We start from the raw sequence: 112431 nt of genomic DNA on the forward strand, positions 1-112431 counted from the left end.
ACGAGGGGAGTGAAACAGTACCTGAAACCGAACGCCTACAATCAGTCGGAGCTTGACTGGACTCTAATGACAATCTGATGCACCTCTGATCCCGGAAATCGGGAGACGAAGATGGCAGACGGAACCTTTGCAATTCTCATGCTGGTCGCAGGGCTGGCGGATATGGGATTGAACTATTGCGGCACGGAGACGGGCTGCGTCGGCCGGACCGAGACAGCGCCCCGCGTTGCGATCTCGGGCGGGCAGGTTCTTGAACGCCGGGCAGAGACGGGTGGCGAGGCTTACCTGCGCTACGATCTGGGACACCGCATCGGGCCGTTCGGCCAGGCTGTGGGGCTCAGCATCGGCGACAAGGGTGAGGCTTGGGTCGGCTTCGGCCAGACCTACCGGCAGAGCTTCGGATCGACCCCGTTCTATGCCGAGCTGCATGCGATGACCGGCCTTTACCGGGCCGGTGACGGTCTTGATCTGGGCGGGCCCATCGTGTTCCGCTCGGGCATCGAGGCCGGCTGGGAAAACCGCCGGGGATGGCGGTTCGGTCTCGGCTTCGACCATCGGTCGAACGCGGGGATTTACGACGAGAACCCCGGTGTCGAGACGGTGCACCTGCGGGTGTCCATTCCGACGCGGTAGCATCGAGATTATTATTAGTGTCCAGTCTTGTGACGGCGTACCTTTTGTATAATGGGTCATCGACTTAGTGTATCTAGCAAGCTTAAGCCGTTAGGTGTAGGCGCAGCGAAAGCGAGTCTTAATAGGGCGACTGAGTTAGATGCATTAGACCCGAAACCGAGTGATCTAGGCATGACCAGGATGAAGGTAAGGTAACACTTACTGGAGGTCCGAACCCACACCTGTTGAAAAAGGTCGGGATGAGTTGTGCCTAGGGGTGAAAGGCCAATCAAACTCGGAGATAGCTGGTTCTCTGCGAAATCTATTTAGGTAGAGCGTCATCCGAATACCCCGGGGGGTAGAGCACTGGATGGGTAATGGGGCCCCACAGGCTTACTGATCCTAACCAAACTCCGAATACCCGGGAGTACTAGATGGCAGACACACTGCGGATGCTAACGTCCGTAGTGGAGAGGGAAACAACCCTGACCTACAGCTAAGGCCCCCAATTCATGGCTAAGTGGGAAAGCAGGTGGGACGACCAAAACAACCAGGAGGTTGGCTTAGAAGCAGCCATCCTTTAAAGATAGCGTAACAGCTCACTGGTCTAAACAAGTTGTCCTGCGGCGAAGATGTAACGGGGCTCAAGCCATGAGCCGAAGCTTAGGATGCCGTAAGGCATGGTAGCAGAGCGTAGTGTGACATAGGACCTCTCCTCTTTAGCGATCCTCGGATCGCCTTGGAGGAACGGGTTCTTTCTGTGAAGCCGGCGCGTGAGCGATCCGGTGGAGAGATCACTAGCGAGAATGATGACATGAGTAGCGACAAAGAGTGTGAGAGACACTCTCGCCGAAAGTCCAAGGGTTCCTGCTTAAAGCTAATCTGAGCAGGGTAAGCCGGCCCCTAAGGCGAGGCAGAAATGCGTAGCCGATGGGAACCACGTTAATATTCGTGGGCCAGGAGGATGTGACGGATCAAGAGGGTAGTTCATTCTTATCGGATTGAATGGGCTGCTTATTGGTCCCTGGAAATAGCCCTCCATCAGACCGTACCCTAAACCGACACAGGTGGACTGGTAGAGAATACCAAGGCGCTTGAGAGAACGATGTTGAAGGAACTCGGCAAAATACCTCCGTAAGTTCGCGAGAAGGAGGCCCGGTTCCTAGGCAACTAGGGGCTGGGGGCACAAACCAGGGGGTGGCGACTGTTTACTAAAAACACAGGGCTCTGCGAAGTCGCAAGACGACGTATAGGGTCTGACGCCTGCCCGGTGCCTGAAGGTTAAAAGGAGAGGTGAGAGCCTTGAATTGAAGCCCAGGTAAACGGCGGCCGTAACTATAACGGTCCTAAGGTAGCGAAATTCCTTGTCGGGTAAGTTCCGACCTGCACGAATGGCGTAACGACTTCCCCGCTGTCTCCAACATCGACTCAGCGAAATTGAATTGCCTGTCAAGATGCAGGCTTCCCGCGGTTAGACGGAAAGACCCCGTGCACCTTTACTACAGCTTCGCACTGGCATCAGGACTGCAATGTGCAGGATAGGTGGTGGGCTTTGAAGCGCGAACGCCAGTTTGCGTGGAGCCTCCCTTGAGATACCACCCTTTGCATTCTTGATGTCTAACCGCGGTCCGTTATCCGGATCCGGGACCCTGCGTGGCGGGTAGTTTGACTGGGGCGGTCGCCTCCTAAAGAGTAACGGAGGCGCGCGATGGTTGGCTCAGACCGGTCGGAAATCGGTCGTTGAGTGCAATGGCAGAAGCCAGCCTGACTGCAAGTCTGACAAGACGAGCAGAGACGAAAGTCGGTCATAGTGATCCGGTGGTCCCGAGTGGAAGGGCCATCGCTCAACGGATAAAAGGTACGCCGGGGATAACAGGCTGATACTGCCCAAGAGTCCATATCGACGGCAGTGTTTGGCACCTCGATGTCGGCTCATCTCATCCTGGGGCTGGAGCAGGTCCCAAGGGTACGGCTGTTCGCCGTTTAAAGAGGTACGTGAGCTGGGTTTAGAACGTCGTGAGACAGTTCGGTCCCTATCTGCCGTGGGTGTAGGATACTTGAGAGGAGTTGCCCCTAGTACGAGAGGACCGGGGTGAACGATCCACTGGTGGACCTGTTGTTGCGCCAGCAGCAGTGCAGGGTAGCTATGATCGGACAGGATAACCGCTGAAGGCATCTAAGCGGGAAGCCCCCCTCAAAACAAGGTATCCCTGAGGACCGTGGTAGACCACCACGTCGATAGGCCGGAGATGTAAGTGCAGTAATGCATTCAGTTGACCGGTACTAATGGTCCGATAGGCTTGATTTGATCCAGTAACAGACAGATTTGTCAAACTGGTCACGATCAAAGCAAACTACACACACATATATCAGTAACTTGACTTGGAATTTGCCTCTGTCTTACGGCCTTGAACGCATAACGCGCTCAAGTAGCCGAATAGGCGGTAGCGCAAAATACCGGGGCTTTCCCGGTTTGGTGATCACAGCACGAGCAAAACACCCGGTCCCATCCCGAACCCGGCCGTTAAGTGCCGTCGCGCCAATGGTACTGCGTCTCAAGACGTGGGAGAGTAGGTCATCGCCAAACCTGATAAGCCCCGATAATACGTATCTCTCAAAACGATGAAACACCCAGGCCTCAAACAGCCGTCAGGCGCGAGGCCGCACCGGCCTCAAGCAACCGCAAGGCAGCAGGCCAACAAAAGTGTCGCGGGGTGGAGCAGCCCGGTAGCTCGTCAGGCTCATAACCTGAAGGTCAGAGGTTCAAATCCTCTCCCCGCAACCAAATCTACACACAAAAATATACCGCCAAAACAGACCAGCCCTCTCAGGACTGTACTTCCTGGTATGGCCGGAGAGGCCCCTGACCTTCCCCCCGACCAACGGACGAGTCCAGCCGCCAACAGCCGCAGGCTCGAACCCCGCTCCGAAACCAAAGCCCGTCCCGCCCGAAAAGCGCATTCCCAGCCCGCCTTGACAGGGGGGCTCGCCTGGCGGTTCATCGCGACGCCATGTCCCGAGCGATCTGTTCGGAGAGGGTGGTCAGCGCCGTTGCCTGTGCCGCGGCGATGGCGGCGGCGGTCTTGACCGGCAGGGCTACAATGATGTCGAACACCCGTGCCTTGTCGGAAAGCGGGGCCGGGACGATCTTGGGCGGCGCGTCGGGGTCGTCGAAATTCTCGATCGGATCCGGCGTCTCGGAGCCCATGAAATACTGCCCCGACATCCGGAAGGTATCGGTTTGGGTGGCGATGAAGGTTTCGATGCGGATATCGATCACGCCCTTGGGCGGTTCGGGCAGGGGCCAGGGCTCGGGCGCCACCCGGGCAGAGGTCATGGTGTTGAGATTGCGCGAGATGATCAGCGTTGTGGCGCGCTCGGGCTCATCCGCCCAGAGTCCGAAATCGCTGGCCAGAACCTCGCCGCCTTCTCCCTGAACCGCGATTTTCTGATCGGCGGCATAGGTCGGCAGAGACACCGTGCGCACCAGCACCGTTCGCACCACCGAGTTCACCCGCAGTTTCGACGGCGCGGGCTCGAGCAGGTATTGCGGTTCGGTGTCGGCACAGGCGGTCAGGGCGGCCAGCGCCAGGGCGGAAAGGAATTTCGCGGCTGTCATGTCATCGACCTATAATCAGGGAATTCGGGTTGCGCTGAATGGTGCGCGCCAGGCTGCGCAGGGCGTCGGCGGCTTCGCTCACGTCGCGCAGGGTGGAGAGCGCGCCGTTGATCAGCCTTGAATTGTCGCCGTAGGATTCGATCACTTTCTCGGTGCGGGTGGCAAGCGTCGTCAGCCGTGCGGTCAGCTTGGGCAGTTCGCCGGCGGCGGCCTCGACTGCATCGGCGGCGTTGGCGGCGGAGGCAAAGACGTTGTTGACGTTCTCGGTCGCGCCGCTTTCGCGCAGGCCGGCAACGATCAGGCGGATCTCTTCCAGCGTCGCCGTGGCCTCGTCGAGCGTATCGGTCAGCTCCGGCGTGATGGTGCGGAATTCTTCCAGCGTCGATGTAACCTCGGGCTGAAGCGCGCGCAGGTCGGCAAGCGTGGCATTGATGCCCGGCGCCACGGCGCGGATGTCGTCAGAAGCGACCAGCGCCGAAGCATTGTCGATCAGCCCCTGCACCGAGGCCAGGACCTCTTCGATCGGCAGGTTGTTGATTCGCTGAAACACGCCTTCGGCGGTGGCGTTCAGATCGCTGACCTCGGCCTCGATGGTGGGCAGTTGCGGAATGCCCATCTCGGTCATCACGATCTCGGCTTCCCCCTCTTCGTCGATCGGCAGCTCGATCAGGTCGACCACCAGATCGCTGGACAGCAGGCTGGCGGTGGCCAGCCGCACGCGCAGCCCCTCTTCGACATAGACGCTCAGAAGGTCCAGCGCTTCCTCGACGCCGTCCTCGTTCGACAGGCCGAGGCGGGACGGGATGATCGCCAGCATTGCGCGCATCCGCACGACCTTGCGGCCGTCACGTTCGCCGGCGACCATTGCCACATTGTCGACTTCGCCCACCGGCACGCCGCGAAAGCGCACCGTCGCGCCTTCGGCCAGCCCGCCCACGGTGCCATCGAACACCGCCAGCGCCCGCAGCCGCTCGGCGGTGGGATCGTTGAGCAGGCTCGAGCGCGCGGCGCTTTCGTCGGCATAAAGCGGGAATTCGGTGCCATCGGCCACCGCGTCGCCACCGGGGACGAAAGTGTCGAAACTGATCCCGCCCTGCACCAGCGAGGCCAGCGAGGAGAAATTCAGCGAGACGCCGGAGGTGTCGAGCGAGACCGAGACCCCGGAGATATTCCAGAACCGCGTGTCGCTGGTGATGATCTCGTCATAGGGGGCGCGGACAAAGCCGGTGATGATCACCTGCTCACCGCCTTCGGCCAGATCGGGCGCCTCGACGGTACCGACCGGGATGCCCTTGTAGAGGATCGGCGCGCCGGCGATGATCGAATTGCTGTCGCGGGCGCTCAGCCGCACGCGGGTGCCGTCTTCGTCGGGATTGTTGATCGGGGCGTTTTCCAGCCCGTCAAATCGGGTGCGGGCGGCGCCAGCGGTGCTGTCCCACTGACCGACGATGTAGACGCCGGACAGGACGGTGTTGAGGCCGGTGATCCCCTGGGCCGAGATCTCGGGGCGCACCACCCAGAACTCCGCGTTCTCGTCGAGATAGGGCGCGAGATTGTGGTCGATCCGCACCGCCGCGATGACTTCGCCCAGATCGTCGGAAAAGCGCACATCCTCGACCAGCCCGACGGTCACGTCGCGATAGCGCAGCTCGGTCTTTTCGGCGGCAATGCCGGAGGCGCTGTCAAAGGCGATCTCGATCAGCACACCACGTTCGGCATAGGTCTGATAGGCGATGCCAAGCGAGACCGCGAGCGCGAGAATCGGCACCAGCCAGACCACCGAAAAGCGCGGGCCACGGGCGCGGCGCACCACCGGGTCGGCTGCTTTTGGCTCGGTCATTGCGGCTCCTCATCGGCATCCCAGATCAGCTTCGGGTCAAAGCTCTGGGCCGCCAGCATTGTAAACGCGACCGACAGCAGAAAGCTCACGGCGGCAATTCCGGGGTTGATGGTAGCGACCGAGCCCAGCTGGACAAGAGCCGAGAGGATCGCCACCACGAAAACGTCGATCATCGACCAGCGGCCGATGAATTCGACCACCTCATATAGCAGGTGGCGCTGATGTACACGGTCCGGCCGCGCCCGGCGCAGGCTGAGCGCGAGATATCCGATGGCGATGAACTTGCCGATCGGAATCACGATGCTGGCGAAGAACACGATAAAAGCCACGCCGTAAGAGCCGTAGTGCAGCAGCTCGATTGCGCCGCCGATGATGGTGCTTTCGGATTTGTCGAGCAGGGTCGAGGTGCGCAGCATCGGATAGGTATTGGCCGGGATGTAGACGACGATCCCGGCAAAGAGCCAGGCCCAGACCGTCTGAAGCGAGCGGCGGCTATGATGGGGCAGGGTGTCGCCGCAGCGGGCGCATTCCTCGGCGCCCCGGCGGTCGACCCGCCCGCAGGTGACGCAGGCCACCAGCCCGGCTTGTCGTGCGGTTGTCATTGATCGGTGGCCTCGAGCGAATTCCAGATCGTGTGGCGGCACATGCTGGTGTCTTGCAGAACGGTAACCACCACAAAGCCTGACATGGCCCAGAAGGCGGGGCCGAGGTTGAGCGTCGCAAGCCCGCCGACCTTGACCAGCGCCACCGCGACGCCGACGATGAAGATCTCGGCCATGGACCAGGGTCGCAGCCGTTCGGCCAGTCGAAAGGCCGCCTTGGCATGGGCGTAAGGCTTCCGGTCGCGCATCAGCGGCAGCAGCGTGTAGATGATCGCCAGCAGCCGGAGGAAGGGGATCAGCACGATCAAGAGCGCCACCACCACCGCCAGCGGCACCATCAGCCCCGAGGAAAACACCTGAATCGCATCCAGAATCGAGGTGCGGTTGTGGATGCCGCCGGCCTGAAGATCGATGAAGGGAAAGAAGATCGCGGCGGTCATCAGCACGGCCGAGGTCATCGCCAGCGCCAGCACCCGGGCAAAGGCGTCCGAGCGCGGTGCGGCGATCACATGGCCGCAGCGGTGACAGAGCGCGATGGAGTTTTCGGGCACCTCCGGCTCGTTGTAGAGCGTGTCGCAGACCGGACAGGCATAAAGCGCGTTGCCCGTCGCTTTCTCGGGCCGCTCTTCGGTCTGCACCATGTCGTTTCGTTCCAACTTCCCGCTGCCCCGCGATCTGGCTGTCCATAACCAGTCGCGAACAGCCGAACAGAGAGTAGTGCGCCACCCGCGTGCTGTCCACTCTGCGCCGCGGCGGGGCGATCACTTTTGGGCGGGGCGGCGGGTGACCTTGCGGAATTTTGGCGCGGTGATCCGAGGGGTGCAAGACCCTTGCCAAGCGGCTCAGGAACCCCAAGTTCGCGACGGCAAGGGCTCAGTCCGGGCGGCCGCGGTTCGTCCAGTACATGACGCAGCAGGCGGCGAGCCCGAGCACGGCAAAGCCGGCGATCAGCGGGGTCACCGTGCCATTGATGCGGGCGCTGATCGCCGCTGCCAGGGGCAGCGACAGAAAGGTGGCGAGCGAGCCGACAAAGGCCGCGCCGAGGCCCGCCATATGGCCCAACGGTTCCAGCGCCAGCGCGTTGAGATTGCCGAAGGTAATGCCGACGCAGAAAAACACCGAAAGCTGCCAGAGGATAAACAGTAGCATCGGGGGCTGACCGCCATAAAGCGGCAGAAGCGCCCAGAAGCCAAAGGAGAGGCCAGTCAGCGCCACCAGCGCCAGCCCGGTGAGCCGGCGCATCCCGAGCCGCATCACCAGCGAGGCATTGACGATCGCCGCCGCCCCGAGCGCGGTGGAGGCGAGGGCGAAATAGGCGGCAAAGAGCTCTCCGACGCCGAAGACACCCTGAAAGATCTGCTGCGCGGCGCCGAGGTAGCCGACGAACATGCCGTACATCAGCCCGGCGGTCAGCGTATAGCCCAGCGCCACCCGGGTCCGCAGGATCTCGCGCAGGCCGGCGGCGATATCGCCCAGCCGAAACGCCCGCTTGTCCTCGGGGGCCAGGGTCTCTCTCTGCCGCAGGGCAAACCAGCCCACGACCGCCAGCGCCAACACCACCAGCCCGGCAAAGGTCGACCGCCAGCCGCCCAGCAGGATCAGGCCCTGGCCCAGCGCCGGGGCGACAACCGGCACGATGATGAAGGCGGCCATGACGATCGACATGATCCGCGCCATCGCCCGGCCTTCGTATTCGTCGCGCACCATGGCGACAGTGACGATGCGCGGCGCGGCGGCGCCGAAGCCCTGAAGCACCCGCCCCGCCAGCATGATCGCCCAGCTCTCGGTGAAGGCCGAGACCAGGCAGCCGAGCACAAAGACGCCGTAGCCGGCATAGATCACCGGCTTGCGCCCGAAACTGTCGGCCAGCGGCCCGACGATGAGCTGGCCACCGGCCATGCCGAGGAAGAAGGCGCTGACGATGTAATGCCCGTCGGTGAGCTTGGGCGCGCCGAGATCGGCGCTGATCGCCTCGAGCGCGGGCAGCATGATGTCGGTGCCGAGCGCGCCGATCGAGATCAGCAGCGCAACCAGCGCGATATATTCGGCAAAGGCCGGTCGGGGCGGTGTCGGTCGGGTCATCGGGGGCTGCGGCCTTTGTCATCTGACGTCCGCCCTCTCCTAGACCCTGCGGCAGGGAAAGGCCAAGGCCTGTTCTCCCGTTCCCCGGGGCCCGCTTGCCGCGCTGTTGCCGGACAGCGGCGGCAGAGGGCGCCGGGGTCAGATCACGGCCATGGCTCCGATGGCGGCAAAGGCGTCCTCGGTGGTTTCCTTGCCGGCGCTCTTGGCACCGACCGCCCCAATCGAGCCCCAGACGGCGCCGCTTACCGCGGTGTTCACCAGCCCCTTGTCGAGCGGGTCGCCGTTGACCGCGTTCCTGGTCACGCTGACCGAGATGCCGATGGCCTCTTTCTTGGCGGTGTTGATCAGCACGCGCTTGCCGAACTCCTTGAACCCCGCCTTGTAGGCCGGCCCCGCCGTGCCGGCGGTGATCGCGGTCGAGACCGCACCCCAGAGCGAGCCGCTGACCACGTCGAACCCCGGCGTGACATTATGCGCCACGTCGTTGAGCGAGGTCGAAACCGCACCGCTCACGGCGCCGCCAACCGCGCCGAACCCCGCCTTGATGCCATATTCGACGACGGTCTGCGTCGCCTTGCTGGCGGCCTGAACCGTCGCCGTGGCCCCGGCGCTGGTCGCCGCCGCGGTGCCCAGCGCGCCAAAGCCGAAGGATATTGCCCCGGCCACCGCGCCGACGCCCATCGAGATGCCGTATTCCTTCCAGTCAAAGCTCTGGACGTTGAGCACCGAATAGATGATCGAACTGGCGCCGGCGCCATAAAAGAACCCCGCGGCCGCGGCCAGCGCCACCGCCGCCGGCGTCGCCAGCCCGCCGGTCACCACCTCGAGAACCCCCGCCACCACATCGATTGCCACGCCGATCAGAATCTCGACCGCGCCGATGATCACCCCGGCAATCGCCGAGAACAGGCTGCCGATCGAGAACCGGCCGTCCGGGTCGACATAAAGCACCGGGTTGTTGGCGGCATAGGTGTAGGGCGAATTGAACTGGCTCATCGGATCGGTATCGAGGAACCGGCCGATCTGGGCGCCGTAAAAGCGCGCCGGCGTGTCATAAAGCCCGAGATCGGCATCGAAGCGATGGCCGGTAAAGCGCAGGTTGGTGGCGTTCAGCGCCGGGCCGGAACTGCGCGAGACGGTGCCATAGGGCAGATAGTCGAAATCGGCCACCACCGCGTTCTTGTCATCGAGCAACCGGCGGACCGAGCCGAGATGGTCGCGCAGGATGTAGTAGACCTTGCCGTTGTGGCGCAGCAGGGCAAGTCCCTGCGGTCCGAAACCATAAAGCATCTCGTCGCGCGGCGCCTGTTCATAAAGCGGCACGTTGTCGGCGCCATAGGCATAGACGGTCTGCTCCACCGCGCCATTGTCGCGCGGCACGGTCTTGAGCACCCGCCGCCCGGTCGCGCCATAGCGATAGGTCACGTCATCGCCGCCCGCGACCCGCGCCGCCACCGGCCGCGAAATGCCGGGATCGTGGTCAAAGGCGATCTCGCGGCCGTTCTCGAACGGGGTGCCGACGGTCTTTGACGTCTTGGCCGCGCCGTTCTTTGTGTAGGTATAGCGCGCCACCTCGACGTCGCCGCCCCCGGTCACGTCGCGCAGGGTCTTGAGCCGCTGGGTCTGGGCGACATAGGTGAACGCGATCTCGCGCGTGCCGAGATTGGCGGCGCGCATATTGCCGTTGGCGTCGTAGCGCACCGGGCCGTCGGTGCCGAGGCTCCATTCCGGCTCGGCGGCGCAATCCGCCGTCTCGATCTCGCCCAGGCCATTGTAGGCATAGGCAAAGTCATGCGCCGGGGCGCCGCCCGCCGCCGGATACCCGGCCTTGGCGATGACCCCGTCGTAGTAACCCGCCCCCTTGTAGCCGCCGGCGGTATAGCTCAGCTCTTCGGTGAACAGCGCCGCCGTGGCGGTGCTGTCATGCAGCCGCGTCGGCCAGAGCGGCGGGTTGTAGGCATACTCGCGGTCACTGGGCGTGCTGCCGTCGCCGGGGCGCTGCTCCGCCTCGGGGCGGCCATCGGCGCGATAAGCATAGCGGATCAGTTCCTCGTTGCCGGTCTCGCCCTGCGAGATCGTGCTGACCCGGCCCAGCGCATCGTACCGATAGCTCAACCGCCAGCGCGTGCCGTCGATGTCGCGCGGATATTGCACCGCCAGCGGCGATCCCTGGGCGTCAAAGGCATAATCGGTCTGCCGGTCGCCGCTGACCCCGGTCACCGCCTGACGGATCTGCACGGTGTTGCCAAACAGATCGTAGCGATAGCTGTCGCGGCTCGCCGATGTGCCTTCGTCGCTCTGGCTGGTCTCGACCTGCGCAAGCCGGCCGATGGCATTGGCCGCCAGATCGGTGCCGTCCCAATGCTGGCGCTTGCGCCAGGTGTCGGGCGTGGCGGGCCAGCCGGGGGCCTCGGTGGCCTTGGCGGTCAGGGTCTTGCGATCGAAACTGCCGGTCAGATAGCCGTTCTCCAGTGGTCGGCCCAGCCGATCATAGGTCCAGTAGAGATAGGTGCCGCCGGCGGCGCCCTCGGGGTCTTCCATGAAGCGAAGATCACCGGCATCGGAATAGACGAACTGGCTGCTGCCGGTGCGGCCGATGGTCTTGGTCAGCGGCCGGCCGGCGAAATCGAAGCTCTGGGCGATCACCCAATCCTCGGGCAGGCTGTCGGCGGGCGGATCGAAGTAGTTGGGCTGGCGCCGTTCGACCGGATTGCCGGCATCGTCGTAGATCACGAAGCTGGTGATCAGCTGCCCCTTGGTCCGCTCGGCCGATTGCACCACCACCTGGCCCAAGGTGGTCGAGATCGTGGTGGTCACATTGCCGTTGGGGTCGGTCACCGTCTCGCGCAGGTAGCCGGCGATCGGAAGGCCATGGCTGCCATCGTTGGCGCCATAGGCGATGCGACTGTCATGCGCGCCGATGGCAAAATCGGCGCCGGGCAGGCCGGAGGCCACGGTGCGCCCCAGGGGCGAGGCCTCGAAGACCTCGCGGGCATAGGGAAAACCGCCGTCGTCGGGATAGGCCTCGGCGACACGGCCGGTCATCTGGCCGCTGGTCCAGTCGAGCCTGGCCATGTCCGGCGTATAGGCCAGCAGCGGGGTCTTGTCCGAGGCCGCGATCCAGGCCGGCTTGGCCTTGACGGCGAGCCGGCCCTGGCTGTCGGCGAGAAACTGGCTCACGGTCATCCGCTCGTGTTCGAGCCCCTGCTGTTGCAGCGGAATGCCGGTGGTGTCGGTGTAGTTCACGGCCGCTGCCGGCGCATGGCCCAACGCGAGGTCGGAGATCTCGACCTGGCTGTCGAAATGCAGGGTCAGCGCGCCGGTGATGGCGTTGTCGAAGACCTCGCTGAAGATCACCTTGCCGTCGATGCGAAAGACGAGGCTGCGCTTGTGAACCAGCAGCTGCCAGACCCCGCCCACCCGATGCACCGCGACCTTTGCCTCCTCCGCGTCGTCCAGCGGGGTGAGCACATAGCGATAGTCGGCGCCGGGCGGATGGATCTCCTGCACGCCGGTTTCGGGATGCCGGGCCACCCGCGCATCGCGGGGCAGGTGCAGGCCGCGCCGGGCAAAGGCGGTGACGATCTGCGGCGGGACGGTGGCGGGGGCGCCGCTGCGCAGGCTGGCCCGGGCCTCTTCGGGCAGCGCAAGCGTCATCACCCGGTCATGGCCGGTCAGGGGTTCGCCGCTGCGCGCCTTGGCGGTGCCGGGGCCGGTCAGGTTCCAGAGCCCGGTGGCGGGGTTCCAGTCGAGCTTGACGCTGGTTCCGACGCTGATCCCCAGCGCCCCGACCGGCGTCGTCACCGGCCGGAGTTGCGCGCCAAGGGCAAAGCCGCGCGCCGGATCGGCGGTGGCGGCGGTCAGCGTCGCCGGGCCCGTGGCGCCGGCATTGGTCAACATACCGCCGCTCGATTGCCAGTCGCCGGCGGCACCCGGGGCCCAGGTTGCCCGCCAGGCGCCGCCGCGGGTAAAGGTCTCCATCCGCCCGCCCGACGCCGGGCGCAGCACCGCCTGGCTGTTCGGGTCGGCGGGGTCAAAGCTGCCCTCATGGCCGTCGCGCGACTGGTAATGCGTGGCAATCTCCGACAGTTCGTCGCGCGCATTGGTGCGCAGGACCACCCGGCCGAAGGGATCGTAGCGGCTGCGTGAGGTCACGCCATTGGCCTCAAGCTTGGCGTCGGGCAGCCAGAGCCGGGTGTCGAAACCGGTGGCCGACCAGGTGCAATCGCCCGGCGCGATACAGAGATTGTCGACCAGAACCGGGGCCTCGGTATTGGCATTGGTCAGGCTGACGGTGATGTCGGATTTATCCGCCGTCAGGTCGAAACCGGCGGCAAGATAGAGCCAGTCGCCGCAAGGATCGGGGAAGGGGCTGCGCGCCGTCAGCGTGCCGTTGACGACAACGGTCAGCTCGGCCGCGCCGGCGCTGGTGTCGAAGCCCTCGGGCCGCTTGACCCAGGCCGAGACGATCATCCGCCCCTTGCCCCGCGCGATCCAGTTGCGGCGCAGCGCCTCGGTGCCGGTGGCCGCGCCGGGGTTGAGCCGGATGGCACGGGTGCCGGTGTGGGCGTCGATCTCGCCCTGGGCCGATGGCGGCACGATCTCGGCGCCGCGGCCCAGGCTCCAGCCATCGGGCGCCTCATAGGGTTCGGCCCCCCAATAGCTGGCCCAGCCCGCGCTGCGGGCGGCGCCGGGGAAGCTGGCCACCAGATAGCGGCTATCGCTGTCATAGACAAAGGACGAGGCGGCGCCGCGCGCGTCGATCTGCTCTTCGATCAGCAGGCTCTTGGCGCTGCGCGACAGGATCTCGGCTTCGCGCACCCAGCCGGCATTGGCGCCGCCGGAATAGTCGAAATCCGGGGTGCTGCCCTCGGCCTTCCATTGCCAGGACCCGCTTTTGGCCAGCCGTGACGGGGCAGCCCCGGCGGACCAGTCCTTCCAGGTCGTGGCCTTGCTTTCGATCACCGTGACCTTGCCGCTGGCATTGTCGGTGACCGCCCGATCCATCCGCGCGATGGCCGAAAGGTAGTGCCGCGCTTCGAAGGCCACCTTGTACTCCGGCACCTCGTGGGCAAAGACCAGCGACTTGGAGAGCCATTTCCGGTTGCCCCGGCTGTCGTGGTAATCCTGCCGCCGCGACCTTTCGAGCCCGCTTTCGCTGTCGAATTCGGCAAAGCTGGTGACGGTCACCGCATCGCGCGTGGTCCGGGTTTCGACCGGCTTGGCATAAGAGCCGAAAAGCTGCCGGCCGCCGGGGCCCTTGGTGAAAACCTGCCAATAATTGAGCTGCTCGGCCACCAGATCGCCCCGGGCATCGAAATCGCGCCGTGCAAGTTCGACCCCGTTGAGCGTCTGGTCATAGTTCAGGATCCAGCCGGTGGGATATTTCAGGCTGTCCTGTGGCGAAACGCCATTGGAATAATAGTATTCCGAGCGCCCGTCGGGCTGGTTGCGCGGCAGATCGTTGCCGGTGGTCTTGACCCCGGTGACAACCGAGACCTCGGGATATTGCGCCAGCCCGGTGCGGGTGTCGTAAGACACGATGGCGGTCGACGAATTTGCATAGATTAAGCTTTCGACAAAACCCTGATCGGGGTCGAAGGGGTTGGCGATGGCGGTCCAGGCCACCGGCGTGTCACGGGCAAAATCCTCGAGCACGCCATTGTCGAGGTTGATCAGGGTGAGCGATCCGGCCTGGTCGAAATCTTCGGCCGAGGGGTAGGTCACGAGAAAGCGCAGGCCGGCCAGGTTGCTGCCCGGCCCGGCGGCATCGGCCGGCACCGACACCTTCTGCGGCCCGCCCGGAAGCACCTGCACCGGACCGATATCGCCATTGCGGGTGGCGACGATATAGCTGCGGGCGCTGGCGTCGTCGCTGTCCTGAAAGGCGATGTAATTTGGCGCGCGGTTGGCGACGCTGGCCTCCGGCTCCAGCCCGGTAAGCTGTTGCGACAGGGCCCGCCAACTGCCGTCGGTCCGGTTGAAATAGACCGTTTCGCCAATGGTGAGATAGCTGCCGAAAACCGTCGCCGCGCTGCCCGATTGCACCACGTTGGGCTGTGGCTGCCAGGCGGCCGAGGCTGGCTGGTTCGGATCAAAGCGCAGGATTTCCGCCGTCGTGCGCTGGGCGCCGTCGACCGTGACAAAGGCGGTCGCATCGGACTCCGAGGCGAAATTCGGGCGCTCGCCCGCCGCCAGCGTCAATGTCTTTTCGACCCAGTTCACATTGGCGCTGGCGCGCTGGTCGCCGCCTTCGTTGCGCAGGTTGATCAGGTTGTTGTTGAGATAGTTCTGCGAGGCCACGGTCTGAAAGACATTGTAGGCCGCGGTGCCATTGTCGACCGCTGCCGTCTCTTGCATTGTTTTCGGGCTGGCGCCGTTGATTGCGGCGAAGCGCTCGTCAAGCTGATGCACCGCCACCGCATAGTTGATCGCGCTGACCGAGGTGCTGGTGACATAGGTGGTGGCAAGATAGCTTGATTGCGCCACTACCGCCAAGAGCCGCTGGCCGTTCTCTTCGGCAATATCGACATTGGCGGTGTGCCAGCTGCCGCCCGGCTGCCAGCTTCGGTCGGCGGCGCGGTAGAAGGTTTCATAGCCGATGCGTCGGGTCTTGGCGTCCCAGGTGGCGGCGACGTAATAGGTGTCAAAGGCGGCGAGGGCGAAATTGCCATTGGCGGTGGCCTGCGATCCCGAGGGCCGGATCGGCGGCGCCGACCAGGCCTGCCGCTGCCAGTCCCAGGAAAAGCCCTGATAGACCCCGGCCGAGAAATCCAGATTGCCCGCGATCACGTAATCGCGGCCGGCGGCATAGACCGATCTGCCGTTCTTGCCCGCGCGCAGGTCGAGATAGCGAACGCCCTGCACATCTAGCGTCCAGGCGCCGAAAACCGCCGGATCGGGCCGGAACAGGCAAAGGACATCACGGTTGCCCTGGGTGTCGCGGCCAGAGACCGCCAGATAGCCCTCCTGCGGGCTGGCCCAGAGGCTTTGCGGATCGATCTGGGCATTGCGCAGCGCGGCCGGGGTGATATCGACACTCTGCCACCTGCCATTCCAGGTCGAGACCAGAAGCCGGAAGCCGCTGGCGCCGGTGAAACTGGTCAGCACGTAATCCGGCCCATGCCAGACGCCGGGCGTCGCCTGGCCCAGCGGGTTCTTCAGCGTCGTGCGCCGTGGCGCATCCAGCACCAGTTCCTTGTAGCCGACGCTGGCCTCGGCGCCGCCGGGATAGGTGATCTTGATCAGCGCGCCGGGGTTCACCGCCGTGGTATCATTGTCATAGGCAAAGCGCATCGAGGGCAGCACCCGGCCCTCCGGGCTCCACTGGAACACCGAGGTCAGCACCCGTTTCCACATCAGGTCGCGCGCCGGATCGGTGGTCGCGGCGAGATTGATGAAATCATAGGTATAGGTCAGCCCGTGGATCTGCCGGCCCTGGGCGTTGAACACCTCGACCCGTTCCAGATACAGCGTTTCGTAGACATCCTGATAGGCGTTTGGCGCGGGTTTGCCAGTGTTGGCGGCCTGATATTCGACGATCTGCTGCGGGCTGGGATTGCCGGCGCCATATTTCTCGCCATAGACGAATTTCACCACCCGGCCGAGGCTGTCGGTGATCTGACTGACATACGAGGCCTGGGTATAGGCCCTGCCGCCGCGGTCGCCCACCGCCACCTCGGTGGCGCGATATTCATAGCTGACGGCATCGCCCGCCACGGTCTCGATCCGGGCCAGATTCCAGGCGCGGGCATAGCGTTCCTGGCCGTCGAGGCGGCTGGAGGAGCCGGTGAAATTGCCCCAGCGCACGCCCCATTGCACCGCGTTGGCCGCGCCCCGGCCGCCATAACTGTGCACGGTGCCGTCTTCCTTGACGATGCGCCAGCTTTCGTCGGCCGGATCATAGGTGATCTGCCAGAACTGGAACTGCCTGAGCTGATAGCTCTGCCGCCCGGCGGTGTCGGTGCCGGTGCAGATCATCGGGTTGGCGCTGCCGCCGGCGATCAGGAAATGCCGGTCAGACGCCGGGCTGCCATTGCCCGAGGTCTCCACCACGATGCGCTCGACCGGCATCTGCCAGCCAAGACCGAGAATGCCGGTGGGCGCATCGAGGTTCCAGGTCTCGACATCGCGGGCGATATTCGAGGAATAGAGCGCCGAGACCTTCAGATCGAGGCCCTTGCGCCCCTCGAGTGTCAGGAAATCGATCGGCAGCGAGAGCGTGCCGCGGAACTGGTTGACGCTGGTCTTGATGTCGCCCACCGCCGCGTCGTTGAACTCGAAAGAGCGGATGGCCGGCACATTGGCCTTGTCGGGGCTGGTTTCGGCAGGGGATTGGCGGGTCATGGGCGGCTCCGTCTCACGATGGGATATGGCTCAGGCGTGGGCCGCGACCGGGCGCAGCGCGCGGCGCAGGCGGGCCTCGTCAAGCGGCTCGGGATCGCCGGCGAGGGTCGCCAGGTGGCGGCCCTCGGCCGGGCGCATGCCGATGGTGTGCTGGCGATAGAAATCCTCGGGCACCTGCCAGACCTCGACCTGATCGGGATTGTCGCCATGGTCGCGGTGCACATAGAACAACGGGCTTTCCGCCGGGATTGCCACGCCGGCGGCCACCACGCGCGGCCGGTCGGAAAAGTTGGGCGGCGAGCCGTGAAAGGTGCGGCTGTCCATCAACAGCACCTCGCCCGCGCGCATGGGCAGCGCCTGCATGAATTCGCCCTCGATCACCGGGATCAACTCGCGGTAGGGCAGGCCGGAAGGCTCGCGCCAGTTGGAATTGAGCAGATGCGACCCGGGGGCGAGGCTCAGGCAGCCGTTTTCCGGGGTGACGTCCTGCAAGGGCGCCCAGATCGACAGGGCGAGATGGCCGGGGCGGTTTTCGTCGACAAAGCTCAGATCCTGGTGCAGCCCGACGCTGGAGCTGTCGCTGTTGGCCGCCTTGGCGGCGACCGAGCCGACGATGATGCGGAATTCTTCGAGCACCGGCAGCACGCGCGCCCGCCAGATCTCGGCCAGCGCCGAATGCACGCCGGCCCGCATCGCCAGATCGCCATGCAGTACCGAAGCCATGAAGCCATCGTCATGCGCCTGGGCCACGCGGTCATAGACCGCGCGCAGGGCGGCAAGGTCGCCTTCGGTCAGGAGCGGCAGCACGACATAGCCGTCGCGGCGCAGCAGGTCTTCGGAATGCGGGTCCCTGAGGGCGCAGCGCGGACGGGTCATGGCGGTCTCCTTGATTGTCGGTCGGGTCATGTCTGAGGGTGCCGGGCCTTGCCGCGGCTTCGGGTCACAAGCGCGCCGCAGACCGCGCCGGGCAGGGCGCGGATCACCGCCTCGGCGCCGATGCGGCTGCGGCCGTCAGGCAGGCAGAGCACGGGCTGGCCCCGCCACTCCGCCGGCAGCTCGGGCAGGTCTTCGGCGGCGCGCAGTTCGAGCTGGCCCAGCGACAGCGCCCGCGCCAGTCGCGCCAGCCGCAGGCAGAGCCGGCAGCTCCGGCTGTAGATCAGCATCGGCGGGCGGGGGGCGCTCATGCCGCCACCCCGGCACTGGCGGCCGCGCCGGCCCGATCCTGCCAGAGCCGCGCCAGCACGCGCAGCGCCGTGGCGGTGGTGAAACTGCCGGCGATGTCGGTGAAATACTGGCCGTCGGGCGCGTCCCAGGGGGCGGTGCAGGCCTGATCGGTCACCCGCAGATCGGCGCCGCCGGGAAAGCCGCCGTCGGGCAACTGCCGCCGAAGAAGCGCGGCCAGCGCCCCCGCCAGATCCTCGGCCTCGGTGCCGTGCAGATGGGCGACGCCCACCGCGCATGCGAGATCGAGCGTCGTTTCGGCGCCGAGGCTGAGCCGCCGGGGCAGCGCTTCGGGCAGGGGCTCGCCAAGCGCATCGAGCACCTCGCGGGTGAGCAGCGTGCCATAAAGCGGGCTGCGCCACCAATAGGCCCGCCAGGTGCCGTCGGGCTGAAGATTGTCGGCAAGACCCCGGCGAAAGCCGTCTGCGCGCGCGGCCCGGGCGGCGGCCGGCAAGGCGGCATAGGCGTAGGGCGTGACGTCCCAATGCGCCTGGGCCCAGGCGTCGCTGCCGTCATAGGTGCTGATCCCCGACGCGCCCTCGGGCCAGCGCGCCGCGAGAAACCCGGTATCGGCCTCGGCGCAGGGCCGGTCGAGCCGGTGCAGCAGGGTCAGGACCATGGCGGTGCTGTCGCTGTCGGGCCCGGTGCTGGCATTGTAGCCCCATCCGGCCGCATAGGGCCGGTCGCGGCACAGCCAGTCGGCGGCACGTTCGGCGGCGGCGCGCGCCGCGGGCAGATGCAGGCGGTCTGCGGCCTCGGCGAGGCTCATGCCGAGATAGCCGGTGATCCACTGATCGCTGGCGCCCACCGGCAGCTCGTAATCCTGCCAATGGCCATCCTCCCGTTGCTGCGCCAGCAGATAGGCCACCGCATCCTCCGCCGCGGCGCGCAGGCTCTCGGGCGCATTGGGGCGGGCGTCGGGGCTGGGCTGAAGATAGAGGTTGAGTCGCGCCGCGCGCTCGGCGGAGACGCCACAGCCCAGAAAGGCAATCCGCGTCTCGCCGCCATCGAGGAGCGGGGCGACATCCACCGGCGGGATCTCGAGCCGGGCGCAGCAGGCGGTGACGATCCGCTGCCAGTCCTCCGGCGTGTGATCGAGGCAATGACCACAGAGATCGGCCTTGCAATCGACCAGCGCGCCGGTGGCGAGATCGAAGCCCATGCTCATCACCAGCCCGTCGAGATCGACCCCCCGCCCGGCCATGGCGATGGCAAGGACATCCAGCATCTCCGGGCTGGCCAGCGGCGCGAGGCCGAGGGCGTGCACATCCTGCGGCGCGGTCAGGCGGAAATAGATCTTGGCGCGGCCTTTGCCGGCGTCGAGCCCTTCGAGCCCAAAAGAGGCGGGCGCGCAATGCGGCCTGAGCCCGGCGATCGCCTGATGCGCCGGTCCGGCGTCGGGCAGCAGGTCCGCCAGCCAGGCGCCGGCGATGTCCCAGTCTGCCCTCGCGGCCTCGACATAAAGTGCCAGCCCCGGCCGTTCGGCGGCAAGGCCGAGCCAGAGCGCACCGTCGCGAAAGGTGTCCTGCGCGGCGCGGTCTTGCGGCAAGACCCGCGCCAGCAGCGCTTCGGCCGAAGGTCGAAGACCCGCGGCGCCGGCCGTCCGCATCGCGGTGCCCATCGCCTGGCGCGCGGCGTCGATCCGCGCGGCGCCCGAAAGATGCGCGCAGGGATCGCCGAGATAGCGCAGGGCCTGGCCACCGGGTCTGGCCGTCAGGCAGAGTTGCAAGGGGGTTCCGTCCGAATTCAGCGCCGAGCGCCCGAAGGCGTCTTCGGCATCAAGCCGCTCCGTGCCGAGCACTGCCGCCAGGCATTCATCCGTGCGGGCGCGCTGCGCGGCAGGGGTCAGCCGCCGCGCCGTCTCGCACAGTCGGAGGGTGCGCCGCCGGACCCTGGCCAGCGGCGCCGCCATTGTGGCTGGCATCAGCTCGGGGGAGGACCGGCGTTGACGGTGATGACGCTGGGCGTGCCACCGCTGTCGCCGTCGGCGCCGTGATCGCCGGCCTTGCCGGTCGCGCCCGGCGTGCCGTTGCCGCCGCCGCGCGAGCCGCCCTTGCCGCCCTGACCGCCGGCACCGCCGACGCCGCCGCTGCCGCCATTGCCGGGGTTGCTCGGCTCGGTGATCGGCACGATGTTGGCGCCGCTGTCGAGCTTGCCGTAAGACAGGGTCACCCGGCTGCCGTTGCCGCCGTCGCCGCCCTTGCCGCCGCTGCCGCCGTTGCCGCCATTGCCACCGTTGCCGCCGTTGTAGCCGTCATGGCTGTAGGCGCCGTCCTTGTCGCCGTTGCCGCCGGTGCCGCCGTTGCCGCCGTTGCCACCGTTGCCGCCATTGCCGCCGTTGCCGCCATTGCCACCGCGTCCGGCGACAAAGATCGTGCCGGAAAGCTCGCCGATATAGATCTTGGCGTCGGTGGCATCGCCGCCTTCGCCGCCTTCGATGCCACCCGACCCGTCGCCGCCATCGGCGCCATTGGTGCCGGAAGAGCCGCTGCTGCATCCGGTCTTCCAGTTGCAATTGGCGTTGCGCCCGTCGACCCCGCCGTTGCCGGTCTGGCCGTTCTGCCCGGCGTTGCCGGTCTGGCCCTGGGCGCCGACGATGCTGACATCAGGTGTCGTCTGGCCGCCGGCCATGGCTTCCGCCATGAGATTCATGTCGTCTTTCATTCGTTCGTCCTCCCGCGGGGCGTTATTCCTTGACCAGTTTGTCGATGGTGACCTGGGCTGAAGTCTCGACGAACACCTGGCCGCCCGATTTGATCGTCACCGTGCCGAAATCCCTGTCGGAATTTGTGATACGGAGCGGGTCACCCGGCTCCACCGTTACATCGCGTTTCGCCATGATGGGTCCTCTTTGCTAATGTGGCTTCCTGAAAACCCCCAAGGGAATCCCCCGGGGAACTTATCAACAGTACACTCGGACACGCACCGGAGGGCGCGCGTTAATTCAGACCGTCGGGCCGTTTTATTTGGCCCGACGGAAAATTTGTTTCAGGATCGGAGCATTCCATTCCGCCAGGTTGGCAGCAATGAAACCCACCCGGCGAAAGCCGAAGGTCAAACCTCCAGCAGAAAGAAACCACTCTCTGCCATATGCACTTAAGGGTTGAATGCACCTATCTACTTCACAACTTTGCTGCGATTCTTTACATCCGTCAACCGCTACGGGTGACGCAGCGTGACGTGCGTCACATCCAATATGAGATGGGCTTTTCGCGTTTTCTTGAGGGTTTCGTGCCGAATTTTTCGGGTTTTTGCGGATCTTTGAGTTCTGTCCTGGGTCGTGGCGCGGTGATGCTGGAAGAAACCTTCAGGTGAGGCGGGCGCGACGAGTATTTTTCGATGTTTCGAGAAATGCGTGACGTTTCAGTTCTCAAAGCGAGACGAAATTGGAGAAGGGTAACTTAATTATTTTAAGGGTTTGAGTGGTATTTCGTTTTGTGTGGGGAAGATTTTTTAGTATCCGAGTTGATCAAATTTCGCTCTTTCAGATTTATGGCGCATCAATCCATTTTCTGTCCTGCCCTGCCGCCGCCTTTTGACGGCAAGCTCCCGGGTACCGGCAGCCGCGCCTCGGCGACCTCTCGCACGGCGGTGTCGAGCAGCAGGGTGAAGGCGGCGTTCTGTTGCAAAAAGCGGCGGAAGATCGGGCCGGAGTTGAATTGCACGTCCGGCAACTCGGTGGTGACGACGTCGAGGCCCTTGCCGCCCGCCCGGGTCAGAAAGCTGCTGGGCAGGAAGGCCAGGTAATCGCCCTGCCGCAACAGCTCGAGCGTGGTCGACATGGAATCGCATTGCGCGGTCACATGCAGCGGCTGGCCGCAGGCCTCGCGCACCACCTCTCGGATGTTGTCGAGATAGGCGACGTCGCTCTGAAACGACAGCCAGCGATAGCGCGCCAGCGCCGCCGCGTCGGCGGTGGGTAGGTCAAAGATCGGATGGCCGGCCCGGGCGATCACCACCAGACGGGCGACAAAGAGCGGCCGGCGTATCAGGTAGGAGGGCAGGGGCTCCATGATCTGGAAACCGCCGAAAAAGGCATCCAGCGTGCCATCCTGCAACCCGGCGGCGCCTTCGGCATAGTTCATCGAGGACAGCGTGACCTGGAGCAGGGGATAGCTTTCGTGCATCCGGGCGATGACCTTGGGCAAGAGCTCCATCATCCAGATCGAGGCGGCGCCAACCCGAAGGTTGCCATGCTCCCCCTTGCGAAAGGCCAGCAGCTCGGCTTCGGCCAATTGCTGTTCGCGTAGCAGGTGGCGGGCCTGTTCGGCCAGCAGCACCCCCAAGGGCGTCAGGGTGAGCCCGCGTCCGCGCCGTTCGAACAGCGCCTCGCCGACACTCTCTTCGAGCAGCTTGAGGCTGCGGGTCAGGGCCGGCTGGGTGACGCCGATGGCTTCGGCCGCGGCATGCAGGGTGCCGCAATCGACCACGCCAAGGAACCGTTGCAGAAGGTGGGTGTTGCTGAGCACATTGATAACAAAATCTGATCGAGGTTAAAAAGATATCAGCTTTTTTACAGTTTGCTGTCAAGCTAGGCTCGCTGCACTGACGGGCCCGCCACGGGGCCCCCGTGACAGGGAGGAGACCTATCATGACCATTTCGCAGGGGCTGAGCCGCCGCAACTTCATTCTCGGATCAACCGCCGGTGCCGCGCTTCTGGCCAGTGGCGCGGGCGCCCAGACCGTGCCCGCCCCGATCAATGACGTCACGAGCGGCGCCACATTTCGCTGGATCGACAGCGGCGACCAGAAGGCGGTGTTCTTCAAGAAGCTGTTCGCCGAGTATGCCGCCGCCCGCGACGTGAATATCGTCTATGACCCGCTGCCCTGGAACGAGATCGCCCGGGTGATCCCGCTGGGCGTGCGCAACGAGACAGCGCCGGATGTCTTTGTTCTGCCCCGCAACACCTCGCTTGCCGATGCGGTGGCGCAGGGCTGGTTGCAGCCCTACGACGATTTCATTCCCGACATCGAAACCTGGAAGGCCAGCTTCCCCACAGGTGCCTTCCTGCCCGGCATCAACGTCTTTGACGGCAAGACCTATGGCCTTCCCTTCACCTCGAACAAGCGCTATTCGACCCATCTGCTCTACAACAAGGGCTACATGGAGGCCGCGGGCTTTGACCCGGCCGAAACGCCGCTGACCCAGAGCGAATTCCGCGAGGCGGCGCGCAAGATCACCGAGGCCGGCAAGGGCCGCTACTTCGGCTTCATCCTCGGCGGCTCGCAGCTCAACCGGTGGCAGGACGCGGTGCGCAACATGGGCCGGATGGCTGGCGCCAGCGCCGGCGGCGACAGCCCGCTCGACGCCGATATCGATCTGCGCACCGGCGACTATGTGTTTGACAGCGATGAATATATCGCCGCCGTCGAGCTGCTGATCGCGATGAACGACGATGGCAGCTTCTTTCCCGGCCTGATGAATCTCAACGCGCCGCAGGCGCGGGCCTATGTGCCGCAGGGCGCGGCCGGCATGATCCTGCAAGGCCCGTGGAACATCCCCGGATGGGAGGCCGGGCACCCGGAGTTCGATTTCGGTGTCGCCTCCGGCCCGGTGCCCGACCAGGGCCCTACCGGCAAGCTGACGATCAGCCAGGCCGGCGCGGTGCCCAATACCATCAGCCTCTGGGCCGGGTCCGACAACGGCGCCATTGCCGGCGAGATCTTCCACTACCTTGGCACACTTGAAGGGCAGGTGGCGTGGGGCACCGTCGTGGGGGCCGGCGATCCGCCGATCATGCCCGAAGCGATCGAACGGGCCGAGTTCTCGCCCCGGTCGCGTTTCATCCTCAACCACTTCAACGAGGCGATCCGCGTCGGCCCCAATCCGATCGTGCGCAATGCCGATCTGGCCAAGGTCATCAGCTCTTTCACCGCCCCCGACATCGGCTTTGCCCGCACCGTACAGGGGCTGGTCTCAGGCGAGATGACCGGTGTCGCCAAGGAGATGAAAGCGCTGAAGGATCGCTACAACGCCGCGCTCGATGCCGCCTTCGACAAGGCCCGTACCGAGGGCGCGCAGGTCGACCGCGCCGATCTGGTGTTCCCGAACTGGGATCCGGACGTCGATTTCGCCGCCGCCGATTACTGAGACCTTTCCGTTCTCTCCCCGGGGGCCGCTGCCGATCTGGCGGCCCCCTCCTTTATGCCTGGACCCAGCCCTGACATGCGCCTGCTTCACACCCTTCACCGACACCGGTTCGCCTATCTGATGCTCCTGCCCGGGATGATCCTGTCGGGGATGTTCGTCTTTTACCCGATCTTCGCCGCCGTCTTTTATGCGATGCAGGATTGGTCGGGGTTCAACGCCGATATCAAATTCGTCGGCTTTCAGAATTTCGTCGATCTGTTTCGCGATCCGATCTTCTGGAATGCCTTCGGCCGGTCGATCTACTTCCTGGCTGGCACCGTGCCGGCGCAGCTGGTGCTCTCGCTGATGCTGGCGATGGTGCTCAACAACCAGCTGCTCAAGCTGTCGAACCTGTTCCGCACCATGGTGTTCCTGCCGGTAGTCACGCCGGTGGCGGTGATCGGCATTGTCTGGACCTTTCTGCTCTCGCCCTTCAACGGGCCGATCAACGGGCTGCTGCTTGACATCGGGCTGATCGCGCGGCCGATCGATTTCCTCGGCTCGTCGGATACCGTCATGCCCTCGGTGATCGGGGTCTATGTCTGGAAATGGCTGGGCATCACGCTGATCTATTGGCTGGCCGCGCTCCAGACCGTGCCCGAGGATGTCTATGACGCCGCGCGGCTCGACAATTGCAAGGGGCTGCGGCTGGTGGTGCTGGTGGTGCTGCCGATCATCATGCCCTTTGCGATGGCGATCACCCTGATCACCATGGTCTCGGCGCTCAATGTCTTTCCGTTGATCATGTCGATGACCAATGGCGGGCCGTTCTTCGGCTCGGAGGTGATGGAGATCTTCATCTACCGCACCGCCTTTGCCAGCGACGACGGCACCATTCCGCGGCTGGGCTATGCCGCTGCCGCCGGGGTGCTCTTTGGCCTGATGATCCTCGGGCTGACCATCTTGCAATCGCTGGCCACCCGGATGGCGCGGCGCCGGGCGGAGGGCGTGGCATGAAACGTCTGATCTTTGGCGATCACCAGCCCACAAGCCGCATCGCGCTGATCTCGCTGGCGATGACCGTGCTCTGCCTGATCTGGATCTATCCCTTTGTCTGGATGCTGGCGACCTCGCTGAAATCCAACACCGAGATCTTCGGCAATCCCGGGCTGATCCCCGAGAGCTGGGCCTGGGAGAACTATGCCCGCGCCTGGACCGAGGCCAACATGGGGCGGTATTTCTTCAACACCCTGTTTGTCACCGTGGGTTCGGTGGTGCTGGTGACCTTCGCCACCTCGCTGATGGGTTATATTCTCGGCCGGTTCGAGTTTCCCGGCCGCACCCTGTTGTTCGTCGCCACCGTCTCGACCGTCTTCGTTCCGCAGGGTTTCACCATCATCCCGGTGTTCGAGCTGCTCTCGGCCATGGGCCTTTCGACCAGCCTGCTCGGGCTGACGCTGGCGACCTCGGGCAACGCCATCGTGATCTTCGTGGTGCTCTTTGCCGGCTATTTCAGCCAGCTGCCGAAAGAGCTGGAAGAGGCCGCCCGGGTCGAAGGCGTCAGCCAGTGGCAGATCTTCTGGTACGTGATGTTGCCGCTGGCCAAACCGATGGGGGTGACCGTGGTGATCATGCAGGTGCTCAACGCCTGGAACGACTTTCTGCTGCCGCTGGTCATCACCCTGGCCAATCCCGCCATCCGCACGCTCTCGGTCGGTATCTATGCCTTCAAGGGCGAACAGACCATCGACTGGACCGGCATGGCGGCGGCGGCGACGATTTCGATCATTCCCGTTGTTCTCCTGTTCATCCTGTTGCAGCGCTATTTCATCAATGGCCTGGCAGGCGCGGTAAAAGGCTGACCCATGACCGAGCGCCCCAATATCCTTCTGATCACCACCGACCAGCAGCATTACAGCGCCCTGGGCTGTGTCACGCCGGGGCTGAAGACACCGAATATCGACCGGCTCTGTGCCGGGGGCACGCGGTTCGACCGGGCCTATTGCCCGGCGCCCACCTGCACCCCCTCGCGCGCCTCTATCCTGACCGGGCTCTACCCTTCGCAGCACGGCGCCTGGACCATTGGCTGCAAGCTCGACGAAGCGACGCCGACCCTGCCGGGGCTGCTGAGCCGCGCGGGCTACACGACCGGGCTGATCGGCAAGGCGCATTTCCAGCCGCTGGCCGGCGACAGCCTGGAGAAACAGCCGATCCTGCGCGATCTGGAGTTCTGGCGCGGCTTCAACGGGCCATATTACGGCTTCGACCATATCGAGCTGGTGCGCAACCACGCGGACGAGGCGCATGTCGGCCAGCATTACGCCGCCTGGATGGAGGACCGGGGCCTGGCCAACTGGCGCGACTATTTTCAGCCGCTGCCGGGCGAAGAGGCGCCGCTTGCCCCGAAGATGGCCGAGGGCGCGCCCTATTGGGCGCGTGAAACCCGAAGCTGGGCGCTGCCCGAGGACAAGCATTACACCCCTTGGATCGGCGAGCGGTCGCGGGCCTTCATCGACGATGCGGCGGACCGCGGCGAACCCTTCTTCCTCTGGACCAGCTTTCCCGACCCGCATCCGCCTTATACCGTGCCCGAACCCTGGGCCTCGATGTACGACCCCGAGGACATGGAGCCCGGCGCCGTCACCCCCGGCGAACACGCGTTGAACGCGCCACATTTCGCCAAGACCCAGCAGGCCGCGCCCGATTTCGCTGATTGGCACCAGCCGCACGAGGCGCATGGCTGCGCCAGCCATCTCTATTCGCGCGCCGCGCTGAAGAAGGACATGGCGGTCTATTACGGCATGATGAGCTTCATGGACCGCGAGATCGGCAAGATCCTCGACCGGCTGGACGCGCTGGGGCTGACAGAGAACACGCTGATCGTCTTTACCACCGACCACGGCCATTTCCTCGGCCAGCACGGTCTGGTGGCCAAGGGGCCGTTCCACTACGAGGACATGCTGCGCATTCCCTTCGCGGTGCGTTGGCCCGGAAAGGTGCGGGCCGGCGCCGTGAACAGTTCGATCCAGACGCTGCTCGACCTGGCGCCGACGATGCTCGACGCGGCCGGCGTTGCGGCCCCGCCGATGCAGGGTCTGTCGCAGCTGGAACACTGGCAGGGCAAGGCGCCGCCGCCGCGCGATCACGCGCTCTGCGAGAACCGGCACAATCCGCTGGCGCCGCATGTCACCAGCTACATCGGCGCGCGGTTCAAGATCTCGGTCTATCGCACCGAAGAACACGGCGAGATCTTCGATCTCGAAACCGATCCCGGCGAGGTCAACAACCTCTGGACCGATCCCGGCAGCACCCGTCTGCGCGCCACGCTGTTGCAGAAGATGGTACAGGCGATCCAGGCGGCCGAACCGCTGAAATCCCCCCGCGTGGCTCAGGCCTGAGACAGGCGCCGGGTGATCCGGCCCCGCCTGGGCGGAAGGGGCCTCAGACCACGCTGCGCGGGGTCTTGGGGACCGGCTTCGGCCCGCCCTGACGGGCCAGTTGCACCGCGAGGATGCCGCCGCCGACAATGGCCACGCCGATCATGTCGAGCGGCCCAAGCTTTTCGCCCAGCAGCAGCGCCGCGACGGCGACGCCAAAGAACGGGTTGAGGAAGTGGAAGGTCGAGGCCTTGACAGCGCCGATCCGGTTGACCAGCGTGAACCACACAAAGGTGGCGGCCAGGCCGGGCACCAGCGTGGTATAGAGAAAGGCCAGCACCAGCGGCCGGGTCACCTGCACCTCGAACGGCCATTCCAGCGCCGCCGAGGCCACCGCCAGAAGCGCCGCGCCCACAAGCATCTGCAAGCCGACGATCATCATCACATTGCCGCCCGACGAGGCGCCGCGCACCGAGAGCGTCGCCACGGTCAGCGCCACGGCGGCGATGATGCAGAGCGAGAGACCGTTGAGATCGACGCCGGCGCCCAGCCGCGCGCCCATGATCAGCGTCACCCCGCCAAAGCCCGCCACCAGCCCGGCCACCGCCAGCCGTGGCAGCCGTTCGCGGAACACCAGCCAGCCGGCCAGCGCCACCATCAGCGGCATGGTCGAGGCGATGATCGAGGCCAGCGAGGCTTCGATGGTCTGCATGGCGATGAAATTCAGCCCGAGGTAGATGGCGTTCTGGCAGACGCCAAAGACCAGCGTGGCGCGCCATTGCGCCCGGGTCAGGCGAAAGCTCTGACCCATGGCCAGCGCGAGGGCGATGCCGATCATGCCCGACAGCAGGAAGCGCAGCGCCAGCGAGCCCATCGGCGGGGCATATTCGACGATGATCCGCGCCGAGGTGAAGGCCGAAGACCACATGGCGGCAAAGGCCAGCCCCATCAAGATCGCGCGAATGTCCATGACCGGTGTCCTGTGTTTGTCGGGAAGTTGCCCGCCGCCGCATGCCCGCGCCCCGGGCCCGATCCGGGGCCTCCTGCGGCGGAGGGGGAGGTCCCGGATCGGGTCCGGGACGCGGTTATTGCACCGCGCGGATGCCGCCGCCGACGGCGATCAGCCGGTCGATCTGCGCCCCGGTCTGTTGCCGCGCCTCGAGGCCGTCGCGCACCCCGGAAGTTCCGAGATCGAAGCCGAGATATGCCATGCCTGCGCCTTTCGCGTTGGTCCCGTCTCGCAGGCATTAGTACCAAGGCGCAGACGCGGGGCAAGGGGGAGATTTCCCAAGTGGTGGCGCGGCTTGACCGGGTGCGTTATGCACAGGCAAATCGCAGCGAAACGGGGCCGGGACAGGTGCGCATCGTCAGCTACAACATTCGCAAGGCCGTGGGCCTTGACTGGCGCCGCGATCCCGAACGGATCGTGGCGGTGCTGGCCGAGATCGATGCCGATGTGATCCTCTTGCAGGAGGCCGACAAGCGGGTGCGCCGGCGCGAGGGCGTGCTGCCGCGCGACATTCTCTGCTGCGAGATGGGCTATGCGCTGGCCGAAGTGGCGATCCGGCCGCACAGCCACGGCTGGCACGGCAACGTGATCCTGGTGCGCCGGAGCTTTCCGATTGCCGAAACCCGGCGCATCGATCTGCCCTCGGCCGAACCGCGGGGCGCGGTCTCGGTCACGCTGGCCGATCCGCGGATCGAGGTGATCGGCGTGCACCTCGGGCTCAACGCGGCGATGCGGCGCCGGCAACTCGCGGTGTTGCAGGCCTATCTGGCGCAGGCCGATCATCCGGTTGTCATCGGCGGCGATTTCAACGAATGGCGCCGCGGCAGCGACCATGTCGAGAACCTGGGCACCGTGATCGAACCCGGTCCCAGCTTTCACAGCCGGGTGCCGGTGGCGCATCTCGACCGGTTCATCCTCAGCGGTGCGCTGCGCCATGAGGGGTCGTTCGTGCACCGCTCGGATCTGGCGGCCCGCGCCTCGGACCACTTGCCGGTGGTGATCGACGTTGCGCCGGAGAAGCCGGAATGATCCTGAACACTCTGCTGGTCCTGCACGGGCTGATCGTCCTGTCCTTTACCATCCGCATCCTGGTGCGCGACGACCTGACGCCGCCGGCGCGGCTGGCCTGGTTCATCGCGCTGATCCTGCTGCCGCTGGCCGGCTCGGCGGCCTATTTTCTCTTTGGCGAGGTCGATCTCGGGCACCGCGCGCGCAAGCGCCACCGCGAAATCTTTGCCCTGATCCGCACCCGTGCCGCCCGCTTCATGGGCATGCCGGACGGCGTGGCGCAGTTGATCGAACGCGACTATCAGCCAGCCTTTGCCTATGCCGCCAGCATCAACGGATTTTACCCGGTGCCGGGCAACCGCGCCGCGCTCATGGCCGACAGCAGCGATTATCTCGACCGGTTGATCGCCGATATCGATGCCGCCACCGACACCGTGCATGTGATGTCCTACATCTGGCTCGAAGATTACACCGGCCGTGCCATTGGCCGGGCGCTGATGCGGGCAGCGCGGCGCGGGGTGACCTGCCGGGCGATTGCCGACGGGCTGGGCGCGCGGCTGATGATCAAGGGGCCGCTCTGGCAGGAGATGAAGGAAGCCGGCGTCGAGTTGGCCATCGCCTTTCCCTTCAGCAACGTGCTGCGCACCCTGGCCACCAGCCGCATCGACCTGCGCAATCACCGCAAGATCTCGGTGATCGACGGGCGTATCACCTATTGCGGCAGCCAGAACACCGCCGACCCCGAATTTCGCATCAAGGCGCGTTTTGCGCCCTGGGTCGACATCATGCTGCGGCTGACCGGGCCGGTGGTCGATCAGAACCAGTTGCTTTTTGCCTCGGACTGGATGCAGGCCACCGGCGAGGTGCTGGACGAGCTGCAACTGGTGGCCGAGCGTCACGACGACGGCTTTGCCGCGCAGGTGATCGGCGACGGCCCGACCGAGCGCCACGGTGCCACGCCGCAGCTGTTTTCCGGTCTGCTCGGCTGTGCCCGCGAACAGATCGTGCTGACGACACCCTATTTCGTGCCCGACACCACAGTGCTTGAGGCGCTGTTGGCTGCCGCGCTGCGCGGGGTGCGGGTGGTGCTGATCTTTCCGCGCCGCAACGACAGCTGGTTTGTCGCCGCTGCCAGCCGCAGCTACTACCACCGGCTGCTCGATGCCGGCTGCGAGATCTTCGAATATTGCGATGGGCTGTTGCACGCCAAGACCCTGACGATCGACGGCTGCGTCAGCCTGATCGGCTCGTCCAACCTCGACCTGCGCAGCTTCGACCTGAATTATGAAAACAACATCCTGTTGCAGGACCGCGCGATCACCCGTCAAATCCATGCCCGCCAGCAGAGCTATCTGCCCCGTTCGCGGCCGGTGACGCTCGACGAGGTGCTGCAATGGCCGTACTTGCGGCGGATCTGGAACAATATGGCCGCCACCATCGGGCCGATCCTCTGACCACCGTCGCGGTTGCAAAACGCTGCCGCATCTGAAATGCACACGCAACGCGTTATCAGCCGGGATCGCAGAGTGATCGCCCAGGACATGACACAGATCGGCCGGACACCGGCGGCCCCGGTCCGGCAGGCAAGCCGGCTGCACCTCGAGGCCGCGCGCTTTGCCCATGGCGAAAAAGTTGTGCTCGACGCCCTGACGCTCGATCTCGCCGTCACCCGGCTGGCCGTGGTCGGCCGCAACGGCTCCGGCAAGTCGACGCTGGCGCGGCTTCTGGCCGGGCTGGTCGCGCCGCAGGAGGGCCGGGTGCGGATCAACGGCACCGATGTGGCGCGCGACCGCAAGGCGGCGCTGGGCGAGGTCGGCATCCTGTTCCAGAACCCCGACCACCAGATCATCTTTCCCACCGTGCTCGAGGAACTGGCCTTCGGACTGGCCCAGCAAGGACGCAAGAAAGCCGCCGCCGAGGCGGCGGCGCGCGCGGTGCTGGCGCGCTTTGGCAAGAGCCACTGGGAAGCGGCTTATATCAACACGCTGAGTCACGGGCAGAAACATCTTGTCTGCCTGATGGCGGTCACCGCGATGGCGCCCCGGCTGCTGATCCTCGACGAGCCCTTTGCCGGGCTCGACATTCCCACCCGGGCCCAGCTCTCGCGGTATCTCAGCCATTATACCGGCAACCTGATCCACATCAGCCACGATCCGGCCGACCTGGCGGGATATGACCAGGCGCTCTGGCTGGAGCGCGGGCAGGTCGCGGCGCTGGGCGCGCGCGACAGGGTGATCGCGGACTATGTGGCGCGGATGACCGAACTGGGAGAGGCCGATGATATCGCTGACCTCGCCGGTTAGAACCCGCGCCCACGACTGGCCCGCCGGGGCCAAGCTGGCCGCGCTTTGCGGCGCGACGCTGGGGCTGTTCTTCATCGAAAACCTGACGGCGCATCTGGTGATCCTGGCCGGGGTGCTGGCGCTTTATGCGGCACCGGGGCGGGTGTTCCTGCGCAACGGGCTGCGCCAGCTCTGGATGCTCTGGCCCTTCGTGCTGGTGGTGGCGCTCTATCACCTGATCGACGGCAGCGCGGGGCAGGGGGCGGTGATCCTTCTGCGGCTGGTCTCGGCGGTGGCGCTGGCCAATCTGGTGACGATGACCACCCGGCTGTCCGACATGATCGCCGTGGTGCACTGGCTCTGCACACCGCTCCGGGCGCTGGGCCTCAGCACGCGGCCGCTCGAGATCGCCATCGCGCTTGTCATTCGCATGACGCCGGTGCTGCTGACCAAGGGCCGCGCGCTGTCCGACGCCTGGCGCGCGCGCTCGCCCCGCCGCGCCAACTGGCGTATTATTCTGCCGTTCACGCTTCTGGCGCTGGACGACGCCGATCACATCTCCGACGCGCTCAGGGCGCGCGGGGGGCTTGTTTCCAAGGAGGACTGAGAAATGGAACGAAACGTCGTCATGATTGCGCTCTTTGCGGCGCTGATCGCGGTGCTGGGGCTGATCCCCAAGATTCAGCTGGGCTTCGGCGTGCCGATCACCGCGCAGACCCTGGGCGTGATGCTGGCGGGAACCGTGCTGGGCGCGCGGCGCGGCGCGCTGTCAGTGCTGCTTTTCCTGCTGCTGGTGGCAATCGGCCTGCCGCTCCTGTCGGGCGGCCGTGGCGGGCTTGGCGTCTTTGCCTCGCCATCGGTGGGCTTCCTGATCGGCTGGCCGGTGGCGGCCTACGTGACCGGCTGGATCGTCGAGCACTGGCGCGGCGCGCCGCTGACGCTGGTCGCCGGCGTGGCCTCGGTGATCGGCGGCATCGTGGCGCTTTATGGCTTCGGCATCGTCGGCATGTCGATCATGTTGGAAAAGTCGCTGCTGGAAGCCACCGCGCTGGTCACCGCCTTCATTCCCGGCGACATGCTGAAAGCGGCGATTGCGGGCATGCTGACCGCAGCGCTGGCCAAGGCGCGGCCGGCCAGCGTGCTGTCGCGCGCGGTCTGAGACCCCGGCGCTCCAATCCACGAAGCGCCCGGCCGGTCCGGGCGTTTCGCATGTCTGCACGGGCTATCTGTGAAAGGCGTAGCCGGCCTTGACCAGAATGTCGCCGACATCCCACTGACCGATCTTGCACGTGCCGTTGAGCCGACCCTTGCCGTCGATATGGGTGATCCGGCACACCGCCGGCTTGCCGCCGATGCTGTTGTCGATGGCCCGCAGGGCACGCCTGGCGTCGCGGTCCGACATCTGGACGTTGTCGATATTGGCCAGCCGCACCCGCTGATCCGCCACCCGCACGCTGTCGAGCGCCTCGGCATAGCCGTCATCGGGATGGACATAGGCCCAGATCTCGCCGCGCAGCGTCTCGGCGGCGGCAACAGGAAGCCCGGCGCAGAGCGTCAGGGCGGTCATCAGGATCGTCTTTCTTGCGTTCAACTTCGTACTCCTTGGTCTTGGGCCGAATCACAGCGGCGCCACCCAGACTAGACCGAATGCGATTTTTCGAATAATGCCGCGTTTCCGCCGCCTTGCCCCGAACGTTTGGCAAAAGCCGGGCCCAGCATGTGCCGCATCCCGCCGCGGCCTTGCCGGCATGGGCCGAAAAGGGTTGCCAACCCGGCGAAGCTGACCTATACGGCGCGCTCATCCATGCACTCCAGCGGACCTAGGGTGACCCTTCTTGGGGGCCCTCCGTTGATGTTGAGAAAGGAAAAAGGCGATGAACGCCAAGGAACTGCGTGACAAGACGCCGGATCAGCTTCGCGAAGATCTGGCCAACCTGAAAAAAGAATCGTTCAACCTGCGCTTCCAGCAGGCCACCGGCTCGATGGAAAACACCGCCCGCATGCGCGCTGTGAAGCGTGACGTGGCGCGTGTGAAAACCGTGCTGAACGAAAAAGCCGCTGCGGCCGCTGAATAAGGAGCCTGAGACATGCCCAAACGTATCCTTTCCGGCACCGTGACCAGCGACGCCAACGAACAGACTGTAACCGTGTCGGTTGAACGCCGCTTCAAGCACCCGGTTCTCAAGAAAACCATCCGTAAGTCCAAGAAGTATCGGGCTCACGATGAAAAGAACGCCTTCAAGGTCGGTGACACTGTCCGCATCATCGAATGCGCGCCGAAATCGAAGACGAAACGCTGGGAGGTTCTGGAGGCGTAAGCCTCTCGAACCTTTTGGTTTGATCGAAACCCTGGGGAACAGGCCAGCATAGCCCCCCAAAGGTCAGGAGAAACCCCATGATCCAGATGCAGACCAATCTGGATGTCGCTGACAACTCCGGCGCGCGCCGGGTGCAGTGCATCAAGGTTCTGGGTGGTTCCAAGCGTAAATACGCCTCCGTCGGCGACATCATTGTCGTCTCGGTGAAGGAAGCCATCCCGCGCGGTCGCGTGAAGAAAGGTGACGTCCGCAAGGCCGTCGTCGTGCGCACCGCCAAGGAAGTTCGCCGTGAAGACGGCACCGCGATCCGCTTCGATCGCAACGCAGCCGTGATCCTCAACAACGCCGGCGAGCCCGTCGGCACCCGTATCTTCGGGCCGGTTGTGCGTGAGCTGCGTGCCAAGAACTTCATGAAAATCATCTCGCTCGCTCCGGAGGTGCTGTAATGGCTGCCAAACTCCGCAAAGGCGACAAGGTCGTCGTGCTTGCCGGCAAGGACAAGGGCAAAGAGGGCACCATCTCCTCGGTTGACCCCAAGTCCGGCAAGGCCATCGTGGACGGTGTCAACATCTCGATCCGCGCCACCCGTCAGACCCAGTCCAGCCAAGGTGGCCGCATCCCGAAAGCGATGCCGATCCAGCTGTCGAACCTGGCGCTGCTTGATGCCAACGGCAAGGCCACCCGCGTCGGCTTCCGCATGGAAGGTGACAAGAAGGTCCGTTTTGCCAAGACCACGGGGGACGTGATCGATGCTTGATGCTGCAACCTATACCCCGCGCCTGCGCACGCTTTATCAGGACACCATCCGTGGCGCTCTGAAAGAAGAATTCGGCTACAAGAACGAGATGCAGATCCCGCGTGTGGACAAGATCGTTCTGAACATCGGCTGTGGCCGTGCCGCCGTGAAAGACAGCAAGAAAGCCAAGTCGGCCCAGGCCGATCTGACGGCGATTGCCGGTCAACACGCGGTCATCACCACCGCCAAGAACTCGATCGCGGGTTTCCGCGTCCGTGAAGGCATGCCGATGGGGGCGAAAGTCACCCTGCGCGGCGCCCGCATGTACGATTTCCTCGATCGTCTGATCAACGTGGCAATGCCCCGTATCCGCGACTTCCGCGGCATTTCGGGCAAGTCGTTCGATGGCCGTGGCAACTATGCCCTGGGCATCAAGGAGCACATCGTGTTCCCCGAGATCGACTTCGACAAGGTGGACGAGCCCTGGGGCCTGGACATCGTGATCGCCACCACCGCGACAAACGACGACGAAGCCAAGGCGCTGTTGAAAGCATTCAACATGCCCTTCAACTCGTAATCGCGGGAAGAGGATTAAGACATGGCTAAAAAAGCAATGATCGAACGCGAGAAGAAGCGCGAGAAGCTGGTGGCGAAATACGCCGCCAAGCGCGCCGAACTCAAGGAAATCGCAACCGACGAGTCGAAGCCGATGGAAGAGCGCTTCAAGGCGCGCCTGAAGCTGGCAAAACTGCCGCGCAACAGCTCGCCCACCCGTCTGCACAACCGCTGCCAGCTGACCGGTCGTCCCCATGCGTACTACCGCAAGCTGAAAATCAGCCGTATCGCGCTGCGGGATCTGGGCTCCAAGGGCCTGCTTCCCGGCATGGTCAAGTCGAGCTGGTAAGGGAGGGTATATAGATGAACGATCCTATCGGCGATATGCTCACCCGTATCCGCAACGCATCGCTGCGTGGCAAGTCGACCGTGTCGACCCCGGCCTCGAAGCTGCGTGCCTGGGTGCTCGATGTTCTCGCGGACGAAGGCTATATCCGCGGCTACGAGAAAACCACCGACGAGCGCGGCCACCCCGCTCTCGAAATCAGCCTGAAATACTACGACGGCACCTCCGTCATCCGCGAACTCAAGCGGGTGTCGACTCCGGGCCGTCGCGTGTATCTGGGTGTGGACGAGATTCCCACGGTCCGTCAGGGTCTTGGCGTTTCCATCGTGTCCACCTCGAAAGGCGTCATGTCGGATGCAAACGCTCGCTCTGCCAACGTTGGCGGCGAAGTGCTTTGCACCGTATTCTAAGGAGGGCTGTGTAATGTCTCGTATCGGCAAACAGCCTGTCGCTCTGCCCGATGGCGTCTCTGCGACGATTTCCGGCCAGACCATCGAAGTCAAAGGCCCGAAAGGCGCTCAGAGCTTCACCGCGACCGACGATGTGACGCTGACCGTCGAAGACGGCGCCGTCTCCGTCGCGCCGCGCGGCAAGTCCAAGCGGGCGCGTCAGCAGTGGGGCATGAGCCGCACTGTGGTGGCCAACATGGTCACCGGCGTCAGCGGCAGCTTCAAGAAAGAGCTTGAAATCCAGGGCGTCGGTTACCGGGCGCAGCTTCAGGGCAAGGTCCTGAAACTGAACCTCGGCCTGTCGCACGACGTGGATTTCGAAGTTCCGGAAGGTATCACGATCACCGTCCCGAAACCGACCGAGATCATTGTCGAAGGCAATGACATCCAGCAGGTCGGCCAAGTGGCGGCGAACATCCGTGACTGGCGCAAGCCCGAGCCCTACAAGGGCAAAGGCATCCGCTACAAGGGTGAGTATATCTTCCAGAAGGAAGGCAAGAAGAAGTAAGGACGCGGACAATGGCAAACAGCAAAAGACAACTGTTCCTCAAGCGCCGTCTGCGCGTCCGGAACAAACTTCGCAAGATGAACCGCGGGCGCGTGCGCCTTTCGGTGCATCGTTCGAACAAGAACATCTCGGTCCAGCTGATCGACGACGTGCAGGGCCGTACCCTGGCCGCGGCGTCCTCGCTCGAAAAGGATCTGGGCATCGTTGGCAAGAACAACGTGGAAGCCGCAACCAAGGTGGGCGCTGCAATCGCAGAACGCGCCAAGGCGGCCGGTGTCGAGGAATGTTACTTCGATCGCGGTGGTTTCCTCTTCCACGGTGGCATCAAGGCTCTGGCCGATGCCGCCCGCGAAGGTGGCCTGAAGTTCTAAGTGCAGGGGCGCGGCGCACGCGCCCCTCGATGATCGGGGGCCCCGGGCAGCACCGGGGCCACTTCGATCGTGCAAGACCCGGCGCAATCGCGCCAGAAACAAAGGAAATGCCACATGGCAGAACGTGAAAACAGAGGCCGGGGCGGCCGTCGTGACCGCGACGAAGCACCGGAATTCGCCGACCGTCTGGTCGCGATCAACCGGGTCTCCAAGACCGTGAAGGGTGGTAAGCGCTTCGGCTTTGCCGCGCTTGTCGTCGTCGGTGACCAGAAAGGTCGTGTCGGCTTTGGCAAGGGCAAGGCGAAAGAGGTCCCCGAGGCCATCCGCAAGGCCACCGAACAGGCCAAGCGCCAGATGATCCGCGTGCCGCTGCGCGAAGGCCGCACGCTGCACCACGACATCGAAGGCCGTCACGGCGCCGGCAAGGTCGTCATGCGCACCGCACCGCAGGGTACCGGTATCATCGCCGGTGGTCCGATGCGGGCCGTCTTCGAGATGCTGGGCGTGCAGGACGTGGTTGCCAAGTCGACCGGTTCGCAGAACCCCTACAACATGATCCGCGCAACGCTGAACGCGCTGACCCTCGAGGCCAGCCCCCGCATGGTGGCTCAGCGTCGCGGCAAGAAAGTGGCCGACATCCTGCCCAAGCGTGAAGACGCGCCGGCGGAATCGACCCAAGTCGCCGAGGAGGCCTGAGACCCATGGCAAAAACCATCGTCGTCAAGCAGATCGGCTCGCCGATCCGCCGCCCGGAAGTTCAGCGCAAGACGCTGATCGGTCTCGGCCTCAACAAGATGCACAAGACCCGCGAGCTGGAAGACACCCCTTCCGTCCGCGGCATGATCAACAAGATCTCGCATCTGGTGGAAATCGTCGAAGAGCGCGGCTAAGCCCGCCTCCCACGACTGGACACGCGCGCCGTCGCCCCGAAAGGGCGGCGGCGTTTCGGTTTGCTGGCCGCCACCTACTGACCGGTATTCGACGTGGAGAAATTTGACTGCGGTTGCTAAAATTGGCGCTCCCGCCGGCCTGTCGCCCGGACAATGACGAGAAACTGCGGCCCGGATCCGAACATGTGGTTTTTCCTCGATCCGTCGAACAAGATTATCGATGTCTCGCCCGATTGGGACAGCCAGGCAGGCACGCTCGGCGGGGCTCTTGTGGCGCGGAGGGGAATCGTCGGCCGCTCGCTGTGGGATTTCGTCAATGGCGCCGAAACCCGGTCGTATCTCAATGCGGTGTTCTTCTGGTGTCGGCAGTCCGGGCGCGGGCTGTCCTTGCCATATCGCTGCGACGCGCCCAACCTGAGGCGCGAGTGCCGGATGGACATCGCCCCGGATTCCGAAGGCGGTCTCGAGGTGCGCCACCATCTGCTGGCCGAAACCCCTGTCGCGGGGCAGAAGCTCTCCGGGACCGACGCGCCGGGGCAGCAATGTTCGCAATGTCTGCGCTGGGAAGGCCCGGACGGCTGGCGTGATCTGATGATCGCGACGCCGCCGCAGGCGACCTTTGTCACCTATGTGATCTGCCCCGACTGCCGGCGCGCCGCCAACCATGCCCTGGGGCGCGACAGCAACGGGGCAGGGGGGCTCGGCGACTGAGCCCGCCCGCTCCGGTCTATGCCCTCCGGCGCGGGCTGTCTGTGGCATGCCCGGACAGTTTCAACCGATGCTGCATTGCAGAAAATGCATATCCGGTCGACCAAACTGTCGATTGTTAGCGCCACCGCAGAAGCCTAAATAAAGCCCACGGAGGAAATGAAACAGCATCTTCTGGGGAACGTCCCCACCCACGAAAGGACTATGAAAATGGCTTATGCTTCGTCCAATACCGTCTCCGGCTTCAGCTTCTCTGCCCTGGTGCACACTGCTGCCGAGGCGTTCAAGACCGCCCGCGCTCGCCGCGCCGTTTACAACCGGACCTACGATGAGCTTTCGGTGCTCTCGGACCGTGACCTGAACGATATCGGCATCGCGCGCTCGCAGATCCGCGACATCGCCCTGCAAGAGGCAGCGCAGGTTCGCTGACCCCCACGGAATTCCGCTGGCGCGCCAGGGGCGCAGCCGCATCACGCGGGCCAATGAATTGGCCCGCGTTTTATTTTGCGCCGGCCGTTATGCCCGAAGGACGTGACCCGTCGCCGGCCCTGCGCCGCGGACTTTTCAAACTGCATGCATTTTGTGCAACGCAGGCATTCCGAATTGGCGTTAGCGGTCGCGCGCGGGCGGGTTTATGCCAAGCGCGAACACTCTACCGCTTTCTGGAGCACCGATATGACCTTTCTCACCACTCTCGCGAAACGCATCGCAACCGCCATCCGGCAGGAGCCCGTGCCCTGCTGGACCGAATACCTGCGCAACACCCGGCCCAATTCCTGAGGCTTCCGGCGTCTGCCGATGACCTGCGATCGCGCCCGGCCCTTGCGCCGGGGCGCGACCATCGGTATACGCCCCCGGTGGCCTCTCGGGCCGCGACTCACATCAATCAAGAAACGCCGTGGTCTGCCAACTCGCTTCGGGGCAGCATCCGGCAAGGAGAAGCGACATGAAACTCAATGAGCTGCGCGACAACGAAGGCGCAAACAAACGCAAGAAACGCGTTGGCCGTGGCCCGGGTTCGGGCATGGGTAAAACCGCAGGCCGCGGTATCAAGGGTCAGAAATCCCGTTCGGGTGTAGCCATCAAAGGCTACGAAGGCGGGCAGATGCCGCTCTATCAACGTCTGCCCAAGCGTGGCTTCAACAAGCCGAACCGCAAGGCATTCGCTGTCGTCAACCTTGGCCTGATCCAAAAATTCATCGAAGCCGGCAAGCTCGACGCTGGCAAGATCGACGAAGAGACCCTGATCGCCTCGGGCGTCGTCCGCCGCAAACTCGACGGTATCCGCGTGCTGGCCAAGGGCGAATTGACCTCGAAAGCCACCATCACCGTGACCGGCGCCTCCAAGGCGGCCGTGGATGCGGTGGAAAAGGCCGGCGGCTCTCTTACGGTCACGGGTGCGCAAGCTTCCGAATAAGCGGGTTGTGAGCGGTGCTCTCGCCGCTTACATAGCTTACAGTTTTCCAAACGCCGCCCGCCGGAAAACGGCTCTGGGCGGCGTTTTCATAGAGCGAGATTAACGAGCCATGGTATCAGCAGTAGAGCAGATGGCGGCCAACACCAGCTGGGCAGCGCTCGGCAAGGCCACCGACCTGCGCAACCGCATCCTCTTCACCCTCGGTCTTCTGATCGTCTACCGTCTGGGCACTTTCATTCCGGTTCCCGGGATCGACGGCGCCGCGTTGCGTGACTTCATGGAGCAGGCCGGGCAGGGCATCGGCGGCATGGTCTCGATGTTCACTGGTGGCGCGCTGGGGCGGATGGGCATCTTTGCCCTTGGTATCATGCCCTATATCTCGGCCTCGATCATCGTGCAGCTGCTGTCTTCGATGGTTCCGGCGCTCGAACAACTCAAGAAAGAGGGCGAGCAGGGTCGCAAGAAAATCAACCAGTGGACCCGCTACGGCACAGTGGTGCTCGCCACCTTCCAGGCGTATGGCCTCTCGGTCGGGCTATATGCCAACGATTTTGTTTCGGCTGACATCGACCAGAGCTTCTTTATCGCCTCCTGCGTCATCACGCTGGTTGGCGGCACGATGTTCCTGATGTGGCTGGGCGAACAGATCACTGCGCGCGGCATCGGCAACGGTATCTCGCTGATCATCTTTGTCGGCATCATTGCCGAGGTTCCGGCCGCCCTGGCTCAGTTCTTTGCCTCGGGCCGCTCCGGCGCGATCAGCCCGGCGGTGATCGTCGGCGTGATGGTCATGGTGGTCGCGGTGATCATGTTCGTGGTCTTCATGGAACGCTCGCTGCGCAAGATCACCATTCAGTATCCCCGCCGCCAGCAGGGCATGAAGATCTCGGAGGCGCAGCAAAGCCATCTGCCGGTCAAGGTCAACCCGGCCGGCGTGATCCCGGCGATCTTTGCCTCCTCGCTGCTGCTGCTGCCGACCACGATCGCTACCTTCAGCGGCAACCAGACCAGCCCGCTGATGTCGACGATCCTGGCCTATTTCGGCCCCGGACAGCCGCTCTACCTGCTGTTCTTTACGCTGATGATCGTGTTCTTCGCGTATTTCTACACCTTCAACGTCTCGTTCAAACCCGATGACGTGGCCGACAACCTGAAAAACCAGAACGGTTTTGTGCCCGGCATCCGGCCCGGCAAGAAAACGGCGGAATACCTCGAATACGTGGTGAACCGGGTGTTGGTTCTCGGCTCGGCCTATCTTGTGGCGGTGATGCTGCTGCCGGAAATCCTGCGCGGCCAGCTGGCCATTCCGTTCTATTTCGGCGGCACCTCGGTTCTGATTGTCGTGTCGGTGACCATGGACACCATCCAGCAGGCCCAGAGCCATCTTCTGGCCCATCAGTACGAAGGCCTGATCCAGAAATCGCAACTGCGCGGTAAGGGCAAGGCCCGCAAGAAACGCAGCCCCGTTCGGAGATAATCCCGCATGAACATCATTCTTCTTGGGCCCCCGGGGGCAGGAAAAGGCACGCAGGCACGCAAGTTGGTAGACGAGCGCCGGATGATCCAACTGTCGACCGGCGACATGCTGCGCGAGGCCAAGGACAGCGGCACCGAGATGGGCAACCGCGTGGCCGAGGTGATGGCGCGCGGCGAGCTGGTCACCGACGAGATCGTGATCGGGCTGATCGAGGAAAAGCTGGAGAAGGATGCCAATTGCGGGTTCATCTTCGATGGCTTCCCCCGGACTTTGGCGCAAGCCGACGCACTGGATGCGCTGCTGGCCAAACACGGCAAATCGCTGCATGCGGTGATCGAGATGCGGGTGAATGACGATGCGCTGGTGGCGCGGATCACCGCACGTTCGACCTGTGGCGTCTGTGGCGAGGTCTACAACGACCAGACCAAGCCCTGGCCCGAAGGCGGCAAATGCGCCAACTGCGGCTCGACCGATCAGAAGCGGCGCGCCGATGACAACGAGGACAGCCTGCGCACCCGGCTGATGGGGTATTACAAGCAGACCTCGCCGCTGATCGGCTATTACTACGCCAAGGGCAAGCTGCGCCCGATCGATGGCATGGGCACGCCTGACGAGGTCCGCCACGAGCTGGAAATCCAGCTCGGTTAGAAGGCCAGGCGGCCGGGCCGACGCCCGGCCTTTCGCCCCGGCGCCCGACGGGAAAGGCCGCTCTTCCGGCGGCATCCTGCGGGTTCTGCCGAAATCCCTTGACAGGGGCTTGACGATGCCCCCTCAGGCTCATAGTTAGCCCTATCTCGCGTCACGCGAGCGATTCCCGCGAGGGAATCCACCACCTCGAAATCAGCTGCGGCCCGGGTGCTCCATGCCTCGGGCTTACGTTGTGAAAAAAGGTTCTGGCACTACGGAACCGCAACAAAAGGAAAGTGACACTTGGCACGTATCGCCGGCGTTAACATCCCGACCCACAAACGGGTCCCGATCGCCCTGACTTACATCACCGGAATTGGCCACACCTCGGCCAAGCAAATCTGCGAAGCCGTGAACATCGACCCCTCGCGTCGTGTGAACGAGCTGTCCGACGCGGAAGTCCTGGCCGTGCGCGAGCACATCGACGCCAACTTCACCGTCGAAGGCGACCTGCGCCGTGAAGTGCAGATGAACATCAAGCGTCTGATGGATCTGGGCTGCTACCGTGGCCTGCGTCACCGCCGCAACCTCCCCGTCCGCGGTCAGCGGACCCACACCAATGCGCGCACGCGCAAGGGCCCGGCGAAAGCAATCGCTGGCAAGAAGAAGTAAGGGAGGTCTGGAAACATGGCACGTGATACCCGTCGCGGAGGCAAGAAGAAGGTCTCCAAGAACATCGCCACCGGCGTGGCGCATGTGAACTCGTCGTTCAACAACACCAAGATCCTGATCTCGGACGTGCAGGGCAATGCGATCGCATGGTCGTCGGCCGGCACCATGGGCTTCAAGGGCTCGCGGAAATCGACCCCCTATGCCGCCCAGATGGCTGCGGAAGACGCAGGCAAGAAGGCACAGGACCACGGCATGAAGACGCTGGAAGTCGAAGTTCAGGGCCCCGGTTCGGGCCGTGAATCGGCGCTCCGCGCGCTGGCCGCCATCGGCTTCAACATCACCTCGATCCGTGATGTGACCCCGATCGCACACAACGGCTGCCGCCCGCCGAAGCGCCGCCGCGTCTGATCTACAACAATCCAGTTTGGGGCCGGGCATCCGCACGGCCCCATTCCGTCATTTTAACCTCGGGCGCTTTTGCCTTCCGGACATGGGGCAAGAGCAGGAATGGAGGGACGCATGATCCACAAGAATTGGGCCGAGCTGATCAAGCCGACACAGCTGGAGGTCCGCCCCGGCAACGATCCGGCGCGTCAGGCCACCGCCGTGGCCGAGCCTCTGGAACGCGGCTTCGGTCTCACCCTCGGCAACGCGCTGCGCCGCGTGCTGATGTCGTCGCTGCAAGGCGCCGCCATCACCTCCGTCCAGATCGACAACGTGCTGCACGAATTCTCGTCGGTGGCCGGTGTGCGTGAAGACGTGACGGATATCGTTCTGAACCTCAAGGGCGTCGCGCTGCGCATGGAAGTCGAAGGGCCCAAACGCCTCTCGATCAATGCCAAGGGTCCGGGCGTCGTCACCGCCGGCGACATCTCGGACAGTGCCGGCATCGAGGTGCTGAACAAAGACCACGTGATCTGCCACCTCGACGAGGGCGCGGATGTCTACATGGAACTGACCGTCAACACCGGCAAGGGCTATGTCTCGGCTGACAAGAACAAGCCCGAGGATGCGCCCATCGGCCTGATCCCGATCGATGCGATCTATTCGCCGGTCAAGCGGGTGTCCTATGACGTGCAACCGACCCGTGAGGGCCAGGTTCTCGATTATGACAAGCTGACGCTGAAAATCGACACCGACGGCTCGGTCACCCCCGAGGACGCCGTGGCCTATGCCGCTCGCATCCTGCAAGACCAGCTGTCGATCTTCGTCAACTTCGACGAGCCGGAATCGGCGACCCGTCAGGACGACGACGACGGTCTCGAGTTCAACCCGCTGCTGCTCAAGAAGGTCGACGAGCTCGAGCTTTCGGTGCGCTCGGCCAACTGCCTGAAGAACGACAATATCGTGTATATTGGCGATCTCATCCAGAAGACCGAAGCCGAGATGCTGCGCACGCCGAACTTTGGCCGCAAGTCGCTGAACGAGATCAAGGAAGTGCTGTCGGGCATGGGCCTGCACCTTGGCATGGATGTCGAGGACTGGCCGCCGGACAACATCGAGGATCTGGCGAAAAAGTTCGAAGACGCCTTCTGAGGCTTCCGAACCAGAGATCGAACGAGGGCAGGGCGCAAGCACCTGCCCTTTTTCTTTTGCGGCCATGCGCTCGATATTTCGAGAAATCATGAAATAGACTTGCGGCCGGGCGGCCGGACGGCTAGATGCGCTCTGCATTCGCCGCCGGAAAGGGAGCCGCACCATGTCAGACAATACGCATCTCGACGAAACCAAGCTGCATCAGCCCGATCTGGCGGCGCTTGGCGCGCCGCTGCGCGCGACCCACAAGCCGCGCATCCTGCTGTTGCATGGTTCGCTGCGCAAGACGTCCTATTCCCGGCTGGCCAATGAGGAAGCCGCGCGCATCTTGCAGAAACTGGGCTGCGAAACGCGGGTCTTCGATCCCTCCGGCCTGCCATTGCCCGACGATGCCGAGGCCGACCATCCCAAGGTGCAGGAGCTGCGCGATCTGGTGACCTGGTCGGAGGGCATGGTCTGGTGTTCGCCCGAGCGCCACGGCAGCATGACCGGCATCATGAAGGCCCAGATCGACTGGATCCCGCTCTCGCTCGGCGCGGTGCGGCCGACCCAGGGCAAGACGCTGGCGGTGATGCAGGTCTCGGGCGGGTCGCAGAGCTTCAACGCGGTCAACCAGATGCGCGTTCTGGGCCGTTGGATGCGCTGCCTGACGATCCCGAATCAGAGCTCGGTCGCCAAGGCCTTTCTGGAGTTCGACGGCGACGGGCGGATGAAGCCCTCCGCCTATTACAACCGGATCGTCGACGTGATGGAGGAGCTGGTGAAATTCACCCTGCTGACCCGCGATCTCAAGGCGCATCTGACCGATCGCTACAGCGAACGGGTGGAAAGCGCCGAGCGCCTGTCGCAACGGGTGAACCAGAAGGCGATCTAGCACGCCAGGAGGCCCCGGAGCGGGGTCCGGGGCGCGGCGAGGCAGGGCAGGACCGCAGCGCCAAAACCGGGGCTTGCCCGCCTTCGCCTTTTCGGCTAAAGACCCGCATCCCTCCGGGCCTGTCCCGGGGTGGCTGCGACGGGGCCTTCGGGCCCTTTGCAATTTCCGGGCATCCCGCCCCAAGGAGAGCGGCCCGCCACGCATGGGCCGCCGGACAAAGCAAAACCGCCCGTAGAGGGCACATGAAGGACCAAACACATGCGTCACGCAAAAGGTTACCGCCGCCTGAACCGCACCCACGAGCACCGCAAGGCGCTCCTGTCGAACATGGCCGGCTCGCTCATCGAACATGAGCAGATCAAGACCACCCTGCCCAAGGCAAAAGAACTCAAGCGCGTTGTCGAAAAGCTGATCACCCTCGGCAAGCGCGGCGATATCCACGCCCGCCGTCAGGCCGCAGCCGCGCTGAAAGAAGACAAGGACGTCGCCAAGCTCTTCGAAGTGCTCGGCCCGCGCTATGCCGACCGTCAGGGCGGCTACACCCGCGTTCTGAAAGCCGGCTTCCGCTATGGTGACATGGCACCGATGGCGATCATCGAACTGGTCGACCGCGACGTCGATGCAAAAGGCGCCGCCGACAAGGCCCGCCTGGCCGAGATGGAAGCGGCGGACGAATAAACCGTCCAGGTTTCGCCCATTTCAAACCCCCGTTCTTTCGAGCGGGGGTTTTTCTTTGCCACGAGGGCTGGCAACTGATTGTCTTGCGGCGACGCACCGCTTTCGGAGATCGCAATGAAACTGCCAGTGTCCGTGTTTGATCTCCAGGGGCTGACCTTCGGCATCGTCCTGATCAGCATCGGCGTGGTGTTTCTGAAATCCGCCGGCCTGGTTACCGGGCAGACCGCGGGAATCGCGCTCTTGCTGTCTTACGTGCTGCCGCTGGGTTTCGGCCCGCTGTTCTTTCTGATCGGCATTCCCTTCCTGATCCTCGCCTGGGTCAAGCGCGGCCCGGACTTTGCCCTGCGCACGGTGGTTGTGGTGGCCGGGGTGTCGCTCATGTCCGAGGTCTTCGGCCGCACCATGGGCTTTGACCGCCTCGATCCGCCGATTGCGGCGCTGCTGGGCGGTGCCTGTAGCGGCGTCGGGCTGGTCGCGGCCTTTCGCCACAATGCCTCGGCCGGGGGGATGACCATCGTCGGCATCCTTCTGGAGCAGAAGACCGGGTTCAAGGCCGGCTGGTTCCAGCTTGCGGTGGATGCGCTGGTCTTCCTGGCCTCGGCGCTGGTGCTGACGCCCTCGCAACTGCTGTTTTCGGTGCTGGGCGCGCTGATCACCAATTTTGCCGTGATCTGGAATTTCGATGTCGCCCAAAGCGCAACCGGCCGCCCGGGCTATGGCCGCGCGGCGGCCAGCGCGCCGCGGTCAGACCAGCTTCGGGACGGCAGGCCCCGAGGTTCAAGATCGTGAGCCAAGGTTACGCGATCTTGCCGGCGGCCTTGCGCCGCCTGTGCCGCGCGTAAATCCAACGGGCGATGATATCGGCGTAGACCCGGTCGCAAATCTGGTAAATCCCCGGCAGCCGCCCAATCCGCGCCAGCCAACGATAGCGCGGCATTTGAGCCCAGAGCACCAACATGGCGTCAAACCCCAGATGCAATTCGCCGCGGTGCCGCACATGCAACAGCCGCGTCGCCGCATCCTCGGTGACACCCCAGCGGGCGAGATCGCCGCTGTTGAGGTCGTCAAAGGCAATCGGCAGGCCGCGCGCTTGGGAATAGGCGGCATAGCTGCCCATTTTGCCATCGCAGATCGGACAATCGCCGTTGTAGAGTGCGCGTGTCTCGGGTTGCGGGGACATGAAAACCTCCTGAGGGGCCTGACGTATCTAATCATGAATTCGTTGGTGCCCAGTGACCTGCGGTCGCAGGTAGGCACAATGAAAAGGACCAGCCCCTTCGGACTGGCCCATACTCACTACGTACCCGGTCAACGCGCTCAGCCGGCGTCGAGTTCCTTCTTGACCAGATCTTCGATCTTGCCGACGGGATGGTTGGTCAGCGTCTTGGGGATCTCGGCAACCACCCGGTCGCTCACCTCCTGATGCAGTTCGGCGCGCAAATCGCCCAGCACCTGCGGCGAGGCGACAAGGATCAGTCGCTCGAAATTGCCCTCATGCGCCTCGTGATAGAGCTTTTCGGCCAGATCTGCGGCAAACCGCTCCTTGGCCAGCTCGTGCCAGTCGGTGTCGTCCAGCGCCGAACGCTGCTGTACGCCGGTGTCCTGCATCCGCCCGGGACGGTTGGCGGATTGCTCGATGTCCGAGGGATTTTCCTGTTCGTCCTTGCCGGTCACTTCGAGGTGCGGATCCTCGTGATCGGTCAGATTGCGCAGGAAGAGCGCCTTCTCGCTGTCGGTCACCACGATCCAGGTGCCATTTCTGATCCGCGCCATGTCAGTCCTCTCCCTTTTCCAACTTGTCGCTTTTCCGCACGCGGGTGACGCCAGGCCGGTCCTTTTCGGCCTGTTTGAGCAGGTCGCGGGTGCCGACCTTGCGCTCGAGATTGCCGTCAGCGCGGCCCTGCTGGCTGGGCGTTGCGGCGTCGTCGACATATTTCTCTGTCTCCCGTTCGCCGTCCTGTGACCTCTTGCGGTCTGCCATGGTAGCCTCCTTTTTCCAGCGGTTCAGGCGATCAACGCATCAGCGGCGCCGCGGTTCCGGCTGCGGCTTGAAACAGCCGGGGCAGACGGGCATATCAGCTCCGAACCCCGAGAAGGAGGGAAGATGCGACTGTTCCTGGCCCTTGCCCTAGCCTTGCTGTCCGGCCCGGCCCTGTCCGAGACCCGCGTGCCCGAGAGCCGTGCCGAGATCTCGCTCAGCTTTGCGCCACTGGTCCGCGAGGCCGCTCCCGCTGTGGTCAATATCTATGCCCGCCGGGTGGTCGAGACCCGGCGCAGCCCCTTTGCCGAGGATCCGTTCTTTGGCGAATTTTTCCGCGAGTTCGGCCAGCGCCAGCCACGGGTGCAGAACTCGCTGGGCTCCGGGGTGATCCTGTCGGACGATGGCATCGTGGTGTCGAATTACCACGTCATCGGCCAGGCGACCGACATCAGCGTCGTGCTCAACGACCGGCGCGAATATTCCGCCTCGGTGCTGCTGGCCGACGAACAGAGCGATCTGGCGATCCTGCAACTCGACGGCGCCAGCGACATGCCGCATCTGCCCCTGCGCGACAGTGATACCGTCGAGGTGGGTGAATTGACCCTGGCGATCGGCAACCCTTTCGGCGTGGGGCAGACGGTGTCGTCGGGCATCGTGTCGGGGCTGGCGCGATCCGGCGTGGCGACCGGCAATATGCGGGGCTATTTCATCCAGACCGACGCGCCGATCAATCCCGGAAATTCCGGCGGTGCGCTGATCGACACCCGCGGCCGGCTGATCGGCATCAACACCTCGATCCTGACCCGGTCGGGCGGGTCGAACGGCATCGGCTTTGCCATTCCCGCCTCGCTGGTGGCGCAATTCGTGGCCCAGGCCCGCGACGGCCAGGATCGCTTCCTGCGGCCCTGGGCGGGGATGAACGGCCAGGCGGTGGATGCCGATCTCTCGGATGGCCTCGGCCTGGCGCTGCCGGGCGGCGTGGTGATCTCGGAACTGCATGCGGCCAGCCCCTTTGCCGCGGCGGGGATCGTGGTGGGGGATGTGATCCTCGCGGTCGATGACCTGCCGGTGAACACGCCGGCCGAGATGATCTATCGCATGTCGGTGCGCGGCATCGGCGCATCGGTGACGGTGGATTACATGCGCGGCGGCCGCCCGGCCGAGGCCCGCGTGACCCTGATCGCTCCGCCCGATGACCCGCCGCGCGAAGAGCTGGTGCTGGGCCGCGGGGATCGGTTCGAGGGGCTGCGGCTGGCCCGGCTCAACCCGGCGCTGCGCGACGAACTCGGGCTGGCGGCGAATGCCAGCGGCGTGATCGTGCTTGAGCCGGGGGCCGTGGGCGCGCGCATCGGGCTGCGCGCCGGTGATATCCTGCTGGCTGTCGGGCGGTATGCCATCGAGCGACCGTCCGAGGCGGCGCGGCTTCTGGCGCAGGCCTCGGGCCGGGTCGCGGTGCAGGTCCAGCGCGGCAATCGCCGCCTGGCGCTGCGGTTCCGGGTCTGATCGGGTGGCGGATCTCTTCGACAGCTCGCCCGATGCGGTCCCCGACAGCGCCCCGCGTCCGCTGGCCGACCGGCTGCGGCCGGCCAGGCTGGAAGAGGTGATCGGCCAGGAGCAGGTTCTCGGCCCCGAGGCGCCGCTCGGCGTGATGCTGAAATCCGGTGCGCTGTCTTCACTGGTGTTCTGGGGGCCGCCCGGGGTGGGCAAGACCACCATCGCGCGGCTGCTGGCCGATGTCACCGACGTGCATTTCGTCCAGATCAGCGCGATCTTCACCGGCGTGCAGGAGCTGCGCAAGGTCTTCGAGGCCGCCAAGCACCGCCGCGCCAACGGCCAAGGCACGCTGCTCTTTGTCGACGAGATCCACCGTTTCAACAAGGCGCAGCAGGACGGATTCCTGCCGCATATGGAAGACGGCACCATCCTGCTGGTGGGCGCAACCACCGAGAACCCCTCGTTCGAGCTCAACGCCGCGCTTCTGAGCCGGGCGCAGGTGCTGGTGCTGACCCGGTTGGAACTTGCCGATCTCGAGCGGCTGGCGCAGCGCGCCGAGACCGAACTCGACCGGCCGCTGCCGCTGGACGGGCTGGCGCGCGAGGCGCTGCTCGAGATGGCCGACGGCGATGGCCGGGCGCTCCTGAACCTGATCGAGCAGGTGATGGCCTGGGAGGTCTCGGGCAAGCTCGATCCGCAGGCCTTGGCCGGCCGGCTGATGCGGCGGGCGGCGCAATACGACAAATCGGGGGATGCGCATTACAACCTGATCTCGGCATTGCACAAATCGGTGCGCGGTTCGGACCCGGATGCGGCGCTCTACTGGTTCGCGCGGATGCTGGAGGGCGGCGAAGACCCGCGCTACCTGGCGCGGCGTATCACCCGCATGGCGGTCGAGGATATCGGCCTGGCCGATCCGCAGGCCCAGGCGGTCTGTTTGCAGAGCTGGGAGACCTTCGAACGCCTCGGCAGCCCCGAGGGCGAGCTGGCGATTGCGCAGGCGCTGGTCTATCTGGCGCTGGCACCGAAATCCAACGCGGCGTATGTCGCCTACAAGGCGGCCCGCAAGGAGGCCAAACGCACCGGATCGGAGCCGCCGCCGAAACACATCCTGAACGCGCCGACCCGGTTGATGAAAGAGCAGGGCTACGGCGACGGCTATGCCTACGACCATGATGCCGAAGACGGGTTTTCCGGCCAGAACTACTTTCCCGAGACGATGAAACGCCCGGTGATGTACCTGCCGGTGGAACGCGGCTTCGAGCGCGAGCTGAAGAAACGGGTGGATTATTTCGCCAAGCTGAGATCGAAGCGGGACGAGGGCTAGCGGCCCCGCCGGCGTCCCGGCCCGCGCGCCGGAGGCCGCTTGACAAGTGGCACCACCCGCGCGACAGACGCGCCATGACATCAACCCTTCTCCAGGTCGCCGCCGGCGGCGCAATCGGCGCGAGCGCGCGCTATCTCACCGGGATTGCCGCGGTGCGCGTCATCGGGCACGGCTTTCCCTGGGGCACGCTCCTGGTAAACGTTCTGGGATCGTTCCTGATGGGCGCGCTGGTGGTGGTGCTGGCGCATTGCCATGCGACCCGCTTCGCGCCGTTTCTGATGACCGGCGTGCTGGGCGGGTTCACCACGTTCTCGGCCTTTTCGCTGGATGCGGTGGCGCTGTTCGAGCGCGGCCAGGTGACGACGGCGGCGCTATATGTTGCGGGCTCGGTCGGGGTGGCGATTGCGGCGCTTTTTGCCGGAATGATGGCGGCGCGGGGGTATTTCGCATGAGTGGCGTACAGAAACAGATCGTGGGCGAGGCCGATGGCGGGCAGCGGATCGACCGCTGGCTGCGGCGGATGTTTCCGCATCTCAGCCAGGGCCGCATCGAGAAGATGTGCCGCAAGGGCGAGCTTCGGGTCGATGGCGGAAGGGTCAAGAGCGCGACCCGGATCGAGGCGGGGCAGGAGGTGCGCATTCCGCCGATCCCCGATGCCGAGCTGACCAAGCCGGCGCCGAAGCGCGACATCGTGTCCGAGGCCGATGCCGAAATGATCCGCGCCTGCGTGATCTGGAAGGACGACCATATCATCGCCTTGAACAAGCCGCCGGGCCTGCCGACCCAGGGTGGCAGCAAGCAGACCCGCCATGTCGACGGGCTCGCCGAGGCGTTGCGCTTCGGCTATGACGAAAAGCCCCGTCTGGTGCATCGGCTCGACAAGGACACCTCGGGCGTGTTGCTGCTGGCGCGCACTCAGGAAATGGCGCGCCTGCTGACCGCCGCGATCCGCCACCGCGAGACCCGCAAGATCTACTGGGCCGTGGTCGCCGGCGTGCCGGTGCCCTATCTCGGCGAAATCAAGTTCGGGCTGGTCAAGGCCGGCGGCCACGGCGCCCATGGCGAAGGCGAAAAGATGCGCGCCGTCCACCCGCGCGAGATCGACAGCACGCCGGGCGCGAAACGCGCGATCACCCAATATGCCACGCTCTATCGCGTTGCCAGCCGCGCCGCCTGGGTGGCGATGGAGCCGATCACTGGCCGCACCCACCAGTTGCGCGCGCATATGGCCGAGATCGGCCATCCGATCGTCGGCGACGGCAAATACGGGGGCTCGGGGCAGGAGAACCTGGGCGACGGCTGGGGCGCCAAGCTGGGCGGGATCATCTCGAACAAGCTGCATCTGCACGCCCGCACCATGCGGCTGGAACACCCCAAGACGCGCAAGCCGATTACCATAACGGCACCGCTTCCCGAGCATTTCGCCCATACTTTCGAAACCTTCGGCTGGACCGAGGATCTCGCCGACGACGACCCTTTCGAGGCGCTGCAATGAGCCGTTTGCGGCTGGTGATCTTTGATGTCGACGGTACGCTGGTGGACAGCCAGGGCGATATCGTCGGCGCCATGCACGCGGCTTTTGGCGCGCTGGAGATGGCGCCGCCGGCCCGGGCCGACATTCTCTCGATTGTCGGTCTCTCGCTCGAGGTGGCGATGGCGCGGCTGGCGCCCGGGTTGCCCGGCGAAACCCATCAGGCGCTGGTCGCCCACTACAAGGACGCCTATGTGGGCGCACGCCAGGCCGGCCACAGCGGGCCGTTGTATCCCGGCGTGGCCGAGGTGCTCGATCGGCTGGCCCGGCAGGAGGACTGGCTTCTGGGCATCGCCACCGGCAAATCGCGGCGCGGCCTGACCGCGCTGCTCGAGGCGCAGGGGCTGACCGGGCGTTTTGTCACCCAGCAGGTCTCGGATTTTCACCCCTCCAAGCCGCATCCGGCGATGCTCGAGGCGGCGCTGGCCGAGACCGGGGTGGACAAGGCTGATGCTGTGATGGTGGGCGACACGAGTTTCGACATGGATATGGCGCGCGCGGCGGGGATCTTTGCCATCGGCATGAGCTATGGCTATCACCCGGTCAGCGCGCTGACCTCGGCGGATATCATCCTGAACGAGATGGCGGCGCTGCCGGAGGTGCTCGGGGAAAGATGGGGGCAGGGCGCATGAGCGCGTGGAAAGCGAAACGGTTCTGGAAGACGGCCGAGATCCGGCCAGAGGCCGGCGGCTACGGCGTCTATCTCGACACCCGGCCGGTCAAGACCCCGGCCAAGGCGCCGCTGGTGCTGCCGAGCGAAGGTTTTGCCGAGGCGGTGCGGGCCGAGTGGGAGGCGGTGGACGAGCAAATCGATCCGACCCGAATGCCGTTTACCCGGACCGCCAATGCCGCCATCGACAAGGTCTCGGTCCAGCAGGCGGAAGTGGCGGACATGATCGCCGATTATGGCGGCACCGACCTGTTGTGCTACCGCGCCGAAGCGCCGGAGGCGCTGCGCCAGCGGCAGAACGCCGGGTGGGATCCGCTGCTGGACTGGGCGGACGAGACCTTTGGCGCGCGGCTGGCCGTCACCTCGGGCGTGATGCACCTGTCGCAGGACGCGGCGGCGCTGGTGCCGCTGCGCCGCGCCGTCCATGCCTGCACGCGGTTTCAGCTCGCGGCGCTGCATGATCTGGTGTCGCTCTCGGGCTCGCTGGTGATCGGCCTGGCGGTGGCTCGGGGGCAAAACGAACCACAGGCGCTCTGGGAGCTGTCGCGGATCGATGAGACCTGGCAGGAAGAGCAATGGGGCGAGGACGAAGAGGCACAGAATCAAACCGCTTTGAAGCGGGCCGCTTTTTTGCACGCGGCAGAGGTCTGGCGCTTGTCGGAGGATCAGTGACCCGGCGTCAGTGCCGGAAATGTGCCAGTTCTGCGGGCAATTTGTCACATGCTAGGCTTGACGTTTCTGCGGAAATCCGCCCACACTTGGGCCGTTGGGGAGCGAGGCTTCCTTACAAGAGTGTGGCGTCCCGCGAGGGAGGCCGAGACCGCTCGAGTGACATGGCGGCTCAAAAAACAGGAAGAGGTAATCATGAAAAAATCCGTATTCTTTGGCGCGCTGACGGTCGCCGGTCTTGCTGCTGGCGCATCCGCCGCAGCTACGCTGGATGACGTCAAGGCACGCGGCACGCTCAACTGTGGCGTGACGACGGGCCTGGTGGGCTTTGCCGCCCCCGACGCCAACGGCAACTGGGACGGTTTTGACGTCGGCATCTGCCGCGCCGTCGCCGCCGCCGTGCTGAACGATCCGACGGCCGTCGAATTCGTCCCCACCACCGGCAAGACGCGGTTTACCGCGCTGGCCTCGGGCGAGATCGATCTGCTGGCCCGCAACACCACCTGGACCTTCTCGCGCGATGTCGACCTGAAGTTCGAATTCGTCGGCGTGAACTACTATGACGGTCAGGGCTTCATGATTCCCAAGGACATGGGTGTCAGCTCGGCCAAGGAACTCGATGGCGCGACCGTCTGCATCCAGACCGGCACCACGACCGAGCTGAACCTGGCGGACTTCTTCCGCAAGAACAACATCAGCTACGAGCCGGTTCCGATCGAAACCAACGCCGAAGCCCAGCCGCTCTATCTCGAAGGTGGCTGTGACGTCTACACCACCGACGCCTCGGGCCTCGCCGCCACGCGCGCCGCGTTCGAAAACCCGGGCGATCACGTCGTCCTGCCGGAAATCATCTCCAAAGAGCCGCTCGGCCCGCTTGTCCGCCACGGCGACAACGAATGGGGTGATGTCAATCGCTGGGTGCTGAACGCGCTGATCGCGGCAGAAGAGCTGGGCGTGACCTCGGCCAATATCGACGAAATGATGTCGGGCACCGAGAACCCCGAAATCAACCGTCTGCTGGGCACCGAAGGCAACCTTGGCGAGATGCTGGGCCTCGACGCCGATTGGGCCGCACGTGCGATCAAGGCCGGCGGCAACTACGGTGAGCTGTTCGAGAAGCACATCGGCGAGAACACCCCGGTCGGCCTGTCGCGTGGTCTGAACGCACAATGGACCGATGGCGGCCTGCTCTACGCACCGCCGTTCCGCTAAGTCTGACACGGCAAGGGCGCGGTCACACCGCGCCCTTGTTGCATTGTGCACAATAACCTCCGCACCGGGCCTCAGAGCGGGAAAACCGCCGGCCCCCAAGATCGCGGACACTCAGGGATCATATCATGTCGACCGTCACCGACCCTCCGGTGGAGTCGTTCCGGCTATCGCAGCTGATCAACGACACCCGTTACCGGTCCATCACCTTCCAGTTCATCGCATTGATCCTGTTGATCTTTGCCATGGCCTACCTGGGGTGGAACCTCGTCCAGAACCTCGCCGCCGCCGGGCTCAACATCTCTTACGATTTTCTCGGTGAGCCGGCCGGCTACGACATCAACCAGACCCTGATCGACTACAACAGCCAGTCAACCCATTGGCGCGCCTCGATGGTGGGGGTGCTCAATACCCTTCTGGTGGCGGTCATGGGCTGTATCATGGCGACCATCGTCGGGGTCTTTGTCGGGGTGCTGCGGCTGTCGCCGAACTGGCTGATCCGCAAGCTGATGTCGGTCTACGTCGAGATTTTCCGCAATGTGCCGGTGCTGATCTGGATCCTGATCATCATGGCGGTCTTTGTTGCCGTTCTGCCGCAACCGCGCGACTTCCGCGGCGACGATGCCGAGGCGTCGATGCTGTGGGAGGCCTTCGCCTTTACCGGCCGTGGCTTCTATCTTCCGGCGCCGATCTACGAGCCCGGTTCCTGGCTGGTCGTCACCACCTTCATCGCCTCGCTGGTGGCGATCGTGGTCTATCGCCGCTACACCACCAGGAAGCTCTACAATGAAGGCGTGCTGTTGCCGCGCGCCTGGCCCACGGCGGCGCTGTTCTTTGTGCCGACGCTGCTGATGTTCTTTGTCCTCGGCATGCCGATCTCGCTGGAATATCCTGAGCTTGCCGGTTTCAACTTCCAGGGCGGCATCTACATGCGCAACTCGCTGCTGTCGCTGTGGTTCGCGCTGTCGATCTATACCGCCGCCTTCATCGCCGAGAACGTCCGCGCCGGTATCCTGGCGGTCAGCAAGGGCCAGACCGAGGCCGCGGCCTCGCTCGGGATGCGGCCGAACCGGATCATGAACCTGGTGGTGCTGCCGCAGGCGCTGCGGGTGATCATCCCGCCGCTGATCTCGCAATATCTCAACCTCACCAAGAACTCTTCGCTCGCCATCGCCGTGGGCTACATGGATCTGACCGGCACCCTGGGCGGCATCACGCTGAACCAGACAGGCCGTGCCATTGAATGCGTGCTTTTGCTGATGCTTTTCTACCTGACGATCTCGCTCGCGATCTCGGCGATCATGAACGTCTACAACAACGCCGTTAAGCTGAAGGAGCGCTGAGCCATGAGTGACATGCACGCACATTCCGTCGCTTTCGTGCGCGAGACCATGCTGCCGGAACAGGAGCCGCCGGCCTCCGAGGTGGGCGTCGTCCACTGGATGCGCGAAAACCTGTTCCGCGGCTGGGCCAACACGCTGATGACCGTGATCGCGATCTTCGTGATCTACAAGATCGTCGCCGGCGCCTTTCCGTGGTTTGTCAACGGCATCTGGTCGACCAATTCGCTCGCCGAATGCCGCGAGATCCTGCAAGGCACCACCGGCGGCTGTTTCTCGGTGCTCACCGAACGCTGGAACCAGCTTCTGTTCGGCTTCAAATATCCGCAGGACCAGTATTGGCGGCTTATCCTGGCCTTCGTGCTGCTCGGCCTGGCCGCCGCGCCGGTGCTGTTCAACAAGCTGCCCAAGCAGATGCTGTTCTTTACCGGCCTCTATCCCTTCATTGGCTTCTGGCTGATCTGGGGCGGCACGCTCTTGGCGCCGCTGGTGGCGCTGGCGGGCTTCCTGGTGGGTTTTGCCGCCTTCAAGAAGGTCGAACATCAGAGCTTTGCCATGGGCGCGCTGGCCTTTCTGGTGGCGGCGCTGGTGACCTGGTTCCTCGGCGGTTTCGCCATCCGGTCGGCACCGGGTTTCCTGGCGCTGGAGGCCGTGCCTTCGCGCGACATGGGGGGCTTCATGCTCAACATGATCCTGGGCGTGGTCTGCGTCTCGCTGTCGCTGCCCTTCGGCATTCTGCTGGCGCTGGGGCGGCAGTCGGACATGCCGATCATCAAGTGGATCTGCGTCGTCTTCATCGAGTTCATCCGCGGCGTGCCGCTGATCACCCTGCTGTTCGTGGCGAACGTCGTGCTGTCGTGCTGGCCTATTTCCTGCCGCCGGGCACCACCTTCGACCTGATCATCCGGGTAATCATCATGATCACCGCCTTTGCCTCGGCCTATATCGCCGAGGTGATCCGGGGCGGGCTGGCGGCGCTGCCGCGCGGGCAGTACGAGGCGGCCGACAGCCTCGGCCTCGACTATGCCCAGGCGACCCGGCTGATCATCATGCCGCAGGCGCTCAAGATCTCGATCCCGGGCATCGTCAACGTGGCGGTGGGCCTGTTCAAGGACACCACCCTGGTCTCGGTGATCTCGATGTTCGACCTTGTCGGCATGATCCGCGGACCGATCCTCGCCTCGACCGAGTGGAACGGCGTCTATTGGGAACTCTGGGGCTTTGCGGTCTTCCTGTTCTTCATCGTCTGCTACTCGATCTCGCAATATTCACAATGGCTGGAGCGTCAGCTTCAGACCGATCACCGTTAAGAGGAGGGATTGTCCATGGCTGAAGCTGCACAAACCCAGATGGAAATCTCCAACGAAGTCGCCATCCAGATCGAGAACATGAACAAGTGGTACGGCACGTTCCACGTGTTGCGTGACATCGACCTTACCGTCTATCGCGGCGAGCGGATCGTCATTGCCGGGCCTTCGGGCTCAGGCAAATCCACCCTGATCCGCTGCATCAACGCGTTGGAAGAACATCAGAAAGGCTCGATCTCGGTCGATGGCACCCGGCTGTCGTCGGACGTCAAGAACATCGACAGGATCCGTTCCGAGGTTGGCATGGTGTTCCAGCACTTCAACCTCTTTCCACATCTGACCATCCTCGAGAACTGCACCCTGGCGCCGATCTGGGTGCGCAAGACGCCCAAGAAGGAGGCCGAGGAAATCGCAATGCATTTCCTCACCAAGGTCAAGATCCCCGATCAGGCCAAAAAATACCCCGGCCAGCTCTCGGGCGGTCAGCAGCAGCGGGTGGCGATTGCCCGGTCGCTCTGCATGCGGCCGCGGATCATGCTGTTCGACGAACCGACGTCGGCGCTTGACCCCGAGATGATCAAGGAGGTGCTCGACACCATGGTCGAGCTGGCCGAAGAGGGCATGACCATGCTCTGCGTGACCCACGAGATGGGCTTCGCGCGGCAGGTGGCAAACCGGGTGATCTTCATGGACGCCGGCCAGATCGTCGAACAGAACGAGCCGGAAGAGTTCTTCAACAACCCGCAGAACGAGCGCACCAAGCTGTTCCTGAGCCAGATCCTCGGACACTGAGACGCGCCGGGCATCCCCGGGCAGACCCGTCCCGGGCAAGGGCGAGGCCCCGGATCAGGTCCGGGGCGCGTGCCTCGACAAACAGAGGTGCGCACGCCCGCCTGGCACGCGCGGCCTCTCGCCAAAGCCTGCCAGGCTTGGCCGAAACCTCTCGTCACGTCGGAATTGGTAGCCCCGGATCGGGTCCGGGGCGCGTCACACCAGCTCGCGCGGCACCACGAAATCGACAACGGATGCCGTGCCATAGTCCACCCCGGCCCAGCTCTCGGCCGCGAACTCCGCCACCAGGGTCGCGCCGGTCGGGTAGGGATCAAACTTCGGATGGTCCGGCGCCGTTGCCACCAGCCGCCCGGCAAACGCGCCGATCCCCGGGTTATGCCCAATCAGCAGCACCGACCGGGCCTCGGCCTGCCGCAATCGCTCCAGCATCGTCCCGGTATCGGCCAGATACAGCGCCGGTGTGAAGCGCACCGGGCAGGCCAGCGCCAGCCCGGCAAACGTTTCTTGCGTGCGCACCGCATCCGAGCTCAGTGCCACATCTGGCAGATGGCCCTTGGCCCGCAGCCAATTGCCCAGCGCCTCGGCCGACCGCCGGCCGCGGCCGTTCAGCCGCCTTGCATGATCGCCCTGCCAGGGGTCGTCCCAGCTCGATTTCGTGTGGCGCATCAAAATCAGTCGCAGGGTCATGCCGGGTGAAAGCTCCTCATGTGAAAGGCCGATTGCGCCTCCGCCCGCCCGTAGCTCTGCGAAAGGGGACAGGACCGGCGTACCGCGCATCCCCGCGTCATGCAATCCTTGCCCGCAGGGGTGTCCAGATAGCCCTTGCAGCGCGGCACGTCATATGCGCGGTCCGGGCCCATCGCCCCCACCGGACAGGCGCTCAGGCAGGGCTTGGCGCAGCGCTCGCAAGGGCAGGGCGGGGCCGGTGGCAGGGCGATCCGCTCGGCCAGCGCCAGCGCACCGCGAAACGACACCATCAGCCCGGCCCGGTCGTGCACCAGGATGCCGGCGGGCGAATTCCAGACCCGCCCCGTGGCCTTGGCCCAGGCGATGAAGGGCGCATAAGGCGGGCCATCCGAGGGAAACACCGCGCGCGCGTCCAGTTCCCGGGCCCAACCGCCCAGCAACCGTTTCGACCAGCGGTCGAGCGGATCGGGCGCGCCGTCGGAAAACTCCGGGCTGGCCTGGAACGCCGGCCAGAAGCCGGGTTCCGCCGGGCCGATCATCAGCAGGGTGGCACAGCCCTCGGGGGCGCCATCCCGTGGCCCCGGATGAAACCCGCCCAGCACCCGCAGGTGCCGCGCCTCCGCCTGCGTCTCTAGCGCTTCGAGAAGGGCAGCCACAGGCTCCACCCCAGTCGCGTCGGCCGTGTGTCCTGCCACTCCAGCCCGATTGTCATGCCGTCGTGCCCGGCCTCGGGCTGGGCCCGGTAGGTGCGGAACAGCCGATCCCAGAGAGAGAGGGAAAAGCCGTAGTTGCTGTCATGTTCGTGACGGTGCACCGAATGGTGAACCCGGTGCATGTCGGGGGTCACCAGCACCTTGCGCAACGCCGCGTCCAAACCCAGCGGCAGGCGCAGGTTGGCGTGGTTGAACATCGCCGTGCCATTGAGCAGCACCTCGAAGATCACCACCGCCCAGGCCGCCGGACCCAGGAGATAGACCAGCCCGATCTTGAGCAGCATCGACAGCGCGATCTCGACCGGGTGAAACCGGATCGCGGTGGTCACGTCGAAATCGACATCGGCATGATGCACCCGGTGCAGCCGCCAGAGCAGCGGCACTTTGTGGGTGATCAGATGTTGCAGCCAGATCGCAAAGTCGAAGATCAGTACCGCCAGCGCCATTTCGAGCCAGAGCGGCCAGCCCAGTTGGTTGAACAGACCCCAGCCCTGCGCCTCGGCATCAAGCGCCGCGCCCACCGCCAGCAGCGGCAGGCCCAGCGCCAGTGCCCGCAGCGCCAGCACATTGGCGATGGAAATGCCCCAGTTGGTCAGCCATCGGCCGCGGCGCGGATGTTTGCGCACGCGGCGCGGTGCCACCGTTTCGAGCGCCGCGAAGAGCAGGAATAGCCCGCCGAACGCGCCCAGTCTGACAAGTGCTTCATTCTCCATGGCGGCGAATATATGCCATGGGCGGAATGTGACAACTCACGTCTTGGGCACTTCGCGGATCAGCGATCCGGCACCGTGTTCGGTATAGAGCTCGAGCAGGCAGGCATTGGGCGCGCGTCCGTCGAGGATCACCACCGCCCGCACGCCGCGCCCGATGGCGTCGAGCGCGGTTTCGGTCTTGGGGATCATGCCGCCGGCGATCACGCCCTCGGCGGTCATCTCGCGGATCTGCGCCGCCGTCAGTTCGGTCACCACCTCGCCCGCGGCATTCTTGACGCCGGCCACGTCGGTCAGGAGCAGCAACCGGTCGGCCTTGAGCGCGCCGGCGATGGCGCCGGCAGCGGTGTCGCCGTTGATGTTGAAGGTCTCGCCCTTGCGCCCCGCGCCGAGCGGCGCGATCACCGGAATGGTGTTTGACCGGAACATGTCGTGCAGCACCGCGGTGTTGATCCTATCGGGCGTGCCGACAAAGCCCAGGTCGGCATGGGTCTGTTCGCAGACGATCAGATTGGCATCCTTGCCCGAGAGGCCCACGGCCTTGCCACCCTGAGCGTTGATCGCCTGCACGATGCGCTTGTTGACGAGGCCCGAGAGCACCATCTCGACGACTTCCACCGTCGGTTTGTCCGTCACCCGCTTGCCGCCTACGAAGATGCTTTCGATGCCCAGCTTGTCGAGCATCGCGTTGATCATCGGGCCGCCACCATGCACGACCACCGGGTTCACCCCGACCTGCTGCATCAGCACCACGTCGCGGGCAAATTCCTCCATCGCCTCGTCCGAGCCCATGGCGTGCCCGCCAAGCTTGATGACGACGATGGCGTCGGTGTAGCGCTGAAGATACGGCAGTGCCTGGCTCAGCGTGCGAGCCGTGGCGATCCAATCACGGTTCATGTCCTGGGTTCTCATTTTCGGCCCTCTTGAAAGGCTGTTATCACAAGCCGGGGAAACGGGTGCAAGCGGTTTGCGGGAGGCGTGGCCCCGCCCCGGACCCGGCTCCGGGGCCGTTTGGCAAGGGTCGGGGAGGCGGCCGCGGGCCGCTGCGCCCCGCGTCGGGCCGGCGGGGCCTGTGGGGCGCGCGGTCCCGGCGCGGGGGCCGGGACGGGGTGGGCGTCAGATCAGCGTCGCGATGATCGCCCGCAATGTCTCGATACCGTCGCCCTTTTCGGACGAGGTGACCACGATCTCGGGGAAGGCCGCCGGATGCGCCGAGAGCCGCTTGCGCACCTGCGCCATCACCTTGTCGCGTTCTGCCGCCTTGACCTTGTCGGCCTTGGTCAGCACCGCCTGAAAGGTCACCGCGCTCTTGTCGAGCAGGGTCAGGATCTCTTCATCGACCTTTTTCACCCCGTGCCGCGCGTCGATCAGCACGAAGGCCCGGCGCAGCGATTGCCGCCCCGACAGATATTGCTTGAGCAGGCGCTGCCATTTCTCGACCACCGCCAGCGGCGCATTGGCATAGCCATAGCCGGGCAGGTCGACGAGGTAATGACTCTCGGCCAGGGTAAAGAAGTTGATTTCCTGCGTCCGACCCGGGGTGTTCGACGCCCGGGCAATGCCCTTGCGCCCGGTTAGGGCATTGATCAGAGACGATTTTCCCACGTTCGACCGGCCGGCGAAACAAACCTCGATCCGGTCGTCGGGCGGCAGGCCGGACATGGCCACCACGCCCTTGAGGAAATCTTTCTCGCCGGCAAAGAGCTTGCGGCCCGCCTCGCGGGCAAACGCGTCGGGCTCTTCAGCTATGGGGAAGGGCAGTTGCATCATGCGCGTCCGATCTCGTCACCTACGGCGATCTCGCCGCTTTTCACCACTTCGGCCATCACGCTGAAATCGCGATGCCCCCAGGCCTCGAGCGTGCCCAGAATATCCGCGTCCCGGGCCCCGGTCTCGGGGTTGGCATGGGTCATAAGACAGCGCCCGGTGCGCTCGCGCGGGATCACCACGGCGCTGCCGATCCGGACCTCGCGGTCGATCCAGTCGAATTCCTCCCAGGGCGCCAAGCCGTCAAACCAGAGGTTTCCGCGCCAGCGATGGATCGACAGTTCCCGGCCCAGCTTCTGCGACACTGCCCGGTGCGACGAGTGGTTGCAGAGTGTCACCGAGGCGAAATCGCTGTCGGTCATCGCCCGCGCCTCGGCCCGTACCACCCGGTCCGACGCGGCCCGGCCCTCGGGCATCAGCGGCCGCGTCCAGTCGATCAGCCGCGCGCCTTCGTCATCGGGGCGAAATCTCAACTGGCCCAGCTCGGGGTGGGCCAGCGTCACCCGGGCGTCGGCTTCGTCGAGCGCGGCGGTCATTGCCTGCAAGCCGGGCACCTTGGCGCCGCGGGTGAAATTGCGGCAGGGCACCCAATCCGAGCCATCGGCATCCGAGGCTTCGTGCGCCACTGCCCAATGCCGGTCCCAGGGCAGGGATTGGCCTTCGGTCAAAGTGACGCGAGCCACGGCCTCCCGGCCGTGGCTCTTGATCGGATACCGCAGGATATCGGTGATCCTGCCGGTCATTTCTTGGCGGCTTCCGCGGCCTTCTTCTTGTTGCGGCCGGTGATATTGCCGAACAGGTCCGGCTTGTACCCATGGCTGCGCATGATCAGATACTGCTGGATGAAGGTGATCGTGTTGTTGGCGATCCAGTAGACCACGAGTCCGCTGGCAAAACTGCCCAGCATGAACATGAAGACCCAGGGCATCCAGGCAAAGATCATCTGCTGCGTCGGATCGGTGGGCGCCGGGTTCAGCTTTTGTTGCAGCCACATCGAGACGCCCAGAAGCAGCGGCAGGATACCGATGAAGATCAGCGCGAGGATGGTGCCCGGCTCGGGCGCGGCCCAGGGCAGCAGGCCCCAGAGGTTGTAGAGCGACGACGGGTCGGGCGCCGACAGGTCGTCGATCCAGCCGATCCAGGGCGCGTGGCGCAGCTCGAGCGTGACGAAGATCACCTTGTAGAGCGAGAAGAAGATCGGGATCTGCAACAGCAGCGGCAGACAGCCCGAGGCCGGATTGACCTTTTCCTTCTTGTAAAGGCCCATCATCTCCTGCTGGAGCTTTTGGCGGTCGTCGCCGGCGCGCTCCTTGATCTTCTCCATCTCCGGCTGAAGCTCGCGCATCTTGGCCATCGAGGCATAGGATTTGTAGGCCAGCGGAAAGAGCACGGCCTTGATGATCAGGGTGAGCGCGATGATCGCCCAGCCCATGTTGCCGATCAGCTGGTTGAGCCAGTGCAACAGGGCAAAGATCGGCTTGGTCAGGAAGAAGAACCAGCCCCAGTCGATCGAGTCGATAAAGCCCTCGACGCCCTCGGCCTCGTATTCGCGGATGGTTTCCCATTCCTTGGCGCCGGCAAAGAGCTGGGTGGTGACCTCGGCGCTGGCGCCGGGCGCCAGGCTCTGGGTCGGCAGGACGGCCTCGGTCTGGTAGATGTTGCGGCGCGGGTCGTATTTCGCGGCGGCGCGAAACGCCTCGCCGGGCGCGGGCACCAGGGTCGCCATCCAGTAATGGTCGGTAAAGCCGATCCAGCCGTTCTCGGTGACCTGCATGACCTCGGCCGGCACACCTTCGCGGGCATCGACGTCGAAATCGGTCATGTCGTCATAGTCGATCTCGGCCAACTCGCCATCGGCCATGGCGACAACGCCCTCGTGCAGGACAAAGAAGTTTTTCAGGTCCACCGGCTCGCCATGCCGCGCCAGAATGCCGTAGGGGGCCAGCGAAACGGTGCCTTCGGTGGTGTTTTCCACGCTCTGGGTGATGGTGAACATATAGTCCGCATCCACCGCGATCTGGCGGGTAAACCGCAGGCCGGCGTCATTGTCCCAGGTCAGGGTGACCGGGGTGTCCTGAGTCAGGGTCGCATCGCCGGCGATCTGCCATTCGGTGTTGGGGCCGGGCACATCCTCGATGGCGAGCCCCTGGCCGGGAGCCCAGCCATGCAGTGCATAATAGGCGCCGGCGGTGCCCACCGGCCGCAGCAAAGAGACGATCGGCGCATCGGGCTCGGTGGATTCGCGGTAATCCTTGAGCGCCAGGGTGTCGATCCGCCCGCCCTGGGTCGAGATGCTGCCCGACAGGCGCGGGGTCTCGATCGCGATGCGCGGCGCGTCGGCGGGGCCGGCGGCGGTCTCTTCGGTCGCCGGCGTGCCGCCGGGGGTGTCAGCCACGCCGGGGGTGGCGGCGACATCGCCGGGGGCCGCCGTTTCCTCGGTCACCGCCGGGGCCGGCTCGATCGCCTCCGGCTCTGGCGGTGGGAACAGCACGAACCAGATCAGGATCACGACGAAGCTGAGCGCAGTTGCGAGGATGAGGTTCTTGTTCTGATCGTCCATAGGGGACCGCCACCTGTCACTAGGGTATCGTGCCGGGTTCAACCCTTGCGCGGCCCAAAGGTCAAGGGCAGAGTGGCACATTCCCTTGCGGTGCGGCCATTCGGGGCACCCCCGAAGGGACGGCGGGCGCCGGGCGGGAGGCGTGTCAAAGGCCTTTGACGGCCGGTTCAGGGGCTCTTGCGCCGGGCCGGTCCGCGCAGGGGGGTGATCTCGGGCGGCGGGGCGATCCGCGCATTGTGATCGGTGATCCAGGCCGCCAGGTTCTCGGCCGGCATCGGCACGGCGATGCCGAAGCCCTGCACATGACCGCAGCCCATCTGCGACAGCAGGGCGTTCTCGCCCAGCGTCTCGACGCCTTCGGCCAGGGTGTCGAGGCCCAGTTTCTCGGCCATAGACAGGATCATCGTCACCATCCGCCGCTGCTCGGGGTCGGTGTCACATCTGACGATGAAGGAGCGATCGATCTTGAGCCGGTCGATGGCGAATCGCCGCAGGCTGGTGATCGAGGCATGGCCGGTGCCGAAATCGTCGAGGTCGATGGCGCAGCCCAGGGCCGCCAGATCGGCGATATTGCGCGCGACGATGTCATCCGGGGTGCCGGCCACCACATGTTCGAGGATCTCGATCGTCAGCCGGTCGGGGGCCAGGTTGAAACGGTCGATCTCCCAGCGCAGGCGCTGGCCGAGCTTGGGGTTGCGCAGCTCGGTCTCGGTAAAGTTCACCCCCACTTGCGGAATGTCGAAGCCGTCGCGATCAAGATCGCGCAGCGTGGAGAGGGCATGAAACAGGATCACCTCGCCCAGCCGCTCCATCAGGCCGGCGGCCTCGAGCGCGGGCAGGAAATCGGCCGGCGGGATCAGCCCGCGCGCCGGGTGGCGCCAGCGGGCCAGGGCCTCGATACCGGAAATCCGGCCGGTCTCGGTACTGATCTGCGGCTGATACCAGGCGCAGATCTGGCCGTCGTCCAGCGCCCGCGCCACCTCGTCCCGCAGTGCCACGCGCTGAATGCGGTTGCGCTGAAGGTCGGGGGAAAAGGCGCGGATCGCCCCGGGCCCGTGGCGCCGGGCCTCGTCGAGCGCGGCCACCGTGGCCTCGATCAGTCCGACGCCGCTCTGGTCCGGCGCGCGGGCGGCGAGGCAGAAGCCGAGGCAGGCCGAAATATAGACCGGCGCGCGGTCGATCCTGACAGGCTCTTCGAGTTCGGCCTGCAAGCGCGCCGCCATCTGAACCGCGGTTTCGATGTCGATCCGCCGCAGCGGCGACAGCACGACGCCGATCCGCCAGTCGCCCAGCCGTACGAAGCTGTCGGAACCGCGCATCGCCGTGCGCAGCCGCGCCGCCAGCGTATCGGCCACCCGGTCGCAGGCCTCGCCGCCGAATCGCTCGGTCAGTTCGGCGCTGTCATCGACCTCGATCATGAAACAGACGGTGGTGCGGCCGGTGCTGCGGCAGTCGGCCAGAAGCGCCTCGAGCCTTTCGGCAAACCCCTCCTTGAGGCGCAGCCCGGTAACCGGATCGGTGCGCGCGGCGGGCCGCCCGGCGCGGCCGATCAGCACCGCCAGCCAGACCAGGGGCACGCCGATCGCCAGAAGGGCCAGAACCGGTTCGCCGCCAAGCCAGAACCCGCCCAGGGCCAGCGCCGGAAACATCGCCGGCAACAGCGGGCTGGCCGTCACATCATTCAGAACGCGCTGCGTGGCGCGCGCCATTCGCGGCTTGGAAACCGACATGGGCAATCCGTCCGAGCTTGTCTTGTCCGAGCTTCAGACTTAGCCGCGAGGGTTCACTCATGCGTTAACGCAAGTCAGGAACATTCCCGGAACTTGTTTCGAATTGTTCCGAATTTCGCATCAGCCCGGCAAAATCGAACAACCCCGAATCAAGCAGATGCGAGGGCCGCGCGTTCATCAGCGCGCGGAACATCACCTGCCGCCGGCCCGGGCTGTTGCGTTCCCATCCGTCGAGGATCTGCTTGACCTGCTGGCGCTGCAACCCGTCCTGCGAGCCGCAGAGGTCGCAGGGAATGATGGGATAATTCAACGCCTTGGCAAATTTCTCGCAATCGGCCTCGGCAACAAAGGACAGCGGGCGATAGACAAAGAGATCGCCCTCTTCGTTGACCAGCTTCGGCGGCATGGTCGCTAGGCGGCCGCCGTGAAACAGGTTCATGAAGAAGGTTTCAAGGATGTCGTCGCGATGATGGCCGAGCACCACGGCAGAACAGCCCTCTTCCCGCGCGATCCGGTAAAGATTGCCGCGCCGCAGCCGTGAGCAGAGCGCGCAATAGGTCCGCCCGGCCGGCACCTTGTCCTTTACGATGGAATAGGTGTCCTGATATTCGATCCGATGCGGAACCCCCATCTTTTCAAGGAATTCCGGCAGCACGGTCGCCGGGAAATTCGGCTGGCCCTGATCGAGGTTGCAGGCCAGAAGCTCGACCGGCAGAAGCCCGCGCCACTTCAGCTCGTGGAGCACCGCCAGCAGGGTATAACTGTCCTTGCCGCCGGAGAGGCAGACCAGCCATTTTGCGCCGCGCTCGACCATGCCGAATTGCTCGACCGCTTCGCGGGTCTGGCGCACGATCCGCTTGCGCAGCTTCTTGAACTCCGTCGAAGACGGGGCATCGGCAAAGAGCGGGTGAATGTCATCGGTGTTGTCGAACATGGGGCGGGTTTAGGCCTGCTGTCGCGGCGTGGCAAGCACCATGCTCAGGCCTTGAGCCTGGTGCCCCTGCGCAACATGTTCCAGGCCACCGCGGCCACCGCCACGACCGAGACCAGCGAGATCACCAGCCCCAGTGCCGGGGCGCTGTCCGACACGCCGATCATGCCGAACCGCACGCCGTCGATCAGATAGAACATCGGATTGAAGCGGGTGATCTCGTGCAGCACCGGCGGCAGCGCCTCGACCGAGTAGAAGGTGCCCGACAGAAAGGCCAGCGGAGTGACGATGAAATTAGTGATCGCTGCCATCTGGTCGAACTTCTGCGCATAGATCCCGGCGATGATCCCGAGCCCCGACAGGAAGGCCGCGCCCAGCACCCCGAAACACAAGGCCCAGAGCGGATGCGCCACGCCCAGCCCGAGCACCAGCCAGAGCCCGGCGGCGATCACCAGCGCCACCACCATGCCGCGCGCCACTCCGCCGGCGAAATAGCCCAGCACCAGTTCCATCGGCGACAGCGGCGGCATCAGCGTATCGACGATATTGCCCTGCACCTTGGAGATCATGATCGAGGAGGAGGTATTGGCAAAGGCGTTCTGGATCACCGTCATCATCAGGATCCCCGGCGCGATGAAATGGGTAAAGGGCACGCCCATCACATCGCCGCGCCGGGGGCCGATGGCGATCGAGAAAATCAGCAGGAACAGCCCGGCCGTCACCAGCGGCGCCAGAAGCGTCTGGGTCCAGACCGCCAGAAAGCGCTGGATCTCGCGCTGGCAGAGCGTCGCCAGCCCCAGCCAGTTCACCCGGCCAAAGCGGCGCATGCCCATCTCGGGGGTGGTTCCGGCCTGCATCGTCTCGCTCATGGCTGCCTCCTGCTTGCGATTCGCGGCCTTGTATCTCAGCCACCAGTGATTAAAATAGGCACCACACAGAAATTCCCAGAGCGGCCCGCTGTCGAGGCCGCTTTTTCTCGTAAGGATGATCCATGGCCTGGACCGATGAACGCGTCGAATTGCTCAAGAAAATGTGGGGCGAAGGGCAGTCCGCAAGCCAGATCGCCAAGGAGCTGGGCGGCGTGACGCGCAATGCGGTGATCGGCAAGGTGCATCGCCTCGGCCTGTCCAACCGCGCCGGCGCCGGCACGGGCGCCGCGGCCAAGCCCGAGCCCGCCAAGGCACCGAAACCCGAAGCCAAGCCCAAGCCCGCCCCCAAGGCCGACACCCGGCCCAAGTCCGAACCGGTCCCCGCCACCGAAGAGCCCGCGGTGGCCAAGTCCGCCACCCCGGCGCGCCGTCAGATCATTCCGGCCGGCCAGCCGCTGCCGCCGCAGCCCTCGGCCAACGAGATCAGCCCCGAGGCGCTTGCCAAGGTCAGCGAGATCGAGAAGAAGGCCAAGCGGCTGTCGCTGATGGAGCTGACCGAACGCACCTGCAAATGGCCGGTGGGCGATCCCGCGACCGAGGATTTCTGGTTCTGCGGCCTGCCGGTGCAGCAGGGCAAACCCTATTGCGAGGCGCATGTCGGCGTGGCCTTTCAGCCGATGTCCTCGCGCCGCGACCGTCGGCGCTAGCGCGTGACTGCCCCGGGTGAGGTTGCAGGACGGCGCCGGGCGTTTGGCCCTTCGCGTCCCGGACCTGATCCGGGACCTCCCGGCCCGAAGCCCCGCACCCGGCCTGCCAGCGCCGCGCGCCCGATCCCGTCGCAGGGGCCCCTGATCAGGTCCGGGGCGTGCGCCGCCCCGATCCCGGCACCGGCTCTGCCCAACATCGGCTGGACCTCCGCGCCGGCAGGCAATAGCCTGACGGCCGACTTCTGCTCAGGACAGGAAAGACCGCGATCATGAGCGATCCGCAGCAGCCCGCCTATCAGGTTCTGGCCCGCAAGTACCGGCCCGAGACCTTTGCCGATCTGGTCGGGCAGGGCGCCATGGTGCGCACCCTCAAGAACGCCTTCGAGACCGGCCGCATCGCCCAAGCCTTCATGATGACCGGCATCCGCGGCACCGGCAAGACGACGACGGCGCGGATCATTGCCAAGGGCATGAACTGCATCGGCCTCGACGGCCACGGTGCGCCCACCACCGAGCCCTGCGGCCAGTGCGAACATTGCCTGGCGATTTCCGAGGGCCGGCACGTCGATGTGCTGGAAATGGACGCCGCCTCGAACACCGGCGTCGATGACATCCGTTCCACGGTGATCGACTCGGTGGCCTATGCGCCCTCGGCCGCGCGCTACAAGGTCTACATCATCGACGAAGTGCACATGCTGTCGAAATCGGCCTTCAACGCATTGCTGAAGACGCTTGAGGAACCGCCCGCGCATGTAAAGTTCATCTTTGCCACCACCGAGATCCGCAAGGTGCCGGTGACGGTGCTGTCGCGCTGCCAGCGCTTCGACCTGCGCCGGATCGAGCCCGAGGACATGATCGGCCTGCTGCGCCGCATCGCCACCGCCGAGACCGCCGAGATCGCCGAGGATGCGCTGGCGCTGATCACCCGCGCCGCCGAGGGCTCGGCCCGCGACGCGACCTCGCTGCTCGACCAGGCGATCAGCCACGGGGCAGGCGAGACAACCGCCGAACAGGTGCGCGCCATGCTGGGCCTGGCCGACCGCGGCCGGGTGATGGATCTCTTCGATCTGGTGATGAAAGGCGACGCCGCCGGCGCGCTGGCCGAGCTCTCGGCGCAATATGCCGATGGCGCCGATCCGATGGCGGTGCTGCGCGACCTGGCCGAGGTGACCCATTGGATCTCGGTGGTCAAGATCACGCCGGATGCCGCCGAAGATCCGACCATCGCCCCCGGCGAACGCGCCCGTGGCCAGCAGATGGCGACCGACCTGCCGATGCGCGCGCTCAGCCGCATGTGGCAGATGTTGCTCAAGGCGATCGAGGAGGTGGCGCTGGCGCCCAATGCGATGATGGCGGCCGAGATGGCGCTGATTCGGCTGACCCATGTCGCCGACCTGCCCAGCCCCGAGGAGCTTGTGCGCAAGCTGGGCGAGGCCCCGGTGCCCTCGCCGCCCTCGGGCGGAGGCGGCGTGCCGACCGCCGGCAACGCCCGGACCGGTGCGCAGGGCCAGGCCATGTCCCGCGCCACCCATCCCGGCCCGTCCGGCCCCTCGGCCGCCGGCGGCAGCGCCGTCGTGGCCCTGGCCGCCGACCAGGCACTGGCGCGCTATCCGAGCTTCGAACATGTGATCGAGCTGATCCGCTCCAACCGCGACGTCAAGCTGCTGGTCGAGGTCGAGGCCGGCGTGCGCCTTGCCGCCTATCAGCCCGGCCGGATCGAGTTCACCCCGGCCGAGGGCGCCGCCCCCGACCTCGCCCAGCGTCTCGGCACCGCGCTGCAACGCTGGACCGGCAATCGCTGGGCGGTGACCCTGGTCAATGGCGCCAAGACGCCCACCATCGTCGAGACCCGCGACGCCGACCGCCTCGCGCTCGAGGCCAAGGCCGGCGAACACCCGCTGGTGCAGGCCGCGCTAGCCACCTTTCCCAAGGCCCGGATCACGGCGATCCACACCGCCCAGGCGGCCGAGGCCGAAGCCCAGGCCGAGGCCTTGCAGGAGGTCGAGGACGAATGGGATCCCTTCGAGGAAGACTGACCCCCGCCGCCGGGGACCGATCCTGGAATTCTTTTGTTTGAAACTACCGCGGGGGAGGCCGCAGGCCGGGGGCAGAGCCCGCCAGCTCTGCCGCAAACCCCTGGACGCCGCGGCCCGGCCCCTTGTCGCCGCCGGTTGCGCCCCGTATCTAACCCCCAAGCACACAGATGAGGAGCTCCCGATGTTCAAAGGTCTTGGCAATCTCGGCGACATGGCCGGGATGATGAAGAAGGCGCAGCAGATGCAGACCCGCATGGCCGAACTGCAAGACAACCTGCATTCGATGACGGTCACCGGCGAAAGCGGCGCAGGTCTGGTCAAGGCCACGGCCTCGGCCAAGGGCGAACTCAAGGGGCTCGACATCGATCCGTCGATCTTCAACGGCGATGACAAGGAAGTGGTCGAAGACCTGATCCTCGCCGCCATCAAGGACGCCCAGCAGCGCGCCACCCAGAAGGCCGAGGACGAGATGTCCAAGCTGACCGAGGAAATGGGCCTGCCCAAAGACATGAAACTGCCGTTCTGAGGCGATGACGGGCCGGGGCGTCATTCTGGGGCTGGCGGCGGCGCCGCTGCTGGGCGGCGGCGCGGCGCAAGCGCAGGACTGGGCCGATCACGCGCTCTGTAGCCCGGTCGAACCGGCGCTGCATGCCGGGGCGTTCGCGCCGGCCGATCTGGCCGGGCTCCGGGCGGCCGCGGCGGCGATCCCGCATGGCACCGGGCGGTTCTGGCGGGTGGTGGCCCCCTCGGGCGCGGTGTCGCATCTCTGGGGCACGATGCATTCCGCCGATCCCAGCATCCTCGCGCTGCCCGACCTGGTCGAGCAGCGCATTGCCGAGGCCCGGATCGTGGCCCTCGAGATCGATCCGGTCCTGCCCTCGCGCGCCGCCTTTGACGCCCGGCGGGTCAGGCGCGACTGGTACCGTCAGGACCGGCTCGACGGGCCGCCGGCGGGGCTGCATCCCGCGGTGCTGGACTGGATCCGTCAGCGCACAGAAGGGCTGGGCTGGGGGCGTGGCGCGCCCGAACGGCTGACCCCCGGCGCTCTGGCCGAGGTGCTCCTCTCCGATCCCTGCGACGATTTTTCCGCCGGCGTGCTGCCGGTTCAGGACGGCCGTATCCAGATGCTGGGGCTGATCGGCGGCGCCACGATCACTCCGCTGGAGCCGCGGGAGCGCATCCGCCAGTACCTCGACAGCCCCGGCAACGCGGATTTCGCGGTGGATTTCCTCAATGTCTACGGCGCCTATCTCGACCCCGCCACCAGCCGCGCGGAACGGGCCACCCGCATGGCGCTGTATCTCGCCGGCGAACTCGGCTTGATGCTGGCCTGGGACAAGGCCGTCGTGAGTGCGGTTCTGGAGGATGGTGGCGCCACCCTCGCGCGGGTCAACCGCGTGTTGCTCGACGCCCGCAATCAGGCCTTCATCGATACCGCACGCGCCAACCTGGCCGAGGGCGGGGTTTTTCTGGCGGTCGGCAGCTTTCACCTGCCGGGGCAGGCCGGGCTGATCGCGCGCCTGCGGCGCCAGGGGTTCACCGTCACCCGCATTCCGCTGCCCGGCGAGGCCTCCCCATGACCGCCACCCGCGACATCGATGCGCTGATCGAGCTGATGGCCAAGCTGCCCGGTCTCGGCCCGCGCTCGGCGCGCCGCGCGGTGCTGCACCTGATCCGCAAGCGCGGCCTGTTGATGACGCCGCTGGCCGACCTGATGAGCGAGGTTGCCGCCTCGGCCCGGGAATGCCTGAACTGCGGCAATATCGGCACCACCGACATCTGCGACATCTGCGAAAGCGAGAAACGCGGCAACGGCATGATCTGCGTGGTCGAGGACGTGGCCGATCTCTGGGCGATGGAGCGCTCGGGCGTATTCCGCGGCCGCTACCACGTGCTGGGTGGTACGCTCTCGGCGCTTGATGGCGTCGGCCCCGAGGACCTCTCGATCCCGCGGCTGGTGGACCGGATCTCGGCCGAAAGCGTCACCGAGGTGATCCTTGCGCTCAATGCCACCATCGACGGCCAGACCACCGCGCATTACATCGCCGACCAGCTCGAGGGCCGGGTGACGCTGACCTCGCTCGCCCAGGGCGTGCCGATCGGCGGCGAACTCGATTACCTCGACGACGGCACCATCACCGCCGCGCTGAACGCCCGCAAGAGCCTGTAACCCGGCCCGGGGCCGCGCCGAGGCCGCATGCCGAACCCCGCTGGCGCTTGCGTTGTGGGCGCGAGGTCCCGGGGCAGGCCCGGGACGCGCGGGCAAGGCCACGCCCCCCGCTTCGCGCAATGCCCGCAAGAGCCTGTCACCCGCCCCGGCCGCCGCGCCAGGGCCGCTTGCCGAACCGCGCCGGCGCTTGCGTTGTGAGTGCGGGGTCCCGGGTCAGGCCCGGGACGCGCGGGGCAAGGCCACGCCCCCCGCTTCGCGCAACACCCGCAACAGCCTGTCACCCGCCCCGGCCGCCGCGCCGGGGCCTCTTGCCGAACTGCGCCGGCGCTTGCATTGTGAGCGCGAGGTCCCGGGGCAGGCCCGGGACGCGCGGGGCAAGAGGCAAGGCCACGCCCCCTGCTTCGCGGAACAACCGCAAGAGCCTGTCGCCCGCCCCGGCCGCCGCGCCGGGGCCTCTTGCCGAACTGCGCCGGCGCTTGCGTTGTGAGCGCGGGATCCCGGGTCAGGCCCGGGACGCGAAGCGCCGGAAACCTCAGCTCTTCTTGCCGATCCGCGGCTCTTCGCCCTTCAGGATACGCCGGATGTTGGCGTGGTGGCGCCCCCAGACGATCGCCGCCAGAACCAGGCAGAGCGCCACCATCGACGGATAGCCCAGCCCCCAGGCCCAGGCCGGCGCCAGCGCCGCCGCCAGCAGCGCCGAGGCCGAGGAGATCCGCGTCAGCGCCGCGCCCGCCGCCCAGGTGGCGCAGGCCGCCAGCCCCAGCGGAAAGGCCAGACCGAGCAGCAACCCGAGGAATGTGGCGACGCCCTTGCCGCCCTTGAACCCCAGCCAGATGGGGAAACAATGGCCGAGAAAGGCCATGAGACCGGCCAGTTGCGCCGCATCTTCCGCCGCCAGCCAGCGGGCGATCAGCACCGCGATCGCCCCCTTGAAACTGTCGAGGATCAGCGTCGCCAGCGCCGCCGGCCTGTTGCCGGTGCGCAGCACATTGGTCGCGCCGATGTTGCCCGAGCCGATCTTGCGCAGATCGCCCAGACCCAGCAGGCGGGCGATCACCAGGCCAAAGGGCACCGAGCCCAGCAGATAGCCGATCAGCGCCCAGAGCAGCAGCCCGGCAAGGGTGGTTTCCAGGACCGGCATCAGGGCTCTCCGTAGACGCGGGCGCCGGCCACGAAGGTGGCCAGCACGCGGCCCTGCATGCGGGCGCCGTCAAAGGGGGTGTTCTTGGATTTCGAGTGCAGCTTGAAGCGGTCGAGCACAAAGGGCGCATGGGCATCGAACAGCACCAGGTCGGCCGGTGCCCCGGCGGCAAGCCGGCCGGCAGCGAGGCCCAGGCGCCGCGCCGGGGCGAGGCTGAGCGCGCGGAACAGCTGCGGCAGGGTCAGCGCCTCGGCGTGATAGAGCCGGAGCGCCGCCGGCAACAGGGTTTCCAGCGCCACCGCGCCGGCGGCCGCCTCTTCGAAGGGCAGGCGCTTGCTTTCCTCGTCCTGCGGCGTGTGCATCGAACAGATCACGTCGATCAGCCCGTCGCGCAGCGCTTCGATCATCGCCTGACGGTCGTCCTCGGCCCTAAGCGGCGGCTTGACCTTGAAGAAGGTGCGGTAATCGGCGACGTCCATCTCGTTCAGTGTCAGGTGATGGATCGAGATGCCGGCGGTGACGTCGAGCCCGTTGCGCTTGGCGCGTTGCAGCGCGGGCAGGGCGCGGGCGGTGGTGATCTGGTCGAAATGCGCCCGCACGCCGGTCATCTCGATCAGCGCGATGTCGCGGTCGAGGCCCATGCGCTCGGCCATCGCCGAGACCGCCGGCAACCCGCGCAGCGAGGCGAATTTTCCCGAGGTGGCCACGGCGCCGTCCGAGAGCACCGGTTCCTGCGGGTGCAGCATGACCAGCGCGTCGAGCGAGCGGGCATAGGTGAGCGCCCGGCTCAGCACCTTGGTGTTGCGGGTGACGGCATCGCAATCGGAGAACGCCACGGCGCCCGCATCGAGCAAAAAGCCGATCTCGGCCATCTCGCGGCCCTGCCGGCCCTTGGTCAGCGCCGCCATGTGGCGGACATGCACCGATGCATCGGCCTGGGCGCGGCGAGCAACGAATTCGAGGCTCTCGGGGCTGTCGATGGCCTGCGTGGTGTCGGGGCGGGTGATCATCGTGGTCACGCCGCCGGCCGCCGCGGCCCGGCCGGCAGAGGCATAGCTCTCCTTGTGGCGCTCGCCCGGCTCGCAGACCTTGACGCCGATGTCGACGATCCCCGGCGCCAGGCATTTGCCTTGACAGTCCAGCACCTGCTCGACGTCCTGCGGCGCCGCGCCGTTGCCGGTGGCCGCGATCACCCCGTCGCGGATGTGCAGCCAGCCGGGAGCATCACTGTCGGCTTCGGGGTCGATCAGCCGGGCGTGTGTCAGCAACAGGTCGGTCATCGCCTCACCCCGCGATCCAGATCATCACGCCGACCAGCGCAAACATCACCAGAAGCGCCACCGTGGCGACGCGGCCCGACATCTTGGGGTCCTTGGGTTCCTGCATCAGGCATCCTTTGCATGCGTGTCATTTGCTGCGCCGCCAAGCGGCTGTCAGGCCAGCGCCCAGAGCACCACGCCCAGCACCGCCATCGTCACCACGAGGCCGATGATCAGGCCGGGCCGCATCATCCGCGCCGCGGCGGCGGGCGGCGGCGGAGCGGCCGGCGGGGCCTCCGGTTCCGGCGGCCTGGCGCTCTCGGCGCGGGGTTTTTCCAGCGGTACCGGGTCGCGCGCCTCGCCGAAGGTGGCGATCCAGCGCAGCGGATGGGTGACGCGCAACTGCTGGCCGATCCGTTCGAAGGCGGCCGAGCGCATCACCATCACCCGCCCCTTGACCCGTTCGAGCTGGGCGCGGATCGGCGCCAGTTCCTCGTCGGGGATGCCATGGCCCTCGGCCAGGTAATCGGCCAGCGGCAGGCCGGAGAGGTCGTTCATGTCGAACAGATCGATATGGTCGGGATCGAGCGCGATGGCGCCGGTCTTCTGCTGGAGCGCGCGGGCCTCGTCATCAAGCAGGATCTGCGCCTCGTCGAGCGGCAGATCGACGGTAAAGACCCGCACCAGACCGTGTTCGTCCGAGGGTATTTCGAGGACGTCGCTCATGCCATGATCCCTTCTGTCGTGGTGGTGGCCGTCCTGTTGCGGACCAGCAGGTCCATCGCCGCCATGCGCACGGCCACGCCCATCTCGACCTGTTCCTGAATGACCGAGCGGTTGATGTCATCGGCGATCTCGCCGTCGATCTCGACGCCGCGGTTCATCGGGCCGGGGTGCATGACGATGGCGTCGGGTTTCGCATGGCTCAGCTTTTCGGCATCGAGCCCGTATCGGTGGTAATATTCCCGCTCGGAAGGGATGAAACCGCCGTCCATCCGCTCTTTCTGAAGCCGCAGCATCATCACCACATCGACATCCCTGAGACCTTCGCGCATGTCGTCATGGACCTCGACGCCGAAGTCGGCGATGCCGGCGGGCAGCAGGGTCGGCGGCCCCACCAGACGCACGCGGTTTTCCATCTTGCCGAGCAGCAGGATGTTGGAGCGCGCGACGCGGGAATGCGCGATGTCGCCGCAGATCGCGATATTGAGCCGGTGCAGCCGGCCCTTGGCCCGGCGGATGGTCAGCGCGTCCAGGAGCGCCTGCGTCGGGTGTTCGTGCCGCCCGTCGCCGGCGTTGAGCACCGCGCAATTGACCTTCTGCGCCAGCAGGTCCACCGCGCCGGAATGCGGATGGCGCACCACCAGAAGGTCGGGATGCATGGCGTTCAGCGTCAGCGCGGTGTCGATCAGCGTCTCGCCCTTCTTGATCGACGAGGCCTGCATCGCCATGTTCATCACATCGGCGCCAAGCCTCTGACCGGCCAGTTCGAAAGAGGCCTGGGTGCGGGTGGAATTCTCGAAGAACATGTTGATCTGGCTGCGCCCGGCCAGGGCGTCGCCGTGCCGTTTGCCGCGATTGAGCCGGACATAATCGTCGGCCAGATCGAGGAGCGTGGTGATCTCGGACGGGTGGAGCGGCTCGATGCCGAGAAGATGGCGCTGGGTAAAGGTCATGACCTGCTCCGGTTCGGGTTGGCTGCGGTTATAGGAGCGGGGGCGGATGCGTTCAATGGGGGCGCCTTGGGCTGGCGTCGGAATTGCGTATTTGTCAAAGAGAAGAAGCAGGGGCGGGTTTATTCGGACGTTTTCATTCGGGGGCCGGGCGGGATAGGATCGCGGTGATGGATTATTTCGAACACAAGAGCCTGCGGGCGGCGCTGGACTGGCAGATCGAGGCCGGGGTGCTCGACACCATCGGCGAGGAGCCAGTCGACCGCTATGCCGTGCCCGCCGCGCCCGCACAGCCCAAGCGGGCCGCAGTCGCCGGCGCCGCGCCGGCACAGTCCGCGGCGCCGGCCTGGGCCGATCCGGTGGCCGAGGCGCAGCGGATGGCGGCGGCCGCGCAGGATCTGGCCGGGCTTCAGGCGGCGATGGCGGCCTTTGACCATTGCGATCTCAAACGCGGCGCGCGCAATCTGGTGTTTTCCGACGGTGTGCCGGGGGCGCGGGTGATGATCGTGGGCGAGGCGCCGGGCCGCGACGAGGACCGGCAGGGCAAGCCATTTGTCGGCCGCGCCGGGCAGTTTCTCGACCGGATGCTGGCCGCCATCGGGCTGAGCCGCGACAGTTCGGTCTATATCACCAATGTATTGCCCTGGCGGCCGCCGCAGAACCGCGATCCCCTGCCTGCCGAGATAGCCATGATGCGGCCCTTCGTGGCGCGGCACGTGGCGCTGGCGCAGCCCGAATTTCTGGTGCTGATGGGCAATATCTCCTGTGACGCGGGCCTGGGCAAACGCGGCATCACCCGGCTGCGCGGCAGCTGGGCCGAAGCCTATGACACGCCCGCCCTGCCGATGTTCCACCCGGCCTATCTGCTGCGCCAGCCGCATCTCAAGCGCGAGGCCTGGGCCGATCTTCTGTCCCTCAAGGCCCGCCTCGGCTGAGCCAAAGACCTGCGAGACCCCATGCGCCCCATCGACGACAGCCGAGACTTCATTCCCGTCCGCATCGCCGTCCTGACGGTGAGCGACAGCCGCTCGCTGGCCGAGGACCGCTCCGGCGATGTCCTCGCCGCCCGGATCGAGGCGGCGGGGCATGTGGTGGCCTGTCGCAGGATCCTGCCGGATGAACGGGCTGAGATCGCGGCGCTGCTGCGCGACTGGAGCCGAGATGCAGAGGTCGATGTGGTGATCACCACCGGCGGCACCGGGCTGACCGGGCGCGACGTGACGGTCGAGGCACACCGCGATGTCTATGAAAAGGAGATCGAGGCTTTCGGCACGGTCTTCACCCATGTCTCGATGGCCAAGATCGGCACCTCCGCCGTGCAGAGCCGCGCCACCGGCGGGGTGGCGAACGGAACCTACATGTTTGCGCTGCCCGGCTCTCCGGGGGCCTGCAAGGACGCCTGGGATGAAATTCTGGCCTATCAGCTCGATTACCGGCACCGTCCCTGTAACTTTGTCGAGATTTTGCCGCGATTGACCGAGCATCAGCGACGGAAATAGCGGATAAGTCCGTATCACTGCCGAAGCGGTGCGTCCGGCGGCGCCGGAACGCCGCTGGCGACTTGTGTTCAACGATCAGGGGATGTCGCGCATGCGGTTCCTACGCCAGAGCCTGACCGGTCTGTTTCTGCTGTCGCTGACGCTGGGCCTTCTGGTCTATGCCGGCCTGCTGGTGCGCGAGGCCGTCGAGGCGCGGATGAGCCAGGAGCGGCGGGTGCCGGAGGCGCGCGAACGGGTGTTTGCCGTCAATGTGGTCGAGGCCGCACCGCAGACCGTGACCCCGGTGCTCACCGCCTTTGGCGAGGTGCAGAGCCGCCGTGCGCTCGAGGTGCGTGCCGCCAGCGCCGGCAAGATCGTCGATCTGGCCGAGACCTTCGAGGAAGGCGGCCAGGTGCGCGCGGGCGAATTGCTGGTGCAGATCGATCCCGGCGACGCCGAACTGGCGCTGAGCCGGGTGCAATCCGACATTCTCGATGCCCGGGCCGAACAGGCCGAGGCCGAGGCTGCGCTGCTGCTGGCGCGGGACGAGCTGCATTCGGCCGAGGAACAGGCGGCGTTGCGCGAAAAGGCCTATGATCGGCAGCGCGACCTGCTGAGCCGTGGCGTCGGCACCGCGGCCAGCGTCGAGACCGCCGAATTGGCGGCCTCGTCGGCGCGGCAATCGGTGCTCACCCGGCGCCAGGCGGTGGCCCAGGCCGAAAGCCGTGTCAGCCAGGCCGCCACTGCGCTGCAACGCGCCGAGATCGCCCTGGCCGAGGCGCAGCGGCGGCTGGACGACACCCGGATCGTGGCGCGTTTCGCCGGCACGCTGGCCGATGTGAACGCCACGCTGGGCCGGCTGGTGTCGAACAACGAGCAACTGGCGCGGCTGGTCGATCCGGCGGCGCTCGAGGTGTCGTTTCGGGTCTCGACCGCGCAATATGCCCGGCTGCTGGACGGCAGCGGCGCCCTGACGCGCGCGCCGGTCCGGGTGACGCTGGATGTGCTGGGCACCGGGCTGGTCAGCGAGGGCGTGCTGGTGCGCGACAGCGCCGCCGTCGGCGAAGGCCAGACCGGCCGGCTGCTGTTTGCCCGGCTGGAGGCGGCGCGCGGGCTGAAGCCCGGCGATTTCGTCACCGTCGAGATCGAGGAGCCGCCATTGGAGCGGGTGGTGCGGCTGCCGTCTTCGGCGCTGGATGCCGGTGGCCGGGTGCTGGTGCTGGACGCCGAGGAGCGGCTGGAAGAGCGGCCGGTCACCCTTCTGCGGCGCCAGGGGGATGACGTTCTGGTGCGTGCGCCCGATCTGGCGGGGCGCAGCGTGGTGGCGGAGCGCACGCCGCTGCTCGGTGCCGGAATCAAGGTGCGGGCCCTGCGGCCGGGCGCGGCGGCCGGACCCGAGGAGCCCGAGATGCTGGAGCTGAGCGCTGAGCGGCGGGCGAAGATCCGCGCCTTTGTCGAGGCCAATGCGCGGATGCCGGACGAAGCCAAGGCGCGCATCCTCGCGCAGCTCGAGCAGGAGAAGGTGCCGGCGCAGGTGGTGCGACGGATCGAGGAACGGATGGGGGGCTGAGGCAATGATACGGGATACCAGCCGCCGCACCAGCGCCATGCAACGCCCCGCCGAGCCAAATCGCCGCCCCGGGGGGCGGGTCATGCCGAAGGCCTGCCTCTGGCATGACGATCGTGCGGTGGCCTGCGGCCGCGAGTCCGCGCGGAGGATACCAGCATGACCCGCGATCTTCCGCCGGGCCCGGGCGGCATTCTCAGCTATTTCACCCGCCACCGCACGCTGGCCAACCTGCTGCTTGTCCTTCTGGTTGCCGCCGGTCTCATGGCGGCGCCCAACATGCGGGCGCAATTCTTTCCCGATGTCATCATCGACGAGGTTTCGGTCTCGGTGAACTGGGACGGGGCGGGGGCCGAGGATGTCGATGCCGCCATCGTGCAGATCCTCGAGCCGGCGCTGCTGGCCGTCGAAGGTGTCGAGAGCGCGCAATCCACCTCGCGCGAGGGCCGCGCCGCGATCGATCTCGAATTCGAACCGGGCTGGGACATGGCCCGCGCCGGCGACGATGTGCAGGCGGCGGTCGATGCGGTCTCGAACCTGCCGGAGGAGGCCGATGATCCCAACGTCCGGCGGGGTGGCTGGCGGGACCGGGTGACCGACGTGGTGATCACCGGCCCGGTGGGGGTCGATCAGCTGGCCCGCTTCGCAGATGAAATGGTGGTGCGGCTTTTTGCCGAGGGCGTCACCCGCGCGACCATCCGGGGCCTCGCCGCGCCGCAGACCATTGTCGAGGTGCCTTCGGTGGCGCTGATCCGGCATGACGTCACCATGCGCCAGATCGCCGATGCCATCGCCGCCGAGGTCGATGCCGATCCGGCCGGCGATGTCACCAGCGCCAATACTCGGGTGCGCACCGGCGTCGAGAAACGGTCGGCCGATCAGATCGAGGCCATTGCCCTGCGCTCGAACGACGACGGCTCCAAGCTCACCATCGGGGATGTCGCCAGGGTCCGGGTCGAGGGCATCGACCGCGACCGCAGCTATTTCGTGGGCGAAAACCCGGCCATTTCGGTGCGCGTCGACCGCTCGAACCAGGGCGACGCCATCGAGATTCAGGACACCGTGGAAGCGGTGGCCGAAGCGCTCGAGGCGACGCTGCCCGCAGGCACCCGGATCGACCTGATCCGCACCCGCGCCGAGGCGATCACCGGGCGGCTCGACATCCTGCTCGACAACGGGTCGATGGGGCTGGCGCTGGTGCTGGCGCTGTTGTTTCTCTTTCTGAATGCCCGCATCGCCTTTTGGGTGGCGGCGGGCATTCCGGTGGCGATGGCGGCGACCATCGCCCTGATGTTCCTGGCCGGGCTGACGCTCAACATGATCTCGCTCTTTGCGCTGATCATCACGCTGGGCATCGTGGTCGACGATGCCATTGTCGTGGGCGAACATGCCGATTTCCGCTATCGCCGGCTGGGCGAAAGTCCGGTCGAGGCGGCAGAGAATGCCGCCCGGCGCATGGCGATGCCGGTCTTTGCCTCGACGCTGACCACGGTGATCGCCTTTTTCGGGCTCACCGCCATCTCGGGCCGCTTCGGCGACCTGATCTCCGACATTCCCTTTACCGTGATCGTGGTGCTGCTGGCCTCGTTGGTGGAATGTTTCCTGATCCTGCCCAACCACATGGCACATGCGCTGGTGCACCAGTCGAAAGAGCATTGGTACGACTGGCCGTCGCGCCAGGTCAATCGCGGCTTTCGCTGGGTGCGCGACGTGATCTTCCGCCGGATCATGGCCGTCGTCGTCTGGGCGCGCTACGCGGTGCTCGCCGGTGTGGTGGTGCTTCTGGCCAGCCAGGTGGCGCTCTTCATCCGGGGCGAGGTGCAATGGCGCTTCTTCAACGCGCCCGAGCGAAGCTCGGTCACCGGCAATTTCGCCATGGCGCCGGGCGCCACCCGCGATGACACGCTGGAAATGATGCGCGAGATGCAGCGCGCCACCGAGGCGCTGGGCGCGGAATACGAGGCCGAACATGGCCGCAACCCGATCGATTATGTCATCGCCGAGATCGGCGGCAACGCCGGCCGCGGCCTGGCCGGCACCGACACCAAGGAGAGCTATCAGCTTGGCGCGATCTCGATCGAGCTGATCGATCCCGACTTCAGGCCCTATTCCAGCTTTCAGTTCGTGGCCGCGCTGCAAGACGCCGTGGGCCGCCATCCGATGCTGGAAACCGTGAGCTTCCGCGGCTGGCGCTCCGGCCCCGGCGGCGATGCGCTCGACGTTCAGTTCTATGGTGCCTCGTCAGAGGTGCTCAAGGGCGCCTCCGAGGACCTCAAGGCGGCGCTGGCGCGGTTCCCCGAGGTCTCGGCGGTCGAGGACAACCTGGCCTATGATAAGGAAGAGCTGATCCTCGAGCTGACGCCGCAGGGGCAGGCCCTGGGCTTTACCATCGACGGGCTGGGCACGGTGCTGCGCCACCGGCTGGGCGGCATTGAGGCGGCGACCTATCCCGACGGGCCGCGCTCCGCCGCGATCCGGGTGGAACTGCCCGAGGGCGAGCTGACCGCCGATTTCCTTGAACGCACCCAGCTCCGTGCGGCCTCGGGCGCCTATGTGCCGCTGGCCGATATCGTCAGCGTCGCGCGGCGCACCGGCTTTTCCACCGTGCGGCGCGAGAACGGCATCAGGCTGATTTCGGTCACCGGCGATATCTCCGAGGATGATCCGGCGCGGGCACAGGAGATCCAGGAGGTGCTCGAGGCCGAGATCCTGCCAAAGATCGCCGAAGAGCGGCAGGTGGATTACCGGCTCTCCGGTCTGTCCGAGCAGGAGAACGACTTTCTCAACGACGCCCGCACCGGGCTGATCCTCGTGCTGCTGGGCATCTATCTCGTGTTGTCCTGGGTCTTTGCCAGCTGGACCCGGCCGCTGGTGGTGATGTCGATCATTCCCTTCGGTCTGGTCGGCACGATCTATGGCCACAATTACTGGGACGTGCCGCTGAGCATGTTCACCGTGGTCGGGATGCTGGGGATGACCGGGATCATCATCAACGATTCGATCGTTCTGGTGTCGACCATCGATGACTACGCCAGGGACAGGGGCCTCGTGCCCTCGATCATCGAAGGCGCCGCCGACCGGCTGCGGCCGGTGATGCTGACCACGCTGACCACGGTGCTGGGGCTGGCGCCACTGTTGTTCGAGAAATCCTCGCAGGCGCAATTCCTCAAGCCGACGGTGATCACCCTGGTCTATGGCCTGGGCTTCGGCATGGGGCTTGTGTTGCTGGTGGTGCCGGCGCTGATTGCCATCCAGCAGGATCTTGGGCGGATCCATGCCACCCTGCGGCGCGGCTGGCGGTTCCGCGCGGCGCCGATCCGGGCGCTGCTCGTGCTGGCGACGCTGGCGGTCCTCGGATGGCTGGCTGCGACCATGGGCGCGGTGGTGGTCACCGGCGCGCTGCCCGAGGCGCTGGCGGCGCTCGTGCCGGAGGCGCTTGGGCAGGGGCTGGGCGCGGCATTCGTGCTCTATCTGGCGGGGGCGGCGTTGCTGGCGCTTGTTGCCTATGCGCTGGCCGCGCTCTCGCTGACGCTGGCCCGGAGGCGGCGCGGCGCGGCCTGATCACGGCGCCCGGGGGATGTTACAGCGGCTTGGCAAATATCCGCCAGCCGGTACGACATTCCCATGACAAAGCCCCTCTGCTGACGCCTTCGTGTTGGCTTTCCCCCTTTCTTTCCGCTACGCTCGCGCTCAATTGGGCCGCAGAGAAACGGCCATAACAAAGAGCAGGCTGATGGAAACAGAGACCCTCGCGCTCGCACAGGAGATCGATTTCTCCATGTGGGGCCTTTTCGCCCGTGCGACCCTGACCGTGAAGCTGGTGATGATCGCGCTGATCGTGGCAAGCTTCTGGTCGTGGGCGATCATCGTCTACAATCTGGCCACCTATCGCCGCGCCAAGCGCGAGGCGCGCCGCTTTGACCGCGCCTTCTGGTCCGGCGAGCCGCTCGACGAGCTGTTCGAGCAGATGGGGCCGGGGCCCAAGGGGCGCGCACAGCGGGTGTTTGCCGCCGGCATGCTGGAATGGCGCCGCTCGCACCGCGAGGACGGCGGGCTGATCCCCGGCGCCCAGGCCCGCATCGACCGCTCGATGAATGTCGCCATCGCCCAGGTCAGCGACGAGTTGCAGAACGGCCTTTCGGTGCTGGCCACCGTCGGCTCGACCGCGCCTTTCGTTGGCCTCTTCGGCACCGTCTGGGGCATCATGAACGCCTTTGTCGAGATCGCCGAGCAGCAGAACACCTCGCTCGCCGTCGTCGCCCCCGGCATCGCCGAGGCGCTGCTGGCCACCGGGCTGGGGCTTCTGGCGGCGATCCCGGCGGTGATCTTCTATAACAAGCTGAGCGCGGATGCGGACCGGATCTTGTCGGGCTACGAAAGCTTTGCCGACGAATTCGCCACCATCCTCAGCCGCCAGTTGGACAGCTAGGCCATGGGCGCGCATATCGTCAAACCGGGCGGTGGCGGCTCGGGCCGCAGACGGCGCAGGGGCGGGGCCAAGCCGATGTCCGAAATCAACGTCACGCCCTTTGTCGACGTGATGCTGGTGCTGCTGATCATCTTCATGGTCTCGGCGCCGCTGTTGACCGTGGGCGTGCCGGTCGAGCTGCCCAAGAGCGCGGCGAGCGCCTTGGCGGCGGATTCGGAAGAGCCGCTGACCGTGACACTGACCGCCGAGGGCGGCATCATGATCCAGACCACCGAGACGCCCTCGGACGAGCTGGTCGGCAAGCTGCGCGCCATCGCCCAGGAACGGACCAGCGACCGGGTGTTCCTGCGCGCCGACGGGGCGGTGCCCTATGCCCAGGTGATGGAGGTCATGGGGGCGCTCAATGCCGGCGGCTTTTCCAACATCGGGCTGGTGACCGATACCGGCGGGCCACGGCTCGACGGGCAGGACGAAGGCTAGGCCGGGTTCGCCGTGAGCGCTGATCAGGATATCCCCGAAGCGGGCCGCCGCCGGCTTCACTTCGGCTTTTACGTGTCGGGTGCGGCGCATGTCGGGCTGATCGGCTGGCTGCTGATCGGGCCGTTGTTCGAGGTCGAGCCGCTGCCTTTCGACGTGACCAGCGTGACCACCATCAGCGAAGAGGACTACGCCGCGCTGACCGGGCAGGACACGCCGGAAGACGCCACGCCCGAGGTTGCCCCGGCGGTGCCCGACGCGCCGGAAGAACCCGCGTCGCCCGCCGCCGAGGATACGCCGCCGCCGGCCCCGGTCGAGGAACCGCCGGCCCCGGTGACGCCGCCGGAGCCGGTCGAAGAGCCGCCGGCCCCCGCGCCGGAGACCCTGCCTGACGTGCCCGAGCCGCCGGCGCCGGTGCTGAGCGAACCAGACGACATTCCGCCGCCTGAACCGGCGCCGCCGGCCGACGAGGATGTGGCCGTGGTGCTGCCCGAGGTCTCGCAACGGCCGCAGCCCCGGCCGGCGCCGCGCGTCGCGCCGGAACCGGTGGCGCCGCCGGAGCCCGAGGTCGCGATCGAGGACACCACCCGGGATGCGGTGGTGGCCGAAGAGGACAGCCCGACGCCGGAGCCGCAGGAAGAACAGGAGGCCACCGCCGAGGAGGAGGCCACCAGCGAGATTGTCACCGAGGCCGCCGAGACGCCTTCGGGCGCCCCCGAACGCTCGGTGCGTCCGCGGGGCCGCCCGCCGGCGCCGCCGACCGTGGCCGAAGCGCCGCAGGAAAGCCCGGAAACGCCGCGGCAGGCCCCGGCACCCGCCGACGATCCGGCGCCCGCCGCCGACGGCACCGCCGATGCGGTGGCCGATGCTCTGGCCGAGGCGCTGGGCGGCGGCGACACGGCGGCACCGGCGCCCACGGCCGCCAGCGGCCCGCCGCTCACCGCCGGCGAGCGCGAGAACCTGCGCCTGGCGGTGCAGGATTGCTGGGTCGTGGATGTCGGCTCTGCCGCCGCCCGGGTGACGGTGGTGGTCTCGATGGAGATGGAGCAATCCGGCCGCGTCATCACCAGCTCGATCCGGCTGACCGGCAGCGAAGGCGGTGACACACGGGCCACTGAAGTGGCCTTTCAGGCCGCCAGACGCGCGATTATCCGCTGTCAGAAGGACGGCTATGAACTGCCGGTCGACAAATACGACCAATGGCGGCAAATCGAGATGACCTTTAATCCCGAGAAGGTAAGCAGATGAGTGTAAACCACCGAGTGACCCAGGTCCTGACCGCCTTGACCGCCGCGCTGGCCCTGCTGTTGGCCCTGCCGGCCCAGGCCGCGCCGCTGCGGATCGAGATCACCGAGGGGGTTGTCGAACCCTTGCCCTTTGCCGTGCCCGATTTCATCCCCGAAACCGCCGCCGCCGGCGAATGGGGCGGCAAGCTTGCGCAGGTGGTGGCCGACGACCTCAACGGCACCGGGCTGTTCATCCAGACACCGCAGGATGCCTTCATCTCGCGCCCCACCAGCTTTGCCGCACCGGTACAATACAACGACTGGAAGGCGATCAATGTCCAGGCGCTGATCATGGGGGCGGTCTCGGTCGCCGACAATGGCCAGCTGACGGTGAAATTCCGGGTCTATGACGTGTTCTCCGGCCAGGAGCTGGGCAAGGGCCTGCAATTCCAGGGCACCACAGAAGGCTGGCGGCGCATGGCGCACAAGGTGGCCGATGCGGTCTACAGTCGGATCACCGGCGAGAGCGGCTATTTCGACAGCCGCGTGGTCTATGTCAGCGAAACCGGCCCCAAGGACGACCGCAAGAAACGGCTGGCGATCATGGATTACGACGGCGCCAACGTGCAGTACCTGACCGACAGTTCGTCGATCGTGCTGGCGCCGCGATTCTCGCCCACCGGCGATCGGGTGCTCTATACCTCCTACGCCACCGGCTTTCCGCGCATCCATGTGCTCGATGTCGGCAACACCCAGAGCCGCATCCTCGAGAGCCAGACCGGGGTGATGTCCTTTGCGCCGCGCTTTGCGCCGAACGGGCAGACGGCGGTGTTTTCAATCTCGGAAGGCTCGAACACCGATATTTTCACCATGGACCTGGCCTCGGGCGCGACCACGCGGCTGACCAACACTCCGGCGATCGAGACCGCGCCGTCCTATAGCCCCGACGGCAGCCGAATCGTGTTTGAAAGCGACCGCTCGGGCAGCCAGCAGCTCTACATCATGCCGGCCGGCGGCGGCGAGGCCGAGCGCATCTCCTTCGGGCCCGGCCGCTATGGCACGCCGGTCTGGTCGCCACGCGGCGACCTGATCGCCTTTACCAAACAGCACAAGGGCCGGTTCCATATCGGCGTGATGCGCACCGACGGCAGCGAAGAGCGGCTGCTCACCGCCTCGTTTCTTGACGAGGGCCCGACCTGGGCGCCCAATGGCCGGGTGATCATGTTCACCCGCGAAACCCAGGGCGCCAGCGGGCAGGCCAGCCTCTATTCGGTCGATGTCTCGGGGCGCAGCCTGCGGCGGGTGCGCACCCCCGATGCGGCCTCGGACCCGAGCTGGGGGCCGTTGCAATAGGCCGGTCGCGGGATCGGCAATTAGGATGTCAAGGCGGGCAGGCATATGTTAGGCTCGCAGGCAACAATGGCGAAATGCCACGGAGCAGGACAGGAATTATGACACATCTCACCAAGATCGCGCTTCTCGTGGGCGCTTTGGCCGTTTCGGCCTGTACCAATGCCGGCCGCTTCGGTCAGGACGATCCGCGGCTCGACGGCAGCGCCGGTGCGGGCGCCGGAGCGGGTTTTGTGCCCGGTGGCGCCGGCGATCCCTCGAGCCCGGCCTATTTCCAGCAGGCGATCGGCGACCGGGTGCTGTTTCTCGTCGATCAGTCGTCGCTGACCGCCGAGGCGCAGGCGACGCTGGACCAGCAGGCCGAATGGCTGCTGACCAACAGCGATTATCAGGCGGTGATCGAGGGTCATGCCGACGAGCAGGGCACCCGCGAATACAACCTCGCGCTCGGCGGCCGCCGGGCCAATGCGGTGCGCGAGTACCTGATCTCCCGGGGCGTGCCGGCCAGCCGGCTGCGGTTTGTCAGCTATGGCAAGGAACGCCCGATCGAGATCTGTTCGGATGAAAGCTGTTATGCCAAGAACCGCCGCGCGGTGACGGTGATTGCCGGCAGCGCGGTCAGCTGAAGCCGGCACGCTGGGACAAGGCCCCCCGGGGCAGGAGAGGACGATGCGACTTCTGGTGCGATTTGTTGTGATCTTCGGGCTGGGCCTGGCGCTGCCGCTGTCGGCGGCGGCGCAGGACAGGGCCGAGACGCTGGCCGATATCCGGCAGGATCTGACGCTTCTGAACATCGAGGTGAAACGCCTGCGGCGCGAGCTGTCGACCACTGGCGGCTCGGATGTCTCGGCCGGCAGCGGCACGCTGCTCGACCGGGTGCAGGTGATCGAGGCCGAGCTGTCGCGGCTCACCGGCAAGACCGAGGAGCTGGAATATCGCATCGACCGGATCGTGACCGACGGCACCAACCGGATCGGCGATCTCGAGTTCCGGCTGGTCGAGCTGGAAGGCGGCGACGTGGGCGCCCTGGGCGAGACCTCGACCCTGGGCGGCGAGGAGGTGGCGACACCGGCCGCGCCGCAGCCGATCGCGCCGCCCGAAGGCGAGGGCCCGGCGCTGGCGATGAGCGAGGAAGAGGATTTCCGCCGCGCCGAAGAGGCGCTGGCCGCCGGCGATTATCAGCGCGCCGCCGAGCTTTTCGGCACCTTCAACGAGACTTATCCCGGCGGGCCGCTGGGCCCCGGCGCCTTGCTCGGACGCGGCGAGGCGCTGGAGAAGATGGGCAATACCAAGGAGGCGGCCCGGGCCTATCTCGACGCCTATTCGCTGGCCCGCGACGCTCAGGCCACGGCGGCGCCGGCGCTGCTGAACCTGGGCCGGGCGCTGGCCTCGCTGGGCCAGAACGACGCCGCCTGTCAGATGCTGGCCGAGATCGCGCCGCGGTTTCCTTCGGCGACCGAGCTGACCGAGGCGCAGACCGAGATGGGCCGGCTGGGCTGTTCCTGACCGGGGCGGCCCGGGCCGAAGGGAGAGGGGGCTCTGCCCCCGTCGCCTCCGGCGACTCCCCCGGGAATATTTTGGGCCAGAAGAAGCAGGGGGCGCGGCGCGCCGGATGACCTCTTTCAGTCTCGACAGCCATTTTGCCGGGGTGATGGGCGATCTTCTGGGGCCGGAGTTCCCGGATGAGATCGGGCTGGCGGTGTCCGGCGGCGGCGACAGCATGGCGCTGCTGACCCTGGCGCACAACTGGACGCGGCACATGGGTGTCGGCCTGCGGGTGGTGACCGTGGACCACGGGCTGCGGCCGGAGAGCGGCGCCGAGGCCGCGCTGGTGGCGGCGGAATGCGCGGCGCTGGGACATCGCCATGACGTGCTGCGCTGGCAGGGCTGGGACGGCAGCGGCAATCTTCAGGAGGCGGCCCGGACGGCGCGGCTGCGGCTGATCGGCCGGTGGCGCGGCGGGCTGCGGCATGTGCTGATGGCGCATACGCTGGACGATCAGGCCGAGACCGTGCTGATGCGGCTGGCGCGCGGCTCCGGGGTCGACGGGCTGGCGGGCATGGCGGATCGCCGCTTCGTGCCGCAGGCGACCGAGGATGGCGGCTTTTGGCTGATGCGGCCCTTGCTGACGGTGCGGCGGGCGGAGTTGCGGCATTATCTGACGGTGCTCAAGGGGGCCTGGGTCGAGGATCCGTCGAATGCCGACCCGCGGTTCGACCGGGTGCGCATGCGCCAGGCGCTGGAGATTCTGGCGCCGCTCGGGATCGACGCAGCGGCCCTGGCGGAGACCGCGGGCCGGATGGCACGGGCGCAGGCGGCGCTGCGGGCACGGGCGGCCGAGGCCGCGACGCGCGCGGTGCGCGTGCAGCATGGCGATCTGCTCATGGATCGCGACGCTCTGGCGGCGCTGGAGGCGGAGACCCGGCTGCGGCTCCTGGCGGGCGGGCTGCAATATGTCTCGGGGCGGGTCTACCGGCCGCGCGCCCGCGCACTGGCGGCGGCCGCCGACCGGGTGCTGTCGGGCGGCAGCGCCAGCCTGCACGGCTGCCTGATGCGGGCCGAGCGGGCCGAGATTCGCCTCTGTCGCGAATATGCCGCGGTGGCCGAAACCCGGGCGCCGGTGGGGGCGCCCTGGGACGGACGGTTCCAGCTGGGCGGCGCGGCGATTGCCGGGCTGACGGTGCGCGCCCTGGGCGAGGCCGGCGCCGCGCAGCTGCCGGCGCGGCCCGAGGGCCTGCCTTATCAGAGCCTGATCGCGCACCCTGCGGTCTTTGATGGCGACCGGCTGGTGGCCTTTCTCCCGGCCGGCTTTGGCCCCGAATACGACATCTGCCGCCTGACCGGGCAGCATGGCTTTGCCGCTTTCCTCACGACGCATTGAATGTGCCGCACAAACCCCTATTTTTCACCACAAGGGCACGCTATAGAGCGGGCCACACCCAATCTTCGGGAGAACTTTCTTGGGCAACCTGCGTAACATCGCCTTCTGGGTCGTACTCTTCGTATTGATCCTGACGCTCTTCAATCTCTTTTCCGGCGGTGGCAGCACGCTGCAAAGCCAGAGCACGCCGTATTCGGACTTTGTGCAACTGGTGGAGGAGGACAAGGTCTCCTCGGCTGTGATCGATGGCGAGACGATCCGCTATCGGGGCAAGGACGGGCGCGATTACGTGACCATCAAGCCCGAGGATGCCGAAGTCACCCAGGTTCTGATCGACAACGGCGTGGCGGTGAATGCCGAATCGCAGGAGCAATCGGGCTTTCAGTCCTTCATCCTGAGCCTGCTGCCCTTCCTGCTGCTGATCGGGGTCTGGATCTATTTCATGAACCGGATGCAGGGCGGCGGCAAAGGCGGCGCCATGGGCTTTGGTAAATCCAAGGCCAAGATGCTGACCGAGAAACATGGCCGCGTCACCTTTGACGATGTGGCCGGGATCGACGAGGCCAAGGAAGAGCTGGAAGAGATCGTCGAATTCCTGCGCAACCCGCAAAAATTCTCGCGCCTTGGCGGCAAGATCCCGAAAGGCGCGCTGCTGGTGGGCCCTCCGGGCACCGGTAAGACGCTCCTGGCGCGCGCGATCGCGGGCGAGGCCGGCGTGCCGTTCTTTACAATTTCCGGTTCGGATTTCGTCGAGATGTTCGTCGGTGTCGGCGCTTCTCGCGTCCGTGACATGTTCGAACAGGCCAAGAAGAACGCGCCCTGCATCGTCTTCATCGACGAGATCGACGCTGTCGGCCGTCATCGTGGTGCGGGCTATGGCGGCGGCAACGACGAGCGCGAGCAGACGCTCAACCAGCTGCTGGTCGAGATGGACGGCTTCGAGGCCAATGAAGGCGTGATCATCATTGCCGCCACCAACCGCAAGGACGTGCTGGACCCGGCGCTGCTGCGCCCCGGCCGCTTTGACCGGCAGGTGACGGTGCCCAACCCCGACATCAAGGGCCGCGAGAAGATCCTCAATGTCCACGCTCGCAAGATTCCGCTGGGCCCCGACGCCGACATGCGCATCATCGCGCGCGGCACGCCGGGATTTTCCGGTGCGGACCTCGCCAACCTGGTGAACGAGGCGGCGCTGATGGCGGCGCGCGTCGGCCGGCGTTTCGTGACGATGGAAGACTTCGAGAACGCCAAGGACAAGGTGATGATGGGCGCCGAGCGCCGTTCGATGGTGCTGACCGACGATCAGAAGGAAAAGACCGCCTATCACGAGGCCGGCCACGCGGTGGTGGGCTTGTCGCTGCCGCAATGCGACCCGGTCTACAAGGCGACGATCATTCCGCGCGGCGGTGCGCTGGGCATGGTGGTGTCGCTGCCCGAGATCGACCGGCTGAACTGGCACAAGTCGGAATGCGAGGAAAAGCTCGCGATGACCATGGCCGGCAAGGCGGCCGAGATCATCAAATATGGCGAGTCCAATGTCTCGAACGGGCCGGCGGGCGACATTCAGCAGGCGTCGGCGCTGGCGCGGGCCATGGTGCTGCGCTGGGGCATGTCGGAAAAGGTGGGCAATATCGACTACTCTGAGGCGCATGAGGGCTACAGCGGCAATACCGCCGGCCTGTCGGTCTCGGCCCATACCAAGGAGATGATCGAGGACGAGGTGAAGCGCTTTATCCAGGACGCCTATGACCGTGCCTTCGAGATTCTGACCGAGAAGAAAGAGGAATGGGAGCGGCTGGCGCAGGGTCTGCTGGAATACGAGACGCTGACCGGCGAGGAAATCCGCCGCGTGATGAAGGGCGAGCCGCCGCAACTGGGCGAGGATGAGGACGACACGCCGGATCAGGGCAATGCGCCTTCGGTCACGGCGATCCCCAAGACCAAGCCCAAGGCCAAGCCGTCCGGGGACATGGAGCCGGAACCGACGGCCTGAGCCCGGCAGATCAGTCAAGGACGCCCCCGCAGCCGATGCTGCGGGGGTTTTGTTTTTCCGGAGGGGTCTGACGTTTCGGTTGCCAGGGCAGGGGGAGGCCCCGGAGCGGGGTCCGGGGCGGGTCATCTGGACGTCGGGCGGTGGCGCATTTGATGAGCTGTCGGGGATCGGGGCACGATCCAGGATGCAGGCCGCAGCCCACGCCGCGCCCGCACCCGCCCCGGCCCTGCGCCGGGGCCCCGCGGTCCGGTCGGCGGCCGGGAGAGCGGACAGGGCAGAGGCCGAGCCGCTCCGGGGCGGCGGCACGCCGAGACCCGGAGCGGCGGGTTTTCGAACTGCCGTGTCTTCGGGCAAAGCCGCCGCAAGCTGCGGTCAAAATGTCGGATTCACCTCGGGCTGCGGCGGGATGCCGCGTTATGCAGGGCCAAAGCCAACTGGAGTGCACCCATGTCCCATAAATCCGACATCGAAATCGCCCGCGACGCCAACAAGAAGCCGATCCAGGAAATCGGCGCAAGGCTCGGGATCGGCTCGGAACATCTGCTGCCCTTCGGCCATGACAAGGCCAAGGTCAGCCAGGATTTCATCACCTCGGTGCAGGGCAACAAGACCGGCAAGCTGATCCTCGTCACCGCGATCAACCCGACGCCGGCGGGCGAGGGCAAGACCACCACCACCGTAGGCCTGGGCGACGGGCTCAACCGGATCGGCAAGAAAGCGGCGATCTGCATCCGCGAGGCCTCGCTCGGGCCGAACTTCGGCATGAAGGGCGGCGCCGCGGGCGGCGGCTATGCCCAGGTGGTGCCGATGGAGGACATGAACCTGCATTTCACCGGTGATTTCCATGCCATCACCGCGGCGCACAACCTGCTCAGCGCCATGATCGACAACCATATCTACTGGGGCAATGCGCTCGACATCGACCCCCGCCGGGTGGTCTGGCGCCGGGTGATGGACATGAACGACCGGGCGCTGCGCGATGTGGTGACCTCGCTCGGCGGCGTGGCCAACGGCTTTCCGCGCCAGACCGGCTTTGACATCACCGTGGCGTCGGAAGTCATGGCGATTCTCTGCCTTGCGACGTCGCTGGCGGATCTCGAGCGGCGGCTGGGCGACATCATCGTCGCCTATACCCGCGACCGCAAACCGGTGACCTGCCGCGACATCAAGGCCGATGGCGCGATGACGGTTCTGCTCAAGGACGCGATGCAGCCCAACCTGGTGCAGACGCTGGAGAACAATCCCGCCTTCGTGCATGGCGGGCCGTTCGCCAATATCGCGCATGGCTGCAACTCGGTGATGGCGACCTCGACGGCGCTCAAGGTGGCCGATTACGTAGTGACCGAGGCCGGTTTTGGCGCCGATTTGGGCGCCGAGAAGTTCATGAACATCAAATGCCGCAAGGCCGGCCTCGCGCCCGATTGCGTGGTGCTGGTGGCGACCTGCCGGGCGATGAAGATGAACGGCGGCGTGGCCAAGGGCGATCTCGGTGCCGAGAATGTCGAGGCGATCCGCAAGGGCTGCCCCAACCTCGGGCGGCATATCCAGAACGTGAAGAGCTTTGGCGTGCCGGTGGTCGTGGCGATCAACCATTTCGTCACCGACACCGAGGCCGAGGTCCAGGCGGTCAAGGACTACGTCGAGAGCCAGGGCTCCGAGGCGATCCTCTGCCAACACTGGGCCAAGGGCTCCGAGGGCACCGAGGCACTGGCCACCCGCGTGGCGCAGATTGCCGACGCCGGTGTGTCGCAATTCGCCCCGCTCTATCGTGACGAGATGCCGCTCTTCGAGAAGATCGAGACCATCGCCAAGTCGATCTACCGCGCCGATGAGGTGCTGGCAGATGCCAAGATCCGCAACCAGCTGCACGACTGGGAGAAGGCGGGATATGGCGATCTGCCGGTCTGCATGGCCAAGACGCAATACAGCTTCTCGACCGATCCCAACCTGCGCGGCGCGCCCACCGGCCACTCGGTGCCGGTGCGCGAAGTGCGGCTTTCTGCGGGGGCCGGCTTTGTGGTGGTGATCTGCGGCGAGATCATGACCATGCCGGGCCTGCCGTCGGTTCCAGCGTCGGAAAATATCCGGCTGAACGAGGGTGGCCAGGTCGAAGGATTGTTCTAAAAGGGGGCGGGCCGCGGGGGGCATCTTGCCTCCTCCGGTCCGGTCGCCGCTGGGGCGGCGCCTGCCTCTGGCGGGGATATAGGACAATCGAAAAAGGACAGGCATGCGCAAGACCCCCGACGAGATCGAGACCATGGCCGAGCTGCGCGACACGATCGATGACATCGACCGCGCATTGATCGCGCTGCATGTGGAAAGGGTGGGGTACATCGACCGCGCGCCGGTGCTCAAGGCGCCGGACGGCATCGCGGCACGCGCCCCCTCGCGGGTGGCGGATGTGCTGGCCAAGGTGCGGGCCGAGGCGGACCGAACGGGGTTTGACGCGGATCTGGCCGAGGCCATGTGGGCGCTGTTGATCGATGCCATGATCGCCCGCGAAGAGCAGGTGATGGGCAAGGAAGGAAAAGACGGATGACGGCGAGTATTATCGACGGCAAGGGGTTTGCCGCCAAGGTGCGGGTCGAAGTGGGGCGCCATGTGAAAAGGCTCAAGGACGAGCATGGCATCACCCCGGGGCTGGCGGTGGTGCTGGTCGGCGAAGATCCGGCGAGCCAGGTCTATGTACGCTCCAAGGGCAAACAGACGGTCGAGGCCGGCATGAATTCCTACGAGCACAAGCGTGACGCCTCGATCTCGCAGGAGGAGCTGCTGGCGCTGGTCGAGCAGCTCAATGGTGATCCGGCGGTGCATGGCATTCTGGTGCAATTGCCGCTGCCCGATCACATTGACGAGGATCTGGTGATCAATGCCATCGATCCGGCCAAGGATGTCGATGGATTTCACATCTCCAACGTCGGGCTTCTGGGCACCGGGCAGGAGAGCATGGTGCCCTGCACGCCGCTGGGATGCCTGATGATGCTGCGCGATTTTCACGGCAGCCTGTCGGGGATGAACGCGGTGGTTGTCGGCCGGTCGAACATCGTCGGCAAGCCGATGGCGCAGCTTCTGCTGGGCGACAGCTGCACCGTGACCATCGCGCATTCGCGCACCAAGGACATTCAGGAGGTCACCCGCCGCGCCGATATCGTGGTCGCCGCCGTCGGCCGGCCCGAAATGGTCACCGGCGACTGGATCAAGCCCGGTGCCACGGTGATCGACGTCGGCATCAACCGAATCGACGCGCCGGAAAAGGGCGAAGGCAAGACCCGCCTGGTGGGCGATTGCCACTTTGACAGCTGCGCCGAGGTCGCGGGCGCGATCACCCCGGTGCCCGGCGGAGTGGGGCCGATGACCATCGCCTGCCTGCTGGCCAATACGCTGACCGCCTGTTGCCGGGCCAATGGCATCGCGGCACCCGAGGGGCTGACCGCCTAAGCCTCGGCCAGGACGGGCACCATGGTGCCCTGAAGGGCGGCGATCTCGGTTTCCCGGTCGCCGTCGCGCGCCCAGACCGCGGCCCGCACCACGATCAGCCGCCGCCCGGGCTTGAGCACCTCGCCCACCGCCCGCAGGCTCTGGCCGCGGGCCGGGGCCAGCAGATTGATCTTGATTTCCGCCGTCAGCACCTCGGCCCCCTCGGGCATCAGCGTGAGGGCGGCATAGCCGGCCGCTGTATCGCCGAGGGCAAAGGTCAGCCCGGCATGGCCAAAGCCGTGTTGCTGGCGCGCTCCGGGCCCGATGGGCGCACCGATCACCACATGCCCCGGGGCGATCTCGGCCAGTTCCGCCTCGAAGGTGGTCATCAGGCTTTGCCGGGCAAAGCTTGCCCTTAGGTCAACCCTTTTTTGGGGGGACAATTCCATGGTTTTCCCTTAGCCCGATGGTATTAAACACTCACTGTAGAAATCACGATGCCAAAGCGGCAAGTTTTTTGCAAAGAGCAGACATGACGCATTATTCAACGATGTTGAAAGAAGACACCGACATTTCCCATACCGACACAGACCACCCCCCTCTGACGGCCATTATCAACCGGGTTCAGAGCCTGCGCCACTCGCGCATTGCTCTGGCGGTGTTCTTTGGCCTGACGGCCGTCGCCGTGATCGCGGAACCTTTTGGCACAGATGGGCAATTGAGCGTTGGTCTGCGGATTTTCTTCTGGTCCTTCCTGATCGGCGTGTCGATCATGTGCGGCGCGGTCTTCGACGAGATTTCCTATCGCCTGGTGCGCCCGCTGGTGGCCTGGCGCGCGGCGCTGGTGGCCTCGGTTCTGATGACGCTGATCTTTGCGCCTTTCGTCTATCTGTGGTCGCGCGCGATGGCGGTTCTAGGCGGCACGCTTGACCCGCAGATGCCATCGATCGCGCTCAATGTCCTGGTGCCCACGCTCACCGTCTATTCTGTGATCCATGTGGTGCGCCCGCATCTGCGCGCGCCCGAAGCGGCCGCCGCCGCGCCCGAAGAGGAACCGCTGCCACGGCTGTTCGATCGGCTGGAAGTGTCGCAGGCGACGGTCTATCGCCTATCGGCCAACGATCACCTGACCGATGTCGCCACCGACCGCGGGCTGGAGCAGATCCGCATGCGGTTTGCCGATGCGGTGGGCGAGATGGCGCCAATGCCGGGCTGCCACGTGCATCGCTCGCACTGGGTGCCGCTGGATGCGGTCGACGCGGTGCAGCGCCGGGGCGGCAAGCTCATGGTCAAGCTGGTGAACGGCGATGAGCTGCCGGTCAGCCGCACCTATCGCCCGCGTCTGGAAGAGGCCCGGCCCGATCTGTTCTGACGCATCGGCACCGCCAGCGCCCGGGCTCCGGTGAGGATTGCCAGAGCGCCCGGCGCCATCAACCGGTCGAGCGCCGGATCGTCGCTGCGCAGCCCGCCGGTGTAGGTGCCGAAAGCCGGCAGAATCAGCCGCGCCTCATCGACGAGAAAACAGGCGCGTGCCCCGGCCCGCAGCCGCAGCTTGGGGTGGTAATGGCCCGAGATCTCGCCCCGGTCTTCGTCACTGGCGATATGGCGGAAGGTCAGCCCGAGGTGGCGAAACTGCGCCAGATGATCGCCGGCCAGCGCCACCGGACCGGGATCGTGATTGCCCTCGATCCAGATCCAGCGCCGGCCGGCCTGCAACCGGGTGATCCAGTCAAGCGCCGTCCGGGGCAGGGCGTCAAAGGCCTGCAAATCGTCGAAACTGTCACCGAGACAGATCACCGTCGCCGTCGCGGTCGCTTCCACCTCGGCCTCGAGCCGGGCCAGCGTGTCCTCGACGTCATAAGGCGGCACCTGCATGCCATTGCGCCGCGCCTGCCGGGCCGATTTGCCCAGATGCAGGTCAGACACGCAGAGCAGCCCGGCCGCGGGCCAGTGCAAGGCGCCCGAGGGCCGCGCCACCAGACGCTGGCCGGCAAAGGTGAAACTGTAGGTGTTCATGCTCTGTCCCATGCCGCAAGCCGCGCCCGGGCGCAAGCGGTCACAGCCGGTCGATTCCCGCCTCGGCCATCAGCGCCGCCGCCTCTTCCTCCAGCAGCCGCTCGCGCGCGGCGCCTGTCACCGGCACCCGGCCGACCTCGAGCAGCATCGGCGCGGCCAACGGCGTCACCCGGTCGAGCCGGTGCAGATCGATTCGCCCCTGCACCCGTTCGGCCATCTCGCGGATGCGGGCGAAATCCACCAACCCGCGCATCGCCTCGGCCCGGGTGATCCGCATCAACAGGTGATCGGGATCGTATTTCAGCAGCGTGTCATAGAGGATGTCGCTGGAAAACGTCGCCTGCCGCCCGCTTTTCCTGGTCCCGGGCATGTTGCGGTTGATCAGCATGGCGATGGTGGCGCTGGCGCGAAAGGTGCGTTTCATCACCGCATTGCCGGCCAGCCAGCCATCCAGCCCCGCCTCCAGCGCTTCGATGTCGAACAGCGGGGCCGGATCGGTCAGCGGCGTCAGCCCCCAGATCAGCGTGGCATAATCGGTGGCGACAAAGCCCAGGGGATCGAGCCCCAGCTCCTCCATTCGCTTGGTGACCAACAGGCCGAGGGTCTGCTGCGCATTGCGCCCGGCAAAGCCATAGATGCAGGCATGGGCACGGCCGTCATGCGGAAAGCTCTCGATCAGCAGCCGCCCTGGCTCCGGCAACCGGCTGACCTGTCGGTGCAGGTGCAGCCAGTCGCGGGTGTGATCGGGCAGGTACGGCCAGTCGCGCGCCTGCAACATGTCGAGGATGCGCTGGCTGAGCTGCGTCGAGGTGGCGAACTTGGTGCCGCCGAAGGTGGCGATCTTGGGCTTTTTCGCCGCATCCCGCGTCACCTCCACCACGGTCTCGCGCAGCCCGGCATAGCGCACGATCTGGCCGCCGATCAGAAAGGTGTCGCCCGGCGTCAGGGTGGCGGCAAAGCCTTCCTCGATCTCGCCCAGGGGCTTGCCGCCGCGGCCCTTGAACCGCACCTTCAGCAGGTCGCTGTCCTGGATGGTGCCGATGTTCATGCGGATGATCCGCGCCGACCGCGGATCGCGCAGTTGCCATTGCCCGTCCGCGCGCCGCTGGAGCCGCTGCCACTGGTCATAGGCGCGCAGCGCATAGCCGCCGGTGGCGCAGAATTCCAGACAATCGTCGAACTGCGCCCGGGTCAGCCCGGCATATGGCCCCGCCGTCGTCATCTCGGCATAAAGCGCCCCGGCCTCGAACGGCCCGGAACAGGCGGCGATCAGGATATGCTGGCACAGCACGTCCAGCGGGCCGGGGCCGCGCGGATCGCCATCAAGCGCATGGGCGCGGGCGGCCTGAAGCGCGGCATGGCATTCCACCACCTCGAAACGGTTGGCCGGCACCAGCCGCGCCTTCGACGGCGCATTGTAGCGGTGATTGGCGCGGCCGATGCGCTGGATCAGCCGCTTGACGTTCTTCGGCGCGCCGATCTGGATCACCAGGTCGACATCGCCCCAGTCGATGCCGAGGTCGAGCGACCCGGTACAGACGATGGCGCGCAGGTCGCCGCGCACCATGGCCGCCTCCACCTTTTCGCGCTGCGCCCGATCCAGGCTGCCGTGGTGGATGCCGATCGGCAGGCTGTCATCATTGGCCAGCCACAGGTTGTGAAAGAAGATCTCGGCCTGTGCCCGGGTGTTGTGAAAGATCAGCGTGGTGCGATGCGCCTTCACCGCCGCCATCACCTGCGGAATGGCATAGGCGGCGCCGCCCCCGGCCCAGGGCGGCGCCGCCGGCAGCGCGAGCATGGCAATGTCCGGGTCGGGGCCGGGATCGGCGGCGACGATGGCGCAGGGATCGGGATGCCGCGCCAGCATCTGCGCGATCGCGTCGGGATCTTCCACCGTGGCCGAAAGCCCGACCCGGCGCAGCCCGGGGCAGAGCCCCTGCAACCGCGCCAGCGCCAGCATCAGCTGATCACCGCGCTTGCTCTCGGCCAGGGCATGGATCTCGTCGACGATGACTCGCTGCAAGCCTTTGAAAATCCGCGGCGCATCCTCGTAAGAACACATCAGCGCCAGGCTCTCGGGCGTGGTCAGCAGAATATGCGGCGGATCGGCGCGCTGCCGCCGCTTCCGGGTGTAAGAGGTATCGCCCGTGCGGTCCTCGATCCGGATCGGCAGGCCCATCTCCGTCACCGGCCCGGTCAGGTTGCGCTTGATATCCGCCGCCAGCGCCTTCAGTGGCGAAACATAAAGCGTATGCAGTCCCTCATGCCGCCCCGCCGCCAGTTCGGCCAGGGTGGGCAGAAACCCCGCCATGGTCTTGCCGCCACCGGTGGGCGCGATCAGCAGAACCGCCGGCTCCGCCCGCCGGTCGACCATCGCCTGCTGGTGCGGGTGCACCTGCCAGCCGCGGGTGGCAAACCAATCGGTGATGACGGCGGGCAGCGACTTCATCGGAAAAATCCAGGGCGCCCCCGCCGGATGCAAGACCGCCCCGGTCTTCTTCTCTTCGAAAATACCGCCGGGGGAGTCCCGCAGGGACGGGGGCAGCGCCCCCAGACCCCGCCTGCCAAGCCTCTCGCGGGGGGAGCTTCCTGGCGCGGGGGTGCCCCGGCTCCGGTCGGTCTCACTTCACGATCTTCTCGTCCTTGACGAACATATTCGCCCAGGCGCGATCGACATAGTCCGGCGTCATCCGCGGCGCGACCCCTTCGAAGGCGCAGATCGATAGGATCTGATCGATCAGGAAGACCGGCTGGTAATTGGCATAGACATTGTCGATGGTCGGATATTTCACCTGCAACAGATGGATCAGGCTGGCCTCGTCCAGCGGCAGCCCCTTCTTCTTCGCCACCAGCGCAAAGATCTTGAGGAAATCCTTCTGCCCCGGCCCGTCGATCTTGATCTTGAAGAAGATCCGCCGCAGCGCCGCTTGGTCGAAAATCTCGTTCGGGTGGAAGTTGGTCGAAAACACCACCAGCGTGTCAAACGGCACCTCGAACTTCTCGCCCGATTGCAACGCCAGGATGTCCCGGCTTTCCTCCAGCGGAACGATCCAGCGGTTGACCAGCGCCTGCGGCGGCTCTTCCTGCCGGCCAAGGTCGTCGACGATGAAGATGCCGCCCGAGGACTTGAGCTGCAACGGCGCCTGATAGGTCCGCGCGGTCGGGTTGTAGACCAGGTCGAGCATCTTCAGCGACAGCTCGCCGCCGGTCACCACCGTGGGGCGTTCGCAGCGCACGTAGCGGGTGTCATAGCGGTTCGACGAGCGCCGCAGCCGGGTCGGGTCGTCCTCCTGCTCCTCGGCGGCGGAATGCACGATCGGGTCATAGACGGTGATCACCTGACCGGCGTATTCGATCGCCCGCGGCACATAGATCTTGTCGCCCATCGCCTTGCGGATGCCGTTCGAGATCGAGGACTTGCCGTTGCCGGGCGGGCCATACATCAGGATCGAGCGGCCGGCCGAGACCGCCGGGCCGAGCTGGTCCATCAGCGTGTCGGGCAGGATCAACTCGCCCATGGCGGCGGTCAGCTGGCTGCGGGTGATCTGGATGTTGCGGATCGATTGGCGCTTGACCTGCTCCTGATAGACATGCAGCGGCACCGGCATGGCGCCGTAGTATTCCGACTGCGCCAGCGCATCCAGCGCCCGCGCCTTGCCGGCATCGGTCAGCTCGTAACCCATCTCGTTGCCGGAATTGGCGTTCAGCGTGCCGGTGGCCTGCAACAGCTTCTGGCCGCGCGCCAGATCGACCAGCTCCTGTGTCACCGGGATCGGCAGGCAGATGCCGCGGGCGATCTCGGTCACCACGTCGAGGTTCGAACGGAACATGGTCTTGAGCAGGATATCCCGCATCATCACGATCGGCAGGGCCATCTCCTCCAGTCGCCTGGGGGCGGGCGGGGCTGTGACGTTTCCAACGGCCATGTTCATTGCAGATACCTCTCTCAATGCGGGGCCATGGTGGCGGGCAGGGGTTCAGAAATCATGAAGCGCATGGCGCTCAGCTCCCGTAAACCGCGCCAAGCGCGAGATAGAGCGCCAGCGTGCCGCCAAGCGCAAGGCCCATGGGAAAATCGCTGCCAGTCTCCCAGCTCTGCCAGCCGGGCGCCATGCGGCGCAGCGGGCTGTATTTCGCCAGCCGGTGGGCGGCAAAGGCGCCCAGCAGTGTCGCCGCCAGAAGCATCATCAGAAAGATGAAATCGCCGGGATGGATGAATGGCGCGGCAGCGGCGGCAAACTTGGCGTCGCCGGCGCCAACCAGCCCAGTGGCATTCATCACGATGCCCAGCAAGAGCACGACCCCCAGCTGCAAGAGCCGCCAGGGATAATCGGCCAGCGGCAGGGCGATCAGCCCGACCACGACAAACACCGCCGTCAGCGCCAGCACCGCATTGTTGGGGATCTTCATCATCCGCATGTCCGACCAGCAGACATAAACGCAGACCGGCACCGCGAAGGGCAGGAACCACAGGGCCGACCAGGCGGTGACATGTAGGCCCATCGGTCAGTTCGCCGTGTTGTTTTCCAGGGCGCTCAGGGAGCGGACGGCGGCCTCGAAATACTGCGGATGGGTCTCGATCGCGTCGCGGAACAGGCCCTTTCCGGTCTCGACATCGCCGCGTTTGATCGCCGAGAGCCCCAGGGTATAGAGCAGCTCGGCGCGCTCCTGCTGGCTCATCGGCACCACCGGCAGGGTGTAGTTGCCCTGGGCACCGCGGGCCAGAACCAGGTTGTTCTTGGCGGTAAAGAGCGAGGTGTCCTGGCGGATCGCCTGCACGAACATCCGCTCGGCACCCGGGTAATCGCCCCGGCTCAGCTTGGAATAGCCCCAGTTGTTCATCACGCTCGACGGCGTCGTGGTGAGGCCGATGGCGGTTTCGTAGAAACTGTCGGCCTTTTTCCATTCCTTGTTGCTGTCGGCGATCATCGCTTCGAGCCGGTAGCGCTTGAAGGTCTCATGCGTCGGCGGCACGCTGTCGAGCACCTCTTCGGCCTCTTGCCACTGGTTGTTGCGGATATAGGCATCGGCGAGCTGCACCTTGTCATCGGCTTCGCTGTCCTCGAGCTGGACGATCTTCTTCCAGGCCGAGACCGCCTCGGTCGGGCGTTTGGCCCGGATCAGCGAGGCCGCGAGGCCGCGTTGCAGATCGATCCGCTTCGGTTGGCTGGCGGTGGCGCGCTGAAAATAGCTCACCGCCTCGTTCGGGTCGGAATTTGTGAGCATCACCTCGTTGAGGTTGCTTTCGTCGATCACGTTGATGTCTTGCAGCTTGCGGTCGACGGCGTCCCTGTCGATCTCTTTCTCACAGGCGGCCAAGGCCAGCACGGCGGCCAGACCGGCGAACACAAAGATAGGGTGGCGCATTCTTGCGTCCTTTTCTGCTCGTGCCTCTAGAGTGCGGTTCGGATCAGGTAGTCGGAACTGCCCCTCCGCACCAATTTATAGTCTTGTTGTTGCTCGATACCGTACTGGATATTGTCCAGTTTTGCGAGGGCTAACCGCAGGTTGTCCCGGATCGAGTCGCTCTGCCCATCGTCGAGCGCATAGGCCCGGCGGAACACCTGGGCGGCCTCGGCATGTTTGCCGCGCTCCATCAGAACGACGCCCAGATTGTTCCAGACCTCGGGCCAGCTTTCCTCTTTCTTGACCGCGCGGCGCAGCAGGGTCTCGGATTGCCCGAGCCGCCCGAGTGCCAGATTTGCGGTGCCCAGCGCCGAGAGCACCTCGGCATCGCCGATCCCGCGTTCCAGCGCGGCGCGGTTGAAGGCCGAGATCGCCAGTTCGTATTCCTTGGCAGCGAGCAGCCTGTGGCCCACAAGGAGCTGATCCACCGGCTCCGCGCGGCGATTGACCTGCGGAGCATAGGGCGAATTGCGGTCACGCTCAAAGCCGCCCTGGGAACAGGCGGCGGACACCAGGATCACGGCCAGAAGGCCGGCTGTTCTGGAAAGGGACACCTTCTTTCCTGCTCGTTGACTGCCTCGGTTCATGCCGGTGTCTCGCCTCGCGGCGGCCCGGCTTGGCCCGAGCCTAGCGCAAGCCGGCGCAGAAACGGGACCGGTTTGTTGATCCCGGCCGCAAAAACCCCGTCCACGTTGCGGATTTGCCGATGGCGCCAGCCCAGCCACCGCCGCAGGACAAAGGGGGATACGCCCCATGCCTGACTGTAGGGTGGGTTTCCAACCCACCGCTTTGCGCCCGAGTGGCGGGTGGGTGTTCAACCCACCGCCACCTCACCCCGCCAGAGAGCCGAGCTTCATGATGCCCATCGCCGAGGGGCCGACCAGGATGATCAGCAGCGGCGGCACGGTCAGACCCATGGTCACCAGCGTCATCTTGGTGGGCAGCTTGTTGGCCTTTTCCTCGGCCCGCATCACCCGCTTGTCGCGCATCTCGCCGGCATAGACCCGCAGCGCCTCGGCGATCGAAGTGCCGAAAACCTGAGCCTGGATCAGCACGGTGACAAAAGACGAAATATCCTGCACGCCGCAGCGTTCGCCCATGTCGTTGAGCACGGTGGATTTGTCCTTGCCGGCCTTGATTTCGTGGCTGACGACCTGAAATTCATAGGCAAGCTCTCGATAAGACGACTGGATTTCCTTGCTCACCCGCAGGATCGACTGGTCGAGCGACTGCCCGGCCTCGACGCAGACCAGCATCATGTCAAGCGCGTCCGGGAACCCGTCCTCGATCTCTTCGTGACGTTTGCCGGCGCGGCGCGAGACCCAGTATTTGGGTAGGAAATAACCCGCCGCACCGGGGCCGAGGATATACATCACCATTTGCTGCGTGGTGGCATTCTCCGGGCCGAGCACAAGGTAATAATAGGCCAGGCCCAGCCCGAGGGCGAGCACGCCCAGGATCACCTGCGCCGCGTGGAACATCCGCACCGCGTCGCGGCCGCGATAGCCGGCCTGCATCAGCTTCTTCTGGATCTCGGAATAGCTTTCCTGGTCCTGCGGCTCGAGGAAGGCACCGTATTTCTCCAGCTTTTCGTTGCGGGTGCCGCCGGAACGCAAGGTCTCGTTCTTGCTGACCTTTTGCTGGCGGGTCTGCGCCGCCAGCTTTTCCATCGGGTCGGGGCGCTGTTTGAACAGCATCGACACCGCCAGCAACAGAAGCAGCACCGCCATGGCACCGACGATCAGCACCGGCGCCATCGGACCAAACAATTCGTAGAACACTCCGCCGGGTTCGAACATGACGGGCTCCTTTACACTTTGATGTTCACAAGCATCCGCATGACGACAAGGTTCGCCGCGAGGAAGCCGAAGACCACGAAACAGGCAATGATGAAGAGCGGGTGATCGATCACTTCGTCATAATAGTTCGGGTCGGTAAGCTGGATGAAGATCAGGCACATGATCGGAAAGCCCGAGAGGAACTTGCCCGACCACTTGGCCTCGGCGGTGATCGCCTTGACCCGGCGAAACAGCCGAAAGCGCGCCCGGATCACCTTTGACAGCCCCGCCAGCACCTCGGCCAGGTTGCCGCCGGATTGCTGCTGGATGGTCACCGCCACTGCCAGAAAACGCAGATCCTGCATGTCGAGCCGGTCCGACATCTCGCGCAGCGCCTCGCCGACGTCGCGGCCATAAGCGGCCTCGTCGGCGATGATGCCCAGCTCCGAGGCCAGCGGATCCTTGACCTCTTTCGACACGATGGTCAGCGCCGAGGAAAACGGGTGGCCGACGCGCAGCGAGCGCACGATCAGTTCGATGGCGTCAGGCAGCTGCTCTTCGAGCATCGCCATCCGCTTGCCGGCCTTGTGGTTGATCCAAGTATAGACCCCGCCGACCCCCATGGCGATGGCGCCGGCCACGCGCACGGCCAGGCCGGCCTCGGTGCCCAGCGTCAGCCCGACAAAGGCGAGGAAGCTCACCACCACCATGATCAGGATGAGCTGGCCGGGCGTAAAGGCGATGGCCGCCTTCTGCGCCTTGGTGGCCAGCAGCGAATAGAGCGGGATCTTGCGCGATTTGACGTGCTGGGTCATCTCCTTGCGGAGCTTTTCCAGCACCTCGTCGCGGCGCGCGCCCTTGTCCATCATCTCCAGCCGGCGGTTGACCCGGCTGTTGAGGCTGATCGATTTGCCAAAAACGGTCAGGTAGACCCCTTCGACCAGCGCCAGGACGCCGACAAAGATCAACCCGTAGATAATCGGTTCTGCTGAGAGCTCCATGCGATCTACTCCGCGGCAAAGGGTTCAAAGATGGCGGGCGGCAGGTCGTAGCCCCAAAGCTTGAAGCGCTCGGAGAAATGGCTGCGGACGCCGGTGGCGGTGAAATGGCCGATGATCTTGTTGTCGGGCGTCAGGCCGACGCGCTGATAGCGGAACACCTCCTGCATCGAGATCACCTCGCCCTCCATGCCGGTCACCTCGGTGATCGAGACCATGCGGCGCGAGCCGTCCTGAAGGCGCGAGGCCTGGACGATCAGGTTGACCGCCGAAGAGATCTGCGAGCGCACCGCCTTGATCGGCATCTCGATCCCGGCCATGGCAATCATGTTCTCCAGCCGGCTCACCCCGTCGCGGGCGCTGTTGGCGTGGATCGTGGTCATCGAGCCGTCGTGGCCGGTGTTCATCGCCTGCAACATGTCGATCACTTCCTCGCCGCGGGTCTCGCCGACGATGATCCGGTCGGGGCGCATCCGCAGAGCGTTGCGCAGACAGTCGCGCTGGGACACCGCGCCCTTGCCCTCGACGTTGGCGGGGCGGCTTTCCATCCGGCCGACATGGGTCTGTTGCAGTTGCAGTTCCGCGGTGTCTTCGATGGTCAGGATGCGTTCACTGTCATCGATGAAGGACGACAGCGCGTTGAGCGTCGTGGTCTTGCCCGAGCCGGTCCCGCCCGAGACGATGACGTTCAGCCGGCAGGCGACGGCGGCTTGAAGATAGGCGGCCATCTCTTCGGTGAAGGCGCCGAAATTCACCAGATCGTCGACCGCCAGTTTTTCCTTCTTGAACTTACGAATGGAAACCAGGCTGCCATCGACGGCGATCGGCGGCACCATGGCGTTGAAACGCGAGCCATCGGCGAGACGGGCGTCGACGTAGGGGTTGCTCTCGTCGACCCGCCGGCCCACGGCCGAGACGATCTTGTCGATGATCCTGAGCAGGTGTTTTTCGTCCTTGAAGGTCACGTCGGACAGGGTCAGCTTGCCATTGCGTTCGACAAAGACCTGCTGCGGGCCATTGACCAGGATGTCGTTGACCGTGTCATCCTGAAGCAGCGGCTCCAGCGGGCCGAGGCCCTTGACCTCGTTGTAGAGCTCCTGGATCAGCGTCGTGCGGTCGTCGCGGTTGAGCACCACGCCCTTTTCGTTGAGAAGCTCCTGTCCGATGTCGCTGATCTCGGCCTTGAGGTCGGCCTCGGAGGCATGTTCCAGCGCGCTGAGGTTGAGATTGTCGAGCAGCGCGCGGTGAAGTTCGAGCTTGAGATCGCCCATCTTTTCCTTGCGCTTCTGCTCCTTGTCGGTGGCCACCGGACGCGCGGCCATGGTCTTGACGACCGGACGGCGCATCGAGACCGGCTTGGCCGGGGCCTCTTCCTGGACCGGCATCTTGGCGACATTGTCGGGCTTGGGCGCCGGTTTGGCGGCGTCGGGCTTGCGGTATCTGGAAAACATCGGGCTTTGTCCTCAGGCTGCTTCTGCCGCATCTGCACCGATTTCGTGCAGCGATTTGGCAAGCTTGGCGATTTCACGGCGCAGCGGGTTCTTGGCGGCGGCGGTGGCCAGCGGCAGGCCGTGGTCGCAGGCCTGCACCACCGGCTTGCCGCCGTCGGGGAATTGCACGTCGATCGAGATGCCGAGGCTCTCGGCCATGCGCTTGACCCGGCTCTTGCCGGTCAGGTCGGTGAATTTCGGCGCGCGGTTGAGCAGGAACCGCAGCTTTTCGAAGGGCAGATCCTCCGATTGCAGCGCACGTTTGAGCCGCAGGGCGTTTTGCGCCGAACGCATGTCGATCTCGAGCATCGAGAAATAGACATGCGCCATGTTGAGCACCGTCTCGGACCATTGCACCAGGGTCTTGGGCATGTCGACGATGACATAGTCGAAATGCGCGCAGGCGGTGGCCAGAAGCTTTTCCACATCCTGCGGCGGCAGCAGGTCGAGCGGCAGCATGTCGGCCGGCGCGGTCAGCACCTGCATCTTTTCTTCGTAATCCATCAGCGCCTGGCTGAAGCTGTCTTCGTCCATGTTCTCGATGTCCGAGAGCAGCTCGTAGACGGATTCGCGGCGCGGCAGATCGAGGTAGGTGGCCACCGATCCGAATTGCAGATCGAGGTCGATCAGGCAGACCTTGGGCGCATCTGTCTTGGCGATGGTGGCCAGTTCCCAGGCGAGGTTGGTGGCAAAGGTCGTGGCGCCGGTGCCGCCGACAAGCCCCTGCACCGCGATCAGCACGCCGTTGCGCGCCGCGCCCTTTTCAAGCTTGACCTTCTTCTCGTTCGTCTCGTCGGACGCGGGCTCTTCGGGCACCGGAGCGTCGCTCACATCGGCCAGCGCCACGGCGGCGGCGGTCTCGGCCGGGGCAGGGGGGGTGGCCCGGACCCGGTCGATGGCGAATTGCAGTTCGGTCTCGGGCAGCGGGTACGGCACGAACTCGTCGGCGCCCTTGCGCATCAGGTGATGCAGCGCGGCGGGCGAAACATCCTCGGTGATCAGAATCACCTTGATGCCCCGCGCCTTGGCGGCCTCGATGATTTCGGCCAGCACCGGCAGATCGGCCTCGTCCTCGGCATCCATGGCGATGGCGATGAATTCGAGCGAGCCGGCGTCTTCCTGGGCAAAGAAGGGCACCGCCTCTTCAAAGCCCAGATCGCCCCATTGCTCGCCCAGGGCGTTTTCCATGTCTTCGATCAGGAGCTCGAATTCCTGCACATTCCGGCTGATGGTGCAGGCAATGATGGGGGGGATGTCCATCTCAAGCGCTGTTTCGTCGGTCATGGCCTTGTTATCCTTTACCAAGCTCTACTCGCCCTCTGTCTTCGCCGTCTGCCGCTACATGAAGCGCCTGTTGCAGCAGCGAGGATCCGGGACCGTCCCGCAGGTTCATCGTCCCGCGTGGCACATTTCACTGGATCGAAGGTGATGGAAAATTCGGGCGAATTTGCGGCCAAAAGATCGTCATTTCGCGAATTCGGTTCAATCGCGGGCCTGACCAGGCATTGTTCACCGGCTCCGAAAACCAAAAAGGAGGCGGAACATCCGCCTCCTTCTGCCTGCCGCCGGACGAGGTAGTCTAGTTGGCAGAACTGTCGGAGGTGTCCGCCTGCGTGCCGGTCGACACGCCGGTGGTAAAGGTCGAGGCCGGTTCGCCGGACACCAGGTATTCGCGATAGACGACGGCGGCATAATTGCCGTCGAGCAGCATCGGATGCCCCGCCACGAAGCCGGAAACCTCGGTCACGGTGCGGCGGTTGCGGCGTTCGCGGCCCTGGGTCACGATCAGCGGCTGGGTCTCGCCAAAGCTCACCACCGCCTCGAGCCGGGCACGCGAAATGCCCTGACCGATCAGGAAATTGACCACCGCATCGGCGCGGCGCTGGCCCAGCCGGCGGTTGTAGGCATTCGAGCCGACCTTGTCGGTATGGCCATAAACCCGGAAGCGCACTTCGGGGAAGCGGCGGATGAACGCTGCCTGCTGACGCAGGATGGCGCGTGCGCCGGCCTCGAGCTGCGACGAGTTGAAGGCAAAGTTCACCGTGGTCGGCACCTCGTCGGCAAACCGCTGGGCCATGTTGTAGACCCATTGCTTTTCGCCGGTCTGATAGGCCTGGTTGTTCAGCGTCGCGGTGCCGAAATGGCCGGTGTCGATCAGCGCGCCGGATTCGCGAAAGAACGAGCTTTGAACCGGCCCCCGATCGGGCGAGCATCCGGCCAGGACGCCGAGAGCGGCGACCGAAGCCACAAGATATGTCAAGCGCGGCTGCTGCATCCGATCAATCCATCACATAGCCATAGGACCCGGAGAAATCCTGCTTGGCAACCTCGGCAACGGGGCCCTTTTTATATGCCGTGTCGCTGGCCACGCGGCCATGCAGGAAGAGGTCTTTCTCGGAGGGCGGGCGCACCTTGTCGGTGGGCAGGGCCAGCGCCTCGCCGCGGGTGGGGGTCACCAGATGCGGCGTCACGATGATCACCAGTTCCGATTGTTCGCGGCTGTATTCCGCCGACCGGAACAGCGCGCCCAGCACCGGCACATCGCCCAGCCAGGGCACCTGGCCGTTGAGATCGCGAAAATCGTCCTTCAGCAGGCCGGCGATGGCAAAGCTCTCGCCGTCGCGCATCTCGACCGTGGTGGTCGCTTCGCGGCGGGTGAAGGCATCGATCTGGAAGTCGTTGTTTACAAAGCCGTTTGTCGGGTCTATGGCCGACACCGCGGTCTTAAGTTCAAGGTTGATGACGTCATTGTCGACCACCCGCGGGATAAAGCTCAGCTCGATCCCGAAAGGTTTGAACTCGATGCGGATCAGGTCGCTTTCGGCCGAGACCGGCACCGGATATTCGCCACCGGCCAGAAAGGTCGCCTCCTGGCCTGACAGCGCGGTCAGGTTGGGCTCGGCCAACATCCGCACCATACCCTTGCTTTCCAGCGCTTCGAGCAGGACCGCCACTTCCACCGCGCCCATGTTGAAGCCGATCGAGGAGGAGAGCTCGTTCGAGGTCGAACCGGGGATCGTGCCGTTGAGAATGCCCTGAAGCGCCGAGTTGCGCGCCGCTTGGCCCGAGCCGAGCCGCACGCCGACATCGCCGCCGAAGATGTCGCCGCCAAGCGCCAGCGAGGACGACAACGATTTCGACACGTTGCGCGACATCTCGGCAAAGCGGACCTTGAGCATCACCTGCTGCACGCCGCCGACGCTCATCAGGTTGGACACCCGGTCGGGGGCGTAGCGTTCGGCAAGATCGAGCGCGCGCGTCATCTTTTGCGTGGATGAGGCGACGCCGGACAGGACGATGCCGTCATCGGCGCTGCGCACCTCGATCTTTTCGTCCGGCATGATCTGGCGCAGGCGTTCCTTGAATTCGGTCAGGTCGAACGTCACATGCACGTCGACATTGGTGATCAGCCGGCCCGAGGCGTCGAGCAGGGTCAGCGTGGTGGTGCCGGTGCCCTTGCCCAACACATAGATGGTGCGGTCGGACAGCGAAGAGATATCGGCAATCGCGGGGTTGGCAATCGAAAGTTCCGCGAAGGGCACGTCGCTTTCGACCACGACGGCGCGGTTGATCGGCACCGAGAGCTTGGACGAGGTGCCTTGCCGCACCACGCGAAGGGTTTCGGCCTCCGCGCTTGGCGCAAACGGCCCGGTGGCCAGAGCGGCGCCCATGAGGGCGGCCCCGAGGAACATCTTCACTGTCATCTGTGACCTGCCTTTCCGATCACGCCTCACACGCGCAGGTCTTGTTGCCTGCATTTGGCGCCACCTTGCGGGAACTTTGGATTTTTTGCAATATTCAATGGCTTCCGACCCTGTGTTTATGTGGGTATCTCGCAACAGGCGCAGAAAAAAGAAAACGCCACATTACAGGATGCGGCGTTTTTCATTTGCTGTCCTACCGGATATGGGGTGAGTCGCTCAGTTTGTGCAGGGGATCGGGATTTCGATCATTTCGCCGCCCTTGCGGGTGCGGATGGTGCAGACTTCTTCCTTTTCCACCTCGACGATCTTTTCCTCTTCCGGCGCCTCGAGCCCCAGAAGGCTCATCTGGTCGACCTCGACCGGGCCCACTTCGCTGGTGTCGCCCGAGCCGACCAGGGCCAACGACAGCCGGCCGGTCGATTGTGCCTGGGCCAGCGCCGCCACCTGCTGCGGCTTGGCCGAAACAGTCACCGTGCGGGCGATGGTGGTCGCGGTCTTGTCGCCATAGGCCGATTGATCGACGGCGATCAGCTTGACGCCGGTCTCGATCAGCTTGGTCACATCGGTCGAGCTGCGGCCGCTTTCGTCGGCAAAGGACGCGACACGGCCGGTCCAGTAGACGTCGACCCGGTCGCCGGGACGCAGGAAGCCGGAAACGCCGGAAGCCACGTCGACCTTGATCGCAAAGGCGCGCATGCCCGGGCTCAGCCGCGAGGTG

At 65.6% G+C, this 112431-nt stretch carries 107 protein-coding genes, 1 tRNA gene, 2 rRNA genes and 1 pseudogene (2 of these 111 cut by a window edge); 65 read left to right on the plus strand and 46 right to left on the minus strand.

Features of this window, described 5'->3' with window-relative positions:
* From AC0J5K_RS02155 to AC0J5K_RS02165, 3 genes are all read left to right on the plus strand, one after another.
* Positions 1-2920 (plus strand): 23S ribosomal RNA (locus AC0J5K_RS02155) (it extends 508 nt beyond the left edge of the window).
* Between the two features lie 164 nt (positions 2921-3084).
* Positions 3085-3199 (plus strand): 5S ribosomal RNA (rrf, locus tag AC0J5K_RS02160).
* 121 nt (positions 3200-3320) lie between these two features.
* Positions 3321-3397 (plus strand) — tRNA-Met (locus AC0J5K_RS02165).
* A 213-nt stretch (positions 3398-3610) separates the two neighbouring features.
* On the opposite strand, the gene AC0J5K_RS02170 is transcribed toward AC0J5K_RS02165, so the two are convergent.
* From AC0J5K_RS02170 to AC0J5K_RS02225, 12 genes are all read right to left on the minus strand, one after another.
* Positions 3611-4231, minus strand: a complete 621-nt coding sequence (locus AC0J5K_RS02170) for an ABC-type transport auxiliary lipoprotein family protein (RefSeq protein ID WP_274566215.1) — start codon at positions 4229-4231, stop codon at positions 3611-3613.
* A gap of 1 nt (position 4232) precedes the next feature.
* Positions 4233-6071, minus strand: coding sequence for a PqiB family protein (locus tag AC0J5K_RS02175; protein ID WP_274566214.1), 1839 nt, complete (start codon positions 6069-6071; stop codon positions 4233-4235).
* Positions 6068-6673, minus strand: a complete 606-nt coding sequence (locus AC0J5K_RS02180) for a paraquat-inducible protein A (RefSeq protein ID WP_274566213.1) — start codon at positions 6671-6673, stop codon at positions 6068-6070. Before AC0J5K_RS02180 ends, AC0J5K_RS02175 begins: the two co-directional genes overlap by 4 nt.
* Positions 6670-7329 (minus strand): paraquat-inducible protein A, encoded by a 660-nt coding sequence (locus AC0J5K_RS02185; protein WP_420398616.1) that lies wholly within the window; start codon positions 7327-7329, stop codon positions 6670-6672. The genes AC0J5K_RS02180 and AC0J5K_RS02185 overlap by 4 nt, the downstream gene beginning before the upstream one ends.
* 217 nt (positions 7330-7546) lie before the next feature.
* Positions 7547-8755, minus strand: coding sequence for a multidrug effflux MFS transporter (locus AC0J5K_RS02190; RefSeq protein WP_074834191.1), 1209 nt, complete (start codon positions 8753-8755; stop codon positions 7547-7549).
* A gap of 138 nt (positions 8756-8893) precedes the next feature.
* Complete coding sequence (locus AC0J5K_RS02195; RefSeq protein WP_274566211.1) at positions 8894-17101, minus strand: RHS repeat-associated core domain-containing protein; 8208 nt, start codon at positions 17099-17101, stop codon at positions 8894-8896.
* Positions 17102-17131: 30 nt separating this feature from the next.
* On the minus strand, positions 17132-17977 hold the full coding sequence (locus AC0J5K_RS02200) for a phytanoyl-CoA dioxygenase family protein (protein ID WP_274566210.1): 846 nt from the start codon (positions 17975-17977) through the stop codon (positions 17132-17134).
* A 26-nt stretch (positions 17978-18003) separates the two neighbouring features.
* A complete protein-coding gene (locus AC0J5K_RS02205; protein WP_274566209.1) occupies positions 18004-18285 on the minus strand; it encodes a hypothetical protein in 282 nt (93 codons plus the stop codon).
* Positions 18282-20246, minus strand: a complete 1965-nt coding sequence (locus tag AC0J5K_RS02210; RefSeq protein WP_274566208.1) for a prenyltransferase/squalene oxidase repeat-containing protein — start codon at positions 20244-20246, stop codon at positions 18282-18284. Before AC0J5K_RS02210 ends, AC0J5K_RS02205 begins: the two co-directional genes overlap by 4 nt.
* Positions 20246-20986 (minus strand): hypothetical protein, encoded by a 741-nt coding sequence (locus tag AC0J5K_RS02215; protein WP_274566207.1) that lies wholly within the window; start codon positions 20984-20986, stop codon positions 20246-20248. The genes AC0J5K_RS02210 and AC0J5K_RS02215 overlap by 1 nt, the downstream gene beginning before the upstream one ends.
* Before the next feature lie 22 nt (positions 20987-21008).
* Positions 21009-21161 (minus strand): hypothetical protein, encoded by a 153-nt coding sequence (locus AC0J5K_RS02220; protein WP_158499003.1) that lies wholly within the window; start codon positions 21159-21161, stop codon positions 21009-21011.
* 661 nt (positions 21162-21822) lie between these two features.
* A complete protein-coding gene (locus tag AC0J5K_RS02225) occupies positions 21823-22791 on the minus strand; it encodes a LysR family transcriptional regulator (RefSeq protein ID WP_274566206.1) in 969 nt (322 codons plus the stop codon).
* Positions 22792-22913: 122 nt separating this feature from the next.
* Here AC0J5K_RS02225 and AC0J5K_RS02230 point away from each other — a divergent pair, with 122 nt between their 5' ends.
* From AC0J5K_RS02230 to AC0J5K_RS02245, 4 genes are all read left to right on the plus strand, one after another.
* On the plus strand, positions 22914-24413 hold the full coding sequence (locus AC0J5K_RS02230; protein WP_274566205.1) for an ABC transporter substrate-binding protein: 1500 nt from the start codon (positions 22914-22916) through the stop codon (positions 24411-24413).
* A gap of 75 nt (positions 24414-24488) precedes the next feature.
* Positions 24489-25409 carry a carbohydrate ABC transporter permease gene (locus tag AC0J5K_RS02235; RefSeq protein ID WP_274566204.1) on the plus strand — a complete coding sequence of 307 codons (921 nt, stop codon included), beginning with the start codon at positions 24489-24491 and terminating at the stop codon, positions 25407-25409.
* Positions 25406-26254, plus strand: coding sequence for a carbohydrate ABC transporter permease (locus tag AC0J5K_RS02240; protein WP_274566203.1), 849 nt, complete (start codon positions 25406-25408; stop codon positions 26252-26254). The genes AC0J5K_RS02235 and AC0J5K_RS02240 overlap by 4 nt, the downstream gene beginning before the upstream one ends.
* A 3-nt stretch (positions 26255-26257) precedes the next feature.
* Entirely contained in the window at positions 26258-27790 is a 1533-nt protein-coding gene (locus tag AC0J5K_RS02245) for a sulfatase family protein (protein ID WP_274566202.1), read from the plus strand.
* Between the two features lie 43 nt (positions 27791-27833).
* Here the strand turns inward: AC0J5K_RS02245 and AC0J5K_RS02250 are convergent, their stop codons facing one another.
* Positions 27834-28739: a DMT family transporter gene (locus AC0J5K_RS02250; protein ID WP_074834210.1), complete on the minus strand. Its 906-nt coding sequence runs from the start codon at positions 28737-28739 to the stop codon at positions 27834-27836.
* A 115-nt stretch (positions 28740-28854) separates the two neighbouring features.
* Positions 28855-28980, minus strand: a complete 126-nt coding sequence (locus tag AC0J5K_RS02255) for a hypothetical protein (RefSeq protein ID WP_274566201.1) — start codon at positions 28978-28980, stop codon at positions 28855-28857.
* A gap of 80 nt (positions 28981-29060) precedes the next feature.
* Here AC0J5K_RS02255 and AC0J5K_RS02260 point away from each other — a divergent pair, with 80 nt between their 5' ends.
* The 5 genes from AC0J5K_RS02260 (at position 29061) to AC0J5K_RS02280 (ending at position 33227) form a co-directional block, all read left to right on the plus strand.
* The gene (locus AC0J5K_RS02260; protein ID WP_274566200.1) at positions 29061-29807 is read left to right on the plus strand and encodes an endonuclease/exonuclease/phosphatase family protein; all 747 of its coding nucleotides are present in this window, start codon (positions 29061-29063) and stop codon (positions 29805-29807) included.
* Positions 29804-31240, plus strand: coding sequence for a cardiolipin synthase (cls, locus tag AC0J5K_RS02265; RefSeq protein WP_048529570.1), 1437 nt, complete (start codon positions 29804-29806; stop codon positions 31238-31240). Before AC0J5K_RS02260 ends, cls begins: the two co-directional genes overlap by 4 nt.
* 87 nt (positions 31241-31327) lie before the next feature.
* A complete protein-coding gene (locus AC0J5K_RS02270; RefSeq protein ID WP_420398646.1) occupies positions 31328-32089 on the plus strand; it encodes an energy-coupling factor ABC transporter ATP-binding protein in 762 nt (253 codons plus the stop codon).
* Positions 32064-32675, plus strand: coding sequence for an energy-coupling factor transporter transmembrane component T family protein (locus tag AC0J5K_RS02275; protein ID WP_048529572.1), 612 nt, complete (start codon positions 32064-32066; stop codon positions 32673-32675). Before AC0J5K_RS02270 ends, AC0J5K_RS02275 begins: the two co-directional genes overlap by 26 nt.
* Positions 32676-32678: 3 nt before the next feature.
* Entirely contained in the window at positions 32679-33227 is a 549-nt protein-coding gene (locus AC0J5K_RS02280; protein ID WP_048529574.1) for a biotin transporter BioY, read from the plus strand.
* Positions 33228-33290: 63 nt separating this feature from the next.
* Here AC0J5K_RS02280 and AC0J5K_RS02285 read toward each other — a convergent pair whose 3' ends face one another.
* Positions 33291-33659, minus strand: a complete 369-nt coding sequence (locus AC0J5K_RS02285; RefSeq protein ID WP_139211143.1) for a thermonuclease family protein — start codon at positions 33657-33659, stop codon at positions 33291-33293.
* Between the two features lie 283 nt (positions 33660-33942).
* Here AC0J5K_RS02285 and rpmC point away from each other — a divergent pair, with 283 nt between their 5' ends.
* From rpmC to AC0J5K_RS02395, 22 genes are all read left to right on the plus strand, one after another.
* On the plus strand, positions 33943-34143 hold the full coding sequence (rpmC, locus tag AC0J5K_RS02290; protein ID WP_048529577.1) for a 50S ribosomal protein L29: 201 nt from the start codon (positions 33943-33945) through the stop codon (positions 34141-34143).
* A gap of 12 nt (positions 34144-34155) precedes the next feature.
* Positions 34156-34386, plus strand: a complete 231-nt coding sequence (gene rpsQ / locus AC0J5K_RS02295) for a 30S ribosomal protein S17 (RefSeq protein WP_048529579.1) — start codon at positions 34156-34158, stop codon at positions 34384-34386.
* A 77-nt stretch (positions 34387-34463) separates the two neighbouring features.
* Positions 34464-34832, plus strand: coding sequence for a 50S ribosomal protein L14 (gene rplN, locus AC0J5K_RS02300; RefSeq protein ID WP_007427594.1), 369 nt, complete (start codon positions 34464-34466; stop codon positions 34830-34832).
* Positions 34832-35143 carry a 50S ribosomal protein L24 gene (gene rplX, locus AC0J5K_RS02305; protein ID WP_048529582.1) on the plus strand — a complete coding sequence of 104 codons (312 nt, stop codon included), beginning with the start codon at positions 34832-34834 and terminating at the stop codon, positions 35141-35143. The genes rplN and rplX overlap by 1 nt, the downstream gene beginning before the upstream one ends.
* Complete coding sequence (gene rplE / locus AC0J5K_RS02310; protein ID WP_048529584.1) at positions 35136-35699, plus strand: 50S ribosomal protein L5; 564 nt, start codon at positions 35136-35138, stop codon at positions 35697-35699. The genes rplX and rplE overlap by 8 nt, the downstream gene beginning before the upstream one ends.
* Before the next feature lie 21 nt (positions 35700-35720).
* Positions 35721-36026, plus strand: a complete 306-nt coding sequence (rpsN, locus tag AC0J5K_RS02315) for a 30S ribosomal protein S14 (RefSeq protein WP_048529586.1) — start codon at positions 35721-35723, stop codon at positions 36024-36026.
* 14 nt (positions 36027-36040) lie between these two features.
* Positions 36041-36433 carry a 30S ribosomal protein S8 gene (gene rpsH / locus AC0J5K_RS02320; RefSeq protein ID WP_048529588.1) on the plus strand — a complete coding sequence of 131 codons (393 nt, stop codon included), beginning with the start codon at positions 36041-36043 and terminating at the stop codon, positions 36431-36433.
* 13 nt (positions 36434-36446) lie between these two features.
* On the plus strand, positions 36447-36980 hold the full coding sequence (rplF, locus tag AC0J5K_RS02325; protein ID WP_048529590.1) for a 50S ribosomal protein L6: 534 nt from the start codon (positions 36447-36449) through the stop codon (positions 36978-36980).
* An 11-nt stretch (positions 36981-36991) separates the two neighbouring features.
* On the plus strand, positions 36992-37351 hold the full coding sequence (gene rplR, locus AC0J5K_RS02330; RefSeq protein WP_048529592.1) for a 50S ribosomal protein L18: 360 nt from the start codon (positions 36992-36994) through the stop codon (positions 37349-37351).
* A 114-nt stretch (positions 37352-37465) separates the two neighbouring features.
* On the plus strand, positions 37466-38047 hold the full coding sequence (rpsE, locus tag AC0J5K_RS02335) for a 30S ribosomal protein S5 (RefSeq protein WP_048529594.1): 582 nt from the start codon (positions 37466-37468) through the stop codon (positions 38045-38047).
* Positions 38048-38052: 5 nt separating this feature from the next.
* A complete protein-coding gene (gene rpmD / locus AC0J5K_RS02340; RefSeq protein ID WP_048529596.1) occupies positions 38053-38241 on the plus strand; it encodes a 50S ribosomal protein L30 in 189 nt (62 codons plus the stop codon).
* Between the two features lie 183 nt (positions 38242-38424).
* Positions 38425-38952 carry a hypothetical protein gene (locus tag AC0J5K_RS02345; protein ID WP_274566198.1) on the plus strand — a complete coding sequence of 176 codons (528 nt, stop codon included), beginning with the start codon at positions 38425-38427 and terminating at the stop codon, positions 38950-38952.
* A 207-nt stretch (positions 38953-39159) separates the two neighbouring features.
* Complete coding sequence (locus AC0J5K_RS02350) at positions 39160-39378, plus strand: DUF1127 domain-containing protein (protein WP_074834223.1); 219 nt, start codon at positions 39160-39162, stop codon at positions 39376-39378.
* 517 nt (positions 39379-39895) lie between these two features.
* Positions 39896-40366, plus strand: a complete 471-nt coding sequence (gene rplO, locus AC0J5K_RS02355; protein WP_048529603.1) for a 50S ribosomal protein L15 — start codon at positions 39896-39898, stop codon at positions 40364-40366.
* A 109-nt stretch (positions 40367-40475) separates the two neighbouring features.
* Positions 40476-41843 (plus strand): preprotein translocase subunit SecY, encoded by a 1368-nt coding sequence (secY, locus tag AC0J5K_RS02360; RefSeq protein WP_074834228.1) that lies wholly within the window; start codon positions 40476-40478, stop codon positions 41841-41843.
* Between the two features lie 6 nt (positions 41844-41849).
* Positions 41850-42491, plus strand: a complete 642-nt coding sequence (locus tag AC0J5K_RS02365; protein WP_074834230.1) for an adenylate kinase — start codon at positions 41850-41852, stop codon at positions 42489-42491.
* A 282-nt stretch (positions 42492-42773) separates the two neighbouring features.
* A complete protein-coding gene (gene rpsM / locus AC0J5K_RS02370) occupies positions 42774-43142 on the plus strand; it encodes a 30S ribosomal protein S13 (RefSeq protein ID WP_048529614.1) in 369 nt (122 codons plus the stop codon).
* A 15-nt stretch (positions 43143-43157) separates the two neighbouring features.
* Complete coding sequence (gene rpsK, locus AC0J5K_RS02375; RefSeq protein ID WP_048529615.1) at positions 43158-43550, plus strand: 30S ribosomal protein S11; 393 nt, start codon at positions 43158-43160, stop codon at positions 43548-43550.
* A 111-nt stretch (positions 43551-43661) separates the two neighbouring features.
* Positions 43662-44678 (plus strand): DNA-directed RNA polymerase subunit alpha, encoded by a 1017-nt coding sequence (locus AC0J5K_RS02380; RefSeq protein ID WP_048529616.1) that lies wholly within the window; start codon positions 43662-43664, stop codon positions 44676-44678.
* A 163-nt stretch (positions 44679-44841) separates the two neighbouring features.
* Positions 44842-45552 carry an arsenical resistance protein ArsH gene (gene arsH, locus AC0J5K_RS02385; RefSeq protein ID WP_274566197.1) on the plus strand — a complete coding sequence of 237 codons (711 nt, stop codon included), beginning with the start codon at positions 44842-44844 and terminating at the stop codon, positions 45550-45552.
* Positions 45553-45810: 258 nt separating this feature from the next.
* A complete protein-coding gene (rplQ, locus tag AC0J5K_RS02390; RefSeq protein WP_048529621.1) occupies positions 45811-46230 on the plus strand; it encodes a 50S ribosomal protein L17 in 420 nt (139 codons plus the stop codon).
* Between the two features lie 114 nt (positions 46231-46344).
* The gene (locus tag AC0J5K_RS02395) at positions 46345-47019 is read left to right on the plus strand and encodes a YitT family protein (RefSeq protein ID WP_074834233.1); all 675 of its coding nucleotides are present in this window, start codon (positions 46345-46347) and stop codon (positions 47017-47019) included.
* A 7-nt stretch (positions 47020-47026) separates the two neighbouring features.
* On the opposite strand, the gene AC0J5K_RS02400 is transcribed toward AC0J5K_RS02395, so the two are convergent.
* The 3 genes from AC0J5K_RS02400 to AC0J5K_RS02410 form a co-directional block, all read right to left on the minus strand.
* Positions 47027-47410, minus strand: a complete 384-nt coding sequence (locus tag AC0J5K_RS02400) for a thiol-disulfide oxidoreductase DCC family protein (RefSeq protein WP_074834234.1) — start codon at positions 47408-47410, stop codon at positions 47027-47029.
* Positions 47411-47547: 137 nt separating this feature from the next.
* Positions 47548-48003 (minus strand): host attachment family protein, encoded by a 456-nt coding sequence (locus AC0J5K_RS02405; protein ID WP_048529629.1) that lies wholly within the window; start codon positions 48001-48003, stop codon positions 47548-47550.
* 1 nt (position 48004) lies between these two features.
* Positions 48005-48211, minus strand: coding sequence for a hypothetical protein (locus tag AC0J5K_RS02410; RefSeq protein ID WP_048529630.1), 207 nt, complete (start codon positions 48209-48211; stop codon positions 48005-48007).
* A gap of 123 nt (positions 48212-48334) precedes the next feature.
* Here AC0J5K_RS02410 and AC0J5K_RS02415 point away from each other — a divergent pair, with 123 nt between their 5' ends.
* The 10 genes and pseudogenes from AC0J5K_RS02415 (at position 48335) to AC0J5K_RS02460 (ending at position 58550) form a co-directional block, all read left to right on the plus strand.
* Positions 48335-49714, plus strand: coding sequence for a trypsin-like peptidase domain-containing protein (locus AC0J5K_RS02415; protein ID WP_274566196.1), 1380 nt, complete (start codon positions 48335-48337; stop codon positions 49712-49714).
* Between the two features lie 4 nt (positions 49715-49718).
* A complete protein-coding gene (locus AC0J5K_RS02420) occupies positions 49719-51032 on the plus strand; it encodes a replication-associated recombination protein A (RefSeq protein WP_274566195.1) in 1314 nt (437 codons plus the stop codon).
* Between the two features lie 74 nt (positions 51033-51106).
* Positions 51107-51484 carry a fluoride efflux transporter CrcB gene (crcB, locus tag AC0J5K_RS02425; protein WP_274566194.1) on the plus strand — a complete coding sequence of 126 codons (378 nt, stop codon included), beginning with the start codon at positions 51107-51109 and terminating at the stop codon, positions 51482-51484.
* Positions 51481-52527, plus strand: a complete 1047-nt coding sequence (locus tag AC0J5K_RS02430) for an RluA family pseudouridine synthase (RefSeq protein WP_274566193.1) — start codon at positions 51481-51483, stop codon at positions 52525-52527. The genes crcB and AC0J5K_RS02430 overlap by 4 nt, the downstream gene beginning before the upstream one ends.
* The gene (locus AC0J5K_RS02435; protein ID WP_048529641.1) at positions 52524-53195 is read left to right on the plus strand and encodes an HAD-IA family hydrolase; all 672 of its coding nucleotides are present in this window, start codon (positions 52524-52526) and stop codon (positions 53193-53195) included. Before AC0J5K_RS02430 ends, AC0J5K_RS02435 begins: the two co-directional genes overlap by 4 nt.
* Positions 53192-53905 carry an ATP12 family chaperone protein gene (locus AC0J5K_RS02440; RefSeq protein ID WP_074834243.1) on the plus strand — a complete coding sequence of 238 codons (714 nt, stop codon included), beginning with the start codon at positions 53192-53194 and terminating at the stop codon, positions 53903-53905. The genes AC0J5K_RS02435 and AC0J5K_RS02440 overlap by 4 nt, the downstream gene beginning before the upstream one ends.
* Before the next feature lie 192 nt (positions 53906-54097).
* Positions 54098-55114: an amino acid ABC transporter substrate-binding protein gene (locus AC0J5K_RS02445; protein ID WP_048529646.1), complete on the plus strand. Its 1017-nt coding sequence runs from the start codon at positions 54098-54100 to the stop codon at positions 55112-55114.
* Between the two features lie 125 nt (positions 55115-55239).
* Positions 55240-56454, plus strand: coding sequence for an amino acid ABC transporter permease (locus tag AC0J5K_RS02450; protein ID WP_048529648.1), 1215 nt, complete (start codon positions 55240-55242; stop codon positions 56452-56454).
* 3 nt (positions 56455-56457) lie between these two features.
* Positions 56458-57761: pseudogene (locus AC0J5K_RS02455) on the plus strand (amino acid ABC transporter permease).
* A gap of 15 nt (positions 57762-57776) precedes the next feature.
* On the plus strand, positions 57777-58550 hold the full coding sequence (locus AC0J5K_RS02460) for an amino acid ABC transporter ATP-binding protein (RefSeq protein WP_048529652.1): 774 nt from the start codon (positions 57777-57779) through the stop codon (positions 58548-58550).
* 195 nt (positions 58551-58745) lie between these two features.
* Here AC0J5K_RS02460 and AC0J5K_RS02465 read toward each other — a convergent pair whose 3' ends face one another.
* From AC0J5K_RS02465 to AC0J5K_RS02510, 10 genes are all read right to left on the minus strand, one after another.
* On the minus strand, positions 58746-59237 hold the full coding sequence (locus AC0J5K_RS02465; protein ID WP_048529653.1) for a SixA phosphatase family protein: 492 nt from the start codon (positions 59235-59237) through the stop codon (positions 58746-58748).
* Entirely contained in the window at positions 59234-59893 is a 660-nt protein-coding gene (locus tag AC0J5K_RS02470) for a ferredoxin (RefSeq protein ID WP_274566192.1), read from the minus strand. Before AC0J5K_RS02470 ends, AC0J5K_RS02465 begins: the two co-directional genes overlap by 4 nt.
* Positions 59869-60663: a sterol desaturase family protein gene (locus tag AC0J5K_RS02475; RefSeq protein WP_048529655.1), complete on the minus strand. Its 795-nt coding sequence runs from the start codon at positions 60661-60663 to the stop codon at positions 59869-59871. The genes AC0J5K_RS02470 and AC0J5K_RS02475 overlap by 25 nt, the downstream gene beginning before the upstream one ends.
* A gap of 36 nt (positions 60664-60699) precedes the next feature.
* Positions 60700-61572, minus strand: coding sequence for an acetylglutamate kinase (gene argB / locus AC0J5K_RS02480; protein ID WP_274566191.1), 873 nt, complete (start codon positions 61570-61572; stop codon positions 60700-60702).
* Positions 61573-61776: 204 nt separating this feature from the next.
* Complete coding sequence (gene yihA / locus AC0J5K_RS02485) at positions 61777-62427, minus strand: ribosome biogenesis GTP-binding protein YihA/YsxC (RefSeq protein WP_048533657.1); 651 nt, start codon at positions 62425-62427, stop codon at positions 61777-61779.
* Entirely contained in the window at positions 62427-63170 is a 744-nt protein-coding gene (locus tag AC0J5K_RS02490) for an MOSC domain-containing protein (RefSeq protein ID WP_074834249.1), read from the minus strand. Before AC0J5K_RS02490 ends, yihA begins: the two co-directional genes overlap by 1 nt.
* Positions 63167-64987: a membrane protein insertase YidC gene (gene yidC / locus AC0J5K_RS02495; RefSeq protein ID WP_074834250.1), complete on the minus strand. Its 1821-nt coding sequence runs from the start codon at positions 64985-64987 to the stop codon at positions 63167-63169. The genes AC0J5K_RS02490 and yidC overlap by 4 nt, the downstream gene beginning before the upstream one ends.
* 167 nt (positions 64988-65154) lie before the next feature.
* On the minus strand, positions 65155-66717 hold the full coding sequence (locus AC0J5K_RS02500; RefSeq protein ID WP_274566190.1) for a putative bifunctional diguanylate cyclase/phosphodiesterase: 1563 nt from the start codon (positions 66715-66717) through the stop codon (positions 65155-65157).
* Between the two features lie 64 nt (positions 66718-66781).
* Positions 66782-67651 (minus strand): tRNA 2-thiocytidine(32) synthetase TtcA, encoded by an 870-nt coding sequence (ttcA, locus tag AC0J5K_RS02505; RefSeq protein ID WP_048529664.1) that lies wholly within the window; start codon positions 67649-67651, stop codon positions 66782-66784.
* Between the two features lie 44 nt (positions 67652-67695).
* Entirely contained in the window at positions 67696-68517 is an 822-nt protein-coding gene (locus AC0J5K_RS02510) for an ABC transporter permease (RefSeq protein ID WP_048529667.1), read from the minus strand.
* Between the two features lie 122 nt (positions 68518-68639).
* Here AC0J5K_RS02510 and AC0J5K_RS02515 point away from each other — a divergent pair, with 122 nt between their 5' ends.
* From AC0J5K_RS02515 to recR, 5 genes are all read left to right on the plus strand, one after another.
* Positions 68640-69224: a GcrA family cell cycle regulator gene (locus AC0J5K_RS02515; RefSeq protein WP_074834253.1), complete on the plus strand. Its 585-nt coding sequence runs from the start codon at positions 68640-68642 to the stop codon at positions 69222-69224.
* 269 nt (positions 69225-69493) lie between these two features.
* Positions 69494-71260: a DNA polymerase III subunit gamma/tau gene (locus AC0J5K_RS02520; RefSeq protein WP_274566189.1), complete on the plus strand. Its 1767-nt coding sequence runs from the start codon at positions 69494-69496 to the stop codon at positions 71258-71260.
* 181 nt (positions 71261-71441) lie between these two features.
* Positions 71442-71786, plus strand: a complete 345-nt coding sequence (locus AC0J5K_RS02525; RefSeq protein ID WP_048529670.1) for a YbaB/EbfC family nucleoid-associated protein — start codon at positions 71442-71444, stop codon at positions 71784-71786.
* A gap of 4 nt (positions 71787-71790) precedes the next feature.
* The gene (locus AC0J5K_RS02530; RefSeq protein ID WP_074834256.1) at positions 71791-72840 is read left to right on the plus strand and encodes a TraB/GumN family protein; all 1050 of its coding nucleotides are present in this window, start codon (positions 71791-71793) and stop codon (positions 72838-72840) included.
* Positions 72837-73430, plus strand: a complete 594-nt coding sequence (gene recR, locus AC0J5K_RS02535) for a recombination mediator RecR (protein ID WP_048529673.1) — start codon at positions 72837-72839, stop codon at positions 73428-73430. The genes AC0J5K_RS02530 and recR overlap by 4 nt, the downstream gene beginning before the upstream one ends.
* A gap of 532 nt (positions 73431-73962) precedes the next feature.
* Here the strand turns inward: recR and plsY are convergent.
* From plsY to AC0J5K_RS02555, 4 genes are all read right to left on the minus strand, one after another.
* Positions 73963-74571: a glycerol-3-phosphate 1-O-acyltransferase PlsY gene (gene plsY, locus AC0J5K_RS02540; RefSeq protein ID WP_274566188.1), complete on the minus strand. Its 609-nt coding sequence runs from the start codon at positions 74569-74571 to the stop codon at positions 73963-73965.
* Positions 74571-75851, minus strand: coding sequence for a dihydroorotase (pyrC, locus tag AC0J5K_RS02545; RefSeq protein ID WP_274566187.1), 1281 nt, complete (start codon positions 75849-75851; stop codon positions 74571-74573). The genes plsY and pyrC overlap by 1 nt, the downstream gene beginning before the upstream one ends.
* A gap of 153 nt (positions 75852-76004) precedes the next feature.
* Positions 76005-76556, minus strand: a complete 552-nt coding sequence (locus AC0J5K_RS02550) for a hypothetical protein (protein WP_074834261.1) — start codon at positions 76554-76556, stop codon at positions 76005-76007.
* On the minus strand, positions 76553-77506 hold the full coding sequence (locus tag AC0J5K_RS02555) for an aspartate carbamoyltransferase catalytic subunit (RefSeq protein WP_074834263.1): 954 nt from the start codon (positions 77504-77506) through the stop codon (positions 76553-76555). Before AC0J5K_RS02555 ends, AC0J5K_RS02550 begins: the two co-directional genes overlap by 4 nt.
* 167 nt (positions 77507-77673) lie before the next feature.
* Here AC0J5K_RS02555 and AC0J5K_RS02560 point away from each other — a divergent pair, with 167 nt between their 5' ends.
* From AC0J5K_RS02560 to folD, 15 genes are all read left to right on the plus strand, one after another.
* A complete protein-coding gene (locus AC0J5K_RS02560) occupies positions 77674-78438 on the plus strand; it encodes a uracil-DNA glycosylase (protein WP_074834265.1) in 765 nt (254 codons plus the stop codon).
* 21 nt (positions 78439-78459) lie between these two features.
* Positions 78460-79002, plus strand: a complete 543-nt coding sequence (gene moaB / locus AC0J5K_RS02565; RefSeq protein ID WP_074834267.1) for a molybdenum cofactor biosynthesis protein B — start codon at positions 78460-78462, stop codon at positions 79000-79002.
* Positions 79003-79093: 91 nt separating this feature from the next.
* Positions 79094-80551, plus strand: a complete 1458-nt coding sequence (locus tag AC0J5K_RS02570) for an efflux RND transporter periplasmic adaptor subunit (RefSeq protein ID WP_274566185.1) — start codon at positions 79094-79096, stop codon at positions 80549-80551.
* 156 nt (positions 80552-80707) lie between these two features.
* A complete protein-coding gene (locus tag AC0J5K_RS02575; RefSeq protein WP_274566184.1) occupies positions 80708-84109 on the plus strand; it encodes an efflux RND transporter permease subunit in 3402 nt (1133 codons plus the stop codon).
* Positions 84110-84281: 172 nt separating this feature from the next.
* Entirely contained in the window at positions 84282-84977 is a 696-nt protein-coding gene (gene tolQ, locus AC0J5K_RS02580; protein ID WP_048529687.1) for a protein TolQ, read from the plus strand.
* Positions 84978-84980: 3 nt separating this feature from the next.
* Entirely contained in the window at positions 84981-85457 is a 477-nt protein-coding gene (gene tolR / locus AC0J5K_RS02585; RefSeq protein WP_048529689.1) for a protein TolR, read from the plus strand.
* A gap of 12 nt (positions 85458-85469) precedes the next feature.
* Positions 85470-86702: a cell envelope biogenesis protein TolA gene (locus AC0J5K_RS02590; protein ID WP_274566182.1), complete on the plus strand. Its 1233-nt coding sequence runs from the start codon at positions 85470-85472 to the stop codon at positions 86700-86702.
* Positions 86699-88033 (plus strand): Tol-Pal system beta propeller repeat protein TolB, encoded by a 1335-nt coding sequence (tolB, locus tag AC0J5K_RS02595; protein WP_048529691.1) that lies wholly within the window; start codon positions 86699-86701, stop codon positions 88031-88033. The genes AC0J5K_RS02590 and tolB overlap by 4 nt, the downstream gene beginning before the upstream one ends.
* Before the next feature lie 98 nt (positions 88034-88131).
* Positions 88132-88656, plus strand: coding sequence for a peptidoglycan-associated lipoprotein Pal (gene pal, locus AC0J5K_RS02600; protein WP_048529693.1), 525 nt, complete (start codon positions 88132-88134; stop codon positions 88654-88656).
* Positions 88657-88699: 43 nt separating this feature from the next.
* Positions 88700-89536, plus strand: coding sequence for a tetratricopeptide repeat protein (locus tag AC0J5K_RS02605; RefSeq protein WP_274566181.1), 837 nt, complete (start codon positions 88700-88702; stop codon positions 89534-89536).
* 106 nt (positions 89537-89642) lie between these two features.
* The gene (tilS, locus tag AC0J5K_RS02610; protein ID WP_274566180.1) at positions 89643-90911 is read left to right on the plus strand and encodes a tRNA lysidine(34) synthetase TilS; all 1269 of its coding nucleotides are present in this window, start codon (positions 89643-89645) and stop codon (positions 90909-90911) included.
* Between the two features lie 79 nt (positions 90912-90990).
* Positions 90991-92904, plus strand: coding sequence for an ATP-dependent zinc metalloprotease FtsH (ftsH, locus tag AC0J5K_RS02615; protein ID WP_048529696.1), 1914 nt, complete (start codon positions 90991-90993; stop codon positions 92902-92904).
* Between the two features lie 447 nt (positions 92905-93351).
* A complete protein-coding gene (locus AC0J5K_RS02620; RefSeq protein ID WP_048529697.1) occupies positions 93352-95028 on the plus strand; it encodes a formate--tetrahydrofolate ligase in 1677 nt (558 codons plus the stop codon).
* 103 nt (positions 95029-95131) lie between these two features.
* The gene (locus tag AC0J5K_RS02625) at positions 95132-95443 is read left to right on the plus strand and encodes a chorismate mutase (protein WP_048529698.1); all 312 of its coding nucleotides are present in this window, start codon (positions 95132-95134) and stop codon (positions 95441-95443) included.
* Entirely contained in the window at positions 95440-96342 is a 903-nt protein-coding gene (gene folD, locus AC0J5K_RS02630) for a bifunctional methylenetetrahydrofolate dehydrogenase/methenyltetrahydrofolate cyclohydrolase FolD (protein ID WP_274590128.1), read from the plus strand. Before AC0J5K_RS02625 ends, folD begins: the two co-directional genes overlap by 4 nt.
* Here the strand turns inward: folD and AC0J5K_RS02635 are convergent.
* Positions 96339-96710, minus strand: a complete 372-nt coding sequence (locus tag AC0J5K_RS02635; RefSeq protein WP_244526409.1) for a PaaI family thioesterase — start codon at positions 96708-96710, stop codon at positions 96339-96341. The two genes, folD and AC0J5K_RS02635, sit on opposite strands and share 4 nt — an antisense overlap.
* Before the next feature lie 143 nt (positions 96711-96853).
* Between AC0J5K_RS02635 and AC0J5K_RS02640 the strand changes: the two genes are divergently transcribed.
* Entirely contained in the window at positions 96854-97693 is an 840-nt protein-coding gene (locus AC0J5K_RS02640; protein ID WP_473009782.1) for a LytTR family DNA-binding domain-containing protein, read from the plus strand.
* Here AC0J5K_RS02640 and pdeM read toward each other — a convergent pair.
* The 13 genes from pdeM to cpaB form a co-directional block, all read right to left on the minus strand.
* On the minus strand, positions 97651-98337 hold the full coding sequence (gene pdeM / locus AC0J5K_RS02645; protein WP_420398618.1) for a ligase-associated DNA damage response endonuclease PdeM: 687 nt from the start codon (positions 98335-98337) through the stop codon (positions 97651-97653). The two genes, AC0J5K_RS02640 and pdeM, sit on opposite strands and share 43 nt — an antisense overlap.
* A gap of 40 nt (positions 98338-98377) precedes the next feature.
* Positions 98378-100786: a ligase-associated DNA damage response DEXH box helicase gene (locus AC0J5K_RS02650; protein ID WP_274590131.1), complete on the minus strand. Its 2409-nt coding sequence runs from the start codon at positions 100784-100786 to the stop codon at positions 98378-98380.
* A gap of 172 nt (positions 100787-100958) precedes the next feature.
* Positions 100959-102269, minus strand: coding sequence for an ATPase (locus AC0J5K_RS02655; RefSeq protein ID WP_048529707.1), 1311 nt, complete (start codon positions 102267-102269; stop codon positions 100959-100961).
* Positions 102270-102339: 70 nt separating this feature from the next.
* Positions 102340-102840 carry a prepilin peptidase gene (locus AC0J5K_RS02660; RefSeq protein ID WP_420398619.1) on the minus strand — a complete coding sequence of 167 codons (501 nt, stop codon included), beginning with the start codon at positions 102838-102840 and terminating at the stop codon, positions 102340-102342.
* Between the two features lie 3 nt (positions 102841-102843).
* Positions 102844-103704: a tetratricopeptide repeat protein gene (locus AC0J5K_RS02665; protein ID WP_048529711.1), complete on the minus strand. Its 861-nt coding sequence runs from the start codon at positions 103702-103704 to the stop codon at positions 102844-102846.
* A 26-nt stretch (positions 103705-103730) separates the two neighbouring features.
* A complete protein-coding gene (locus AC0J5K_RS02670; RefSeq protein WP_053083316.1) occupies positions 103731-104330 on the minus strand; it encodes a tetratricopeptide repeat protein in 600 nt (199 codons plus the stop codon).
* A gap of 243 nt (positions 104331-104573) precedes the next feature.
* Positions 104574-105542, minus strand: a complete 969-nt coding sequence (locus tag AC0J5K_RS02675; RefSeq protein ID WP_048529713.1) for a type II secretion system F family protein — start codon at positions 105540-105542, stop codon at positions 104574-104576.
* Between the two features lie 11 nt (positions 105543-105553).
* Positions 105554-106522: a type II secretion system F family protein gene (locus tag AC0J5K_RS02680; RefSeq protein ID WP_048529715.1), complete on the minus strand. Its 969-nt coding sequence runs from the start codon at positions 106520-106522 to the stop codon at positions 105554-105556.
* A gap of 5 nt (positions 106523-106527) precedes the next feature.
* Positions 106528-107970, minus strand: a complete 1443-nt coding sequence (locus AC0J5K_RS02685; protein ID WP_048529717.1) for a CpaF family protein — start codon at positions 107968-107970, stop codon at positions 106528-106530.
* A gap of 12 nt (positions 107971-107982) precedes the next feature.
* Entirely contained in the window at positions 107983-109293 is a 1311-nt protein-coding gene (locus AC0J5K_RS02690; protein WP_420398620.1) for a CpaE/TadZ family protein, read from the minus strand.
* Between the two features lie 295 nt (positions 109294-109588).
* Positions 109589-110284, minus strand: a complete 696-nt coding sequence (locus AC0J5K_RS02695) for an OmpA family protein (protein WP_048529721.1) — start codon at positions 110282-110284, stop codon at positions 109589-109591.
* Between the two features lie 4 nt (positions 110285-110288).
* Positions 110289-111713, minus strand: coding sequence for a type II and III secretion system protein family protein (locus tag AC0J5K_RS02700; RefSeq protein ID WP_283638249.1), 1425 nt, complete (start codon positions 111711-111713; stop codon positions 110289-110291).
* 216 nt (positions 111714-111929) lie between these two features.
* Positions 111930-112431, minus strand: partial view of a Flp pilus assembly protein CpaB gene (cpaB, locus tag AC0J5K_RS02705; protein WP_048529725.1) — the 3' portion only. The gene runs 485 nt beyond the window's last position; 502 of the gene's 987 nt are visible here — the last part of the coding sequence; the start codon falls outside the window, past its right edge; its stop codon occupies positions 111930-111932.

The sequence above is a fragment of the Marinovum sp. E3 genome (assembly GCF_055755275.1).

Excerpts from the sequence above, each read along its gene's own strand:
- AC0J5K_RS02660 (WP_420398619.1), bottom strand. The coding sequence starts at position 102,840 with ATGGGCCTACATGTCACCGCCTGGTCGGCCCTGTGGTTCCTGCCCTTC.
- crcB (WP_274566194.1), top strand. The coding sequence starts at position 51,107 with ATGACATCAACCCTTCTCCAGGTCGCCGCCGGCGGCGCAATCGGCGCG.
- rpsK (WP_048529615.1), top strand. The coding sequence starts at position 43,158 with ATGGCACGTGATACCCGTCGCGGAGGCAAGAAGAAGGTCTCCAAGAAC.
- AC0J5K_RS02555 (WP_074834263.1), bottom strand. The coding sequence starts at position 77,506 with ATGACCTTTACCCAGCGCCATCTTCTCGGCATCGAGCCGCTCCACCCG.
- AC0J5K_RS02170 (WP_274566215.1), bottom strand. The coding sequence starts at position 4,231 with ATGACAGCCGCGAAATTCCTTTCCGCCCTGGCGCTGGCCGCCCTGACC.
- rpsN (WP_048529586.1), top strand. The coding sequence starts at position 35,721 with ATGGCTAAAAAAGCAATGATCGAACGCGAGAAGAAGCGCGAGAAGCTG.
- AC0J5K_RS02635 (WP_244526409.1), bottom strand. The coding sequence starts at position 96,710 with ATGACCACCTTCGAGGCGGAACTGGCCGAGATCGCCCCGGGGCATGTG.
- AC0J5K_RS02475 (WP_048529655.1), bottom strand. The coding sequence starts at position 60,663 with ATGGAGAATGAAGCACTTGTCAGACTGGGCGCGTTCGGCGGGCTATTC.
- AC0J5K_RS02550 (WP_074834261.1), bottom strand. The coding sequence starts at position 76,556 with ATGAGCGACGTCCTCGAAATACCCTCGGACGAACACGGTCTGGTGCGG.
- AC0J5K_RS02665 (WP_048529711.1), bottom strand. The coding sequence starts at position 103,704 with ATGCGCCACCCTATCTTTGTGTTCGCCGGTCTGGCCGCCGTGCTGGCC.
- yihA (WP_048533657.1), bottom strand. The coding sequence starts at position 62,427 with ATGCAACTGCCCTTCCCCATAGCTGAAGAGCCCGACGCGTTTGCCCGC.
- rplO (WP_048529603.1), top strand. The coding sequence starts at position 39,896 with ATGAAACTCAATGAGCTGCGCGACAACGAAGGCGCAAACAAACGCAAG.
- AC0J5K_RS02410 (WP_048529630.1), bottom strand. The coding sequence starts at position 48,211 with ATGGCAGACCGCAAGAGGTCACAGGACGGCGAACGGGAGACAGAGAAA.
- AC0J5K_RS02700 (WP_283638249.1), bottom strand. The coding sequence starts at position 111,713 with ATGACAGTGAAGATGTTCCTCGGGGCCGCCCTCATGGGCGCCGCTCTG.
- AC0J5K_RS02195 (WP_274566211.1), bottom strand. The coding sequence starts at position 17,101 with ATGACCCGCCAATCCCCTGCCGAAACCAGCCCCGACAAGGCCAATGTG.
- tolQ (WP_048529687.1), top strand. The coding sequence starts at position 84,282 with ATGGAAACAGAGACCCTCGCGCTCGCACAGGAGATCGATTTCTCCATG.
- arsH (WP_274566197.1), top strand. The coding sequence starts at position 44,842 with ATGTCAGACAATACGCATCTCGACGAAACCAAGCTGCATCAGCCCGAT.
- cls (WP_048529570.1), top strand. The coding sequence starts at position 29,804 with ATGATCCTGAACACTCTGCTGGTCCTGCACGGGCTGATCGTCCTGTCC.
- AC0J5K_RS02605 (WP_274566181.1), top strand. The coding sequence starts at position 88,700 with ATGCGACTTCTGGTGCGATTTGTTGTGATCTTCGGGCTGGGCCTGGCG.
- AC0J5K_RS02625 (WP_048529698.1), top strand. The coding sequence starts at position 95,132 with ATGCGCAAGACCCCCGACGAGATCGAGACCATGGCCGAGCTGCGCGAC.
- tilS (WP_274566180.1), top strand. The coding sequence starts at position 89,643 with ATGACCTCTTTCAGTCTCGACAGCCATTTTGCCGGGGTGATGGGCGAT.
- AC0J5K_RS02690 (WP_420398620.1), bottom strand. The coding sequence starts at position 109,293 with ATGACCGACGAAACAGCGCTTGAGATGGACATCCCCCCCATCATTGCC.
- rpsE (WP_048529594.1), top strand. The coding sequence starts at position 37,466 with ATGGCAGAACGTGAAAACAGAGGCCGGGGCGGCCGTCGTGACCGCGAC.
- AC0J5K_RS02245 (WP_274566202.1), top strand. The coding sequence starts at position 26,258 with ATGACCGAGCGCCCCAATATCCTTCTGATCACCACCGACCAGCAGCAT.
- AC0J5K_RS02180 (WP_274566213.1), bottom strand. The coding sequence starts at position 6,673 with ATGACAACCGCACGACAAGCCGGGCTGGTGGCCTGCGTCACCTGCGGG.
- AC0J5K_RS02250 (WP_074834210.1), bottom strand. The coding sequence starts at position 28,739 with ATGGACATTCGCGCGATCTTGATGGGGCTGGCCTTTGCCGCCATGTGG.
- AC0J5K_RS02675 (WP_048529713.1), bottom strand. The coding sequence starts at position 105,542 with ATGTTCGAACCCGGCGGAGTGTTCTACGAATTGTTTGGTCCGATGGCG.
- AC0J5K_RS02670 (WP_053083316.1), bottom strand. The coding sequence starts at position 104,330 with ATGAACCGAGGCAGTCAACGAGCAGGAAAGAAGGTGTCCCTTTCCAGA.
- AC0J5K_RS02445 (WP_048529646.1), top strand. The coding sequence starts at position 54,098 with ATGAAAAAATCCGTATTCTTTGGCGCGCTGACGGTCGCCGGTCTTGCT.
- rpsH (WP_048529588.1), top strand. The coding sequence starts at position 36,041 with ATGAACGATCCTATCGGCGATATGCTCACCCGTATCCGCAACGCATCG.
- pal (WP_048529693.1), top strand. The coding sequence starts at position 88,132 with ATGACACATCTCACCAAGATCGCGCTTCTCGTGGGCGCTTTGGCCGTT.
- AC0J5K_RS02450 (WP_048529648.1), top strand. The coding sequence starts at position 55,240 with ATGTCGACCGTCACCGACCCTCCGGTGGAGTCGTTCCGGCTATCGCAG.
- AC0J5K_RS02510 (WP_048529667.1), bottom strand. The coding sequence starts at position 68,517 with ATGAGCGAGACGATGCAGGCCGGAACCACCCCCGAGATGGGCATGCGC.
- AC0J5K_RS02570 (WP_274566185.1), top strand. The coding sequence starts at position 79,094 with ATGCGGTTCCTACGCCAGAGCCTGACCGGTCTGTTTCTGCTGTCGCTG.
- ttcA (WP_048529664.1), bottom strand. The coding sequence starts at position 67,651 with ATGTTCGACAACACCGATGACATTCACCCGCTCTTTGCCGATGCCCCG.
- AC0J5K_RS02380 (WP_048529616.1), top strand. The coding sequence starts at position 43,662 with ATGATCCACAAGAATTGGGCCGAGCTGATCAAGCCGACACAGCTGGAG.
- AC0J5K_RS02430 (WP_274566193.1), top strand. The coding sequence starts at position 51,481 with ATGAGTGGCGTACAGAAACAGATCGTGGGCGAGGCCGATGGCGGGCAG.
- AC0J5K_RS02525 (WP_048529670.1), top strand. The coding sequence starts at position 71,442 with ATGTTCAAAGGTCTTGGCAATCTCGGCGACATGGCCGGGATGATGAAG.
- AC0J5K_RS02345 (WP_274566198.1), top strand. The coding sequence starts at position 38,425 with ATGTGGTTTTTCCTCGATCCGTCGAACAAGATTATCGATGTCTCGCCC.
- tolR (WP_048529689.1), top strand. The coding sequence starts at position 84,981 with ATGGGCGCGCATATCGTCAAACCGGGCGGTGGCGGCTCGGGCCGCAGA.
- AC0J5K_RS02490 (WP_074834249.1), bottom strand. The coding sequence starts at position 63,170 with ATGACCGGCAGGATCACCGATATCCTGCGGTATCCGATCAAGAGCCAC.
- AC0J5K_RS02650 (WP_274590131.1), bottom strand. The coding sequence starts at position 100,786 with ATGAAGTCGCTGCCCGCCGTCATCACCGATTGGTTTGCCACCCGCGGC.
- pyrC (WP_274566187.1), bottom strand. The coding sequence starts at position 75,851 with ATGACCGACCTGTTGCTGACACACGCCCGGCTGATCGACCCCGAAGCC.
- AC0J5K_RS02575 (WP_274566184.1), top strand. The coding sequence starts at position 80,708 with ATGACCCGCGATCTTCCGCCGGGCCCGGGCGGCATTCTCAGCTATTTC.
- rplF (WP_048529590.1), top strand. The coding sequence starts at position 36,447 with ATGTCTCGTATCGGCAAACAGCCTGTCGCTCTGCCCGATGGCGTCTCT.
- AC0J5K_RS02530 (WP_074834256.1), top strand. The coding sequence starts at position 71,791 with ATGACGGGCCGGGGCGTCATTCTGGGGCTGGCGGCGGCGCCGCTGCTG.
- AC0J5K_RS02515 (WP_074834253.1), top strand. The coding sequence starts at position 68,640 with ATGGCCTGGACCGATGAACGCGTCGAATTGCTCAAGAAAATGTGGGGC.
- secY (WP_074834228.1), top strand. The coding sequence starts at position 40,476 with ATGGTATCAGCAGTAGAGCAGATGGCGGCCAACACCAGCTGGGCAGCG.
- AC0J5K_RS02655 (WP_048529707.1), bottom strand. The coding sequence starts at position 102,269 with ATGAACATGGCCGTTGGAAACGTCACAGCCCCGCCCGCCCCCAGGCGA.
- rplX (WP_048529582.1), top strand. The coding sequence starts at position 34,832 with ATGGCTGCCAAACTCCGCAAAGGCGACAAGGTCGTCGTGCTTGCCGGC.
- AC0J5K_RS02520 (WP_274566189.1), top strand. The coding sequence starts at position 69,494 with ATGAGCGATCCGCAGCAGCCCGCCTATCAGGTTCTGGCCCGCAAGTAC.
- plsY (WP_274566188.1), bottom strand. The coding sequence starts at position 74,571 with ATGCCGGTCCTGGAAACCACCCTTGCCGGGCTGCTGCTCTGGGCGCTG.
- tolB (WP_048529691.1), top strand. The coding sequence starts at position 86,699 with ATGAGTGTAAACCACCGAGTGACCCAGGTCCTGACCGCCTTGACCGCC.
- AC0J5K_RS02270 (WP_420398646.1), top strand. The coding sequence starts at position 31,328 with ATGACACAGATCGGCCGGACACCGGCGGCCCCGGTCCGGCAGGCAAGC.
- AC0J5K_RS02175 (WP_274566214.1), bottom strand. The coding sequence starts at position 6,071 with ATGACCGAGCCAAAAGCAGCCGACCCGGTGGTGCGCCGCGCCCGTGGC.
- AC0J5K_RS02405 (WP_048529629.1), bottom strand. The coding sequence starts at position 48,003 with ATGGCGCGGATCAGAAATGGCACCTGGATCGTGGTGACCGACAGCGAG.
- AC0J5K_RS02200 (WP_274566210.1), bottom strand. The coding sequence starts at position 17,977 with ATGACCCGTCCGCGCTGCGCCCTCAGGGACCCGCATTCCGAAGACCTG.
- AC0J5K_RS02560 (WP_074834265.1), top strand. The coding sequence starts at position 77,674 with ATGGATTATTTCGAACACAAGAGCCTGCGGGCGGCGCTGGACTGGCAG.
- rpmD (WP_048529596.1), top strand. The coding sequence starts at position 38,053 with ATGGCAAAAACCATCGTCGTCAAGCAGATCGGCTCGCCGATCCGCCGC.
- AC0J5K_RS02280 (WP_048529574.1), top strand. The coding sequence starts at position 32,679 with ATGGAACGAAACGTCGTCATGATTGCGCTCTTTGCGGCGCTGATCGCG.
- AC0J5K_RS02240 (WP_274566203.1), top strand. The coding sequence starts at position 25,406 with ATGAAACGTCTGATCTTTGGCGATCACCAGCCCACAAGCCGCATCGCG.
- folD (WP_274590128.1), top strand. The coding sequence starts at position 95,440 with ATGACGGCGAGTATTATCGACGGCAAGGGGTTTGCCGCCAAGGTGCGG.
- AC0J5K_RS02255 (WP_274566201.1), bottom strand. The coding sequence starts at position 28,980 with ATGGCATATCTCGGCTTCGATCTCGGAACTTCCGGGGTGCGCGACGGC.
- AC0J5K_RS02350 (WP_074834223.1), top strand. The coding sequence starts at position 39,160 with ATGGCTTATGCTTCGTCCAATACCGTCTCCGGCTTCAGCTTCTCTGCC.
- AC0J5K_RS02230 (WP_274566205.1), top strand. The coding sequence starts at position 22,914 with ATGACCATTTCGCAGGGGCTGAGCCGCCGCAACTTCATTCTCGGATCA.
- AC0J5K_RS02275 (WP_048529572.1), top strand. The coding sequence starts at position 32,064 with ATGATATCGCTGACCTCGCCGGTTAGAACCCGCGCCCACGACTGGCCC.
- rpsQ (WP_048529579.1), top strand. The coding sequence starts at position 34,156 with ATGCCCAAACGTATCCTTTCCGGCACCGTGACCAGCGACGCCAACGAA.
- AC0J5K_RS02460 (WP_048529652.1), top strand. The coding sequence starts at position 57,777 with ATGGCTGAAGCTGCACAAACCCAGATGGAAATCTCCAACGAAGTCGCC.
- rpmC (WP_048529577.1), top strand. The coding sequence starts at position 33,943 with ATGAACGCCAAGGAACTGCGTGACAAGACGCCGGATCAGCTTCGCGAA.
- yidC (WP_074834250.1), bottom strand. The coding sequence starts at position 64,987 with ATGGACGATCAGAACAAGAACCTCATCCTCGCAACTGCGCTCAGCTTC.
- AC0J5K_RS02680 (WP_048529715.1), bottom strand. The coding sequence starts at position 106,522 with ATGGAGCTCTCAGCAGAACCGATTATCTACGGGTTGATCTTTGTCGGC.
- AC0J5K_RS02685 (WP_048529717.1), bottom strand. The coding sequence starts at position 107,970 with ATGTTTTCCAGATACCGCAAGCCCGACGCCGCCAAACCGGCGCCCAAG.
- AC0J5K_RS02365 (WP_074834230.1), top strand. The coding sequence starts at position 41,850 with ATGAACATCATTCTTCTTGGGCCCCCGGGGGCAGGAAAAGGCACGCAG.
- AC0J5K_RS02620 (WP_048529697.1), top strand. The coding sequence starts at position 93,352 with ATGTCCCATAAATCCGACATCGAAATCGCCCGCGACGCCAACAAGAAG.
- recR (WP_048529673.1), top strand. The coding sequence starts at position 72,837 with ATGACCGCCACCCGCGACATCGATGCGCTGATCGAGCTGATGGCCAAG.
- AC0J5K_RS02235 (WP_274566204.1), top strand. The coding sequence starts at position 24,489 with ATGCGCCTGCTTCACACCCTTCACCGACACCGGTTCGCCTATCTGATG.
- AC0J5K_RS02440 (WP_074834243.1), top strand. The coding sequence starts at position 53,192 with ATGAGCGCGTGGAAAGCGAAACGGTTCTGGAAGACGGCCGAGATCCGG.
- pdeM (WP_420398618.1), bottom strand. The coding sequence starts at position 98,337 with ATGAACACCTACAGTTTCACCTTTGCCGGCCAGCGTCTGGTGGCGCGG.
- rplN (WP_007427594.1), top strand. The coding sequence starts at position 34,464 with ATGATCCAGATGCAGACCAATCTGGATGTCGCTGACAACTCCGGCGCG.
- rplQ (WP_048529621.1), top strand. The coding sequence starts at position 45,811 with ATGCGTCACGCAAAAGGTTACCGCCGCCTGAACCGCACCCACGAGCAC.
- AC0J5K_RS02500 (WP_274566190.1), bottom strand. The coding sequence starts at position 66,717 with ATGTCGGTTTCCAAGCCGCGAATGGCGCGCGCCACGCAGCGCGTTCTG.
- AC0J5K_RS02215 (WP_274566207.1), bottom strand. The coding sequence starts at position 20,986 with ATGAAAGACGACATGAATCTCATGGCGGAAGCCATGGCCGGCGGCCAG.
- argB (WP_274566191.1), bottom strand. The coding sequence starts at position 61,572 with ATGAGAACCCAGGACATGAACCGTGATTGGATCGCCACGGCTCGCACG.
- AC0J5K_RS02395 (WP_074834233.1), top strand. The coding sequence starts at position 46,345 with ATGAAACTGCCAGTGTCCGTGTTTGATCTCCAGGGGCTGACCTTCGGC.
- AC0J5K_RS02205 (WP_274566209.1), bottom strand. The coding sequence starts at position 18,285 with ATGAGCGCCCCCCGCCCGCCGATGCTGATCTACAGCCGGAGCTGCCGG.
- rplE (WP_048529584.1), top strand. The coding sequence starts at position 35,136 with ATGCTTGATGCTGCAACCTATACCCCGCGCCTGCGCACGCTTTATCAG.
- AC0J5K_RS02465 (WP_048529653.1), bottom strand. The coding sequence starts at position 59,237 with ATGACCCTGCGACTGATTTTGATGCGCCACACGAAATCGAGCTGGGAC.
- AC0J5K_RS02220 (WP_158499003.1), bottom strand. The coding sequence starts at position 21,161 with ATGGCGAAACGCGATGTAACGGTGGAGCCGGGTGACCCGCTCCGTATC.
- AC0J5K_RS02210 (WP_274566208.1), bottom strand. The coding sequence starts at position 20,246 with ATGCCAGCCACAATGGCGGCGCCGCTGGCCAGGGTCCGGCGGCGCACC.
- rplR (WP_048529592.1), top strand. The coding sequence starts at position 36,992 with ATGGCAAACAGCAAAAGACAACTGTTCCTCAAGCGCCGTCTGCGCGTC.
- AC0J5K_RS02435 (WP_048529641.1), top strand. The coding sequence starts at position 52,524 with ATGAGCCGTTTGCGGCTGGTGATCTTTGATGTCGACGGTACGCTGGTG.
- AC0J5K_RS02695 (WP_048529721.1), bottom strand. The coding sequence starts at position 110,284 with ATGCAGCAGCCGCGCTTGACATATCTTGTGGCTTCGGTCGCCGCTCTC.
- AC0J5K_RS02190 (WP_074834191.1), bottom strand. The coding sequence starts at position 8,755 with ATGACCCGACCGACACCGCCCCGACCGGCCTTTGCCGAATATATCGCG.
- AC0J5K_RS02640 (WP_473009782.1), top strand. The coding sequence starts at position 96,854 with ATGACGCATTATTCAACGATGTTGAAAGAAGACACCGACATTTCCCAT.
- AC0J5K_RS02415 (WP_274566196.1), top strand. The coding sequence starts at position 48,335 with ATGCGACTGTTCCTGGCCCTTGCCCTAGCCTTGCTGTCCGGCCCGGCC.
- AC0J5K_RS02400 (WP_074834234.1), bottom strand. The coding sequence starts at position 47,410 with ATGTCCCCGCAACCCGAGACACGCGCACTCTACAACGGCGATTGTCCG.
- moaB (WP_074834267.1), top strand. The coding sequence starts at position 78,460 with ATGCGCCCCATCGACGACAGCCGAGACTTCATTCCCGTCCGCATCGCC.